Annotated in this window: 118 protein-coding genes and 1 pseudogene (2 of these 119 cut by a window edge); 94 read left to right on the top strand and 25 right to left on the bottom strand. The window is 70.8% G+C overall.

Features of this window, described 5'->3' with window-relative positions; genetic code table 11:
* Both DEI99_RS16070 and DEI99_RS16065 read right to left on the bottom strand, forming a co-directional pair.
* Positions 1 to 3: the 5' portion of a CsbD family protein gene (locus DEI99_RS16070; RefSeq protein WP_111040853.1), read on the bottom strand. Its footprint begins 201 nt before the window's first position; only the first 3 of its 204 coding nucleotides appear in the window; its start codon is at positions 1 to 3; its stop codon lies beyond the left edge, outside the window.
* Positions 4 to 132: 129 nt separating this feature from the next.
* Complete coding sequence (locus tag DEI99_RS16065; RefSeq protein ID WP_111040852.1) at positions 133 to 1,746, bottom strand: DEAD/DEAH box helicase; 1,614 nt, start codon at positions 1,744 to 1,746, stop codon at positions 133 to 135.
* A gap of 289 nt (positions 1,747 to 2,035) precedes the next feature.
* On the opposite strand from DEI99_RS16065, the gene DEI99_RS16060 reads away from it, so the two are divergent.
* On the top strand, positions 2,036 to 2,893 hold the full coding sequence (locus DEI99_RS16060; RefSeq protein WP_111040851.1) for an endo alpha-1,4 polygalactosaminidase: 858 nt from the start codon (positions 2,036 to 2,038) through the stop codon (positions 2,891 to 2,893).
* Positions 2,894 to 2,928: 35 nt separating this feature from the next.
* Here DEI99_RS16060 and DEI99_RS16055 read toward each other — a convergent pair whose 3' ends face one another.
* The 4 genes from DEI99_RS16055 to DEI99_RS16040 all read right to left on the bottom strand — a co-directional run bounded on the left by DEI99_RS16055 (position 2,929) and on the right by DEI99_RS16040 (position 5,142).
* The gene (locus DEI99_RS16055) at positions 2,929 to 3,288 is read right to left on the bottom strand and encodes a GntR family transcriptional regulator (protein WP_071260361.1); all 360 of its coding nucleotides are present in this window, start codon (positions 3,286 to 3,288) and stop codon (positions 2,929 to 2,931) included.
* A gap of 10 nt (positions 3,289 to 3,298) precedes the next feature.
* Complete coding sequence (locus DEI99_RS16050) at positions 3,299 to 3,871, bottom strand: DUF1684 domain-containing protein (RefSeq protein ID WP_071260363.1); 573 nt, start codon at positions 3,869 to 3,871, stop codon at positions 3,299 to 3,301.
* Between the two features lie 130 nt (positions 3,872 to 4,001).
* Positions 4,002 to 4,484 carry a hypothetical protein gene (locus DEI99_RS16045; RefSeq protein ID WP_071259618.1) on the bottom strand — a complete coding sequence of 161 codons (483 nt, stop codon included), beginning with the start codon at positions 4,482 to 4,484 and terminating at the stop codon, positions 4,002 to 4,004.
* A 25-nt stretch (positions 4,485 to 4,509) separates the two neighbouring features.
* Positions 4,510 to 5,142, bottom strand: coding sequence for a GNAT family N-acetyltransferase (locus DEI99_RS16040; protein ID WP_071259622.1), 633 nt, complete (start codon positions 5,140 to 5,142; stop codon positions 4,510 to 4,512).
* Between the two features lie 118 nt (positions 5,143 to 5,260).
* Between DEI99_RS16040 and DEI99_RS16035 the strand changes: the two genes are divergently transcribed.
* The gene (locus DEI99_RS16035; protein ID WP_258369224.1) at positions 5,261 to 5,866 is read left to right on the top strand and encodes a hypothetical protein; all 606 of its coding nucleotides are present in this window, start codon (positions 5,261 to 5,263) and stop codon (positions 5,864 to 5,866) included.
* 39 nt (positions 5,867 to 5,905) lie between these two features.
* Positions 5,906 to 6,211: pseudogene (locus DEI99_RS16030) on the top strand (DUF427 domain-containing protein); the annotation flags it as partial.
* A 29-nt stretch (positions 6,212 to 6,240) separates the two neighbouring features.
* On the opposite strand, the gene DEI99_RS16025 reads toward DEI99_RS16030, so the two are convergent.
* Positions 6,241 to 7,491, bottom strand: coding sequence for an Nramp family divalent metal transporter (locus tag DEI99_RS16025; protein WP_111040849.1), 1,251 nt, complete (start codon positions 7,489 to 7,491; stop codon positions 6,241 to 6,243).
* 201 nt (positions 7,492 to 7,692) lie between these two features.
* Between DEI99_RS16025 and DEI99_RS16020 the strand changes: the two genes are divergently transcribed.
* The 4 genes from DEI99_RS16020 to DEI99_RS16005 all read left to right on the top strand — a co-directional run bounded on the left by DEI99_RS16020 (position 7,693) and on the right by DEI99_RS16005 (position 9,816).
* A complete protein-coding gene (locus tag DEI99_RS16020; RefSeq protein ID WP_071259636.1) occupies positions 7,693 to 8,379 on the top strand; it encodes a hypothetical protein in 687 nt (228 codons plus the stop codon).
* On the top strand, positions 8,379 to 8,945 hold the full coding sequence (locus DEI99_RS16015) for a GTP-binding protein (protein ID WP_111040848.1): 567 nt from the start codon (positions 8,379 to 8,381) through the stop codon (positions 8,943 to 8,945). The genes DEI99_RS16020 and DEI99_RS16015 overlap by 1 nt, the downstream gene beginning before the upstream one ends.
* Complete coding sequence (locus DEI99_RS16010) at positions 8,945 to 9,382, top strand: roadblock/LC7 domain-containing protein (protein WP_111040847.1); 438 nt, start codon at positions 8,945 to 8,947, stop codon at positions 9,380 to 9,382. Before DEI99_RS16015 ends, DEI99_RS16010 begins: the two co-directional genes overlap by 1 nt.
* Before the next feature lie 74 nt (positions 9,383 to 9,456).
* Complete coding sequence (locus DEI99_RS16005) at positions 9,457 to 9,816, top strand: hypothetical protein (RefSeq protein WP_071259664.1); 360 nt, start codon at positions 9,457 to 9,459, stop codon at positions 9,814 to 9,816.
* Positions 9,817 to 9,885: 69 nt separating this feature from the next.
* Here DEI99_RS16005 and DEI99_RS16000 read toward each other — a convergent pair whose 3' ends face one another.
* The 5 genes from DEI99_RS16000 to DEI99_RS15980 form a co-directional block, all read right to left on the bottom strand.
* Positions 9,886 to 10,581, bottom strand: a complete 696-nt coding sequence (locus DEI99_RS16000; RefSeq protein WP_111040846.1) for a CGNR zinc finger domain-containing protein — start codon at positions 10,579 to 10,581, stop codon at positions 9,886 to 9,888.
* 47 nt (positions 10,582 to 10,628) lie between these two features.
* Entirely contained in the window at positions 10,629 to 11,120 is a 492-nt protein-coding gene (locus tag DEI99_RS15995) for a SprT-like domain-containing protein (RefSeq protein ID WP_111040845.1), read from the bottom strand.
* On the bottom strand, positions 11,117 to 11,947 hold the full coding sequence (locus tag DEI99_RS15990; RefSeq protein WP_111040844.1) for a hypothetical protein: 831 nt from the start codon (positions 11,945 to 11,947) through the stop codon (positions 11,117 to 11,119). Before DEI99_RS15990 ends, DEI99_RS15995 begins: the two co-directional genes overlap by 4 nt.
* A 151-nt stretch (positions 11,948 to 12,098) precedes the next feature.
* Positions 12,099 to 12,827 (bottom strand): DUF4064 domain-containing protein, encoded by a 729-nt coding sequence (locus tag DEI99_RS15985; protein ID WP_111040843.1) that lies wholly within the window; start codon positions 12,825 to 12,827, stop codon positions 12,099 to 12,101.
* Positions 12,828 to 12,924: 97 nt separating this feature from the next.
* Positions 12,925 to 13,767 carry a spermidine synthase gene (locus DEI99_RS15980; RefSeq protein ID WP_111040842.1) on the bottom strand — a complete coding sequence of 281 codons (843 nt, stop codon included), beginning with the start codon at positions 13,765 to 13,767 and terminating at the stop codon, positions 12,925 to 12,927.
* Between the two features lie 342 nt (positions 13,768 to 14,109).
* Here DEI99_RS15980 and DEI99_RS15975 point away from each other — a divergent pair, with 342 nt between their 5' ends.
* The 3 genes from DEI99_RS15975 to rpoC all read left to right on the top strand — a co-directional run bounded on the left by DEI99_RS15975 (position 14,110) and on the right by rpoC (position 22,464).
* Positions 14,110 to 14,679, top strand: coding sequence for a hypothetical protein (locus DEI99_RS15975; RefSeq protein WP_111040841.1), 570 nt, complete (start codon positions 14,110 to 14,112; stop codon positions 14,677 to 14,679).
* 370 nt (positions 14,680 to 15,049) lie between these two features.
* The gene (rpoB, locus tag DEI99_RS15970) at positions 15,050 to 18,538 is read left to right on the top strand and encodes a DNA-directed RNA polymerase subunit beta (RefSeq protein ID WP_111040840.1); all 3,489 of its coding nucleotides are present in this window, start codon (positions 15,050 to 15,052) and stop codon (positions 18,536 to 18,538) included.
* Between the two features lie 44 nt (positions 18,539 to 18,582).
* Complete coding sequence (gene rpoC, locus DEI99_RS15965; protein WP_284180889.1) at positions 18,583 to 22,464, top strand: DNA-directed RNA polymerase subunit beta'; 3,882 nt, start codon at positions 18,583 to 18,585, stop codon at positions 22,462 to 22,464.
* Between the two features lie 99 nt (positions 22,465 to 22,563).
* Here the strand turns inward: rpoC and DEI99_RS15960 are convergent, their stop codons facing one another.
* Both DEI99_RS15960 and DEI99_RS15955 read right to left on the bottom strand, forming a co-directional pair.
* Complete coding sequence (locus tag DEI99_RS15960) at positions 22,564 to 23,733, bottom strand: hypothetical protein (protein ID WP_146247058.1); 1,170 nt, start codon at positions 23,731 to 23,733, stop codon at positions 22,564 to 22,566.
* Between the two features lie 111 nt (positions 23,734 to 23,844).
* Positions 23,845 to 24,240 carry a VOC family protein gene (locus DEI99_RS15955; RefSeq protein ID WP_111040837.1) on the bottom strand — a complete coding sequence of 132 codons (396 nt, stop codon included), beginning with the start codon at positions 24,238 to 24,240 and terminating at the stop codon, positions 23,845 to 23,847.
* A gap of 62 nt (positions 24,241 to 24,302) precedes the next feature.
* Between DEI99_RS15955 and DEI99_RS15950 the strand changes: the two genes are divergently transcribed.
* The 44 genes from DEI99_RS15950 (at position 24,303) to map (ending at position 60,198) form a co-directional block, all read left to right on the top strand.
* The gene (locus tag DEI99_RS15950) at positions 24,303 to 25,328 is read left to right on the top strand and encodes a GNAT family N-acetyltransferase (protein WP_181434348.1); all 1,026 of its coding nucleotides are present in this window, start codon (positions 24,303 to 24,305) and stop codon (positions 25,326 to 25,328) included.
* Positions 25,329 to 25,565: 237 nt separating this feature from the next.
* Complete coding sequence (locus tag DEI99_RS15945) at positions 25,566 to 27,233, top strand: GspE/PulE family protein (RefSeq protein WP_111040835.1); 1,668 nt, start codon at positions 25,566 to 25,568, stop codon at positions 27,231 to 27,233.
* Positions 27,234 to 27,253: 20 nt separating this feature from the next.
* On the top strand, positions 27,254 to 28,831 hold the full coding sequence (locus DEI99_RS15940; RefSeq protein WP_284180888.1) for a type IV pilus twitching motility protein PilT: 1,578 nt from the start codon (positions 27,254 to 27,256) through the stop codon (positions 28,829 to 28,831).
* Positions 28,831 to 30,063, top strand: coding sequence for a type II secretion system F family protein (locus tag DEI99_RS15935; RefSeq protein WP_111040834.1), 1,233 nt, complete (start codon positions 28,831 to 28,833; stop codon positions 30,061 to 30,063). The genes DEI99_RS15940 and DEI99_RS15935 overlap by 1 nt, the downstream gene beginning before the upstream one ends.
* Positions 30,064 to 30,247: 184 nt before the next feature.
* Positions 30,248 to 30,715, top strand: a complete 468-nt coding sequence (locus DEI99_RS15930) for a type II secretion system protein (RefSeq protein WP_111040833.1) — start codon at positions 30,248 to 30,250, stop codon at positions 30,713 to 30,715.
* A gap of 73 nt (positions 30,716 to 30,788) precedes the next feature.
* Positions 30,789 to 32,129, top strand: a complete 1,341-nt coding sequence (locus DEI99_RS15925; RefSeq protein ID WP_111040832.1) for a prepilin-type N-terminal cleavage/methylation domain-containing protein — start codon at positions 30,789 to 30,791, stop codon at positions 32,127 to 32,129.
* Positions 32,129 to 32,788 (top strand): PilW family protein, encoded by a 660-nt coding sequence (locus tag DEI99_RS15920; RefSeq protein WP_258369228.1) that lies wholly within the window; start codon positions 32,129 to 32,131, stop codon positions 32,786 to 32,788. The genes DEI99_RS15925 and DEI99_RS15920 overlap by 1 nt, the downstream gene beginning before the upstream one ends.
* Positions 32,789 to 32,790: 2 nt before the next feature.
* Positions 32,791 to 34,680 carry a hypothetical protein gene (locus DEI99_RS15915; protein WP_111040830.1) on the top strand — a complete coding sequence of 630 codons (1,890 nt, stop codon included), beginning with the start codon at positions 32,791 to 32,793 and terminating at the stop codon, positions 34,678 to 34,680.
* Between the two features lies 1 nt (position 34,681).
* Positions 34,682 to 35,539, top strand: a complete 858-nt coding sequence (locus DEI99_RS15910; protein WP_258369223.1) for a prepilin peptidase — start codon at positions 34,682 to 34,684, stop codon at positions 35,537 to 35,539.
* 59 nt (positions 35,540 to 35,598) lie between these two features.
* On the top strand, positions 35,599 to 36,651 hold the full coding sequence (gene pilM / locus DEI99_RS15905; RefSeq protein WP_111040829.1) for a type IV pilus assembly protein PilM: 1,053 nt from the start codon (positions 35,599 to 35,601) through the stop codon (positions 36,649 to 36,651).
* The gene (locus DEI99_RS15900) at positions 36,648 to 37,421 is read left to right on the top strand and encodes a hypothetical protein (protein WP_111040828.1); all 774 of its coding nucleotides are present in this window, start codon (positions 36,648 to 36,650) and stop codon (positions 37,419 to 37,421) included. The genes pilM and DEI99_RS15900 overlap by 4 nt, the downstream gene beginning before the upstream one ends.
* A 1-nt stretch (position 37,422) precedes the next feature.
* The gene (locus DEI99_RS15895; protein WP_111040827.1) at positions 37,423 to 38,121 is read left to right on the top strand and encodes a hypothetical protein; all 699 of its coding nucleotides are present in this window, start codon (positions 37,423 to 37,425) and stop codon (positions 38,119 to 38,121) included.
* A 160-nt stretch (positions 38,122 to 38,281) separates the two neighbouring features.
* The gene (locus tag DEI99_RS15890; protein WP_146247056.1) at positions 38,282 to 38,881 is read left to right on the top strand and encodes a CBU_0592 family membrane protein; all 600 of its coding nucleotides are present in this window, start codon (positions 38,282 to 38,284) and stop codon (positions 38,879 to 38,881) included.
* Positions 38,882 to 38,908: 27 nt separating this feature from the next.
* Entirely contained in the window at positions 38,909 to 39,394 is a 486-nt protein-coding gene (locus DEI99_RS15885) for a DUF6121 family protein (protein ID WP_111040825.1), read from the top strand.
* Between the two features lie 36 nt (positions 39,395 to 39,430).
* A complete protein-coding gene (locus tag DEI99_RS15880) occupies positions 39,431 to 40,564 on the top strand; it encodes a hypothetical protein (protein ID WP_111040824.1) in 1,134 nt (377 codons plus the stop codon).
* A gap of 257 nt (positions 40,565 to 40,821) precedes the next feature.
* On the top strand, positions 40,822 to 41,190 hold the full coding sequence (gene rpsL / locus DEI99_RS15875) for a 30S ribosomal protein S12 (RefSeq protein WP_071259748.1): 369 nt from the start codon (positions 40,822 to 40,824) through the stop codon (positions 41,188 to 41,190).
* Between the two features lie 5 nt (positions 41,191 to 41,195).
* Complete coding sequence (gene rpsG / locus DEI99_RS15870) at positions 41,196 to 41,666, top strand: 30S ribosomal protein S7 (RefSeq protein WP_071259751.1); 471 nt, start codon at positions 41,196 to 41,198, stop codon at positions 41,664 to 41,666.
* 87 nt (positions 41,667 to 41,753) lie between these two features.
* A complete protein-coding gene (gene fusA, locus DEI99_RS15865; protein WP_071259754.1) occupies positions 41,754 to 43,868 on the top strand; it encodes an elongation factor G in 2,115 nt (704 codons plus the stop codon).
* 147 nt (positions 43,869 to 44,015) lie between these two features.
* Positions 44,016 to 45,203: an elongation factor Tu gene (tuf, locus tag DEI99_RS15860; protein WP_071259759.1), complete on the top strand. Its 1,188-nt coding sequence runs from the start codon at positions 44,016 to 44,018 to the stop codon at positions 45,201 to 45,203.
* Positions 45,204 to 45,355: 152 nt separating this feature from the next.
* Positions 45,356 to 46,333, top strand: a complete 978-nt coding sequence (locus DEI99_RS15855) for a DNA topoisomerase IB (protein WP_071259761.1) — start codon at positions 45,356 to 45,358, stop codon at positions 46,331 to 46,333.
* A 79-nt stretch (positions 46,334 to 46,412) separates the two neighbouring features.
* The gene (locus DEI99_RS15850) at positions 46,413 to 47,219 is read left to right on the top strand and encodes a DarT ssDNA thymidine ADP-ribosyltransferase family protein (protein WP_111040823.1); all 807 of its coding nucleotides are present in this window, start codon (positions 46,413 to 46,415) and stop codon (positions 47,217 to 47,219) included.
* A 507-nt stretch (positions 47,220 to 47,726) separates the two neighbouring features.
* A complete protein-coding gene (gene rpsJ, locus DEI99_RS15845; RefSeq protein ID WP_017885534.1) occupies positions 47,727 to 48,035 on the top strand; it encodes a 30S ribosomal protein S10 in 309 nt (102 codons plus the stop codon).
* Between the two features lie 12 nt (positions 48,036 to 48,047).
* Positions 48,048 to 48,704 (top strand): 50S ribosomal protein L3, encoded by a 657-nt coding sequence (gene rplC / locus DEI99_RS15840; RefSeq protein WP_027466731.1) that lies wholly within the window; start codon positions 48,048 to 48,050, stop codon positions 48,702 to 48,704.
* Positions 48,705 to 48,706: 2 nt separating this feature from the next.
* The gene (rplD, locus tag DEI99_RS15835; protein WP_071259765.1) at positions 48,707 to 49,366 is read left to right on the top strand and encodes a 50S ribosomal protein L4; all 660 of its coding nucleotides are present in this window, start codon (positions 48,707 to 48,709) and stop codon (positions 49,364 to 49,366) included.
* Complete coding sequence (rplW, locus tag DEI99_RS15830) at positions 49,363 to 49,662, top strand: 50S ribosomal protein L23 (RefSeq protein ID WP_071259768.1); 300 nt, start codon at positions 49,363 to 49,365, stop codon at positions 49,660 to 49,662. The genes rplD and rplW overlap by 4 nt, the downstream gene beginning before the upstream one ends.
* Positions 49,663 to 49,680: 18 nt before the next feature.
* On the top strand, positions 49,681 to 50,520 hold the full coding sequence (rplB, locus tag DEI99_RS15825; protein WP_071259783.1) for a 50S ribosomal protein L2: 840 nt from the start codon (positions 49,681 to 49,683) through the stop codon (positions 50,518 to 50,520).
* An 11-nt stretch (positions 50,521 to 50,531) separates the two neighbouring features.
* The gene (gene rpsS, locus DEI99_RS15820) at positions 50,532 to 50,813 is read left to right on the top strand and encodes a 30S ribosomal protein S19 (RefSeq protein WP_017885529.1); all 282 of its coding nucleotides are present in this window, start codon (positions 50,532 to 50,534) and stop codon (positions 50,811 to 50,813) included.
* Between the two features lie 25 nt (positions 50,814 to 50,838).
* Positions 50,839 to 51,231, top strand: a complete 393-nt coding sequence (gene rplV / locus DEI99_RS15815; RefSeq protein WP_035809257.1) for a 50S ribosomal protein L22 — start codon at positions 50,839 to 50,841, stop codon at positions 51,229 to 51,231.
* Positions 51,231 to 52,028, top strand: coding sequence for a 30S ribosomal protein S3 (gene rpsC, locus DEI99_RS15810; RefSeq protein WP_022906345.1), 798 nt, complete (start codon positions 51,231 to 51,233; stop codon positions 52,026 to 52,028). The genes rplV and rpsC overlap by 1 nt, the downstream gene beginning before the upstream one ends.
* A 2-nt stretch (positions 52,029 to 52,030) precedes the next feature.
* Positions 52,031 to 52,450, top strand: coding sequence for a 50S ribosomal protein L16 (rplP, locus tag DEI99_RS15805; RefSeq protein ID WP_066657030.1), 420 nt, complete (start codon positions 52,031 to 52,033; stop codon positions 52,448 to 52,450).
* Positions 52,450 to 52,770: a 50S ribosomal protein L29 gene (gene rpmC, locus DEI99_RS15800; RefSeq protein WP_071259788.1), complete on the top strand. Its 321-nt coding sequence runs from the start codon at positions 52,450 to 52,452 to the stop codon at positions 52,768 to 52,770. Before rplP ends, rpmC begins: the two co-directional genes overlap by 1 nt.
* Positions 52,770 to 53,054 carry a 30S ribosomal protein S17 gene (rpsQ, locus tag DEI99_RS15795; RefSeq protein WP_071259791.1) on the top strand — a complete coding sequence of 95 codons (285 nt, stop codon included), beginning with the start codon at positions 52,770 to 52,772 and terminating at the stop codon, positions 53,052 to 53,054. Before rpmC ends, rpsQ begins: the two co-directional genes overlap by 1 nt.
* Before the next feature lie 31 nt (positions 53,055 to 53,085).
* Entirely contained in the window at positions 53,086 to 53,454 is a 369-nt protein-coding gene (rplN, locus tag DEI99_RS15790; RefSeq protein WP_071259799.1) for a 50S ribosomal protein L14, read from the top strand.
* A 3-nt stretch (positions 53,455 to 53,457) separates the two neighbouring features.
* Positions 53,458 to 53,817, top strand: coding sequence for a 50S ribosomal protein L24 (gene rplX / locus DEI99_RS15785; RefSeq protein ID WP_111040822.1), 360 nt, complete (start codon positions 53,458 to 53,460; stop codon positions 53,815 to 53,817).
* Entirely contained in the window at positions 53,817 to 54,407 is a 591-nt protein-coding gene (rplE, locus tag DEI99_RS15780) for a 50S ribosomal protein L5 (RefSeq protein ID WP_071259802.1), read from the top strand. The genes rplX and rplE overlap by 1 nt, the downstream gene beginning before the upstream one ends.
* 153 nt (positions 54,408 to 54,560) lie before the next feature.
* Complete coding sequence (gene rpsH / locus DEI99_RS15775; protein ID WP_017885519.1) at positions 54,561 to 54,959, top strand: 30S ribosomal protein S8; 399 nt, start codon at positions 54,561 to 54,563, stop codon at positions 54,957 to 54,959.
* A 6-nt stretch (positions 54,960 to 54,965) separates the two neighbouring features.
* Positions 54,966 to 55,502: a 50S ribosomal protein L6 gene (gene rplF, locus DEI99_RS15770; protein ID WP_071259805.1), complete on the top strand. Its 537-nt coding sequence runs from the start codon at positions 54,966 to 54,968 to the stop codon at positions 55,500 to 55,502.
* Between the two features lie 2 nt (positions 55,503 to 55,504).
* Positions 55,505 to 55,879, top strand: coding sequence for a 50S ribosomal protein L18 (rplR, locus tag DEI99_RS15765; protein ID WP_071259808.1), 375 nt, complete (start codon positions 55,505 to 55,507; stop codon positions 55,877 to 55,879).
* Positions 55,876 to 56,655, top strand: a complete 780-nt coding sequence (gene rpsE / locus DEI99_RS15760; protein WP_071259828.1) for a 30S ribosomal protein S5 — start codon at positions 55,876 to 55,878, stop codon at positions 56,653 to 56,655. The genes rplR and rpsE overlap by 4 nt, the downstream gene beginning before the upstream one ends.
* Positions 56,655 to 56,840: a 50S ribosomal protein L30 gene (gene rpmD, locus DEI99_RS15755; RefSeq protein WP_173168934.1), complete on the top strand. Its 186-nt coding sequence runs from the start codon at positions 56,655 to 56,657 to the stop codon at positions 56,838 to 56,840. Before rpsE ends, rpmD begins: the two co-directional genes overlap by 1 nt.
* On the top strand, positions 56,837 to 57,301 hold the full coding sequence (rplO, locus tag DEI99_RS15750) for a 50S ribosomal protein L15 (protein ID WP_071259834.1): 465 nt from the start codon (positions 56,837 to 56,839) through the stop codon (positions 57,299 to 57,301). The genes rpmD and rplO overlap by 4 nt, the downstream gene beginning before the upstream one ends.
* A 148-nt stretch (positions 57,302 to 57,449) precedes the next feature.
* Entirely contained in the window at positions 57,450 to 58,772 is a 1,323-nt protein-coding gene (gene secY / locus DEI99_RS15745) for a preprotein translocase subunit SecY (protein WP_071259837.1), read from the top strand.
* Positions 58,769 to 59,359, top strand: a complete 591-nt coding sequence (locus tag DEI99_RS15740; RefSeq protein WP_111040821.1) for an adenylate kinase — start codon at positions 58,769 to 58,771, stop codon at positions 59,357 to 59,359. The genes secY and DEI99_RS15740 overlap by 4 nt, the downstream gene beginning before the upstream one ends.
* A gap of 8 nt (positions 59,360 to 59,367) precedes the next feature.
* A complete protein-coding gene (map, locus tag DEI99_RS15735; RefSeq protein ID WP_111040860.1) occupies positions 59,368 to 60,198 on the top strand; it encodes a type I methionyl aminopeptidase in 831 nt (276 codons plus the stop codon).
* A 215-nt stretch (positions 60,199 to 60,413) separates the two neighbouring features.
* Here the strand turns inward: map and DEI99_RS15730 are convergent, their stop codons facing one another.
* Positions 60,414 to 61,706, bottom strand: coding sequence for an LCP family protein (locus tag DEI99_RS15730; RefSeq protein WP_284180887.1), 1,293 nt, complete (start codon positions 61,704 to 61,706; stop codon positions 60,414 to 60,416).
* A gap of 294 nt (positions 61,707 to 62,000) precedes the next feature.
* Here DEI99_RS15730 and infA point away from each other — a divergent pair, with 294 nt between their 5' ends.
* The 8 genes from infA to DEI99_RS15690 all read left to right on the top strand — a co-directional run bounded on the left by infA (position 62,001) and on the right by DEI99_RS15690 (position 69,734).
* A complete protein-coding gene (infA, locus tag DEI99_RS15725; protein WP_017885509.1) occupies positions 62,001 to 62,222 on the top strand; it encodes a translation initiation factor IF-1 in 222 nt (73 codons plus the stop codon).
* Between the two features lie 70 nt (positions 62,223 to 62,292).
* Positions 62,293 to 62,409: a 50S ribosomal protein L36 gene (rpmJ, locus tag DEI99_RS15720; protein WP_022903266.1), complete on the top strand. Its 117-nt coding sequence runs from the start codon at positions 62,293 to 62,295 to the stop codon at positions 62,407 to 62,409.
* Positions 62,410 to 62,594: 185 nt separating this feature from the next.
* On the top strand, positions 62,595 to 62,969 hold the full coding sequence (gene rpsM, locus DEI99_RS15715) for a 30S ribosomal protein S13 (RefSeq protein WP_058728274.1): 375 nt from the start codon (positions 62,595 to 62,597) through the stop codon (positions 62,967 to 62,969).
* A gap of 9 nt (positions 62,970 to 62,978) precedes the next feature.
* Positions 62,979 to 63,377, top strand: coding sequence for a 30S ribosomal protein S11 (rpsK, locus tag DEI99_RS15710; protein ID WP_017885507.1), 399 nt, complete (start codon positions 62,979 to 62,981; stop codon positions 63,375 to 63,377).
* A 205-nt stretch (positions 63,378 to 63,582) separates the two neighbouring features.
* Positions 63,583 to 64,578, top strand: a complete 996-nt coding sequence (locus tag DEI99_RS15705; protein WP_071259847.1) for a DNA-directed RNA polymerase subunit alpha — start codon at positions 63,583 to 63,585, stop codon at positions 64,576 to 64,578.
* A 66-nt stretch (positions 64,579 to 64,644) separates the two neighbouring features.
* Positions 64,645 to 65,241 (top strand): 50S ribosomal protein L17, encoded by a 597-nt coding sequence (rplQ, locus tag DEI99_RS15700; protein WP_111040819.1) that lies wholly within the window; start codon positions 64,645 to 64,647, stop codon positions 65,239 to 65,241.
* Between the two features lie 120 nt (positions 65,242 to 65,361).
* Complete coding sequence (locus tag DEI99_RS15695) at positions 65,362 to 66,498, top strand: FUSC family protein (protein ID WP_111040818.1); 1,137 nt, start codon at positions 65,362 to 65,364, stop codon at positions 66,496 to 66,498.
* Between the two features lie 20 nt (positions 66,499 to 66,518).
* Positions 66,519 to 69,734, top strand: a complete 3,216-nt coding sequence (locus tag DEI99_RS15690; protein ID WP_111040817.1) for an ATP-binding protein — start codon at positions 66,519 to 66,521, stop codon at positions 69,732 to 69,734.
* A gap of 11 nt (positions 69,735 to 69,745) precedes the next feature.
* On the opposite strand, the gene DEI99_RS15685 is transcribed toward DEI99_RS15690, so the two are convergent.
* Positions 69,746 to 70,576 carry an ABC transporter permease gene (locus tag DEI99_RS15685; protein WP_111040816.1) on the bottom strand — a complete coding sequence of 277 codons (831 nt, stop codon included), beginning with the start codon at positions 70,574 to 70,576 and terminating at the stop codon, positions 69,746 to 69,748.
* Positions 70,573 to 71,571 (bottom strand): ATP-binding cassette domain-containing protein, encoded by a 999-nt coding sequence (locus DEI99_RS15680; protein WP_111040815.1) that lies wholly within the window; start codon positions 71,569 to 71,571, stop codon positions 70,573 to 70,575. Before DEI99_RS15680 ends, DEI99_RS15685 begins: the two co-directional genes overlap by 4 nt.
* A gap of 237 nt (positions 71,572 to 71,808) precedes the next feature.
* On the opposite strand from DEI99_RS15680, the gene DEI99_RS15675 reads away from it, so the two are divergent.
* From DEI99_RS15675 to glmM, 8 genes are all read left to right on the top strand, one after another.
* Complete coding sequence (locus tag DEI99_RS15675; RefSeq protein ID WP_258369217.1) at positions 71,809 to 72,669, top strand: tRNA pseudouridine synthase A; 861 nt, start codon at positions 71,809 to 71,811, stop codon at positions 72,667 to 72,669.
* A gap of 120 nt (positions 72,670 to 72,789) precedes the next feature.
* Positions 72,790 to 73,218, top strand: coding sequence for a hypothetical protein (locus DEI99_RS15670; protein WP_111040813.1), 429 nt, complete (start codon positions 72,790 to 72,792; stop codon positions 73,216 to 73,218).
* Positions 73,219 to 73,288: 70 nt separating this feature from the next.
* Positions 73,289 to 74,137 (top strand): ATP-binding cassette domain-containing protein, encoded by an 849-nt coding sequence (locus tag DEI99_RS15665; protein ID WP_258369227.1) that lies wholly within the window; start codon positions 73,289 to 73,291, stop codon positions 74,135 to 74,137.
* A complete protein-coding gene (locus DEI99_RS15660) occupies positions 74,134 to 74,844 on the top strand; it encodes a hypothetical protein (RefSeq protein ID WP_146247055.1) in 711 nt (236 codons plus the stop codon). The genes DEI99_RS15665 and DEI99_RS15660 overlap by 4 nt, the downstream gene beginning before the upstream one ends.
* Positions 74,845 to 75,177: 333 nt before the next feature.
* Positions 75,178 to 78,279: an ExeM/NucH family extracellular endonuclease gene (locus tag DEI99_RS15655; RefSeq protein ID WP_220037116.1), complete on the top strand. Its 3,102-nt coding sequence runs from the start codon at positions 75,178 to 75,180 to the stop codon at positions 78,277 to 78,279.
* Between the two features lie 330 nt (positions 78,280 to 78,609).
* Positions 78,610 to 79,056: a 50S ribosomal protein L13 gene (rplM, locus tag DEI99_RS15650; protein ID WP_027466717.1), complete on the top strand. Its 447-nt coding sequence runs from the start codon at positions 78,610 to 78,612 to the stop codon at positions 79,054 to 79,056.
* 37 nt (positions 79,057 to 79,093) lie between these two features.
* Positions 79,094 to 79,579 carry a 30S ribosomal protein S9 gene (gene rpsI, locus DEI99_RS15645; RefSeq protein ID WP_027466716.1) on the top strand — a complete coding sequence of 162 codons (486 nt, stop codon included), beginning with the start codon at positions 79,094 to 79,096 and terminating at the stop codon, positions 79,577 to 79,579.
* Between the two features lie 17 nt (positions 79,580 to 79,596).
* Positions 79,597 to 80,970: a phosphoglucosamine mutase gene (gene glmM / locus DEI99_RS15640; protein WP_111040809.1), complete on the top strand. Its 1,374-nt coding sequence runs from the start codon at positions 79,597 to 79,599 to the stop codon at positions 80,968 to 80,970.
* 204 nt (positions 80,971 to 81,174) lie between these two features.
* Here glmM and coaA read toward each other — a convergent pair whose 3' ends face one another.
* Together coaA and DEI99_RS15630 are read right to left on the bottom strand one after the other, a co-directional pair.
* Positions 81,175 to 82,119 carry a type I pantothenate kinase gene (coaA, locus tag DEI99_RS15635; RefSeq protein WP_071259915.1) on the bottom strand — a complete coding sequence of 315 codons (945 nt, stop codon included), beginning with the start codon at positions 82,117 to 82,119 and terminating at the stop codon, positions 81,175 to 81,177.
* A 105-nt stretch (positions 82,120 to 82,224) separates the two neighbouring features.
* Positions 82,225 to 82,710, bottom strand: a complete 486-nt coding sequence (locus DEI99_RS15630) for a glutathione peroxidase (RefSeq protein ID WP_111040808.1) — start codon at positions 82,708 to 82,710, stop codon at positions 82,225 to 82,227.
* 70 nt (positions 82,711 to 82,780) lie between these two features.
* On the opposite strand from DEI99_RS15630, the gene glmS reads away from it, so the two are divergent.
* The 8 genes from glmS (at position 82,781) to DEI99_RS15590 (ending at position 89,449) form a co-directional block, all read left to right on the top strand.
* On the top strand, positions 82,781 to 84,628 hold the full coding sequence (gene glmS, locus DEI99_RS15625) for a glutamine--fructose-6-phosphate transaminase (isomerizing) (RefSeq protein ID WP_111040807.1): 1,848 nt from the start codon (positions 82,781 to 82,783) through the stop codon (positions 84,626 to 84,628).
* 5 nt (positions 84,629 to 84,633) lie between these two features.
* Positions 84,634 to 85,005: a holo-ACP synthase gene (locus DEI99_RS15620; protein WP_071259926.1), complete on the top strand. Its 372-nt coding sequence runs from the start codon at positions 84,634 to 84,636 to the stop codon at positions 85,003 to 85,005.
* Positions 85,002 to 86,105 carry an alanine racemase gene (gene alr / locus DEI99_RS15615; RefSeq protein WP_111040806.1) on the top strand — a complete coding sequence of 368 codons (1,104 nt, stop codon included), beginning with the start codon at positions 85,002 to 85,004 and terminating at the stop codon, positions 86,103 to 86,105. The genes DEI99_RS15620 and alr (DEI99_RS15615) overlap by 4 nt, the downstream gene beginning before the upstream one ends.
* A complete protein-coding gene (alr, locus tag DEI99_RS15610) occupies positions 86,102 to 87,268 on the top strand; it encodes an alanine racemase (protein WP_181434347.1) in 1,167 nt (388 codons plus the stop codon). The genes alr (DEI99_RS15615) and alr (DEI99_RS15610) overlap by 4 nt, the downstream gene beginning before the upstream one ends.
* Positions 87,265 to 87,783, top strand: a complete 519-nt coding sequence (tsaE, locus tag DEI99_RS15605) for a tRNA (adenosine(37)-N6)-threonylcarbamoyltransferase complex ATPase subunit type 1 TsaE (protein ID WP_258369216.1) — start codon at positions 87,265 to 87,267, stop codon at positions 87,781 to 87,783. The genes alr (DEI99_RS15610) and tsaE overlap by 4 nt, the downstream gene beginning before the upstream one ends.
* An 11-nt stretch (positions 87,784 to 87,794) precedes the next feature.
* Positions 87,795 to 88,250, top strand: coding sequence for a GNAT family N-acetyltransferase (locus DEI99_RS15600; protein ID WP_258369215.1), 456 nt, complete (start codon positions 87,795 to 87,797; stop codon positions 88,248 to 88,250).
* Positions 88,251 to 88,314: 64 nt separating this feature from the next.
* Entirely contained in the window at positions 88,315 to 88,923 is a 609-nt protein-coding gene (locus DEI99_RS15595) for an NAD(P)H-dependent oxidoreductase (protein WP_111040805.1), read from the top strand.
* 37 nt (positions 88,924 to 88,960) lie between these two features.
* Positions 88,961 to 89,449, top strand: a complete 489-nt coding sequence (locus DEI99_RS15590) for a hypothetical protein (RefSeq protein WP_111040804.1) — start codon at positions 88,961 to 88,963, stop codon at positions 89,447 to 89,449.
* A 37-nt stretch (positions 89,450 to 89,486) separates the two neighbouring features.
* Here DEI99_RS15590 and DEI99_RS15585 read toward each other — a convergent pair whose 3' ends face one another.
* Entirely contained in the window at positions 89,487 to 90,608 is a 1,122-nt protein-coding gene (locus tag DEI99_RS15585; protein WP_111040803.1) for an AI-2E family transporter, read from the bottom strand.
* Positions 90,609 to 90,685: 77 nt separating this feature from the next.
* Complete coding sequence (locus DEI99_RS15580) at positions 90,686 to 91,549, bottom strand: serine hydrolase domain-containing protein (protein ID WP_181434346.1); 864 nt, start codon at positions 91,547 to 91,549, stop codon at positions 90,686 to 90,688.
* A gap of 156 nt (positions 91,550 to 91,705) precedes the next feature.
* Between DEI99_RS15580 and tsaB the strand changes: the two genes are divergently transcribed.
* The 4 genes from tsaB (at position 91,706) to DEI99_RS15560 (ending at position 94,904) form a co-directional block, all read left to right on the top strand.
* Positions 91,706 to 92,341: a tRNA (adenosine(37)-N6)-threonylcarbamoyltransferase complex dimerization subunit type 1 TsaB gene (tsaB, locus tag DEI99_RS15575; RefSeq protein WP_111040801.1), complete on the top strand. Its 636-nt coding sequence runs from the start codon at positions 91,706 to 91,708 to the stop codon at positions 92,339 to 92,341.
* Entirely contained in the window at positions 92,338 to 92,883 is a 546-nt protein-coding gene (gene rimI / locus DEI99_RS15570) for a ribosomal protein S18-alanine N-acetyltransferase (protein WP_181434345.1), read from the top strand. The genes tsaB and rimI overlap by 4 nt, the downstream gene beginning before the upstream one ends.
* Entirely contained in the window at positions 92,870 to 93,925 is a 1,056-nt protein-coding gene (tsaD, locus tag DEI99_RS15565) for a tRNA (adenosine(37)-N6)-threonylcarbamoyltransferase complex transferase subunit TsaD (protein WP_284180886.1), read from the top strand. The genes rimI and tsaD overlap by 14 nt, the downstream gene beginning before the upstream one ends.
* A 103-nt stretch (positions 93,926 to 94,028) precedes the next feature.
* The gene (locus DEI99_RS15560; protein ID WP_181434361.1) at positions 94,029 to 94,904 is read left to right on the top strand and encodes a DUF4190 domain-containing protein; all 876 of its coding nucleotides are present in this window, start codon (positions 94,029 to 94,031) and stop codon (positions 94,902 to 94,904) included.
* Between the two features lie 219 nt (positions 94,905 to 95,123).
* On the opposite strand, the gene DEI99_RS15555 is transcribed toward DEI99_RS15560, so the two are convergent.
* Positions 95,124 to 96,326: a class I SAM-dependent methyltransferase gene (locus tag DEI99_RS15555; protein ID WP_111040996.1), complete on the bottom strand. Its 1,203-nt coding sequence runs from the start codon at positions 96,324 to 96,326 to the stop codon at positions 95,124 to 95,126.
* 160 nt (positions 96,327 to 96,486) lie between these two features.
* On the opposite strand from DEI99_RS15555, the gene groES reads away from it, so the two are divergent.
* Together groES and rarD are read left to right on the top strand one after the other, a co-directional pair.
* Positions 96,487 to 96,783 carry a co-chaperone GroES gene (gene groES, locus DEI99_RS15550; RefSeq protein WP_071260016.1) on the top strand — a complete coding sequence of 99 codons (297 nt, stop codon included), beginning with the start codon at positions 96,487 to 96,489 and terminating at the stop codon, positions 96,781 to 96,783.
* 134 nt (positions 96,784 to 96,917) lie between these two features.
* Complete coding sequence (gene rarD / locus DEI99_RS15545) at positions 96,918 to 97,880, top strand: EamA family transporter RarD (protein ID WP_111040995.1); 963 nt, start codon at positions 96,918 to 96,920, stop codon at positions 97,878 to 97,880.
* 106 nt (positions 97,881 to 97,986) lie between these two features.
* On the opposite strand, the gene DEI99_RS15540 is transcribed toward rarD, so the two are convergent.
* Both DEI99_RS15540 and guaB read right to left on the bottom strand, forming a co-directional pair.
* Positions 97,987 to 99,318, bottom strand: a complete 1,332-nt coding sequence (locus DEI99_RS15540; protein WP_111040994.1) for an ABC transporter substrate-binding protein — start codon at positions 99,316 to 99,318, stop codon at positions 97,987 to 97,989.
* A gap of 277 nt (positions 99,319 to 99,595) precedes the next feature.
* The gene (gene guaB / locus DEI99_RS15535) at positions 99,596 to 101,098 is read right to left on the bottom strand and encodes an IMP dehydrogenase (protein WP_071260081.1); all 1,503 of its coding nucleotides are present in this window, start codon (positions 101,096 to 101,098) and stop codon (positions 99,596 to 99,598) included.
* Between the two features lie 368 nt (positions 101,099 to 101,466).
* Between guaB and DEI99_RS15530 the strand changes: the two genes are divergently transcribed.
* The 9 genes from DEI99_RS15530 (at position 101,467) to DEI99_RS15490 (ending at position 111,280) form a co-directional block, all read left to right on the top strand.
* Complete coding sequence (locus tag DEI99_RS15530; protein ID WP_071260084.1) at positions 101,467 to 102,795, top strand: branched-chain amino acid ABC transporter permease; 1,329 nt, start codon at positions 101,467 to 101,469, stop codon at positions 102,793 to 102,795.
* A gap of 12 nt (positions 102,796 to 102,807) precedes the next feature.
* Positions 102,808 to 103,794, top strand: coding sequence for a branched-chain amino acid ABC transporter permease (locus tag DEI99_RS15525; protein WP_111040993.1), 987 nt, complete (start codon positions 102,808 to 102,810; stop codon positions 103,792 to 103,794).
* Positions 103,787 to 104,674 carry an ABC transporter ATP-binding protein gene (locus DEI99_RS15520; RefSeq protein WP_111040992.1) on the top strand — a complete coding sequence of 296 codons (888 nt, stop codon included), beginning with the start codon at positions 103,787 to 103,789 and terminating at the stop codon, positions 104,672 to 104,674. The genes DEI99_RS15525 and DEI99_RS15520 overlap by 8 nt, the downstream gene beginning before the upstream one ends.
* Positions 104,671 to 105,483: an ABC transporter ATP-binding protein gene (locus DEI99_RS15515; protein ID WP_258369252.1), complete on the top strand. Its 813-nt coding sequence runs from the start codon at positions 104,671 to 104,673 to the stop codon at positions 105,481 to 105,483. Before DEI99_RS15520 ends, DEI99_RS15515 begins: the two co-directional genes overlap by 4 nt.
* Positions 105,484 to 105,729: 246 nt before the next feature.
* Positions 105,730 to 105,909 carry a hypothetical protein gene (locus DEI99_RS15510; protein WP_146247063.1) on the top strand — a complete coding sequence of 60 codons (180 nt, stop codon included), beginning with the start codon at positions 105,730 to 105,732 and terminating at the stop codon, positions 105,907 to 105,909.
* Positions 105,910 to 105,988: 79 nt separating this feature from the next.
* Entirely contained in the window at positions 105,989 to 107,185 is a 1,197-nt protein-coding gene (gene alr / locus DEI99_RS15505; RefSeq protein WP_111040991.1) for an alanine racemase, read from the top strand.
* Positions 107,182 to 108,222, top strand: a complete 1,041-nt coding sequence (locus DEI99_RS15500) for a D-alanine--D-alanine ligase family protein (protein ID WP_111040990.1) — start codon at positions 107,182 to 107,184, stop codon at positions 108,220 to 108,222. The genes alr (DEI99_RS15505) and DEI99_RS15500 overlap by 4 nt, the downstream gene beginning before the upstream one ends.
* Positions 108,219 to 109,340, top strand: a complete 1,122-nt coding sequence (locus tag DEI99_RS15495; protein ID WP_071260101.1) for a GuaB3 family IMP dehydrogenase-related protein — start codon at positions 108,219 to 108,221, stop codon at positions 109,338 to 109,340. Before DEI99_RS15500 ends, DEI99_RS15495 begins: the two co-directional genes overlap by 4 nt.
* A 62-nt stretch (positions 109,341 to 109,402) precedes the next feature.
* Positions 109,403 to 111,280 carry a glycerol-3-phosphate dehydrogenase/oxidase gene (locus tag DEI99_RS15490; RefSeq protein WP_111040989.1) on the top strand — a complete coding sequence of 626 codons (1,878 nt, stop codon included), beginning with the start codon at positions 109,403 to 109,405 and terminating at the stop codon, positions 111,278 to 111,280.
* A gap of 70 nt (positions 111,281 to 111,350) precedes the next feature.
* Here DEI99_RS15490 and DEI99_RS15485 read toward each other — a convergent pair whose 3' ends face one another.
* Positions 111,351 to 111,854, bottom strand: a complete 504-nt coding sequence (locus tag DEI99_RS15485; protein ID WP_111040988.1) for a hypothetical protein — start codon at positions 111,852 to 111,854, stop codon at positions 111,351 to 111,353.
* Positions 111,855 to 111,930: 76 nt separating this feature from the next.
* Here DEI99_RS15485 and DEI99_RS15480 point away from each other — a divergent pair, with 76 nt between their 5' ends.
* Positions 111,931 to 112,001: the start of a cation:proton antiporter regulatory subunit gene (locus DEI99_RS15480; RefSeq protein WP_071260110.1), read on the top strand. Its footprint extends 460 nt past the window's final position; only the first 71 of its 531 coding nucleotides appear in the window; the start codon lies at positions 111,931 to 111,933; its stop codon lies beyond the right edge, outside the window.

The raw sequence follows: 112,001 nt of genomic DNA, 5'->3' as shown, positions 1-112,001 counted from the left end.
CATGGGCACTCCTTCCAGTAGCGGACGTTTCCCCGTCAGCCGCTCGCGCGGCATCCGGTGCCCTGGAAGGTACCCCTCGGCGTGCGCCGCTTCGCAGCGCACGTCAAGGTTGGCCGAGGCTGGTCGAACGGGTCAGTGGCGGTCGGCGGCACCGGCCGGGCGGGAGGCGCGGCGCGAGTTACCGCGACGGTTGCCGCCCGACTCGTTGCCGGCGCCACGGCCGGCGGCGTAGCCGCCGTCCGAGGACCAGACGGCCGACGAGCCGCCGCGCACGACGTCGCTGCTGCCCGAGCGACGGGCACCGCCGCCGCGACGACCACCCGTCGAACCGGCGGCCGGGGCGCCGGAGCGACCGGCGCCCTCGGACCGGGTGCCGCGGGCCGGACGGCCCTGACGGCTGCCGGCGGAACCGGCGGACTCGGAGGCCGAGCCGGCGCGCGCGGGCTGCCCCGCGCCTCCCGATCGACCGCCGCGACCACGGCGACGACCGGCGCCGTCACCGGCGGACTCGGCGGAGCGCTGACGGGGCTGGCGCTGCTGCTGCACGGGCTCCTCGGCCACGTGGCGGACCGGGGCGACCTCGCCGACCAGGGTGGTGACGGCGGGCGACTCGGCGGTGACGCGCTGCGGCTGGACCGAGATCGCTGCGGCGCGCATCATCTGCGCGACGTCGCGACGCTCGGCGGGCATCGTCACCGTGACGACGTCGCCCGACGAGCCGGCACGCGCGGTGCGGCCGGAGCGGTGCAGGTACGCCTTGTGCTCGGTCGGCGGGTCGACGTGCACGACGAGCTCGACGTGGTCGACGTGCACACCGCGGGCGGCGACGTCGGTGGCGACGAGGACGAGGGCCTCGCCGGACGAGAACTTCGCGAGGTTCCGCTCACGGGCGCCCTGGGACAGGTTGCCCTGCAGGTCGACCGCCGGGATGCCCTGGCTGGTGAGCTGCTTGGCGAGGCGCTTGGCGTGGTGCTTCGTGCGCATGAAGAGGATGCGGCGGCCGGTGCCGGAGGCGAGCGTTGTGACGAGCTGCTTCTTGGCGTCGGCGTCGGCGACCTCGAACAGGTGGTGCGTCATCGCCTCGACCGGGCTGGTCTCGTCGTCGACCGAGTGCATCACCGGGTCGTGCAGGAACTTCTTGACGAGCTTGTCCACGCCGTTGTCGAGCGTCGCCGAGAACAGCAGGCGCTGCCCCTTCGTCGGCGTGGCCTGCATGATCTTGGTGACGCCGGGCAGGAAGCCCATGTCGGCCATGTGGTCGGCCTCGTCGAGGACGGTGACCTCGATGTCGTCCAGGTGCACGTGGCCCTGCTGCATGAGGTCGGCGAGACGACCCGGACACGCCACGACGACGTCGACGCCGCCGCGGAGGGCGTCGACCTGACGGCCCTGCCCGACTCCGCCGAAGATCGTCGTGGTGTTGAGGCCCATCGACTTGGCGAGGGGGGCGAGGGTCGCGTCGATCTGCGTCGCGAGCTCACGGGTGGGGGCGAGCACCAGGGCGCGGGGGCGGCCGGCGCGGCGCTTGCGGCCGCTGGCGGCGAGGCGGGCGGCGAGCGGGATCGCGAAGGCGATCGTCTTGCCGGAGCCGGTGCGACCGCGGCCGAGGACGTCCTTGCCCTGCAGGGAGTCGGGGAGCGTGTCCGCCTGGATCGGGAACGCGGTCTCCTTGCCCTGCTGTGCGAGGACGTCGGCCATCGGCGCGGGGACGCCGAGGTCGGAGAAACGGATGTCTTCGGTGGTCATGGTGACCTTTCGAGCCGGAGGGGTCCGGCTGTGGGCGCACTTGCGAGGCAGCGCGCGGGCGGGATGCGCGCCAACGGAGGTGGCTGGCGCAGTCGCCGCAGCAGAGAAGCCTGGGCACCTTCGTGAGGTGCTCGATCATCGACCGCGATCCGTCGGATCGGTGGTCGGGAGTTCGGGGCGTCCGTACGACGCACGAGGCGATCGGCGCCTCGAGTACGTCCAGCATAGCGCGCGGACGCCGGATCGCCGAGGACCGGGCCGTCCGCCGCGCGCGTGCGAGGATTCCGGGGTGCGCACACGAACCGTCCTGCTGACCACCGCGATGGCCCTGGTGGCCGTCCTCGGCACCGCCGGGTGCGCCGAGGCCGCGCCGGCCGGGGGCGCCGGCACCGCACGCGCGGCATCGACGGCGGGGTACACGAACCTGCCCACCTCGGGTCGTCCGGACTACCAGCTCGGCGGGGCCTACGCGCCGCCGTCCGGCGTGACGATCGTCGAGCGCGACAGCACCGCGAAGCCCGCGAAGGGCACGTACAGCATCTGCTACGTCAACGGGTTCCAGACGCAGCCCGAGGCCGCCCGCACGTGGACGAAGTCGTACCCGTCCGCGATCCTCCGCGACCGTGCGGGCAAGCCGGTCTCGGACCCGGGGTGGCCGGACGAGATGCTCCTCGACACCCGGACCGCCGCGAAGCGCGCCCTCATCACGAAGGTGCTCGCGAAGACCATCGCCCGCTGCGGTGACCGCGGCTTCGACGCCGTCGAGTTCGACAACCTCGACTCCTGGACCCGGAGCGGGAAGCGGCTCACCCGGGCCGGCAACCTCGCGCTCGCGAAGTCGCTCGTCACGACCGGCCACCGGCACGGACTGGCCGTCGGGCAGAAGAACACGCCACAGCTCGGCGCGTCCGGCCGCGAGCAGACCGGGTTCGACTTCGTCGTCGCCGAGGAGTGCGTGCAGTACCGGGAGTGCTCTGCGTACACGAAGGCCTACGGGAAGCGGGTCATCGACGTCGAGTACGCCGACACCCTCGAGCGCTCGTGGGGGTCGGTGTGCCGCCTGACGAGCCGCCCGGCCATGACGATCCTGCGCGATCGCGACCTGGTGGCACCGTCGAGCGACGAGTACGTCTTCGAGCACTGCTGACGGCGGCCGCCGGGCCGCGACGAGGGGCTCCCGGTCTAGGCGGGCCAGGCGTCGCGGAGGGCCGTCGCGGCCTGCTCGGCGGACAGGCCGGCCGCCCGCGCCGCCGCGGCGAGCTCCCGAGCCGCGTCGGCCACGGCGTCCGGCACCTCGGCCGGGCGCACCACCCGGGTGCCGGCACCGCGCGCCGTGTGCACGAGTCCGGCCTCCTCGAGCAGCTGGTAGGCCTTCGCGACCGTCCCCGCCGCCAGCCCGAGCTCGTCCGCGAGCCCGCGCACGCTCGGCAGCCGTTCGCCGTCGACCAGGTACCCGGCGGCGATCTGCGCCGCGATCTGCGAGCGCACCTGTTCGAAGGGCGGGATGCGCCCGCCGGCGTCGATCGCGACCAGTCCAGCCATGCGTTCCACCCTAGAAGTCGTACTGCTCGCCGACCGGGATCGGCACGGCCACGGTGTTGCCGCGCGGCGCGAGCGGGCACGCCCACGCCGGGTCGTACGCGCACGACGGGTTGTACGCGAAGTTGAAGTCGAGGACGAGCGACCCGGCGTCGTCGCCGCCCAGGTCCGAGCCCTTGATCGTGTCGAGCAGGTAGCGCCCGCCGCCGTACGTCCCGCGCGCCTTGCCGGCACTGGCGTCCTTCACCGGGACGAACAGGCCGCCCGCGTAGCCGCCGTGCGACCACACGTCGAGCGTGCCGACGCCCGGCACGCTGACGACGCCGAGCCGGTCGAAGTGCACGATGCCGTCGGTGCCGGTCTCGAAGTCGAACGCCGCGGGCTCCGTGGGCTCGATGCGGACCTCGAACCGCCAGTCGGGGTCGTAGTCGGGGACGGGCAGCGACTCGAAGTCACGGGCGTCCTCGTCGAGCAGCGGCGAGGCCGGGTGCTCCGCGAACATCGCGTCGCGCGTCTCCCGCCACATCGCGTGCGCGACCTGCGGGTCGGGGGTCGCCCGGACCCGCCGGTACAGGTCGAAGGTCATCCGTCGCCAGTCGACCGTCGCGAGCGTGCTCCGCACGTGGTCGTCGGTCGTCGGCTCGTCGGGGCGCGTCTGGCTCACGTGGTCGAGGCTACGCCGCTGCGCGGTGGACGGGAGGCCCGACCCGCGCCCGTCAGGCACCGTCCGTCCGCCACGTGGGCGCGAGGGCACGCATCCGGGACGCCCGCCACTGCCAGATCACCCACATGCCCGGCCAGAGGAGCGCGCCGAGGGGCCACGGCCGCATCCGGTAGGTCAGGCGGTCGAGCAGCAGCGTGCGCCCGCCGGGTGCGGGGACGACGGCCATCCGGTGCCGCATCGTCATCCGCCCGAACAGCCCCGAGGTGCCGCCGCCGTTGTCGCGCTGCACCGGGACCCCCTCGACCTCGTACAGGTCGAGGTCGACGTGGGTGTCGCCGCTCGGCACGAGGCCGAAGGCGCTGGCCGTGATCGGGTGCGGGTGCCCGGGCTCCCACCGGCGCGGGAACCCCTGCGGGTCGCGCGAGCGGTAGACGAGGAACGGCTTCGTCACCGCCACCATCACGGACGGGGACAGCAGGGCGTCGCGCACGGTGTCGACCGGCGCGTCGAGGATGATCCGGAGGCCGACGTGCATGGGTCGACCGTACGCGTGCGCCGCCCTAGGCGTGCCGGGCCGAGCGACGCCGGGCGCCCTCGGCCCGGTCGTGCCGGCGGAGCCGCTCGGCCAGGGACATCCGGACCGTCGGCCACTCGGACGCGATGACGGAGAACACGACCGTGTCGCGCAGGGTGCCGTCGCGGCCGATCGCGTGGTTCCGCAGCACGCCGTCCTGCTTGGCGCCGAGGCCGGCGATCGCCGCGCGGGACTGCTGGTTGTGCCAGTGCGTGCGGAACTCGACGGCGATGCACTGCCAGGCCTCGAACGCGTGGGACAGGAGCAGCAGCTTCGACTCGGTGTTGATGCCGGAGCGCTGTGCCGAGCGGGCCAGGAACGTGCTGCCGATCTCGACGCGGCGGTTCCCGGTGTCGATGTTCATGAAGGTCGTCGCACCGACCACGCGCCCCGTCGGTCGGTCGCGTACCGCGAAGGGCACCATCCGGCCGGCGCGGTGCTCGGCGAGCCGCCGGTCGATCTCGTCCTCGACCTGGGCCGGGGCGGGGACCGAGGCGTACCAGGTGCGCCACAGGTCGCCGTCCGTGACCGCCGCCCGCAGGTCCTCGGCGTGCTCCTGCGCGAGGGGCTCGAGCGTCACACGGTCACCGGTCAGGGTGGGCACGGGGGCGATCTCCATGGAAGGTCATCCTACGGACGCGCGCTCCCGCGGACCGCCCCGAGCGACCTCCCTGTGGAGAGGGACAGCGGATCCTGTGGGCGCGGACAGGCGCGCGCCCGCGGCTATCGTGGCGGGCGTGGCAGAACGCACCCAGGAGCAGTACCAGGTCCGGTTCGCGTGGGGCACCGGAGGTGCGGCGCGCGTCGCCCACGGCGCGCACCTGCTCGTCTGGGTCGACGTCCTGCCGGCGTCCGCGGACCCGGCCGCACAGCGGCGGGTGCTCGCCGACGCGACGGACGCCTTGCCGGAGGGACCGGAGGTCGTGCTCGGCCACCTCGGCAACGCGGCGGCGGTCGCGGAACGGGTGACGGGCCTCCAGGCCGAGCGGGGCGACCGGTGCGTCGTCGCGGTCGTCGCGGCCGGGCTGCACCACCCGCCCGCCCTCGACGACGCCGCGGTCGCGGCGGGGGAGTCCGCCGCCGTGCCGGACGCCCCGGACTTCGCGGTGGACGACCTGCTCGGCGCGGGCGCCGTCGTCGACGCGCTCGTCGCCGTCGGGATCGACCACACCTCGCCGGAGGCCGCCGCAGCGTGCGCGGCGTGGACGGGGCTGCGCCGCGGGGTGCGGCACCTCGTGACGGCCTCCGAGTCCGCCGCCGGACCGGGCCGCGACGCGACGCACGCGGCGCTCGCCGCGGGGCCGGAGCTCGTCGTCCTGCGGGAATCCCGGAGCCGGGCGTAGCGTTCGGTCCGATCAGCACCCAGCGAGCGAAGGAGCAACGCCATGAAGGCAGTCGTCGGAGACACCGTGGTCGCAGAGGCCCCGGAAGAGGACCTCATCCAGATCGAGGGCAACTGGTACTTCCCGCCGTCGAGCGTGAAGTCCGAGCTGTTCACCGAGAGCCCCACCCAGTACCACTGCCCGTGGAAGGGCGACACGCAGTACTACACGGTGAACGTGGACGGACAGGCGCTACAGGACAACGCCTGGTCGTACCCGACGCCGATCCCGTCGTCCTTCGACCGCGTCGGCAAGGACTACTCGGGCTACGTCGCGTTCTGGAAGGGCGTCCGCGTCGTCGACTGACGCACCGGACGGCCCGACGTCGGGCGTCCTCACCCCGTGAGCGTGAGGACGACCAGCGCGACGTTGAGCGCCACGATCACCGCCGCGATCACCCACGCCACCGCGCGGGTGGTCGCGGCGTTCACGTCCGCGCCCATCACGCTCCGGCGCGAGGTGTAGACGACGAGCGGCACGATCGCGAAGGCGATCCCGAAGCTCAGCACCACCTGGCTCACGACGAGCAGCATCGTCGCGTCCGCCTGCACCGCGAGCAGGACGATGGCGGGGACGAGGGTCACCAGCCGTCGGGCCACGAGCGGGATCCGCACGTGCAGGAGCCCGCGCATGATCTCGGCCCCGGCCATGCAGCCGACCGACGTCGACGCCAGTCCGGAGGCGAGCAGCCCGACGGCGAAGAGCACGCCGACCACCGGGCCGACGTGCTCGGCGATCGCCCGCTGCGCGCCCGGGATCGAGTCGGTCCCGGCGACGCCCGGCAGCGTCGCCGCGGCGAGCACGAGCATGCAGATGTTCACGCCGCCGGCCACCACGAGGGCGAGTCCGACGTCCCACCGGGTCGCGGCGAGCACACGCCGGCGTTCCGGTCCGGCCGGGACCTCGCCGTGCCGGTCGCGGGCGAGCGCCGAGTGCAGGTACACCGCGTGCGGCATCACCGTGGCGCCGAGCATCGAGGCCGCGAGCAGCACCGAGCCGGCGCCCTCGAAACGGGGCACGAGTCCGCCGACGAGCTCGGCGGGCGAGACCTGCGCGAACAGCAGGCCGCCGCAGAATCCGATGGTGAGCACGACGAGCATGGCGGTGACGACCGTCTCGAAGGCGCGGGTGCCACGGCGGCTCTGCAGCGTGAGCAGCAGCATCGAGACGACGCCGGTGACGAGCCCGCCGGCCACGAGCGGCAGCCCGAACAGCAGGTGCAGGGCGAGTGCGCCGCCGATCACCTCGGCGACGTCGGTCGCGGCGGCGACGACCTCGGCCTGCCCCCAGAACAGCAGCCGGGGTGTGCGGCGCAACCGCAACCCGAGGTGCTCCGGCAGGGACCGCCCGGTCACGACGCCGAGCTTCGCGGACAGGTACTGCACGACGACCGCGCTGGCGTTCGCCGCGACGAGCACCCACAGCAGCAGGTAGCCGTGCTCCGCGCCGGCGGTCAGGTTCGCCGCGACGTTGCCGGGGTCGACGTAGGCGATGGCCGCGACGAACGCCGGACCGAGCAGGGTGAGCCCGGCCGCGCGACGACGAGGGGTCTGTTCGGCGGGTGGTGCGGCGGCGGTGTCGGTCACGATCCCAGCATGCCAGAGGATTCGGCGCGTCGAATCCTCGTCTTCGGTGGTGCACCGTCCTCCTGCCCTCACAACAGGTGACGCCCGCACGGGGGCTTCCTGCAGAACGTCCCGATCCACTTGGATCGACACGTCAGATCGGCGCGGACGGTGTCGAGGGAGCAACGGCCGGGGGACCGGCGCCAGGAGGACGACCCAGGGATGGAATCGACACAGCTCTCGGGTCCGGGGGACCTCGACGCGACGCCCGCGCACGAGGCGACGCCGATGCCGCGCTTCGGCTGGACCCGGGTCGCCATGGCCGTCCGGCCGATGTGGGACGCGCCCGGCGAGGTGCTCCGCATCGAGATCGCCGGGCACGACCCGCTCATCATCGACGTCGCGACGGACGCCTACTGGACGAGCACGCCGCTCGACGCGCTCCCGATCGAGCCCGACGACCTGCGCGTCGGCCGCGAGGCACGCGACGCCGAGTCCGTCGTCTCCGCCGGCCCCGGCAACGAGCTGCAGGCGTTCCTCTGGTACGTCGGCCTGAACTCCTTCCCCGGCGAGCTCGCCTGGTGGCTGCAGCGCGACGACCGCTACCGACTGCAGCGCTGGCCGAACTTCACCACCCTCGCGCACACCCCGGACCACGTCCGGATGACCTCGCTGCTCGGGTACGCGTCGCTCACCGTCGACGAGCTCGCCGAGCAGGCGAACGTGGCCCCGACCGAGGCGCGACGCCTCATCAACGCCTTCAGCCTGATGCGCATCCTGCGCTCCGAGACGCCCGACGTCGCGATGGCGCGTCCGGCGTTCGACCGTCCGGTCCCGGCCGCCGTGCAGTCCGCACCGGCACCCCGCAGCGGCCTCTTCCGTCGCCTGCTCGACCGGCTGGCCCGCTGATGGCCGAGCACGTCATCCTGTTCGCCGGCCCGATGGGCGCCGGCAAGACCACGGCGATCGAGGCGCTCAGCGAGGTGCCGGTCGTCCGCACCGAGGCCGCGAACACCGACCGCGAGACCGCCGACAAGGACACCACGACCGTCGCGCTCGACTACGGCGAGATCACCGTCGGCGACACCGACAAGGTGCGCCTGTACGGCATCCCCGGACAGCGCCGGTTCGACTTCATGTGGCAGATCCTGCAGGAGCGCGCCCGCGGACTCGTCGTGCTGGTCAACGCCGACGCGCCGGACCCGGTCGCCTCGCTGATCGAGTACGTCGACGAGTTCCGCGACCTGTACGACCGCGGCGGCGTCGTCGTCGGCCTCACCCGGGCGGACGTCGCCCCCGGGATCACCGCGGCGACACTGTCCGACGCGCTGCAGGCGGCCCACCCCGAGATGCTCGTGCCGGTCTTCACCGTCGACCCCCGACGGACCGAGCAGATGACGACGGTGCTGCTGACGCTCGTCGCCAACATCGAGATGCGTGCGGCCATGACGCCCCCGCAGGAAGTGCACCGCTGATGTCCACCGCCCCCCACCAGGACCCCGCCGTCATCGAACTCGGCCGGGTCGAACTCTCCGCGATGCGCGAGGCCGCGAGCTCGCTGCTCACCGCCTCGCTGCTCAGCGACGACGGCTTCGAGGTCGTCCGCGTCGCCGAGTCGAACGCCGCTGTCACCGACGGCGGTCGCTTCGCCAGCATGGCGAGCTCGATCCAGGCGCTGAGCGAGGCCGTCGGTCGCGAGCTCGCGATGGGCGCCGGCGAGTACGTGATCATCGCCGCCGAGCGCGGCCACCTGATCCAGATGCGGATCCCCGGCTCCACCATCGTGCTCGCCGCGCTCTTCGACACCGACGAGATGCTCGGCAAGGCGCTCACCGTGGCCCGCCGCTGCTCCACCCGCATCGGCGAGGGCCTCGCGCAGGCGCAGCGCACCCCGACCGCGGCCACGTTCTGAACCGACGTCGGCCCCTCCACCGATCGGACCCGCCCCGGGACCGGTCGACCGCACCGAACGACAAGGAAACCCGAATGTCCTCCATCACCGACTCCCTGAACGAGCTCGTCGCGGTCGACGGCGCCATGGCCGCCGCGGTCGTCGACAGCGGCTCCGGCATGCTGCTCGGCGGCGCCGGCTCCGGCATCGACCTCGAACTCGCCGCCGCCGGCAACACCGAGGTCGTGCGCGCCAAGCTCAAGACCGCGCGCTCGCTCGGCCTCGCCGACTCGATCGACGACATCCTCATCACGCTGTCGTCGCAGTTCCACATCATCCGCCCGCTCGCCGCGCAGCCCGAGGTCTTCATCTACTTCGTGCTCGACCGTGCGAAGGCGAACCTGGCGCTCGCGCGCATGAAGGTCAAGTCGGTCGAGGGCGCCCTGCAGTTCTGATCCGCCGACACGACGAAGCGGCCCCGCGTGTGCGGGGCCGCTTCGTCGTTCCGGGGGCGTCCCGACGGGTCAGGCCGCGGCGCGACGGGCGCGGTGCGCCCGCACCTTCGCCCGGTTGCCGCAGCGCTGCATCGAGCACCAGCGTCGGGTCCCGCCGCGCGAGGAGTCGTAGAACACGAGCCCGCAGTCGTCCGCCGAGCAGCGGCTCAGACGGGTGGGCCGGCCGTCGGCCTCGACGTCGTCGAAGCCGACCTCGCTGAAGAGCGCGACCGCGTCCCGCGCGACGCTCGACAGGGCCTGGGCCAGGCGCACGCGGTTCGCCCCGGCGCGACGGCGGCCACCCGGGAGGCTCGGGGGCACGTCCGGCAGGGCGGCGAACAGGTTCACGGTGTCGATGTCGTCGGGCGCGGGGCGCGTCCGGCCGGTCCCGGCGCGCAGGCCCGCCGCGACGGCGGTGCGGTCGGCTGCGGTCGCCGCCGGGGCGGGTGCCGCCGCGGTGGCGAGGCGTGCGACGGCGGCGCGGAGCGCGCGGGCGTCCTGCAGCTCACGGGCACTCGCGCCGGCGTCGATCGGTTCGGTGTGGTCGCCGAGCCACTCGTCCAGGTCGGCCGGGCTCGCGAGCAGCTCGCCGAGCTGGGACCGGGGACGGCGGCCGTCCGGGTCGTCCGCGAAGCCGCCGGTGTGGGCGAAGTCGAGCGCGATCCGACCGGCGTCGAAGAACCAGGAGGATCCGGCGTCCGTGCGGATGTGCTGCCCCGTGTGCATCAGGCCAGGCTAACGGTTCACCGGCGCGCCTCCGAGCGCGGAGTGGGTCATGCGGTAGCCGCGGACACCGTCGTCGGGGCGTCGGCGGCGGTCCGGCGGCGCCACGCGATGACGTTGCGGCTGTCGAACCGTCGCGAGCACCGCGCACAGGCCAGCTGGCGCGTGGGCGTGCGGTAGCGGAAGTGCTCGTGCCCGGCCGGGCAGACGCCGATCCACGGGGCGAGCTCGCTGGCGATCGGGCCGTCGTGCAGGCGGGAGCCGGTGTAGCCGAGGGCGCTCGCGGTCCGCTTCCACCCGGCTCCGTGGCCGGCTCGGGGCCCGGCGAGCGCGTGGGCGACCTCGTGCAGCAGCACCTGTTCGACGTCGTCGTCGGAGAACCGTGCCGCCAGGTGCCGGCTCACGGTGATGCGCCGACGGGCGAAGTCGCACTGCCCGGCCCGGGTCTTCGCGTGGTCGAACCCGAACGTCCAGGTGCCGGTGCCGAGGTGCTCCGCGATGAGCTCCTCGGCGCGCAGCCGCACGGCGTCGAGGGCCGTCACTGCTCGGCGCGGGGGTCGGCCTGGCCCTTCTTCGCCGCCCGGGCCGCGATCCGGCCCCAGATGTCGTCCGCCTCGGTCCGTGCGGCGTCCGGGGCGCCGAGCACGCGGCGACGGATCGGCGGGACCTGCTTGACCGGCTCGGCGACACGGGTCGTCGGCTCGTCGTCCTCGGAGCGCCGGGCGGCGATCTCCCGCGCCGTCCGGGGCTTGTCGGCGGACTCCGTCGGGTTCGAGATCGACGCGCGCATCGCGGCCTCCACCGCGGTGCGCAGGGCGTCGGTGCGCTCGGACGGGGCGCCGGCCTGGCGGAAGGCCTGGTAGGCACGCGACAGGGCGGCGCGGGCCTCGTCGAAGCGGTCGACCTCGAACAGCGACCAGCCCTCGATCTCGGCGGCGGCGCCCTCGAGCTCGGGCCACTCCTCGGTCGCGGCGGTGTCGCGTGCCAGGGCGGCCTCGGACGCGGCGCGCTCGTGCCGACCGAGGTCGTGCAGCACGTGCGCACGGCGGATGCGGGCGGCGACCTTGTCCTGGCGCTCCCCGGTGAACATCGCGAGGCGGAAGACCTCCTCGGCGACGACGAGCGACTCGTCGAGGCGGCCCAGCAGGCGGAGGAGCTCCGCGCGCTCGGCGAGGGCGTCGGTGCTGCGGCTCTGCCCGAGGTCGCGGAGGCGCTGGTGCACGGCGTCCGCGTCCACCGCGGGGCGGAGGCTGATGGGCGCGAAGGTGCTGCCCGGGCTGACCCCGGCCGTCACGGGAGCCGCGTGGCGCGGTTCGCGGGATCGGTCGGACGGGTCGGGCTGCTGACGGTCATCGGGCGGGAGGGACATCGGTTCGAGGGTAGCCGCGCTCCGCCGGGAGCCGACGGTGCGACGCGCTCGGGGTTGCTCAGGCCGGGCGCGGTACCGGTGCGCCGACGGGCCTGGCAAGCTGAACGGCCCGCCGTGCCGGAGCACGACGGGCCGTCCGGGACGGTCTCGGTCAGGAGACGCTGCCGGCCGCTGCAGCAGCGACCACACCGATGTAGACGACGAACGTGGCGATCGTCGCCACGACGGCCAGGACGATCGCGAAGATGCCCCACCCGCGACCGCGCTTGGTCACGGCGGCGATGATGCCCTGGACGAGCGCCCAGAGGCCGAGCAGCGCCGCGACACCGATCACGGCGAACGCGGTGACGAGCTGTGCGCGGACCGCCGGGTCGTTCAGCAGCTGCTGCTGGACGTCCGACTGGTCGAGCGTCGAGCCGTCCGCGCCCTGGCGCAGGGTGTCGATCACGTCGCCGCTGACGAGGCCGGAACCGAGCAGGTAGCCGCCGATGACCCCGACCACGAGCGAGAGCAGCCCGAGCACGAACGCGACGACGCCGAGGGTCTTCTTCTTGGCCTTCGGCTCCTCGTAGCCCTGCCACGAGGGCGCTCCGGCGTCGTGCGTCGGCGCCGCGGCGTACTGCTGCTGCCCGTACTGCTGCTGCCCGTGGTCGTGCTGCTGCCCGTACTGCTGTCCGTACTGGGGCTGTCCGTGCTCGGGCTGCCCGTACTGCTGCTGGCCGTACTGCTGCTCGCCGTACTGCGGCGCCGAGCCCGGTGCCGCGTCGGTGCGCTCGCCGTAGCGGGGCGCGTCGGCGGCGGGCTGCTGCGGCGAACCGTTCCAGTCCGGCGTCCGGCCGTCGCCCGCGCGGTCCTCGTTGCTCCGGTCGTCGTTCGTCATCGGGGGTTCCCATCGCTCGGTCGTGCTCGTGCACGGTCGTGCTGTCCATCCTGACAGCCGCCCCCACCGCTGTCCGGAACCCGGGTCACGCCGGTGGTCAGCCCCCGAACACGCTCCGGTTCGGCTCCGGCGACGCCACCGCGGTCGCGTCGGTCACGATCGGCGCCCCGGCGACGAACGCCCGCAGCTCGGCGCCGTGCACGACCTTCGCCGGCATCGGGTCGGACGAGTACCGCCGCGGCATGTCCGCCACCGGCAGCTCCGTCGGCGAGCCGAGCAGCACGATGTTGCCGAAGCGCCGTCCCTTGAGCATCCCGGTGTCCGCGACGGCCGCGACCGACGGCAGCACCGACTGCAGGGTCGAGGCCTGCCCCCGTGCGAAGGCCAGCCCGGCACCGTCGGCGACGTTGACCGCGACGATGCCCGTCGGCGACAGGAACTCGGCCACCGAGCGGTAGAACTCGACGCTCGTCACGTGCGCCGGGATCCGCGACCCGCCGAAGACGTCCACGACGGCCAGGTCGACCGTGCCGTGCAGGCCGGCCGGCAGCTTCGACAGGACCTCGCGGGCGTCGCCGTACCGGACGCGGATCGAGGCCCCGCGCGGGAACGGCAGGGCCTCGCGGACGTGGTCGACCAGGTCGCGCTCGAGCTCGACGACCTGCTGGCGCGAGCCCGGCCGGGTCACCGCGACGTAGCGGGGGAGCGTCAGCGCACCGGCGCCGAGGTGCAGCGCCGTGATCGGCCCGTCCGGCAGCAGGTCGATCGCGTGCCCGATCCGGCGGATGTACTCGAAGGCCAGGTGCGTCGGGTCGTCGAGGTCGACGTGCGACTGCGGGGTGCCGTCGACCACGAGCGTGAACGAACCGGGACGGTGCCGGTCCGGCTCGATCACGGAGTGCCCCGCACCGATCCGGAACCCGTCGAACGCATCAGCCATGTCGTCAATCGAACACCACCGGCGGACGCGCCGCGATCACGGTGCCGACCACGGTCCCGCCGAGACCTGCGGGGCGGACGCAGGGCGGGCCTCCCGGGCGACCACCGACGGACAGCAGATGCCAAGCAACGCTCGGTATTCTGGCCACAGTCGTCGCGCCGAGAGCGTCGAGGCCCGGGGCCCCACACCCCGAGCGTCCGTCCTCCCCGCGACCACGACGTGCCCGTGAGCGCCCCCACCGCTCGAGCGTGCGCGCCGTCGGCGTGCCCGGCACGCCCCCTTCCGGTCACCCGCGAGCGCTGGCCGTCGAGCACCAGCACGCCCTGTCCGCAGGAGACCCGCATGACCGCCGACACCATGAGCGTGCCCACCGCACGCGCCGCCCGCCCGCGGGCGGTCCACGTCCCCCGACCCGTCCACACCGACCGCGAACCGGCCCCGGCCTGGATGCGCGCCACCGGCGCCGTCCTGTTCGTCGCGGGCGCGGCGCTCACCGCAGCGGTCCTCGGCTGGCCCGGCGAGGCCCCGGAGAGCGCGCTCGTGCTGCCGGGGGTCCTCGGCGTGGTCGTCGGCCTGCTGCTGCTGCTCGCCCGCTCCGGCTGCACCGTCACCGCGGACCACGTGGTCCTGCACTTCCGACCGCTGCCGCCCCGCCGGATCCCGCGTCGACGCATCGCGGCCGTGCGCCTCGTCGAGGCGGACGCCGCCACGTACGGCGGCGTCGGTCTGCGGTTCCGTCGCGGCGTCCGCGCGCTGATCCTCACGCCGGGGCCGGGCATCGAGTTCACCGACGACCGCGGTCGCCGGACCTTCGTGCGCAGCCGCCGACCCGAGGGCGTCCTCCGTGCACTGGCGGGGCCGCATGGCCGGTCTGGAGGCGCGGCGGGCGTCGCGCGCGGACGCGTCGGCTGAGCAGGTGGCAGGCTTATACACGCCCGCGCCGAATCCGGTCAAGCCAGGACTGGACAGCACGCTCCGACGCGACCTATGATGACAGTTCGCGCTCCCTGGCATCCGTGTCGTCATATTGCGGTCGACGCAGAGTCCTCTGAGCCTGGTCCACACAACCAGGTTCTTCTCCGCCCTGGTGCAGCCGGACCCGTATATGGCGGCGGGTACCGCTCACGGAGATCATCCCACACGTGCACCGACGTCCTGCGTCCGGCACGCGTCGGCGTGGTCACAGGGCACGGACTCTTCGGGGATCGCCGAGCGATCAATCCACTCACCTACACACTGCTTCGTCAGTGTCGGCCCGACGGGGCCTACGGAGGTCACACCCTTGGCTGCTGCGCCCAACGCATCCACCAACCCCAAGAACGGTCGCAACCACTCGCGACTCTCGTTCGCCAAGATCACGGACACCCTCACGGTTCCTGATCTGCTCGCACTCCAGACGGAGAGCTTCGACTGGCTCGTCGGCAACGACGTCTGGAAGGCCCGTCTCGCAGAGGGACAGGAGCAGGGTCGCACCGACCTCGCCCTGCACTCCGGCCTCGAGGAGATCTTCGAGGAGATCTCCCCGATCGAGGACCTCGGCGAGACCATGCAGCTCTCGTTCACGGCTCCCGAGCTCGAGGACCCGAAGTACTCGATCGACGACTGCAAGGAGCGCGGCAAGACCTACGCCGCCCCGCTGTACGTCAACGCCGAGTTCATGAACCACATGACGGGTGAGATCAAGACGCAGACGGTCTTCATGGGCGACTTCCCGCTCATGACCGAACGCGGCACGTTCATCATCAACGGCACCGAGCGCGTCGTCGTGTCGCAGCTCGTCCGTTCCCCCGGTGTGTACTTCGAGCGCCAGCAGGAGAAGACCTCCGACAAGGACATCTACTCCGCCCGTGTGATCCCGTCGCGCGGTGCGTGGCTCGAGTTCGAGATCGACAAGCGCGACCAGGTGGGCGTGCGCATCGACCGCAAGCGCAAGCAGTCCGTCACGGTCTTCCTCAAGGCCCTCGGCCTGACGAGCGAAGAGATCATGGACGAGTTCCAGGGCTTCGCCTCGATCGAGTCGACCCTCGAGAAGGACGCCGTCCTGACGAAGGAAGAGGCGCTCAAGGACATCTACCGCAAGCTCCGTCCGGGCGAGCAGGTCGCCGCCGAGGCCGCGCGTGCGCTCCTCGACAACTTCTACTTCAACCCGAAGCGCTACGACCTGGCGAAGGTCGGCCGCTACAAGGTCAACCGCAAGCTCGGCATCGACGCCCCGCTGTCCGACTCGGTGCTCACCGTCAAGGACATCGTCGCGACGATCAAGTACCTCGTGTCGCTGCACGCCGAGCGCACCACGATCGACGGCGTCCGCGACGGCGAGCCGGTGCAGCTGCGCCTCGACGTGGACGACATCGACCACTTCGGCAACCGTCGCATCCGCGCGGTGGGCGAGCTCATCCAGAACCAGGTCCGCACCGGTCTGTCCCGCATGGAGCGCGTCGTCCGCGAGCGCATGACCACGCAGGACATCGAGGCGATCACGCCGCAGACCCTGATCAACGTGCGCCCCGTCGTCGCCGCGATCAAGGAGTTCTTCGGGACGTCCCAGCTGTCGCAGTTCATGGACCAGAACAACCCGCTCGCGGGCCTGACGCACAAGCGTCGTCTCTCGGCCCTCGGCCCGGGTGGTCTGTCCCGTGAGCGTGCCGGCGTCGAGGTCCGCGACGTCCACCCGTCGCACTACGGCCGCATGTGCCCGATCGAGACCCCGGAAGGCCCGAACATCGGCCTGATCGGTTCGCTCGCCTCGTTCGGTCGGATCAACTCCTTCGGCTTCATCGAGACCCCGTACCGTCGCGTCGTCAACGGCGAGGTCACGAAGACCATCGACTACCTCACCGCTTCGGAAGAGGACGACTTCGTCGTCGCGCAGGCCAACGCCCCGCTGACGAGCGACTTCCACTTCGCCGACGACAAGGTGCTCGTCCGCAAGAAGGGTGGCGAGGTCGAACTCGTCGCCAAGGACGAGGTCGACTACATGGACGTCTCCCCGCGCCAGATGGTGTCGGTCGCGACGTCGCTCATCCCGTTCCTCGAGCACGACGACGCGAACCGCGCCCTCATGGGTGCGAACATGCAGCGTCAGGCCGTCCCGCTGCTCCGTTCCGAGTCGCCGCTCGTCGGCACCGGCATGGAGGGCTACACGGCCATCGACGCCGGCGACGTCGTCACCGCCGACAAGGCCGGTGTCGTCTCCGAGGTCTCGGCCGACGCCGTGACCCTGCAGCTCGACGAGGGCGGCACGCAGACCTACTACCTGCGCAAGTTCGACCGCTCGAACCAGGGCACGAGCTACAACCACCGCGTGGTCGTCTCGGCGGGCGAGCGTGTGGAGCAGGGCGAGGTCATCGCCGACGGTCCCGCGACGGAGAACGGCGAGCTCGCGCTCGGCAAGAACCTCCTCGTCGCGTTCATGCCGTGGGAGGGCTACAACTACGAGGACGCGATGATCCTGTCGCAGAACCTCATCAAGGACGACACGCTCTCCTCGATCCACATCGAGGAGTACGAGGTCGACGCCCGCGACACGAAGCTCGGCAAGGAGGAGATCACCCGTGACCTCCCCAACGTCAGCCCGGACCTGCTGGCCGACCTCGACGAGCGCGGCATCATCCGCATCGGTGCCGAGGTCCGCCCCGGCGACATCCTGGTCGGCAAGGTCACGCCGAAGGGCGAGACCGAGCTGAGCGCCGAGGAGCGCCTGCTCCGCGCGATCTTCAACGAGAAGTCGCGCGAGGTCCGCGACACCTCGCTCAAGGTGCCCCACGGTGAAGAGGGCACGATCATCGGCGTCAAGGTGTTCGACGCGCAGGACGGCGACGACGAGCTCGGATCTGGTGTCAACCAGCGCGTGGTCGTCTACATCGCCCAGAAGCGCAAGATCACCGCGGGTGACAAGCTCGCCGGTCGTCACGGCAACAAGGGCGTCATCTCGACGATCCTGCCGGTCGAGGACATGCCGTTCCTGGCGGACGGCACCCCGGTCGACATCGTCCTCAACCCGCTCGGCGTCCCCGGCCGCATGAACTTCGGTCAGGTGCTCGAGATCCACCTCGGGTGGCTCGCCAAGCAGGGCTGGAACGTCGAGGGCATCCAGGAGTGGGCAGCCGACCTGCCGGAGGCAGCGCGCAGCGCCGAGCCCGGCACGAAGGTCGCCACCCCGGTGTTCGACGGTGCCTACGAGCGTGAGATCGAGGGCCTCCTCGACTCGACCCTGCCGAACCGCGACGGCGAGCGCCTCATCGGCTCGTCCGGCAAGGCGCAGCTCTTCGACGGCCGCTCCGGCGAGCCGTTCCCGGAGCCCGTCTCGGTCGGTTACATGTACATCCTCAAGCTGCACCACCTGGTCGACGACAAGATCCACGCGCGTTCGACCGGTCCGTACTCGATGATCACGCAGCAGCCGCTGGGTGGTAAGGCGCAGTTCGGTGGACAGCGGTTCGGTGAGATGGAGGTGTGGGCACTCGAGGCGTACGGCGCCGCCTACGCCCTCCAGGAGCTCCTGACGATCAAGTCCGACGACATCCTCGGCCGCGTGAAGGTCTACGAGGCGATCGTCAAGGGCGAGAACATCCAGGAGCCCGGCATCCCCGAGTCGTTCAAGGTCCTCATGAAGGAGATGCAGTCGCTCTGCCTGAACGTCGAGGTCCTCTCGGCCGACGGCCAGGCGGTCAGCCTCCGCGACACGGACGACGAGGTCTTCCGCGCCGCCGAAGAGCTGGGCATCAACATCTCCTCGCGGTTCGAGTCGTCCTCTGTCGACGACATCTGATCCCGCCCGTACATCGAAGCCTGAATCAGCAAGAGAGAAGAACATTGCTCGAAGCAACTTCCTTTGACGCCATTCGGATCGGCCTCGCGACCGCCGAGGACATCCGTCAGTGGTCGTACGGCGAGGTCAAGAAGCCGGAGACCATCAACTACCGCACCCTGAAGCCCGAGAAGGACGGTCTGTTCGGCGAGCAGATCTTCGGTCCCTCCCGCGACTGGGAGTGCGCCTGCGGCAAGTACAAGCGTGTCCGGTTCAAGGGCATCGTCTGCGAGCGCTGCGGCGTCGAGGTCACCAAGTCCTCGGTCCGTCGTGAGCGCATGGGCCACATCGAGCTCGCCGCCCCCGTCACGCACATCTGGTACTTCAAGGGCGTCCCGTCGCGTCTCGGGTACCTCCTCGACATGGCGCCGAAGGACCTCGAGAAGGTCATCTACTTCGCGGCGTACATGATCATCGACATCGATGAAGAGGGCCGTCACGCGGACATGCCGGGTCTCGAGAACGAGATGCGTCTCGAGATCAAGACCCTCGAGGGCCAGCGCGACTCGATCATCGCCGACCGCCTCAAGAAGCTCGAGGACGACCTCGCAGCGCTCGAGGAAGAAGGCGCCAAGGCCGACGTCAAGCGCCGCACCAAGGACACCGCCGAGAAGGAGATGTCCCAGGTCCGCAAGTCGTTCGACGAGGACATCACCCGTCTCGAGCGTGTGTGGGAGGACTTCCGCAACCTCAAGGTGGGCGACCTCAAGCCCGAGGACGCCGTCTTCCACGAGCTCCAGGACCGCTTCGGGATCTACTTCGACGCCTACATGGGCGCCGAGGCGATCAAGCTGCGGCTCGAGGCGTTCGACCTGACCGCCGAGGCCGAGGCACTGCGCCTGCAGATCGCCGAGGGCAAGGGCCAGAAGAAGATCCGCGCGATCAAGCGTCTGCGCGTCGTCAGCTCCTTCCTCGCCACCGGCAACTCGCCGGCCGCGATGGTGCTCGGCGTCGTGCCGGTCATCCCGCCGGAGCTGCGCCCGATGGTGCAGCTCGACGGTGGCCGCTTCGCCACGTCGGACCTCAACGACCTCTACCGTCGTGTGATCAACCGCAACAACCGTCTCCGCCGCCTGCTCGACCTCGGTGCCCCCGAGATCATCGTGAACAACGAGAAGCGCATGCTGCAGGAAGCCGTCGACGCGCTGTTCGACAACGGTCGTCGTGGTCGTCCGGTCACGGGTACCGGCAACCGCGCCCTGAAGTCCCTGAGCGACATGCTCAAGGGCAAGCAGGGTCGTTTCCGCCAGAACCTGCTCGGCAAGCGCGTCGACTACTCGGGCCGTTCGGTCATCATCGTCGGCCCGCAGCTGAAGCTGCACCAGTGCGGTCTGCCCAAGCAGATGGCGCTCGAGCTCTTCAAGCCGTTCGTGATCAAGCGCCTCATCGACCTGTCGCACGCGCAGAACATCAAGTCGGCCAAGCGCATGGTCGAGCGTTCGCGTCCGCAGGTGTGGGACGTGCTCGAGGAGATCATCCGCGAGCGCCCCGTCCTGCTGAACCGTGCGCCGACGCTGCACCGTCTGGGCATCCAGGCGTTCGAGCCGCAGCTCGTCGAGGGCAAGGCCATCCAGCTCCACCCGCTCGTGTGTGCTGCGTTCAACGCGGACTTCGACGGCGACCAGATGGCCGTGCACCTGCCGCTGTCGGTCGAGGCCCAGGCCGAGGCCCGCATCCTGATGCTCGCTTCGAACAACATCCTCAAGCCGTCCGACGGCCGCCCGGTGACCCTGCCCGCACAGGACATGATCATCGGTCTGCACCACCTCACCACCGTCCGCGAGGGCGCCGTGGGCGAGGGCCGTGCGTTCTCGTCGGTCGCCGAGGCGATCCTGGCGAACGACCAGCACACGCTGCACCTCAACGCGATGGTGAAGATCCGCATGACGGGTGTCCACTTCGCCGAGGGTGAAGCTCCCGAGGGCTACGAGCAGGGCGACACCGTGCTGCTCGAGACGACCCTGGGGCGTGCGCTCTTCAACGAGACCCTGCCGGCGAACTACCCGTTCGTCCAGAAGGTCACGGACAAGGGCGTGCTCTCCGCGATCGTCAACGACCTCGCCGAGCGCTACTCCAAGACCGAGACGGCCGCCGCGCTCGACCGGATCAAGGACGCCGGCTTCTACTGGGGCACCCGCTCCGGTGTGACGGTCGCCCTGTCGGACGTCGTGACGCCTCCTCGCAAGAAGGAGATCATCGCGGGCTACGAGGTCCAGGCCGCCAAGGTGCAGGGCGAGTTCGACAAGGGTCTGATCACCGACTCCGAGCGTCGCGCCGACCTGATCAAGATCTGGACCGAGGCCACGAACGAGATCGCGCAGGAGATGCGCGACAACTTCCCGGTCGACAACACCATCAACCGCATGGTGTCGTCCGGTGCTCGTGGTAACTGGCTCCAGGTCCGCAACATCGCCGGTATGCGTGGTCTGGTCAACAACCCGAAGGGCGAGATCATCGCCCGCCCGATCATCAACTCGTACCGCGAGGGCCTGACCGTGGCGGAGTACTTCATCGCCACGCACGGTGCTCGCAAGGGTCTTGCCGACACCGCGCTCCGTACCGCGGACTCCGGGTACCTCACCCGTCGTCTCGTGGACGTCTCGCAGGACGTCATCATCCGCGAGGACGACTGCGGTACGACGCGTGGCCTCGAGCTGCCGATCGCGACCGTGGACGCCGACGGCAAGCTCGTCCGCGACCCGCGCGTCGAGAACACCGTGTACTCCCGCACCCTGGCCACCGAGGCCGTGGACGCGAAGGGCACGGTCGTCGCCGAGGCCGGCGAGGACGTCGGTGACGTCCTCATCGACAAGCTGCTCGCTGCCGGTGTCGAGAGCATCAAGGTGCGCTCGGTCCTGACCTGCGAGTCGGCCGTCGGTGTCTGCGCGAAGTGCTACGGCCGTTCGCTCGCCACGGGCAACCTGGTCGACATCGGTGAGGCGGTCGGCATCATCGCCGCTCAGTCCATCGGTGAGCCCGGTACCCAGCTGACGATGCGTACCTTCCACACGGGTGGTTCGGCCTCGGCCGACGACATCACCCAGGGTCTGCCGCGTGTCACGGAGCTCTTCGAGGCCCGGACGCCGAAGGGCGCGTCCCCGATCGCCGAGGCCCCCGGCCGCGTCGTGGTCGAGGACACGGACAAGGGTCGTCGGATCATCCTCACGCCGGACAACGGCGACGAGCCGTTCATCTACCCGGTGCTCAAGCGTGCGACGCTCCTCATCGAGGACAACCAGCACGTCGAGCTCGGCGAGCAGTTCATCGCCGGCACCGTCGACCCGAAGGAAGTCCTCCGGGTCAAGGGCGTCCGCGAGGTCCAGAAGCACCTGGTCAACGGTGTGCAGGACGTCTACGGCTCGCAGGGTGTGCCGATCCACGACAAGCACATCGAGGTCATCGTCCGCCAGATGCTCCGCAAGGTCACCGTCGTCGACCACGGCGACACCGACCTGCTGCCGGGTGAGCTCGTCGACCGGTCGCGCTACAACGCGCTGAACCGTGCGGCGCTGCAGGAGGGTCGCAAGACCGCCTCGGCTCGCCAGGAGGTCATGGGCATCACGAAGGCGTCCCTCGCGACCGAGTCGTGGCTGTCCGCTGCGTCCTTCCAGGAGACCACCCGCGTGCTCACGCAGGCGGCCATGGAGGGCAAGCAGGACCACCTCGTCGGCCTCAAGGAGAACGTCATCATCGGTAAGCTCATCCCCGCCGGGACGGGCCTCAGCCGGTACCGCGACGTGGACGTGAACGCGACGGAGGAGGCGAAGGCGGAGCGGTACCCGAACCGCATCTTCTCCGACGACTCGTCGTTCTCGGACGCCGACCTGAGCTTCGTCGACTTCGACAGCTTCTCGTCGGACGACTTCACGCCGGGCACGTACAACTGAACCGAGTGAGCTCGACGGAAGGGCCCCGCATCCACCAGGATGCGGGGCCCTTCCGCTTGTCGCTCCGCTTGTCGCTCCGCGGTCAGCGATGGCCGCCGGTCAGCGGTAGGTGACCGTCGCGGAGCCCAGCGGGCCGTCGTCACCGGTGGCGTGCACGGTCACGGTCCCCCCGGCCAGCCGACGGGGGTCGAGCGTGACCGTCCACCCGCCGAGCCCCGGGACCCGCGGCTCGACGGCGTTCCCGTCGGCGTCCGTCGCGGGCGCACCGTCGGCGTCGGTGAACGACAGTCGGGCGTTCGGTTCCGCCGACCCGGACAGCACCAGCTTCCGCGGCGCGTACCGGTCCACGGTGGCCGTGGTCGGGAACGGGATCATCGCGCCCGACGTCGCCGACCCGACCAGCTTGCCGTCCTCGTGGACCTCGGCGATGATCCCCATGAAACGGGTGCCGTCGGCGGGGTAGGCGAGGTCGGCCTCCCAGGTGCCGTCGGTGTTCTCGATCCAGTCCGTGTCGCCGTCGACCAGGGACCACGGCGCGCCGGACTCGTCGACGAAGCGCATCTGGGTCGCTGCCGGGCCGCGGCCCGAGACGTGGACCGTGTGCCCGACCGCGTCCACCACGACGTCGTCGATCCTCGGGTCGGCGTTCTGGTCGGCGGTGGCGTTCACCCGCAGCTGTTCGGCGCCGTCGAACCGCAGGACGGTGGTGAGCGTGTGCTTGCCGAAGCCGACCCCGGTGATCCGGTGCGCGACCTTCCCGTCGCGGTCGACGACGGTCGACCCAGAGGGTGCACCGTCGACGCTGAACTCGAGACGCGCGCCCGGTTCGAACCCACCGGGCGAGGACACCTTCAGTGAGCGGTTCCAGCCCTCGCGGGTGATGAGCATCGCGAGCCAGGTCACGGGCTTGGTCGTCGCACGGACGGTCCGCTGCGGGGAGCCGATCGAGTCGGAGACCGTGAACGTGTGGTCGCCGAAGTCGTCGACGTGGGTCACGGCGCGCCAGGAGCCGTCCGTGCGGACACGGGCGTCCACGGCTGCTCCGTCCGACGGCTGGACGGTCACGCGGTCGCCGGGGTCGCCCGTGCCGGCGAGCGTCACCGTGCCGTCGTTGTGCACGATGGAGGCCACCCGGGCGGTCAGGATGGGCACGGTGACAGCGGCTCGGGCGGGTGTGGCGAACCCGATGACGGCCAGGAGCACGACGAGGACGGCGGCGATGGCGAGCGGCCGGTGTGACCGACCTGCTGAAATGTGGAACGTTGTCATGCCGGACATGGTGCAACTGCGGCGCGGCCGCTGTCCAGACCCTGAAACGATCTGTTCACAACCGTGCTGCACCGCAGAACCGAGGGTGGCTCGGTCTGGAGGGCCAGCGGATCAGACGGCGCGGCCGGTGTCGTCGGCGCGGCCACCGCCCGTACCGGACTCGTCGACGAGCGAGTACAGACTCAGGACGTTCCCGTCGGGGTCGCGCGCGTCGAACCACGCGACCGCGCCGTCGACGCACGCGACCGGACCGACGTCGATGCCGAGGGCCGCGATCCGGGCGTGCTGCGCTGTCACGTCGTCCACACCGAAGCGGACTCGGGCAGGGTGCTCCTCGGCGTCCGGTTCCTCGAGGAGCTGGACCCAGATCCCGCCGATCTCGTACTCGACGACGCCGTCGGCGGGTTCGAGGTCCGGTTCCGCACGCTCGAACACCGCGCCGTACCAGAGGCACGACGCCTCGATGTCGGTGACCGGCAACCCGACGGTGACACTCGTGATGTCCATGACTCATCATGGCCCGCGTCGCGGGGTTCGTCGAGGGTCGGCGGACCTGGCAGGGTGGTGGGATGGCGACCCTGCGCGAACGGATCACGGCACCGGCACACCTCGAGCCGCCGAGCCCGGTCGGCGGTCTGACCTTCCGGCCTGCGACGTTCGAGGACCTGCCGGCGATGCACGCCGTGGCGGTCGCGGCGGCGGCCGTCGACGACCCGCACGCCCGTCCCTCCACAGCGGACCTGCACCGCTCGCTGTCCACAGAAGGACTCGACGTCGCCCGCGACACCGTGGTCGGCACCGATGCTGACGGGAATGTGCAGGCCTACGGCATCGTCGTCGACGTCCCCTCCCGCGTCACCGCCGCTCGCGTGGTCCTCGACGGCGCGGTCCACCCCGACCATCGCGACCGCGGCGTCGGCCGTCGACTGCTCGCCTGGCAGAGCGGGCGCGCGCGGCAACGGCTCGCCACGCTCGACGTCGACTTGCCCGCGGCGCTCGACCTCGGTGGGCGCCGCGGTTCGTCCGTCCTGCGCCTCGCCGCGCGGGCGGGGTTCGAGCCGATCCGCGACTGGGTCGACATGCAGGTCGTGTTCGACGAGCGATCCGACGCGATCGCGGTGCCGCCCGTCCCGGACGGCCTGGTGGTCCGACCGACGACGGCCGACGACATCGAACCGATGCGCCTCGCCAAGAACGACGCCTTCCGCGACCACTGGGGATCGCAGCCGATGGTCGCCGCCGACTGGCACGGGTTCCTCACCGCACCGAAGAGCCGTCCCGACCTGTCCCGCGTCGTCGTCGACGGGGACGGTTCCGTCCTGGCGTTCGCCGTCGTGGAGTCCGACCCGGAGTCCTTCGCGGCCCGCGGGCACTCGTTCGGCTACGTCCACTGGGTCGGGGTCGTGCGGGCTGCGCGCGGCACGGGGCTGGCACCGATCGTGCTCGGCGCTGCACTGCAGGCAATCCGCGGCGACGGCCTCGCCGCAGCGGTGCTGCACGTCGACGCCGAGAACCCGAGCGGTGCCGGCCGGATTTACGAGCGCCTCGGCTTCGTCGCGGGCGACGTGCACGTCACGGCGTCCACGGCGCTCTGACCGGGCACACCCCCACCGGACCCATCTCCACCGGACCCATCTCCACCGGACCCATCTCCACCGGACCCTTCTCCACCGGGCACCCCTGTTCTGGGTGCACCTGACCCCTCCTCGCCCCCTCTTTCTGGGACTGCGGGCCGTCGGTGCGCCAGAAGTAGCGTGGTCGGGCGCCTTCTCCCTGGTGGCGCACGACCCGACGACGTCTCGCGCCCGCGAGTCCAAGGAGGTGGGGGCCTGATGGCGACCCTGTCCGAGATCCTCATCCTGAACGGCGCCCTGCCCATCGAGCACCTCGACTCGATGACCGGCGACGAGGAGCTCGACGAACGCGCCATCCGCGGCCTCGTCGACCAGGGCGTCGTGAGCGAGGCCCAGTTCATCACCGCCCGCGCGGCCTCGAACAACTCCCGCACCGTCCCGCTGACCGACTACCCGGTCGACGGCACCGCCGTGTCGATGCTCCCCGCAGCGCTCTGCCGCCGGCACGGCGTGCTCGGCGTCGGCTTCGAGGGTGAGCTGCTCATCCTCGCGATGGTGAACCCGACCAACGTGCTGGCGATCGACGACGCCCGTGCCGCCTCCGGCCGTCCGATCAAGCCCCTGCAGGTCGAGGAGCGCGACCTCGCCACCGCCCTCGACCGCTACCTGCGCGCCGACGACGAGCTGAACGACCTCACCTCCTCGCTCGAGGAGGAAGCGTCCGTCAGCACGTCCGCACAGGTGGACATCGCCGACGGCGCGCTCGACGACGTCCCGATCGTCCGCTTCGTCAACCTGCTCGTGTCCCAGGCCATCCAGGACCACGCCTCCGACATCCACATCGAGCCGGGCGAGCACGAGGTCCGGATCCGCTACCGCATCGACGGCGTGCTGCACGAGATGGCCCCGGCACCCAAGAACATCCAGAACGGCGTGATCAGCCGCCTGAAGATCATGAGCGACATCGACATCGCCGAACGTCGCAAGCCCCAGGACGGCCGCATGTCGGTCCGTCACGGTGGCCGCCAGATCGACCTCCGCGTGGCGACGCTGCCGACGGTGTGGGGCGAGAAGGTCGTCATGCGGATCCTCGACAACACGAACACGTCGTTGACCCTCAAGGACCTCAACCTGCTCGAGCAGAACTTCCAGGCGTACCAGAAGTCCTACTCGAAGCCGTACGGCATGATCCTGGTCACCGGTCCGACCGGTTCGGGCAAGTCGACCACGCTGTACACGACCCTGAACGCCGTCGCGCGCCCCGAGATCAACGTCATCACCGTCGAGGACCCGGTCGAGTACCGGATGTCCGGCATCAACCAGGTGCAGGTGAACCCGAAGGCCGGCCTGACCTTCGCCTCGGCGCTCCGGTCGATCCTGCGGTCCGACCCCGACGTCGTCCTGCTCGGTGAGATCCGCGACCACGAGACCGCCCAGATCGCGATCGAGGCCTCGCTGACCGGCCACCTCGTGCTCTCCACCCTGCACACCAACGACGCACCGTCGGCCGTGACCCGGCTCACCGAGATGGACATCGAGCCCTTCCTGGTCGGTTCCGCCCTGGACTCCGTGGTGGCGCAGCGACTCGCGCGTCGCCTCTGCGACCGGTGCAAGGCGCCCGCCGTGTACGAGGCCGAGCAGCTCCAGGCCCTCGGCTTCCTGCGCGCCGGCGACGAGGTCCCGCCGTTCTTCGCGCCGGTCGGCTGCGCGGTCTGCTCGAACACGGGCTACCGCGGCCGCATCGCGCTGCACGAGGTCATGACCGTCACCGAGGAGATCGAACGGCTCGCCGTCGCGCGGGCCTCGAGCGCGGAGATCAGCCGCGTCGCCCAGCAGCAGGGCATGCTCACCCTCCGCCAGGACGGCTTCGAGAAGGTCAAGCTCGGCATGACGAGCGTCGACGAGATCCTGCGCGTGGTCGCGTAGGCACCGGGAGGACACGAGCGATGACCGATTCCGTGTACGACATCACGACCCCCGGCGACGAGCCCGTCGCCGGCTGGCACCCCGGCAACCCGGGCACCGAGGTGGGTTCCCGACGAGCCGCCCGGCTGGCGTCGACTGCCCCGACGGCGCCCGTCCCGGCGGCCGCGCCCGAGCAGGTCTACGACCTCGGCGACGACACCATGGCCTGGCCGGCCCCCACCGGCTCGCCCATCGCCGTCCCGGTGGCACAGCCCCTCGCCGCCCCCGCGACGCCGCCCGCAGCGGTGCCGTCGTCGATCGCGACCTACGGCTACACCGAGGCGCCGACGCACCAGCTGCCGGCGATCCCGTACAGCGGCGCGCACCACGCGACCCCGGCGGCAGCTCCGGCCGCGCCGGCCGCGGGCTCGTCGTCGGGCGACATCGACTTCTCGCGGCACGCCCGCGAGGTCGCCGACCCGGACCTCATCACCGCCCTCGCCCAGGTCGTCTACCAGGGCGCGTCCGACCTGCACGTGACGGCGGACGCCCCGCCCACCGTCCGCGTCGACGGCTCGCTCCGGCCCGCCGTGCCGGGAGGCGCGTGGTCGCGTGGCAAGGTCATCGCGGCCCTCAAGACGCTGCTGTCCGTCGAGCAGGCCGGCCAGTTCGACCACGACCAGGAACTCGACTTCGCGTACTCGCTCTCGCCGGAGTACCGGTTCCGCGTGAACTACTACCAGCAGCGCGGCAACTGGGGCGCGGCCTTCCGCATCATCCCGACGAAGATCAAGACGCTCAAGCAGCTCGGCATCCCCGAGCACGTGGGCGACTTCGCCGGCCTGCCGCGCGGCCTCGTGCTCGTGACCGGGCCCACCGGTTCCGGCAAGTCGACGACGCTCGCCGCCCTCATCGACCTGGTGAACGAGAGCCGCGCGGACCACATCGTGACGGTCGAGGACCCGATCGAGTTCATGCACGAGCACAAGCGCGCCATCATCAACCAACGCGAGGTCGGTGCCGACACGCACTCCTTCGCCTCGGCGCTCAAGCACGTGCTGCGCCAGGACCCCGACGTCATCCTCATCGGCGAGCTCCGCGACCTCGAGACCATCTCCGTCGCCCTCACCGCCGCCGAGACCGGCCACCTGGTGTTCGCCACCCTGCACACGCAGAGCGCCCCCGGCACGATCGACCGCGTCATCGACGTCTTCCCGCCACACCAGCAGGGCCAGATCCGCACGCAGCTCGCGGCCACCCTGCAGGGCGTCGTCTGCCAGACGCTCGTGCCGAAGGCGAACGGCGTCGGCCGTGTGGTCGCCACCGAGATCATGACGATCACGCCCGCCATCGGGAACCTCATCCGCGAGGGCAAGACGTACCAGATCACCTCGGCCATGCAGGCCGGCCGTGACCTCGGCATGCACACCATGGACCAGGACCTCGCGGAACTGGTCAACGTCGGCACGATCTCGCGGAAGGCCGCGATGGAGAAGGTGCACGACGAGGACGGCTTCGACCGGCTCGTGCAGCGCGTCGAGTCCCCGTCCGATTCATCGGCCGCCGCGATCGCCGCCAGCGGCATCGACTTCGGCGACAAGTTCTCCGGAGGCTACTGATGTCCCTCGCGTTCGACTACCGAGGCCGGGACGGCGCCGGCAAGCTCGTCAAGGGGCGGCTCGACGCCGCGTCCGAGGGTGCCGTCGTCCAGCGCCTGCGAGGTATGGGCGTCTCGCCCATCGCGATCACCGAGTCGAAGGCCGGCACCGGGCTGCAAGCCGAGATCAAGATCCCGGGCTTCGAGAAGGGCGTCGGCCTCAAGGACCTGGCGATCATGTCGCGACAGGCCTCGACGATGCTCACCTCGGGGCTCTCGCTCCTGCGTGCCCTGACGATCCTCGCCGACCAGACCGAGAACAAGAAGCTCAAGGACATCCTCGGCAAGGTCCGCGACGACGTCGAGCGGGGAGTCTCGTTCTCGGAGGCCGTCGCGAAGTTCCCGGTCGACTTCCCGCCGATCATGATCAACATGATCCGCGCCGGCGAGACGGGCGGCTTCCTCGACCAGGCGATGGACTCCATCGCGACGAACTTCGAGAAGGAGCACAAGCTCCGGACGACCATCAAGTCGGCCATGACCTACCCGGTGGTCGTGCTCGTGATGTCCCTGCTCGCCGTCGCGATCATGCTCATCTTCATCGTGCCGATCTTCCAGGACATGTTCTCGTCGCTCGGGGGCAAGCTCCCGCTCCCGACGATGATGCTCGTCTACCTGTCCCACGCGATGCGGTACATCGCGATCCCGCTCGCGATCGCGATCACGGTGTTCTCCCTGTGGTGGCGGGCGAACAAGAACACCGATCGGGTTCGTGCGGTCATCGACCCGATCACGTTGAAGCTCCCCGTTTTCGGTCAGTTGCAGAAGAAGATCGTCATCGCGCGATTTGCCCGGAACTTCTCCAACATGATCGGCGCCGGTGTCCCCATCCTGCAGGCATTGCGCATCGTCGGCGAAGTGTCGAACAACTTCGTCGTGAAACGCGCACTCGACAATGTCGCAGAAGCAGTGCGGAAAGGCGATTCCATCGCTGCGCCGTTGTCCACGGAAACGGTGTTCCCCGCAATGGTGACGCAGATGGTCGCCGTGGGTGAGGACGCCGGCTCCCTCGAAGTCATGCTCGAGAAGATCGCTGTGTTCTACGACGCCGAGGTCGAGGCCACCACGGACGCACTGACCTCGCTCATCGAGCCGCTGCTCATCGCGTTCCTCGGCGTCGTCGTCGGCGGCATGATCATCGCGTTGTACATGCCGATCTTCCAGATCACGAACGTCGTGCAGAACGCGTCCTGACCATTCCACCCCCGTGTGGGGGCGATCCGTGAATGCGGTCGCCCCCACAGTGGGGGTCTTTTGTGTGACCGATGGCCCCCGTTCTCGGGATTGGCCGGTGCTTTCGCCCCGAATACGCTGATGTACGGCGGCAGAGCAAGCCCCGAAATCACATTCCCTCATTCCCCGCAGAATGGAAACAATCATGTACTTCGCTCTCATGGGCAAGCTCGACGCTCGCCGCAAGGGTCTCCTGAAGGACGGCGAGAAGGGCTTCACCCTCATCGAGCTCCTCGTCGTCGTGATCATCATCGGCATCCTCGCCGCGATCGCCATCCCGGTGTACATCAGCGTCCAGAACAACGCGAAGAACGCCGCCGTCAAGTCGGACGTCACCAACGCGAAGGCCGCGATCGTGACCGTCGTGACGCAGTCGGACACCGGTGCGTACCCCGCGTCGCTCGACGCGGCAGCACTGTCTGCCGACCCGTACAAGGCCGCGGGCAGCACCGCCGGGACCGATACGACGCTGGCCTACTCCACGAACAGCGACAAGACCGCATTCTGCGTGCAGGGCACGAGCACCGCAACGAAGAAGACCTTCGGCGCAACCGACGCGTCCGGTGTTGCCGAGGGCACTTGCGCCGCCGGTGTCTTCACTGCCAAGAAGTAGCGAATGACGGGACCCGCGCGGCCCTCCGGCCGTGCGGGTCCTCCCGCATCCCACCCCACGAGGAAGGAACGACATGATCGCGCGCATCGCCGAGCGACTGCGTTCCGCCCGTGAGGACGAGCACGGCTTCACCATCATCGAGGTGATGGTCGCCATGACGATCTTCGCGGTCATCGCCGCCGGCATCGCGGCCGGCATCACGGCGTCGCTCGTGCTGTCGAGCGACACCCGCGCCCGCGAGGTCGCCTCGACGGTCGCGATGGAGGACATCGACAACCTCCGTGACCTGCCGAGCATCTTCGACGTGAAGAGCGGCAGCGGCACGAGGACCGTCGGCAACCGCACCTTCACGCTCGAGCGCAAGGTCGCCTGGATCCGCTCGTCGGGATCGCCCACCGCCTGCGGCACGGGCGACGGCACCCTGTCGTACAAGTCGGTCACGGTCTCGGTCGCCTGGACATCGTCCGGCGCGTCTTCCGGCACCCAGCGCGTGAGCATGTCGAGCGCGATCGCGCCGCTCTCGAACATCAACTCGGACACCACCGGGTCGATCCTCATCGGGATCACGAACGGCAACGGCGTCGGCGTCTCCGGCATGGTGCCGACCATCAGCGGCCCGGGCGGTGTGACCGTCCCCGCCACCGACAGCGAGGGCTGCACCTACGTCTCCGGGGTCGCCCCAGGCACGTACACCGTCACGATCGCCCGCAGCGGGTACATCGACTCGGACCAGAAGGCGAGTCCGTCGAGCAAGACCGTCCGCGTCGCAGCCGGTGACTCCGGCGCCGCGGCGTTCTCGTTCGACGTCGCGACCCGCTACAACTTCACCTACACGACCACGCCAGCGGTCGGCGCGACCCTGCCGACGAACCTGCCGACCACGCTCGTCAACCCGACGTCGGGTACGACGTCGTTGCAGAACACGGCGACGACGGCGACCGTCTTCCCCTTCTCCTCCGGCTACCAGGTCGTCGCCGGCACCTACGTCGTCGACGCGTCCGGTACGACATCGACGACGACGTGCCTGAGCTCCGAGCCCGGCTCGTGGACGACCCCGAACAAGGCGGGGAAGGTCGGCACGCCGACCGCGCCGTCGGCCGCCCTGTCGCGCGACGTGCAGATGGGCGCCGTCAAGCTCTCGAAGCTGCCGAAGGACCAGTTCCTCACCGCGGTCACCACGAACCCGGTGAACGGGGACCCGGGGTGCGCCGTGGGCATGAAGCTCGCGTTCCCGAAGTACAGCGGCGATGCGTCGACGATCGCCCTGCCGTGGGGGACGTGGAAGCTCTACGCCGGGACGTCCTCCGGTACGACCACGACGGCGCTGTCGCTCACCACGTCGAACGCGGCGATGGTCACGAACGGCGGCGTCACGGGCGGCGTCGTGATGGTCGACCCGAGGCCGGCCTCGTGATGCTCGCGCTCGCTCGCCGGCTCCGTCGGGACCAACGCGGGATCACCCTGGTCGAGCTGCTCGTCGCGATGCTCGTGACGTCGTTGCTGCTCACCTTGGTGGGGAGCTTCTTCGTGTCGATGCTCAAGGCGCAGCGGACGGTGTCGTCCGTCAACGACAGCACCCGGCAGGGCACCACCTCGATGACCCAGATCAGCCGGTACCTGCGCGAGGCGTCGCGCTGGCAGGTGTCGAGGACGACGACCAACCCGGCGTTCGTCAACACGTCGGCGCGGAGCGTGCAGTTCTACTCCGCGGTCGACCTCTCGAGCTCGCGGGCCGGTCTGACGAAGGTCACGATCGACGTCCAGTCGAACCGCCTCCGCATGCAGCTGCAGCGGGGGGACTGCCCGGCCGACGGCTACTGCACCTTCACGGGGTCGACCCGCACCGTCGTCCTGGCCGACGTCGTCCGCAGCACGGGCGACGCCAGCACGATCTTCCGCTACGAGAACGCCGGCGGCGCGATCTTCACCCCGACCTCGACGACGGCGGACGCCATCCGCTCGGTGGACGTGAACCTGACGATCGGGTCCGCCGGCGGGACGACGGCGAACGACACCACCTTCCAAGCCACCATCAACCTGCGCAACCTCGACTACGGCGCAGCGACGGAGTGACGATGATGCTCAGACTGGTCCGCGCACTGCGCGAGCGTGACGACGAGCGCGGTGTCGCGCTGGCCGCCGTCATCGGCATCGGCGCCGTCCTCATGATCGTGCTCTCGCTCGTCGTCGCGACGGCCACGAGCGGCGCCACGAAGGCGACGACCGACGTCGCTTACAACAAGGCGATCGCGGCCGCCTACGCGGGGCTGTCCGATTACCAGGGGCGGCTCGCTGCCGACAACTCGTACGTGCAGTACGGGGTGCGGACGCCGTTCTCGGGGACGAGCACGTACTCGTCGGACACGACGAACAAGGCCTTCGGCACGACGCGAGCCGACGGGTGGGCGCCGGTCGTCGGCAGTCCCGATCAGTCGTACCGGTACGAGGTCGACAACTCCGACTACGCGACCTCGGGCAAGGTCCGACTCCGCGTCACGGGGAAGTCGGGAGCGACGACGCGCACGATCGTGGTCGACCTGCGCGGAGACGGCTTCGTGAACTACCTGTACTTCACCGACTACGAGTCACAGGACCCCAACCTCACCGGCGAGACGGTGACCGGCGGCACGGCCCGGTGCACGTCCGCGCACCGCAACGACAGCAACTGGAACGTCAACGCCAGCTGCAACGCCGTGCAGTTCGCCTCGGGCGACGTCCTCGACGGACCCGTCCGCACGAACGACGTGATCACGGCCTGCGGCGCGACGTTCAAGTCGACCGTGCAGCACACCGGTGCTGCGGGCTTCTTCTACACGAGCGGCCAGACGTCGATCAGCTCGTCGTGCCGCTCCTCGACGAAGTTCCTTCCCGGCGACAGCACGCGGAACGTCGGCACCCTGCCGATGCCGAGCACGAACGCGAACATGAAGCAGGAGGCGCGCACCGACATCCCGGACAAGGTGGCGAAGCCGGGTTGCATCTACACCGGACCGACGTCGATCACCTTCCTGTCCGGGGGCAAGATGCGGGTCGTCTCGCCGTGGACCCAGAAGACCCAGGTGACGGGTGCCGCGAACGGCACGATCACCGGCGGCGGCACCAACGATGCACTCTGCGGGTCCGTGTCCGCGTTGCAGGGGGCCGGTGCGGTCATCCCGACCCTCCCGTCGAACCTGGTCTTCGTGCAGTCGGTGCCGAGCACCGCCGGCGACCCGAACTCGTGGGCGACGGACAAGACGCCGAGCGGGAACGTCAACGGCACCGTCAACGCAGGATCGCCGGTCTACTGCCAGCAGAACGTCACGACGGGCAGCGGGCGGAACCAGAAGACGACCTCGGAGTACGGCAACGGGCTCGGTTACCCCCTGGCCAACGAGTTCACGGGGAGCCGCGGCGACGCCGGGTACTATGGGTGCCGGAGCGGCGACGTCTTCGTGTCCGGTTCCTTCGGCGGCCAGATGACGGTCGCCGCCGAGAACTTCGTCTACGTCACCGGCAGCATCGTCTACCAGAACGGTCGCAGCTCCGACGACATGCTCGGGCTCGTCGGGCAAAAGGCCGTGTCGGTCTACAACCCCATCTCGTGCTCGTCGGGGACGGCCAGTGCGTGCTCGACCGCGAACGGCGACTCGTCGAACCTCGCGCCGACCCGGAACATCGAGATCGACGCGGCGATCGCGAGCAACCTCGGCACCTTCAACGTGCAGAACAGCGCGTTCGGGTCGAACCTCGGCACGTTGACGATCTACGGCTCGATCGCGCAGGAGTTCCGCGGGTCGGTCCGGACCTCGTACAACTCCGGTGCCTGGCTCACCGGTTACGCGAAGGCCTACGGGTACGACACGCGTCTCCGGACCTCGGCGCCGCCGAAGTTCCTGCAACCGGTGTCCACCACGTACGGCGTGACCACCGAGACGGAGTCGGCGACGGCGTTCCGCGCCGACGGCAGCGCGACGGGCAAGTGACGTGAGCGTCCTCGACTCCGCACTCCCGCTGCTCGTGACCCTGACCGGCGTGCTCGGCCTGGCGATCGGTTCGTTCCTCAACGTCGCCGTGCACCGCGTCCCTGCGGGCATGTCCGTGGTGGCACCGGCGAGTGCCTGCCCCGGGTGCGGTCACGCGATCCGCCGCCGCGACAACGTCCCGGTGCTGTCCTGGATCGCCCTGCGAGCCCGTTGCCGGGACTGCCACGAACCGATCTCGGCGCGCTACCCGCTCGTCGAGGCAGGCACCGGTCTGCTGTTCGTCGCCGTCACGCTGTTCTCGGTCCTCGCCCCGTGGTCCGCGCTCCGTACGGGCACGGACACTCGAGGACTCGTGCACGCAGGGCTGCTGCTCGTCGCGCTGCTCTTCCTCATGGCCGTCAGCATCACGCTGTCGCTCATCGACCTCGACACCCACACCCTGCCGAACCGCATCGTGCTGCCCGCGTACGTCGTGCTGCCCGCGCTGCTCCTCGCAGCCTCGGCGGTCTCCGGCGACTGGGGTGCCCTGGTCCGAGGGATCGTGGGCCTGGTGGTCCTCGGCGCCGTGTACCTGGCCCTCGCGCTGGCGGTACCGGGCGGGATGGGGCTCGGCGACGTGAAGCTCGCGGGCGTCCTCGGGTTCGTCCTCGCGTACCTCGGATGGGGACCCCTCGCAGTGGGTTCTTTCGGGGCGTTCCTGCTCGGCGGTAGCTTCGCAGTCGTCCTCCTCGCAGTGCGCCGCGCCGGACGCCGGAGCGGGATCCCGTTCGGCCCCTGGATGCTCGCGGGCGCCTGGCTCGGCATCGCCGTCGGCGCGCCGCTGTGGGACCTCTACCTCGGCGTACTCGGACTCTCCTGACGCGCTCGCACCGCTGAACCCACCAGACCGACCCGAAACGGTCACGGAAGGACCCACCCATGCCGAAGAGCATCGTCGGTGTCGACATCGGCGCCGCAGCGATCCGCGCCGTCGAGGTGCAGGACCCCGACCGGCCGAAGCCCACCATCGTGCGCTTCGCCGAGGTGCCCGTCCCCGAGGGCGCGACGCGCCAGGGCGAGGTCGTCGAGCCGAACACGGTCGCGGGTGCGCTGCGCCAGCTCTGGTCGATCGGCAAGTTCCGCTCGAAGGACGTCGTGCTCGGGATGGGCAACCAGCGCGTGCTGTCCCGCGACCTCACCGTCCCGAAGGCCCCGATGGCACAGATCCGCGAGTCGCTGCCCTTCCAGGTGCAGGACATGCTCCCCGTTCCCGTCGGCGAGGCCATCCTCGACTTCTACCCGACCGGTGAGGGCACGAGCGAGAGCGGCCCGACCCTGAGCGGCCTGCTCGTCGCCGCGGTCAAGGACGCCGTGCTCGCCAACGTGCGCGCGGTGCAGACCGCCGGCCTCAACCCGGTCGGCGTCGACCTCATCCCGTTCGCCCTCGCCCGGGTGCTCGCCCCCGCGAGCCAGCGCGGCACCGTCGCGATCGTCGAGTGCGGTGGCAACACCACCACCGTCGTGATCGTCACCGACGGGGTGCCGAAGTTCGTCCGCATCATCCCGACCGGTGGCGACGACATCACGCGGCTGCTGGCCGGTCGGCTCTCGATCGACGAGGGATCCGCGGAGGCCGTGAAGCGGCACCTCGGCATGGACCCGCTCGCCGCCCGGACGAGCGACGACGCGCTCGCGGTGGCCGCGGTCCGCGAGACGATGAGCGAGCTCCTGGCGAGCCTGCGGAACACGATCAACTACTTCGTCAACACCCACCCGGCCGAGCCGGTCGGCGAGATCCTGCTCGGTGGTGCCGCTTCGGCCCTGCCCGGCTTCGCCGCCGCGCTCTCCGAGTTCACCCGCACGTCGGTCCGGTTCGGCGCCCCGTTCGCCAACGTGGCACTCGCCAAGTCGATCCGGGTCGAGGACCTGCACGCACACGGCGCATCGATCGCGGTCGCCTGGGGCCTCGCGAGCGGAGGGAAGGCAGCATGAGCCAGACCACGAAGACCAAGCCGTCCCGCAGCGCCCGTCGTCGCGGTGCAGCCGAAGGGGACCCGGCGGCGCGCGTCGCGGCCGAGAGCGCCGAGCGTGCGAAGCGCCTCAGCAAGACGTCGCCCAACGACGTGGTCGTCGGCGGCCGGCCGCGCGTCGACCTGCTGCCCACCGAGGTGCTCGCCGACCGCCGCAGCCGTCGTGTCGTCCGACGCATGTGGGCCGGTGTCGCCCTCGTCGCGGTCGTCGTCGGGATCGGCATCGGCGCTGCGAGCCTCTACGCGGCCCAGGCCCACGACGAGCTCACCGACGCGCAGAACGAGACCCTCTCGCTCCTGCGTCAGCAGGCGCAGTACAGCGAGGTCCGCGAGACCGAGACCGGCACCGCGCTCCGTCAGGCAGCCCAGTCCGTCGGCGGGTCGACCGAGATCGCCTGGCAGCCGTACCTGAGCTCGGTGAGGTCGTCGCTGCCGTCCGGCGTCGAGATCACCGGGGTCGCGATCGACTCGGCGACGCCGCTCGAGGCCTACGCGCAGGCCGACACCCCCCTGCAGGGGCAGCGTGTCGCGACGCTGACGATCGACGCACAGAGCCCGACCCTGCCGTCCGTGCCCGAGTGGCTCGACTCCGTCAAGGACCTCGAGGGCTTCGTGGACGCCACCGCGAACTCGGTCACCCTCGACCCGACCACCGGCGTCTACACGGTGAACATGACCATCCACGTCGACGACGGCGCCTTCGACGGCAAGTACCAGGACAAGGGCGAGTGACATGACCCGCAACCGACTGAACATGCTGATCGCCGTGCTGGCGATGGTCGTGGTGGCGCTCGCCGGGTTCTTCGTCGGCGTCCAGCCGCACCTCGCGCAGGCTGCGACGGACCGCGACGAGCAGACGTCGGTGGACGCCACGAACCAGACGACGGCGGCGGAGCTCGCCCGTCTGCAGGAGCGTGCGAAGTCCCTCCCGGCGCTCAAGGCCGAGCTCGCGAAGCTCACGGCGTCGGTCCCGTCGTCGGCGAGCATGTCGTCGTTCTACGGGTCCGTGGACGACGTCGCCGCGCGGACCGGTGTGAAGGTCTCGGCGATCACGACCTCGGACGCGGTCGCCTACACCTCGCCGGCAGCCGCTGCACCGGCGACCGAGGACAGCACGGCGACCGACGACCCGACCGCGACCGCGTCCGCCGGGCCCTCCGCAGCGGCCACGACGGCGACCACCGACCCGTCCATCTCCGGCGAGAACTTCTCCGCGATCCCGGTCTCCGTCTCGGTCGACGGGTCGTTCGACCAGGCGCTGTCGTTCATCGGCGGCCTGCAGGACGGGGCCCGGCTCTTCCTCGTGAACACCGTGACCTCCTCGGCGTCGCAGGACTCCACCGACGAGTCCGCGACGGCCTCGACCACCTGGACCTTCGGCGGCTACGTCTACGTCCTGACCACCGACGCGGACACCGCCGCGAAGGGCTGATCCCACCCCCGTGAAGTGGGGCCGGCCGCGGCACGCCGACCCCACTTCCGCGACAGCCGTCGTTGTGCGTACGATGCTCCCGAGCCCGCGATCGCGGCCGCTCGTCCCCTCTCGAACGGTCGGCTCGGATCGGCCGTTCCCGTCGTGCCCGGAGTCGCGCGTGTTGGTCGGAATCGTGGAGTTCCTCGGCTGGTTCGGAGCCGTAACCGTCCTTGCCGGTTACATTCTCTTCTCGACGGGGAAGCTGCCGAACGGCCCCGTCTACCAACTCTTCAACCTCGTCGGCGGGCTCGCGGTGGCGGTGAACGTCGCCGCGCACCACGCGATCCCCTCGACGATCGTGAACGGCATCTGGGCGGTCGTCGCCGTGGTCGTCCTCGTCCGGATGGGCCGGGCCCGGCGGGCTGCGCGCCGAGCCGAGCCGACCGACGGCCTCTGGCGCGACGTGGCCGGCGACGACGGCGGGGGAGCCCCCGTCCTGCACACGGAGCCCCCGGCGACCACGGGCGTCCTGCCGGTGATGGGCCCCGCGGTGCGCGACCACGAGGCCGACGCGGCGTCCGTGGCGGACGCGGCCCCGGGCCTCCAGGCCGACCCCGGTCACGATCCCGTCCCCGCGACCGTTCCGGCACCGATGACCGAGACCGTCCCGATCATCACCGCGACGATCGCCCTCGCGCTCGTCGCCGCGGCGCAGGAGCAGGCCGGCCGGTCCGACGAAGCCGCTCAGCGCGCCGCCCGGACCGACACCGCCCGCTGACCCGCCGGACGGCGATACGATCGGACCATGTCCCGGTGGTTGATCGCGACGATGACGTCCGTCCTCTTCATCGCGCTCGTGGTCGCCGTCACGGGCTTCGAGGCCCTGCTCGCCGACGTCGAGATCATCTCCCAGCCGGACGCCACCCCGTACCTCGGCCCGGGGATGGTGGTCGGCGGTGCGCTCGTGGTGTTCCTCGCGACCGCGGTCGGTGCGCGGGACGGCAACCCCGGCGTGACCGGTCTCGTGGCGGCCGCCACCGTCTACCTCGTGATGCTCGGGGTCGGGGCCGTCGGCTACGCGCTGCTCCGTGGTGACGCGACCGAGCTCGTGGTCTTCCCCGCCGGGTACGCCCTCGGGCCGTTCGTGGTCGGGTCGGTCGTGGTCGCGTTGCTGTCCGTCGTGGGCGGGACGGCGGCGGCGAAGCAGCAGGCACGTGCGGGCCGCGGCGCCACCGACGCGGGCGGGCAGCGGGGGACGACGATCGCGGGCGACGACCAGGCCGGGCGGTAGTCTGCCGGGGCACGACGCACTCGCAACGGGGGAACGATGACCGACCAGCACGAGCAGCAGGACGGCTGGGGCGCCGTCCCACCGGTGGCCTCGATCCGGGGCACCCAGGACGCGTCCGGTACCCCGGCGGTGACCGCACGCCCCGCACGCCGTCTCCGCCGCCGGCAGGTGGTCGGGATCGTCGCCGGGGCGACGGCCGTCGTGGTCCTGCTCGTCGCCGGGGTGGTCGGGTTCTCGGTCGGGACGGCCACGCACGCGGCGGACCGACCGGTGCGCGCGTTCCTCGACGACCTGACGGCAGGACGTGTCGACGCGGCACTGGACGAGGTCGGGATCGACCCCGAGGAGTCCGACGTCCTGCTGCGCCAGGCCGCCTACGCGAAGGCCCGGGACAAGGTGACCGGCTACCGCATCGCGGCCACCAGCACCGAGGGGGACACCGCGACGGTCCGGGCGTACCTGCGGCAGGGCGGCCAGGACGTGGCGGCAAGCTTCACGCTCGAGCAGACCGGGACGGACTGGGGGTTCTTCCCGGTGTGGGAGCTGCAGGCACCGGAGCTCGGTTCGGTCGTCGTGGACGTCGACGGCCCGACCCCCGCCGCGGTGCGCGTCGACGGCAGCACGGCGCGGACGGCGAAGGACGGCACGCTGAGCCTCCGGGCGCTGCCCGGCACGTACGCGGTGTCCTACGCCGGCGGGAAGTGGGCGACCGCGGACGGCGGGAAGACGACGGTGCGCGGGTTCGGCGACGACGTCTCGACACCGGTGCGGATGCAGGCGTCGCTCACGGACGCCGGCGTCCGGGCCGCGGAGCGGGCGGTCGACGCCTGGGTCGACGGCTGCATCGCCTCGAAGGAGGCCGCACCGCCCGGCTGCAGCTTCTACGCCTACGGGCAGGACCCGGCCTACACCTACACGAACCAGAAGTGGACGCTCGTCTCGCGACCCGTCGTCGACGTCAGCCGCTGGACGTCGAACGGCTGGTTGGTCACCACGACGACCTTCGGCCGCGCGACGTTCACGGCGGACATCGCGGGCGCCGGCGGGACCGGGACGGCATCGGCCGGCCCGCTCAACGTGAACGCGAGCGGCTACGTCACCGGCTTCGGTGACGACGGCGCGACGTTCCGGTCCGCCGTCGGCAACGGGTCCTCCGACACCGGTTCGTGAGTCCCGCGCCCCGGCGACCGGGCGCGGCGACCGACGGGGCGGTCGCTCCTGCCCCGGATTGATTTCACCCCGCCCCGCGGGTAGTCTCTACTGGGTGTGCGCCCTCGGGCGCGCCCGAAAAGTCCGGCGGGCCACATCGCCCGGTCGGACCACTCCGTCCCCCACCGTTCTCCGCCGTCAGGCGGTGATCAGCATGGGACGAGGAAGTCGGCGGATCGCGCCGGCCAGAGAGCACGAGCGAAGAACCAGGAGAACAGTTGCCTACCATCCAGCAGCTGGTTCGCAAGGGTCGCGCGCCGAAGGTCACCAAGACCAAGGCGCCCGCCCTGAAGGCGAACCCCCAGCAGCGTGGCGTGTGCACCCGCGTCTACACCACCACCCCCAAGAAGCCGAACTCGGCACTGCGCAAGGTCGCTCGTGTCAAGCTCTCGAACGGCACCGAGGTCACGGCCTACATCCCCGGTGAGGGCCACAACCTCCAGGAGCACTCGATGGTGCTCGTCCGCGGCGGTCGTGTGAAGGACCTCCCGGGTGTCCGTTACAAGATCATCCGTGGCGCCCTGGACACCCAGGCAGTCAAGAACCGTAAGCAGGCTCGCAGCCGCTACGGCGCGAAGAAGGGTTGAGTTAGATGCCTCGCAAGGGTCCCGCTCCCAAGCGTCCCGTCGTCGCCGACCCGGTCTACGGCGCCCCCATCGTCAGCCAGCTGGTCAACAAGATCCTGCTGGACGGCAAGAAGGGCCTCGCCGAGCGCATCGTCTACGGTGCACTCGAAGGCGTCACCGCCAAGAACCAGCAGGACGCCGTCGCCACGCTCAAGAAGGCGCTCGACAACGTCCGTCCGACCCTCGAGGTCCGCAGCCGCCGCGTCGGTGGCTCGACCTACCAGGTCCCGGTCGAGGTCAAGCCGCACCGCGCGAACACCCTCGCGCTCCGCTGGCTGACCTCGTACGCCAAGGCCCGTCGCGAGAAGACGATGACCGAGCGTCTCATGAACGAGATCCTCGACGCGTCGAACGGTCTCGGTGCCGCGGTCAAGCGCCGCGAGGACACGCACAAGATGGCCGAGTCGAACAAGGCCTTCGCCCACTACCGCTGGTAGTCCCGGCACCGTCCGGGCGCCGGTGGTCACCACCGTCGGCGCCCGGACGGCCGCCAACCTCTCCTACAACTCTTCCGGAGGAACCCTGTGGCACAGGACGTGCTCACCGACCTGAACAAGGTCCGCAACATCGGCATCATGGCGCACATCGATGCCGGCAAGACCACGACGACCGAGCGCATCCTGTTCTACACGGGCATCACGCACAAGATCGGTGAGGTCCACGACGGCGCTGCCACGATGGACTGGATGGCGCAGGAGCAGGAGCGCGGCATCACGATCACGTCGGCCGCGACGACCTGCTTCTGGGACAACAACCAGATCAACATCATCGACACCCCCGGTCACGTGGACTTCACGGTCGAGGTGGAGCGCTCGCTCCGCGTCCTCGACGGTGCGGTCGCCGTCTTCGACGGCAAGGAGGGCGTCGAGCCCCAGTCCGAGACCGTGTGGCGTCAGGCGGACAAGTACGACGTCCCGCGCATCTGCTTCGTCAACAAGATGGACAAGCTGGGCGCCGACTTCTACTTCACCGTCGACACCATCATCAACCGCCTCGGCGCGGAGCCCCTCGTGCTCCAGCTCCCGATCGGCGCCGAGAACGACTTCGTCGGGATCGTCGACCTCATCGAGATGCACGCCAAGGTCTGGCCGGGCGATGCCAAGGGTGACGTCACCATGGGCGCCCAGTACGAGGTCCAGGAGATCCCCGCGGACCTCAAGGACCGTGCGGACGAGTACCGCGCCAAGCTGATCGAGCGCGTCGCCGAGACCGACGACGCCCTGCTCGAGAAGTACTTCGGCGGCGAGGAGCTCACCAAGGACGAGATCAAGAGCGCGATCCGCAAGCTCACGATCGCTTCCGAGGTCTACCCCGTCCTCTGTGGCTCGGCCTTCAAGAACCGCGGTGTCCAGCCGATGCTCGACGCCGTCATCGACTACCTCCCGTCCCCGCTCGACGTGCCGCCGATGATCGGCCACGACGTCAAGGACGAGGAGAAGGAGATCATCCGCAAGCCCGACGCGTCGGAGCCGTTCTCGGCCCTCGCGTTCAAGGTCGCGGTGCACCCCTTCTTCGGTCGTCTGACCTACGTCCGCGTGTACTCCGGCTCGATCGAGTCCGGTGCCCAGGTCATCAACTCGACCAAGGGCAAGAAGGAGCGCATCGGGAAGATCTTCCAGATGCACTCCAACAAGGAGAACCCGGTCGACAACGTGACCGCGGGCCACATCTACGCGGTCATCGGCCTCAAGGACACCACCACCGGTGACACCCTGTGCGACCCGACCAACCAGGTCGTCCTCGAGTCGATGACGTTCCCGGAGCCGGTCATCGAGGTCGCCATCGAGCCGAACACGAAGGCCGACCAGGAGAAGCTCTCCACGGCCATCCAGAAGCTCGCCGAAGAGGACCCGACGTTCCGCGTCGAGCTCAACGCCGAGACCGGTCAGACGACGATCAAGGGCATGGGCGAGCTCCACCTCGACATCCTCGTCGACCGCATGAAGCGCGAGTTCAAGGTCGAGGCGAGCGTCGGCAAGCCGCAGGTGGCCTACCGCGAGACGCTGACCAAGGTCGTCGAGCGCTACGACTACACGCACAAGAAGCAGACCGGTGGTTCCGGCCAGTTCGCGAAGGTGCAGATCGCCCTCGAGCCGATGGAAGTCACGGCCGAGAAGGTCTACGAGTTCGAGAACGCCGTCACCGGTGGTCGCGTGCCGCGTGAGTACATCCCGTCGGTCGACGCCGGTATCCAGGACGCCATGCAGGTCGGCATCCTCGCGGGCTACCCGACGGTCGGCGTGAAGGCCATCCTCAAGGACGGCGCGGCGCACGACGTCGACTCGTCCGAGATGGCGTTCAAGATCGCCGGTTCGATCGCCTACAAGGAAGCGGCCCGCAAGGCCGGTCCGGCGATCCTCGAGCCGATCATGGCCGTCGAGGTCCGTACTCCGGAGGAGTACATGGGCGACGTCATCGGTGACCTGAACTCCCGTCGTGGCCAGATCGCCTCGATGGAGGACGCCTCGGGCGTCAAGGTGGTCCGCGCGAGCGTGCCGCTGTCCGAGATGTTCGGCTACGTCGGCGACCTGCGGTCGAAGACCTCTGGTCGTGCGGTCTACTCGATGACCTTCGAGACCTACAGCCAGGTCCCGGCCAAGGTCGCCGAGGAGATCATCGCGAAGAACGCGGGGGAGTAGCGCTCAGCGCTTCTCCACAGGCGAGGGTGCCCGGCGACGGGCCCCTCGCCACCAAGTAAAGTAACGACACAACACCGCGCACCGACGTCCGAGCCCATCCAGGGCCGGCCGGAGGTGACGCTTTCCGAGTCCTGAGGAGGACCCACAGTGGCCAAGGCCAAGTTCGAGCGCACCAAGCCGCACGTCAACATCGGAACCATCGGTCACGTCGACCACGGCAAGACCACGCTCACGGCGGCGATCACCAAGGTTCTGCACGACCAGTACCCGGACCTCAACGAGGCCCGTGACTTCGCGCAGATCGACAACGCTCCCGAGGAGCGCCAGCGCGGCATCACGATCAACATCTCCCACGTGGAGTACCAGACCGAGAAGCGTCACTACGCGCACGTCGACGCCCCCGGTCACGCCGACTACGTGAAGAACATGATCACGGGTGCGGCGCAGATGGACGGCGCGATCCTCGTGGTCGCCGCCACCGACGGCCCGATGCCCCAGACGCGTGAGCACGTGCTGCTCGCCCGCCAGGTCGGCGTCCCCTACATCGTCGTCGCGCTGAACAAGTCCGACATGGTGGACGACGAGGAGATCCTGGAGCTCGTCGAGCTCGAGGTCCGCGAGCTCCTCGGCTCGCAGCAGTTCGACGAGGACGCCCCCGTCGTGCAGGTCTCGGCGCTCAAGGCGCTCGAGGGCGACGAGAAGTGGGTCAAGTCGGTCCAGGACCTCATGGCCCAGGTCGACGAGAACGTGCCGGACCCGGTGCGCGCCACCGACCAGCCGTTCCTGATGCCGATCGAGGACGTCTTCACGATCACCGGTCGTGGCACGGTCGTCACCGGTCGCGTCGAGCGTGGCACGCTCAACCTGAACGAGGAGGTCGAGATCGTCGGCATCCGCGCGACGCAGAAGACCACCGTCACGGGCATCGAGATGTTCCGCAAGCTGCTCGACCAGGCGGTCGCCGGTGACAACACCGGTCTGCTCATCCGTGGCCTCAAGCGCGAGGACGTGGAGCGCGGCCAGGTCGTCGTGAAGCCGGGTTCGGTCACGCCGCACACCGAGTTCCAGGCGAACGCGTACATCCTGACCAAGGACGAGGGTGGGCGTCACAACCCGTTCTACGCGAACTACCGCCCGCAGTTCTACTTCCGCACCACGGACGTCACCGGCGTCATCACGCTGCCCGAGGGCACCGAGATGGTCATGCCCGGTGACACCGTCGCCATGACGGTCGAGCTGATCCAGCCGATCGCCATGGAGGAGGGCCTCCGCTTCGCCATCCGTGAGGGTGGTCGTACGGTCGGCGCCGGTACGGTCGAGAAGATCATCAAGTAACTCCGGTTCCTTGCGACAGCGGGGTCGGGCCTTCGGGCCCGGCCCCGCTTCGTCGTCCGCGGGTGACGGACGGGAGGCCCGGGTCGTCCCCGGCGCGTCGGTGCACCCCGATCCGTGCTGCGTCCCAGGCGTGTCGGAGTTTGCTGAGGGACGTGACACGTCTCCGCCGCTCCACGACCAACGGTCGTGGCTACCACCGCCTCCGCAGCGGGCGCGGGTTCTCGTACCGCGACCCGTCGGGCAGCACCGTGACCGACAAGGACGTGCGCGAGCGACTCGACGCCCTGGTGATCCCGCCGGCGTGGGACGACGTGTGGATCTCGCCGTACGAGAACGGGCACATCCTCGCCACCGGGATCGACGGTGCGGGGCGGCGCCAGTACATGTACCACCCGTCCTGGCGCGAGCGCATGGACCGCATCAAGTACGACCGGGCCCTCGCCCTCGCCGAGTCCCTGCCGGTCGCGCGTCGTGGGGTCACGATGGACCTGCGGCGCCCCGAGCCCGACCGGCAGCGCGCGCTGGCCGCAGCGTTCCGGATGCTCGATCAGGGGTCGCTCCGGGTCGGCTCGGAGCGCTACGCGACGGAGCACGGCAGCCGCGGGCTCTCGACGCTGCTGTGCGCACACGCGCACGTCTCCGGCGACGACATCGAGCTCGACTTCCCCGGCAAGAGCGGGCAGGAGTGGTCCTCGTCGATCCACGACGCCGACCTCGCCCGGGTCATCGCCGGCATGAAGCGCCGCGGCCCGAACGCGCGGCTGCTGTCCTTCCGCGAACGACGCGGTGCCGAGTGGGAGCCGCTGTCCGCCGAGGACATCAACGCCTACGTCAAGGAGCGCGCGGGGGACGAGTTCACCGCGAAGGACTTCCGGACCCTGCACGGCACGGTCGCCGCCGCGGTCGACCTGGCGAAGACCGGACCGGAGTCGACCCAGGCGAAGCGCAAGAAGGCGGTCTCGCACGCCGTGAAGGCCGCGAGCGAGGAACTCGGCAACACCCCGACGGTGTGCCGACAGAGCTACATCGACCCGCGTCTGCTCGACGCCTACGACCACGGCGAGACCATCGACCCCGACCGCCTCGGCTCCGCGGAGTCCGAGGTGCGTGCCCTGCTCTACCGACAGTGACCGCGTGGCGGTCCGGATGACGTAGCGTTGGTCGACGTGCCGGACCACCCCACACGGCACGGAAGGACCCCCAACAGTCGTGACCGAGTGCATCCACGGTTTCCCCATCGAGCTCTGCGACATCTGCGCGCCACGCCAGCGCGAGGTGTCCGACGCCCCAGCGGCACCGACCCAGCGGCGGACCCGCATCACCACGAACCTCCGCGCGGACCCGCCGGCCTCCGGCCCCGGGACGTCGCTGCGGTCGCCAACGCCGGAGCTGCCGGAGGCCCGGGTCTTCTCCGCGCTGCGGGCACACCACGTGACGCACATCGACAACCTCGACGGCATCGTCGGCGCCGGCGCGATCCTGGCCGCCGAGCAGGCCGAACCCGCCGTCGACGTGAGCTCCCCGGAGACCCGTACCGCCCGCGTCGACGCGCACGCCCCCGACGGCTCGCCCGTCGCCGGCCACGTACCGTTCCTGCTCTCGCCCGACGCGACGCGGTGGGACGAGCTGCGCTCCGGCGCCGAGGGCGAGCGCTGGTCGGACGCGGCGCGGCGCACCCGTGCCGTCGACTACATCGTGCTCGTCGTCCCGGTGTCGACCTTCGGTGCGTCGGTCATCGTCGCCGACCAGGACGCCGACGCCGAGGACGCCCGGTTCGCCGTCGGCCCGGACGCCGCGACGAACCTCATCCGCCGCACGGACTTCACCGACCCGGAGATGCACGGCCTCGAGCTGCTGGCCGGCCCGAGCGTGCCGTTCTCCTCGGTCGCCGTCATCGGCGTCCCGAACGACAAGGCCCGCCAGACGGTCCGCGCGGTGCTCGCCGACCACGGCGGACACGCGCCGCGGGTGGCCGTCTTCCCGCCCTGGTTCGTGCCCCCGGTGACGGCCGAGTAGTCGTCTGCCGAGCGCCCTCCGGACCGTCTCCGGAGGGCGCGCTGCGTTGCTGCGGCGACCCGTGCCTCCAGGCCGGTCGATCCGCGCGGATCCGGGGAAGCGAGCCGGTGCGGACACGCCCGGCATGTCGCGACACGCCCGGGTTGCACGTCGGCCGAGGACATGCGAGACTTGTCCGGTTCCGAATTCCCCGCGGGTGCGAGTCCGCAGGATCACTGCTCTGGCAGTGCACAACCCCCCTGTCCAGCAGGGCTGGGTTGGGCCGCAGGCAGCAGAACACGACTCCCCGAGGTCATGACGGACGCGACACTGTTGCGCCCGGAGTGCGAGGAAGTCGATTGCCCACGCTGGACGGCCATGGTCGCCCGCGCGGTTGACAGGTGAACAGCGGTCATCCCCAGTGGATGCGGCCGGTTGGTTCAGGAAAACAGCACGGTCTGCAGGAATGCAGAGCCGAGCGGCGTCAGGCGGCCAGAGGGTGCGCGGCGCAGAGAGGACAAGAGACACATGGCGGGACAGAAGATCCGCATCCGGCTCAAGTCGTACGACCACGAGGTCATCGACACGTCGGCCCGGAAGATCGTCGACACGGTGACCCGTGCCGGTGCGACCGTGGTCGGCCCGGTGCCGCTCCCCACCGAGAAGAACGTGATCGCAGTGATCCGTTCCCCTCACAAGTACAAGGACTCGCGCGAGCACTTCGAGAAGCGCACGCACAAGCGGGTCATCGACATCGTCGACCCGACGCCGAAGGCCGTGGACTCGCTCATGCGACTCGACCTGCCGGCTGACGTCAACATCGAGATCAAGCTGTAAGGGGGCTGACCAATGGCGAACTCAACCAAGACCGTCAAGGGCCTCCTCGGCAAGAAGCTCGGGATGACCCAGGTGTGGGACGAGAACAACAAGTTCATCCCCGTCACCGTGATCGAGGTCGGCCCGAACGTGGTCACCCAGATCCGCAACGCTGAGCGCGACGGCTACGAGGCGATCCAGATCGCCGCCGGTGCCATCGACCCGCGCAAGGTCAACAAGCCGGCCGCCGGCCACTTCGAGGCCGCTGGCGTGACCCCGCGTCGCACCCTCACCGAGATCCGTACCAACGACTCCGCTGAGTACACGCTCGGCCAGGAGCTCACCGTGGACGGCACGTTCACGGCGGGCCAGAAGGTCGACGTCGTCGGTACCTCCAAGGGCAAGGGCTTCGCCGGTGTCATGAAGCGCCACGGCTTCCACGGCGTCGGCGCCTCGCACGGTGCGCACCGCAACCACCGCAAGCCCGGTTCGATCGGTGCCTCCTCGACCCCGTCGCGTGTCTTCAAGGGCATGCGCATGGCGGGCCGCATGGGTGGCGACCGCGTGACCGTCCTCAACCTCACGGTGCACGCCGTCGACGCCGAGAAGGGTCTGCTGCTCGTCAAGGGCGCCGTCCCCGGCGCTCGTGGCCGTTCCGTCTTCGTCCGCACCGCCGTGAAGGGTAAGTGATCATGGCCACCGAGACCGCAACCACGATCGACGTCCTCGACGCGACTGGCGCCGTCGCCGGCAGCATCGAGCTGCCCGCTGCGCTCTTCGACGTCGAGACCAACGTCCCGCTGATCCACCAGGTCGTCACCGCGCAGCTCGCAGCCGCGCGTCAGGGCACCCACAAGACCAAGAACCGTGGCGAAGTCCGCGGTGCCGGTCGCAAGCCGTTCAAGCAGAAGGGCACCGGCCGCTCCCGTCAGGGTTCGGTCCGCGCTCCGGAGCACACCGGCGGTGGCGTCGTCCACGGACCGACCCCGCGCGACTACTCGCAGCGCACCCCGAAGAAGATGATCGCCGCGGCTCTGCTCGGCTCGCTCTCGGACCGCGCCCGCGGTGGCCGTATCTCCGCTGTGGAGGGCTTCGTCGCGGCCGAGGTGCCGTCGACCAAGACCGCCCGCACGCTGCTCGAGAAGGTCGCGCCCGTCAAGCACGTGCTCGTCGTGCTCGAGTCGGACGACGAGCTCACGCTCAAGTCGATCCGCAACCTGCCGAACGTCCACGCGCTCACGCACGGCCAGCTCAACGCCTACGACGTGCTGAAGGCCGACGCGCTCGTCTTCAGCAAGAGCGCCCTCGACGCCTTCATCGCGTCGAAGACCGCGAAGGAGATCACCGCATGAGCGGCTTCAACAAGGACCCGCGCGACGTCATCATCTCGCCGGTCGTCTCGGAGAAGAGCTACGGGCTCATCGACCAGGGCAAGTACACGTTCATCGTGGACCCCCGCTCGAACAAGACCGAGATCAAGCTCGCCATCGAGAAGATCTTCGACGTCAAGGTCGCGAGCATCAACACGCTGAACCGCCCGGGCAAGACCCGTCGCACCAAGTTCGGTCTCGGCAAGCGCAAGGACACCAAGCGCGCCATCGTGACGCTCAAGTCCGGTTCGATCGACATCTTCACGGCTGTCGGCTGAGGACCAGAGGGATAAATCATGGCTATTCGTAACTACAAGCCGACGACCCCCGGTCGTCGCGGCTCGTCGGTCGCCGACTTCGCCGAGATCACCCGTTCGACTCCGGAGAAGTCCCTGCTTCGTCCGCTGCCGAAGACCGGTGGTCGCAACAGCTCCGGCCGCATCACCACGCGTCACATCGGTGGTGGCCACAAGCGCCAGTACCGCGTGATCGACTTCCGTCGCTCCGACAAGGACGGCGTCGACGCCAAGGTCGCACACATCGAGTACGACCCGAACCGCACCGCGCGCATCGCGCTCCTGCACTACGTGGACGGCACGAAGCGCTACATCATCGCGCCGAACAAGCTCAAGCAGGGCGACGTCATCGAGCAGGGCCCCGGCGCCGACATCAAGCCCGGCAACAACCTGCCGCTGCGCAACATCCCGGTGGGTACCGTCGTGCACGCCATCGAGCTCCGCCCCGGTGGCGGCGCGAAGATGGCCCGCTCGGCCGGCGCCTCGGTGCGTCTCGTCGCCAAGGACGGCCCCTACGCGCAGCTCCGTCTGCCGTCGGGCGAGGTCCGCAACGTCGACGCCCGCTGCCGCGCCACGATCGGCGAGGTCGGCAACGCCGAGCAGTCGAACATCAACTGGGGCAAGGCCGGCCGCATGCGCTGGAAGGGCGTCCGCCCGACCGTGCGTGGTGTCGCGATGAACCCGATCGACCACCCGCACGGTGGTGGTGAGGGCAAGACCTCCGGTGGTCGTCACCCCGTCAGCCCGTGGGGTCAGGCCGAGGGTCGTACGCGCAAGCCGAACAAGCCGAGCGACAAGCTCATCGTCCGTCGCCGTAACGCCGGCAAGAAGCGCAAGTAGGAGTTCCGAAGATGCCACGCAGTCTGAAGAAGGGCCCCTTCGTCGACGAGCACCTGCTTCGCAAGGTCGTCACGCAGAACGAGGCCAACACCAAGAACGTGATCCGTACCTGGTCGCGTCGCTCGATGATCGTCCCGAACATGCTCGGGCACACGATCGCCGTGCACGACGGCCGCAAGCACATCCCGGTGTTCGTCACCGAGTCGATGGTCGGTCACAAGCTCGGCGAGTTCGCGCCGACCCGCACCTTCCGTGGTCACGTGAAGGACGACAAGAAGGGCCGTCGCCGCTAACGCGGGGACGCAGAGGAGGAACGAAATGGTGGAGTCGATCGCACGCGTGCGACACATCCGCGTCACGCCTCAGAAGGCCCGTCGCGTCATCGAGCTGATCCGCGGCAAGCAGGCCCACGAGGCGCTCGCCATCCTGAAGTTCGCCCCCCAGGGCGCTTCGGAGCCCGTGTACAAGCTGGTCGCCTCGGCGATCGCGAACGCACGGGTCAAGGCTGACTCGACGAACAGCTTCCTCGACGAGCGCGACCTCTACGTGAGCCGCGTCTTCGTCGACGAGGGCACGACCCTGAAGCGGTTCCAGCCGCGCGCCCAGGGCCGCGCCTTCCGCATCAACAAGCGCACCAGCCACATCACGGTCGTCCTCGCGACGCCGGACGAGGCCGAGGTTGCCGCGACGAGTAAGAAGGCGAGCAAGTAATGGGCCAGAAGGTCAACCCGTACGGCTTCCGTCTCGGGATCACGACGGACCACGTCTCGCACTGGTTCACCGACAGCACGAAGCCGGGTCAGCGCTACGCCGACTACGTGGCCGAGGACATCAAGGTGCGCGAGTACCTGAAGAAGACCCTCGACCGCGCCGGCGTCGCCCGCATCGAGCTCGAGCGCACCCGTGACCGTGTCCGCGTGGACATCCACACGGCACGTCCGGGCATCGTCATCGGCCGCCGCGGCGCCGAGGCGGAGCGCGTCCGTGGCGAGCTCGAGAAGCTCACCAAGAAGCAGATCCAGCTGAACATCCTCGAGGTCAAGAACCCCGAGACCGAGGCCCAGCTCGTCGCGCAGGGCATCGCCGAGCAGCTCTCCGCTCGTGTCGCGTTCCGTCGCGCCATGCGCAAGGGCCTGCAGGGTGCACAGCGCGCCGGCGCCAAGGGTGTCCGCATCCAGGTGTCCGGTCGTCTCGGCGGCGCCGAGATGTCGCGCTCGGAGTTCTACCGCGAGGGCCGCGTGCCCCTGCACACGCTCCGCGCCAACATCGACTACGGCTTCTACGAGGCCCGGACGACGTTCGGTCGCATCGGCGTGAAGGTCTGGATCTACAAGGGCGACATCACGAACAAGGAGCTCGCTCGCGAGCAGGCGAACCAGCGTTCGTCGCGCCCCGAGCGTCGTGGCGGCCCCCGTGGCGAGCGCGGCGACCGCCGTGGCGGCGACCGCGGCGGCCGTCAGCAGCAGGCCCCGCAGGACGCGCCGGCCGGCGCAGGAGTTGAGGCGTAACCATGCTTATTCCCCGTCGAGTCAAGCACCGCAAGCAGCACCACCCGAAGCGCTCGGGTCAGGCGACCGGTGGCACCAAGGTCAGCTTCGGCGACTTCGGTATCCAGGCGCTCACCCCGGCGTACGTGACCAACCGGCAGATCGAGTCCGCTCGTATCGCCATGACGCGTCACATCAAGCGTGGCGGCAAGGTCTGGATCAACATCTACCCGGACCGTCCGCTCACCAAGAAGCCGGCCGAGACCCGAATGGGTTCCGGTAAGGGTTCGCCCGAGTGGTGGGTCGCCAACGTCAAGCCCGGCCGGGTGCTCTTCGAGCTCTCCGGCGTCAGCGAGGACATCGCCCGCGAGGCGTTGACCCGCGCAATCCACAAGCTGCCCCTCAAGGCACGCATCATCAAGCGCGAGGAGGGCGACGCATAATGGCGATCGGTTCCAAGGAGCTCCGTCCGACGGAGCTCGACACGTTCGAGAACGAGCGTCTCGCTGACGAGCTGAAGAAGGCCAAGGAGGAACTCTTCAACCTCCGCTTCCAGTCGGCCACCGGCCAGCTGGAGAGCCACGGTCGTCTCCGTGCCGTCAAGCGCGACATCGCCCGCATCTACACCGTCCTGCGCGAGCGCGAGCTCGGCATCCGTGCCACTCCTGCGCCCGTCGAGACCGCCACCAAGGCCAAGAAGACGACGAAGAAGGCCGACAAGTCGGCTGAGTCGACCGAGGCCGAGACCGCCGAGGAGAACTGATGGCGAACGAAGAGAAGAACTCCGCCGCCGTCGTCCGCGGCTACCGCAAGACGCGTCGTGGCTACGTGACGAGCGACAAGATGGACAAGACCATCGTGGTCGAGGTCGAGGACCGCGTGAAGCACGCGCTCTACGGCAAGATCATCCGCCGCACGTCCAAGGTGAAGGCCCACGACGAGCTCGGCACCGCTGGTGTCGGCGACCTCGTCGTGATCAGCGAGACCCGTCCCCTCAGCGCCTCCAAGCGCTGGCGCCTGGTCGAGATCCTCGAGAAGGCCAAGTAGGCCCCGGCCTGCTTCGGAATAGGAGACAGCAGTGATTCAGCAGGAATCCCGCCTGAAGGTCGCCGACAACACGGGTGCCAAGGAGATCTTGACCATCCGCGTGCTCGGTGGCTCGGGTCGTCGCTACGCCGGCCTCGGTGACATCATCGTCGCCACGGTGAAGGACGCCATCCCCGGCGGCAACGTGAAGAAGGGTGACGTCGTCAAGGCGGTCATCGTTCGCACCAAGAAGGAGACCCGTCGTCAGGACGGCTCCTACATCAAGTTCGACGAGAACGCGGCAGTGATCCTCAAGGCCGACGGCGACCCGCGCGGTACGCGCATCTTCGGTCCGGTCGGTCGCGAGCTCCGTGACAAGAAGTTCATGAAGATCATCTCGCTCGCGCCGGAGGTGCTGTAAGCCATGGCGAACATCAAGAAGGGTGACCTCGTCCAGGTCATCACGGGCGCGACGCAGGAGCGTGGCGGCGACCGTGGCAAGCAGGGCAGGGTCATCGAGGTCCTCAAGGACAAGAACCGCGTCGTCGTCGAGGGCGTGAACTTCGTCACGAAGCACGTCCGCGTCGGCCAGACGCAGCGCGGCTCGAAGACCGGCGGCATCGAGCAGCACGAGGCATCGATCCACGTGTCGAACGTCGCGATCGTCGACCCGAAGACGAAGAAGCCGACCCGCGTCGGCTTCCGTACCGAAGAGGTGGAGAAGGACGGCGTCAAGAAGACCGTCCGCGTCCGCTACGCCAAGAAGTCTGGTGAGAAGCTCTGATGACTGACACGACTGCCGCGACGACTGAGAAAGTTCAGCCGCGCCTCAAGCAGAAGTACAAGGACGAGATCAAGTCCGCCCTCACCGAGCAGTTCGGCTACGCGAACGTCAACCAGGTCCCCGGCCTGGTCAAGGTCGTCGTGAACACCGGTGTCGGCGAGGCGGCTCGCGACTCGAAGATCATCGAGGGGGCCATCAAGGACCTCACGGCGATCACGGGTCAGAAGCCCCAGGTCAACATCGCCCGCAAGTCCATCGCGCAGTTCAAGCTGCGCGAGGGTCAGGCCATCGGCGCGCACGTCACCCTCCGTGGCGACCGCGCGTGGGAGTTCCTCGACCGCCTCATCTCGCTCGCCCTGCCCCGCATCCGCGACTTCCGCGGTCTCAGCGACAAGCAGTTCGACGGGAACGGCAACTACACGTTCGGTCTCACGGAGCAGTCCGTGTTCCACGAGATCGACCAGGACCGCATCGACCGTGTGCGCGGCTTCGACATCACCGTCGTGACCACCGCGAAGACGGACGACGAGGGACGCGCGCTGCTCCGCCAGCTGGGCTTCCCGTTCCGCTCCAACGAGCAGACGGTCTAAGCTACTTCGAGCGGTGCGGGCCGGGGGATGAACGTCCTCCGGCCCGCACGCACGAACACACCGACCTCGGGGAACCGCCTCGGGGTCACTCGATCGCTCAGGTCGGCATTCGTGGAACGGGTGTCGAAACCAGGCGAGAAATGGACGAACACCATGACGATGACCGATCCGGTCGCAGACATGCTGACCAGATTGCGGAACGCGAACTCCGCGCACCACGACGCAGTCGCACTCCCGAGCTCGAAGCTCAAGAAGAACATCGCCGACATCCTCAAGCGCGAGGGTTACATCAGCGAGTGGAAGGTGGAGGACGCCCGCGTCGGGCAGACCCTCACCATCGACCTCAAGTACGGCCCCGAGCGCGAGCGTTCGATCGCCGGCATCAAGCGCGTCTCGAAGCCGGGCCTCCGGGTCTACGCGAAGTCGACGGAGATCCCCCAGGTCCTCGGTGGCCTCGGCGTGGCGATCCTCTCGACCTCGTCGGGCCTCCTGACCGACCGCGAAGCCGAGCAGAAGGGCGTGGGTGGGGAAGTCCTCGCCTACGTGTGGTGATCGAGAATGTCACGAATCGGACGTCTTCCCATCGACATCCCCGCCGGCGTCACCGTCTCCGTTGACGGTCAGAACGTGGCGGTCAAGGGCCCGAAGGGCGAGCTCGCGCTCGTCGTGGCGGAGCCCATCCAGGCCAAGGTCGAGGAGAACCAGGTCCTCGTCACCCGTCCGGACGACGAGCGCGAGTCGCGTTCGCTCCACGGCCTGACCCGTACCCTCATCGCCAACAACATCATCGGCGTGACCCAGGGCTACACCAAGGGCCTCGAGGTCGTCGGCACCGGTTACCGCGTGCAGGCGAAGGGCTCGAACCTCGAGTTCGCGCTCGGGTACTCCCACTCGATCACGGTCGAGCCGCCGGCGGGCATCAGCTTCGCGGTGGAGGGCAACAACAAGGTCACCGTCGCCGGCATCGACAAGCAGGCCGTCGGTGAGGTCGCCGCGAACATCCGGAAGCTCCGGAAGCCCGAGCCCTACAAGGGCAAGGGTGTCCGTTACGCCGGCGAGAACGTGCGCCGCAAGGCCGGAAAGTCAGGTAAGTGATCATGGGACTCCTCAAGACCCGCGGCAAGAGCAAGGCGGCCGCGAAGGCTCGTCGCCACAACCGCCTCCGCAAGAAGATCACCGGCACCGAGGCTCGTCCGCGTCTCGCCGTCACCCGCTCGTCGCGTCACGTGTTCGTGCAGGTCATCGACGACTCGAAGGGCCACACCCTGGCCAGCGCGTCGACGATGGAGGCAGACCTCCGCTCGTTCGACGGAGACAAGACCGCCAAGGCTCGTCGCGTCGGTGAGCTCCTCGCCGAGCGCGCGAAGACCGCTGGCGTCGAGGCCGTGGTCTTCGACCGCGGCGGCAGCAAGTACGCCGGTCGCGTCGCCGCGATCGCCGACGGTGCCCGTGAAGGAGGGCTGAACCTGTGAGCGACATCGCGAACACGAACGAAGACGCCAACGTCGAGGCCACCGCTGACGCGGCTGCCGACACGACGGCCAAGGCCACGACCGGCAAGGAGGCAGAGGCCCCGGCCGTTGCGGAGCGTCCGGTCGAGACCGCCGCGGGCTCCGCGTCCAACAACCGCGACTCCGCCGACCAGCGCGGCCGTCGTGGTGGCGGGCGTGACCGTCAGCAGGGCCGCGACCGCAACAACCGCGGTGGCGACAGCCAGTTCCTCGAGCGCGTGGTGACCATCAACCGCGTCTCGAAGGTCGTCAAGGGTGGTCGTCGCTTCAGCTTCACGGCGCTCGTCGTCGTCGGCGACGGCAACGGCCTCGTGGGCGTCGGCTACGGCAAGGCCAAGGAGGTCCCCACGGCGATCTCCAAGGGCGTCGAAGAGGCGAAGAAGAACTTCTTCCGCGTCCCGCGCGTCGGCAACACGATCCCGCACCCGGTGCAGGGCGAGGCCGCTGCCGGTGTCGTGCTCCTGCGTCCGGCCGCTGCCGGTACCGGTGTCATCGCCGGTGGTCCGGTCCGCGCCGTGCTCGAGTGCGCCGGCATCCACGACGTCCTGAGCAAGTCGCTCGGCTCGTCGAACACGATCAACATCGTGCACGCGACCGTCGAGGCGCTGCAGCAGCTCGAGGAGCCCCGCGCGGTCGCGAGCCGTCGTGGCCTCGACGTCGACCGGGTCGTCCCGGCTCGTCTGCTCCAGGCCGAGGCCGCTGCACTGCGTGCCGCGACCGAGAAGGCAGGTGCGTGATGGCGACCCTGAAGATCACGCAGATCAAGTCCGTTATCAGCGAGAAGCAGTACCAGCGCGACACCCTGCGCAGCCTGGGCCTCAAGCGCATCGGCCGTACGGTCGAGCGTGAGGACAACGCCCAGAACCGCGGGTACATCGCGACGGTCGCGCACCTCGTGAAGGTCGAGGAGGTCGACGCATGAGCGACGAGAAGAACGAGCGCGTGCAGGTGCTGAAGCTGCACCACCTCCGCCCCGCCGAGGGCGCCAAGAAGGACCGCACCCGTGTGGGTCGCGGTGAGGGCTCGAAGGGCAAGACCGCTGGACGTGGTACCAAGGGCACGAAGGCCCGTTACCAGGTCCGGGTCGGCTTCGAGGGTGGGCAGATGCCGCTGCACATGCGCACCCCGAAGCTCCGCGGGTTCAAGAACCCGTTCCGGGTCGAGTACCAGGTCGTGAACCTGGACAAGATCTCGGAGCTCTACCCCGACGGTGGCGACGTCACCGTTGCGGGCCTGGTCGCCAAGGGCGCCGTCCGCAAGAACGAGAAGGTCAAGGTTCTCGGTCAGGGTGACATCTCCGTGAAGATCACGGTCACGGTCGACAAGGTCTCGGCGTCCGCCGCCGAGAAGATCGTGGCTGCTGGCGGCACCGTCTCCCAGTAACCCCCGTCGGCGGCCCGTGCGTTTGCGCACGGGCCGCCGTTACGGTTTCCTTGACAGTGGCAGGCATCCGCCTGCCGGGTCGGCGCTGCCGACCGACACCGGTACGGCCGCGATCGACGGCCTTCGGTCCCAGAAGTTCGGAGTCCTCGTGTTCAGAGCGGTCGCGCGCATCATGCGCACCCCCGATCTTCGCAAGAAGATCGGCTTCACCCTCGCGATCATCGCGCTGTTCCGGCTCGGGTCGTACATCCCCGCACCGTTCGTCGACTACTCCGCGGTGCAGAGCTGTCTCGCCAGCGCCTCGTCGTCCGGTGGGCTCTACGACCTGATCAACCTGTTCTCCGGCGGCGCGCTGCTGAAGCTCTCGGTCTTCGCGCTCGGGATCATGCCGTACATCACGTCGTCGATCATCGTGCAGCTGCTGCGCGTGGTCATCCCGCACTTCGACGCCCTCTACAAGGAGGGCCAGTCCGGCCAGGCGAAGCTGACGCAGTACACGCGCTACCTCACCATCGCGCTCGGTGTGCTGCAGTCCACCACCCTGATCACGGTCGCCCGCTCCGGCGCCCTCTTCGGTACGAACGCCTCGTCGTCCTGCTCCGCGATCATCTCGAACGACAGCTGGTACGCCATCATGCTGATGGTCGTCACGCTGACCGCCGGCACCGGCCTCATCATGTGGATGGGCGAGCTCGTCACCGAGCGCGGCATCGGCAACGGCATGTCGCTCCTCATCTTCACGTCCATCGCAGCGCAGTTCCCCTCGGCGCTCTGGGCGATCGAGCAGTCGCAGTCGTTCGAGCTCTTCCTGCTCGTCATCCTGGTCGGCCTCGCCATCATGATGGCCGTCGTCTTCGTCGAGCAGTCGCAGCGGCGCATCCCGGTGCAGTACGCCAAGCGCATGGTCGGGCGGCGGACGTACGGCGGCAACAACACCTACATCCCGATCAAGGTGAACATGGCCGGCGTCGTGCCCGTCATCTTCGCCTCGTCGCTGCTGTACCTGCCGGCCCTGGTCGCGCAGTTCAACCAGCCCTCGGACGGCTCGGAGCCGCCCGCGTGGGTGACCTGGATCCAGAGCAACCTGACCTCGGGTGACAACTGGTTCTACATGGTCCTGTACTTCCTGCTCATCGTCGGGTTCACGTACTTCTACGTGGCGATCACCTTCAACCCCGAAGAGGTCGCCGACAACATGAAGAAGTACGGCGGGTTCATCCCCGGCATCCGTGCCGGTCGTCCCACCGCCGAGTACCTCGACTACGTCCTCACCCGGGTGACGCTGCCCGGCTCGCTCTACCTCGGTCTCATCGCGCTCGTCCCGCTGGCAGCACTGGCGCTGTTCGGCGCGAACCAGAACTTCCCGTTCGGCGGTGCCAGCATCCTGATCATCGTGGGTGTCGGCCTCGAGACCGTGAAGCAGATCGACTCGCAGCTGCAGCAGCGTCACTACGAAGGGCTTCTCCGTTGAGCGCACGTCTCATCATCGTCGGACCTCCCGGAGCCGGGAAGGGCACCCAGGCCGGCCGCATCGCCGAATCGCTCGGGATCCCCGCGATCTCGACCGGCGACATCTTCCGCAAGAACGTCGCCGACGGCACGCCCCTCGGTGTGCAGGCGAAGGCGCTCATGGACGCGGGCGAGTACGTCCCCGACTCGCTCACGAACGAGCTCGTCAAGTCGCGTCTGGCCGAGTCGGACGCCGAGCACGGCTTCCTGCTCGACGGCTACCCCCGCACGGTCGGACAGGTCGAGTACCTCGACGCGCTGCTCGCCGAGCAGGGCACCGGGATCGACGCGGTCGTGCAGCTCGTCGCCGACCAGGACGCCCTCGTCGGCCGCCTGCTCAAGCGTGCCGCCGACCAGGGCCGCAGCGACGACAACGAGGACACCATCCGTCGTCGGCAGCAGGTCTACAGCGAGCAGACCGCGCCGATCGTGGCGGCCTACGGCGACCGCGGCCTCGTGGTCGACGTCGACGGGCTCGGCGGCATCGACGAGGTCGGCGACCGGATCCAGGCCGCCCTGTCGTCGCGCGGGCTGACCGCAGCCGTCTGAGCAGCGTGGTGCGCTTCCGCAAGCCGTCGATCTACAAGACGCCCGACGAGCTCCGCGCCATGGTGCGGCCGGGGCTGCTGACGGCGCAGGCGCTCGACGCCGTGCGGGCAGCGATCCGCCCCGGCGTGACGACGGGTGAACTCGACGCCGTCGCCGAGCGGACGATCCGCGATGGCGGCGGGGTGCCTAACTTCCAGCTCGTCCCCGGCTACCGGCACACCCTGTGCGTCTCCGTCAATGACGAGGTCGTGCACGGGATCCCCGGCGACCGGGTCCTGGCCGTGGGTGACATCGTCTCCGTCGACGCCGGCGCCGAGGTGGACGGCTGGAACGGCGACAGCGCCTTCACCGTGGTCGTGCCCGGCGGCGACGCTGCGCTGTCCGCGGCCCGGCAGCAGCTCGCGGACACGACCGAGCGAGCGCTCTGGCACGGCATCGCGGCGCTCGCGCACGCGCGGAACCTGCACGAGGTCGGCACCGTCATCGAGGAGACGATCGACGCGTCCGGCGCGTGGGGCATCGTCGAGGACTACACCGGGCACGGCATCGGCCGCTCGATGCACGAGGACCCGCCCGTCTACAACCACAGCGTCCGTGGTGCGGGGCCGGCGGTCAAGCCCGGTCTCGTGGTCGCCATCGAGCCGATGGTCACCGCCGGCTCGATCGACAGCACGACGGACGACGACGACTGGACCGTCCGCACGGCGGACGGCTCGGACGCGGCGCACTGGGAGCACAGCGTCGCCGTGCACGCCGGTGGCATCTGGGTGACGACGGCCGCCGACGGCGGCGCAGCGGGTCTCGCCCCGCTCGGGGTCACGCCCGTCCCGATCCCGTAGCGACCCCCTTCGGACAGGAGGCCCGGTGCCGGCTGGCACCGGGCCTCCTGTCCGTCCGTGCCTGCGTTCTCACCCACCGCACGCGCAGTGGGAAGCGGATCCGCGCGTCGGAGGGCGGAAGGAACGGCCTCCTCCGCGCGGAACGACTGCCGATGCGCGGAACGACCTCCCACGCGCGGAACAGCCACCAGGGTGCGGGCGCGAGGGGCGCGGGGTCAGTTGCCGACGGAGCAGGTCCGCTCGGAGGCGCTCTGCCCGGTGATGGATGAGGGCAGCGGCGTCGCGGTCGCGGTGCGCTTCGGCGTGGAGGGCGTCGCCGGGGTGCTCGACGCGCCGGACGGGGTGCCCGCCGACGAGGAGCCGCCCGTCGACGCACCGGCGGAGGGGTCCGACGACGGCGTGCCCGACGCGGTCCCGCCGGAGGACGGCGACTCCTGCGCGGCGCGGCCGGTCGACGAGGCGCCGAGCGAGGTGCGGACGTCGTTCTGCAGCGCGACGTTCAGCGTGTGGGCGGTCTGCTCGTCGACGACGACCCGCGCCGCGTTCGTCGGGTCGTCGGCGACGGGGTACTGCACGAACAGCATGTTCGCCGTGCTCATGCCGCGCAGGGCGGTGGCGAGGCCGACGATGGTGCGGGTCCGGGCGAGGCCGTCGGACAGGGTCATGTTCGAGAGGGCGGCGCCCGCGAGCTTGTAGAGCGTCAGCGGGTTCGACAGGGTGCCGTCGGCGGTGACCTTGCGGAGCAGTGCCGACAGGAAGACCTGCTGCGAGCTGATCCGGGCGAGGTCGCTGCCGTCGCCGACGCCGTGCCGGGTGCGGAGGAAGGCGAGCGCGTCGGTGCCCTCGAGCTTGTGGGAGCCCGCGGTGAGGTGGAGCCCGGTGAAGGTGTCGTCGATGGGCTGGGCGACGCAGACGTCGACGCCGCCGAGGGCGTTCGACATCTCGATGACGCCGTCGAAGGTGATGAGCCCGGCGTAGGGGATGCTCAGGCCGGTCAGGTTCTCGACGGTGTCCACGACGCACGAGACACCGCCGTTGCCGAGGGCGGTGTTGAACATGGCCGAGGACGCCGCGGGGTACGTGGTGCCGGTCGCGGGGTTCGTGCAGGCCGGGATCGGGACCATGAGGTCGCGCGGGAAGCTGACGGCGGTGAGCTGCTGGTGGTCCTGCGACAGGTGGATGAGCATCGTGACGTCGTTGCGCGCGCCCTCGACGTCTTCATCGGAGTCGAACTGCCCGACGCGGGTGTCGCTGCCGATGAGCAGGATGTTCGCGCCGCCCTTGATCGCGGTGATGTCGGCGGTCTTGGCGGTGCTCTGGTCGTCGGTGCTCAGCTGCACGGTCTGCGGCGCGGCCTTGAGTTGCGCGCCGGCGATCGCGGCGAGGCTGGTCCCGCTGACGAGGAGCACGGCGGCGGCCGCGGCGACGACGGTGACCGCGGACGTCCACGCACGACGGCGGGCCTGCTTGCCGTGTCGGGCGAAGGGGCGTCGGGTGACGGCGGGCACGTGGTCTCCGTTCGGTGGTCCGGCGCCGAGGAGGGGCTGCCGGACGGGCTTGCTGGTCACGGTACGGTCCGCGCACCCGCGGGCGCCCCGGAGTGCGCCGACAAACCACTGTGGAACACTCAGGTGGTCGACCGGAAGCCCCAGCAGAGGGGCCGTCCGTCGCCGCCACTTGGCAATTGCGGGTTTACCACATAAGATGAATCTTTGGTGTGTCATGCCCTCTCGGGTGTGGCGACCGACCCGCAGACCGGTTCGGGGATCACACCTGTTCCACAACCAAGCGACAGTGAGGCTATGGCCAAGAAAGACGGCGTCATCGAGATCGAAGGCTCGGTGCTCGAAGCTCTGCCCAACGCGATGTTCCGCGTTGAGCTGACGAACGGACACAAGGTCCTCGCGCACATCTCCGGGAAGATGCGCCAGCACTACATCCGCATCCTCCCCGAGGACCGCGTGATCGTGGAGCTGAGCCCGTACGACCTGACCCGCGGCCGGATCGTCTACCGCTACAAGTGATCCGCGAGCTGGAAAGGAACGGCACGGCAACCCTGCCGCGCACGAAGCCAGCGAGCACGAGGAAACAACGATGAAGGTCAACCCCAGCGTCAAGCCCATCTGCGAACACTGCCGAGTGATCCGCCGCAAGGGCCGCGTCATGGTGATCTGCAAGAGCAACCCGCGTCACAAGCAGCGCCAGGGCTAGTCCCCGACGCGTGACCGGTGCGGCGCTGTCCGGCGGACAGCAGGCTGCTCGAGCACGACCCACAACTCAAGATCGACAACGCAGTACCAGAACCCGGTCGCACGACGGCCGGGGGACACCTCGGGGCGGAGGCCCGGGCACCGGTACTGCGCCACACCTCTACTGACAACAGGAGCAGCCAGCACATGGCACGTCTAGCAGGCGTCGACATCCCGCGCGAGAAGCGCGTGGAGATCGCACTCACGTACATCTACGGCGTCGGCCGTACCCGCGCGGTCCAGGCACTCGCCGAGACCGGTATCTCCGGTGACATCCGCGTCAAGGACCTGACCGACGACCAGCTCGTCGCCCTCCGTGACTTCATCGAGGGCAACTTCAAGGTGGAGGGTGACCTCCGCCGTGAGGTCGCAGCCGACATCCGCCGCAAGGTCGAGATCGGTAGCTACGAGGGTCTCCGCCACCGTCGTGGTCTCCCGGTGCGCGGTCAGCGCACCAAGACCAACGCGCGTACCCGCAAGGGACCGAAGCGCACCGTGGCAGGCAAGAAGAAGGCCCGATAGGAGATCATCATGGCTACCCCCAAGACTGCCGCGCGCAAGCCGCGCCGCAAGGAGAAGAAGAACGTCGCCGTGGGCCAGGCCCACATCAAGAGCACGTTCAACAACACGATCGTCAGCATCACCGACCCGTCGGGTGCCGTCCTCAGCTGGGCGTCCTCGGGTGCCGTCGGCTTCAAGGGTTCGCGCAAGTCGACGCCGTTCGCGGCGCAGCTCGCCGCCGAGTCCGCTGCGCGTCAGGCGCAGGAGCACGGCGTCAAGAAGGTCGACGTCTTCGTGAAGGGTCCGGGTTCGGGCCGCGAGACCGCGATCCGTTCGCTCCAGGCCGCAGGCCTCGAGGTCGGCTCGATCAACGACGTCACGCCGCAGGCGCACAACGGGTGCCGCCCGCCCAAGCGCCGTCGCGTCTGACGCGAGGAGCAACCGGCCGCGCCCTGCTCGTCCCCTGATCGGATCCACTCCGACGGGGTCGGGCAGGGCCCGCGGCCATTCCTGGTCGTTCGATCGCGCACATCGGTGCGCGTGATCACAACTCAACAGACCCGTCGGGGCCCGCGTGGCCCCGTCGTACCGCCAAGTGTCATATAGCGGACACTTCGCCGAAAGGAATCCCACAGTGCTCATTGCACAGCGCCCCACCCTGACCGAGGAGTCGATCTCCGAGCACCGCTCGCGCTTCGTCATCGAGCCGCTCGAGCCGGGCTTCGGTTACACCCTCGGCAACTCGCTGCGCCGCACGCTCCTCTCCTCGATCCCCGGCGCGGCTGTCACCAGCATCCGCATCGACGGCGTCCTCCACGAGTTCAGCACCGTTCCCGGTGTCAAGGAAGACGTCACCGAGATCATCCTCAACATCAAGAGCCTGGTCGTCTCCAGCGAGCACGACGAGCCGATCACCGCGTACCTGCGCAAGCAGGGTGCGGGTCAGGTCACCGCTGCGGACATCTCCGCACCGGCCGGCGTCGAGATCCACAACCCGGAACTCGTCATCGCGACCCTGAACGACACGGCGCGCTTCGAGCTCGAGCTCACGATCGAGCGCGGCCGCGGCTACGTCTCGGCCACGCAGAACCGTTCCGAGTTCTCCGAGGCCGGGCAGATCCCGATCGACTCGATCTACTCGCCCGTCCTCAAGGTCACCTACCGCGTCGAGGCGACGCGTGCCGGTGAGCGCACGGACTTCGACCGCCTGGTCGTCGACGTCGAGTCGAAGCCCGCGATCACGCCGCGCGACGCCATCGCGTCGGCCGGTCGCACGCTGGTCGAGCTGTTCGGGCTCGCCCGCGAGCTCAACACGGCGGCCGAGGGCATCGAGATCGGCCCCGCGCCGGTCGACGCGGTGCTCTCGAACGAGCTGCAGACCCCGATCGAGGACCTCGACCTGTCGGTCCGCAGCTACAACTGCCTGAAGCGGGAGGGCATCAACACGGTGTCCGAGCTCGTCGCCCTGTCGGAGACGCAGCTCATGAACATCCGCAACTTCGGTCAGAAGTCGGTGGACGAGGTCAAGGACAAGCTCACCGAGCTCGGCCTGTCCCTCAAGGACACCGTCCCCGGATTCGACGGCGCCCACTTCTACAGCGGGTACGACGAGGACGAGTCCAACAACTGACCTCGCGCTGACGCGCACGCGTGCCGCTGACGCAGCGCGCACCACCATCACCACTGGAGAACTGACATGCCGAAGCCCACCAAGGGCCCCCGCCTCGGTGGCGGTCCCGCCCACGAGCGCCTGCTCCTGAGCAACCTCGCCAACGCCCTCTTCACGCACGGTCGCATCACGACCACCGAGACGAAGGCCAAGCGCCTGCGTCCCGTCGCCGAGCGTCTCATCACGTTCGCGAAGCGTGGCGACCTGCACGCGCGTCGTCGCGTGATCAGCATCCTGCGCGACAAGTCCGTCGTGCACACGCTGTTCACCGAGATCGCCCCGCAGGTCGAGGACCGTCAGGGCGGCTACACCCGCATCACGAAGCTCGGCTTCCGCAAGGGTGACAACGCGCCGCTCGCGTCGATCGAGCTCGTGCTCGAGCCGCTGACGAGCTCGCCCGCCCCGGTCAAGCGCAACGCGGCACCGGCCGCCGCCGCGCCGGTCGAGGAGACCGAGACCACCGAGGAGGCCCCGGTCGACGAGACCGAGACCACCGAGGAGTCCGCGCCGGTCGAGGCCGAGACCGAGACCGACGCTGCCGCCGAGGTCGAGGCGGACGCCGCCTCGAAGTCGGACGACGCCGCGAAGGCCGACGACGCCGCGAAGGCCGACGACGCCAAGTAGCACCTCGCACCCCGCACCACGACGAAGCCCCCGCGACCCCGGTCGCGGGGGCTTCGTCGTTGCTCGACGCCCTCACAGTGGGGCGTCCGTAACGTTTCCGCCCGACAGGGAGAGAGTCCGATGCAGTTCGAGCACGTGGCCGGTGTGGGCCGTCGGGTCTGGTGGTGGAGCCGGACCTCGGGGACCCAGCCGCGCCTGCTGCACGCCGCGAAGGCGGCCGGGGCGGCGGCGCTCGCCTGGTTCGTCGCCCTGCAGGTGCCGGGGGTGGCGTCGGAGTACCCGTACTACGCCCCGCTCGGTGCCGTGGTCGCGATGCAGACGACGGTGTTCGCCGGACTCCGCAGCGGCGTCCAGACGCTCATCGGGATCGCGCTCGGCATCGTCGTCGCCGGCTTCACGATGTGGATCGGCGACCCCGGCATCATCGCCGTCGCACTGGCCGTCGGCATCGGCGTGCTCGTCGGCGGGTTCCGGGTGCTCGGCGAGGGCAGCACCTGGGTGTCGACGGCGGCGCTGTTCGTGCTGCTCGTCGGTGGCGCGCACGCCGAGGGCTACTCGCTCGGCTACCTCGTGCAGATGGCGATCGGCGTCGTCATCGGTCTCGTCGTCAACTTCACCGTCTTCCCGCCGCTGCACTTCTGGGACGCCGAGCACCGCATCGACGAGGTCAACGACGTGCTCGCCGAGCACCTCGACGGCCTTGCCCACGTCGTGGACGGCGGCGACCGCGACGAGGCCGCCTGGGACCGCCAGCAGGACCGCCTCGATCGCGCCATCGCCGACGTCCGGGCACGGGTGTCCATCGCGCACGAGAGCCGCCGGATCAACCCGCGCGGTGCGCTCCGCGGTTCCCGCGCCCGCCTGCAGCGCGACGGCGCCCGGTTCCGCGCGCTCGAGCGGGTCGCCTGGTACACGACCGACCTCACCGAGCTCGTGGCCCGGTCCGGCCCGGTGTCGGCCAACCTCGGGCGCCCGGACCCGGCCTTCACCGAGCCGCTCGCCCACGCGCTCCGCCAGGTCGCCTGCACCATCCGTGGCGAGTGCCCGCCGGAGGAGGGCGACCGCGCGATCGAGGGCCTCGAGCAGGCGCTCGACGCCTCACGCGAGGACCCGTCGCAGGTGGCGGTCACGTCCTCGGCCCTGGTCGCGCTGCGCGGGATCGTCGAGTCGGAGCGTCGTGCCACGCACGACCTCGAGCTCCGCACCGGCCCGTCCGGCTCCGGGCGCTCGGGGCACTCCGGACACTCCGGGGACTGACGCCTCCGTAGACTCGCAGCGTGAGCGAGCACCCCCGCGTCGCCGTCCTCGGACCGGTCCAGCTGACCGGTGCCGACGGCGCGCCGACCACCGTCCCCGGCGCGCTCGCCCGGTCGTTCACGACGGCGCTGGTCCTGGCCGACGGGCACTCCATGAGCACCGAGGCGCTCATCGCGGTGCTCTGGCCCGACACCCGGCCGAAGGGTGCCAGGGCGTCCCTGCAGACGCTCGTCTCGCGTCTCCGACGCAGCACGGCCGACGGACTCGTCGTGTCGACGAGCACCGGCTACGCGCTCGCGTGCGGCCCGGACGACGTCGACCTGACCCGGGCCGAGCGTGTGGTGGCCCGGCGGGCCGACGCCGAGGCGGTCGGGCACGCCCTCGGCCTCTGGCGCGGCGAGCCGGGCGCCGACGTCGAGGGCGAGCTCGGCGACGCACTGGCCGACCGCGCCGCGGCCGCCCGGCGCGGGCTCCGGCGCGCGCTCGCCAGCGCCCTCGTCGAGGACGGTCGGGCGGACGAGGCCGCGGACCTCTGGGCGGCCGAGGCACAGGCCAACCCCTTCGACGAGGTGGCGGTGGCCGGGAGCATGCGCGCGCTGGCCGCGGCCGGCCGCACCGCCGAGGCCGTCGCCGCGTTCGCGGCGCACCGGGACCGCCTGGTCGACGAACTCGGCGCCGACCCGTCCGCCGACCTCGTCCGGCTGAACGCCGACCTGCTCCGCCGGTCCGCCCCGGCGTCCGGCAGCGTCCGCCGGATCGGCCTGCGTGCCGCGCCGAACGCGTTGATCGGCCGGGAGGCCGACCTCGCCGCCGTCACGCACCTGCTGTCCTCGGCACGGCTGGTCACCGTCCTCGGGCCGGGTGGGCTCGGCAAGACCCGCCTCGCGCAGGCCGTCGCCGCGGAGCTGCCGTCGACGTGCGGCGTCGTGGTGCTCGAACTCGCCCCGCTCGTCGCCGCCGAGGACGTCGTGCCCGCCCTCGGGGCGCTCCTCGGCATCGCCGAGTTCCGCACGACCCGGTCGCTGCGGGAGCCCGTCGCCGCGGACCTGCGGACCCGGGTCGTGCGGGCGCTCGCCGACGGGCCGACCGTCCTCGTGCTCGACAACTGCGAGCACCTGCTCGCCGGGGTCGCCGCGTTCGCGGCCGATCTGCTCGCGACCGTCCCCGAGCTGCGGATCCTCACGACCTCGCGGGCGCCGCTCGCGATCGCCGGCGAGGTCGTGGCGCCCCTCGCTCCGCTGCCCGTCGAGGACGACGGCGCCGCCGTGCGGCTCTTCACCGACCGGGCCAGGGCCGCGCGCCCGGGAGCGGTCCTGCCGGTCGACGCCGTCCGGCGGATCTGCACCCGGTTGGACGGGTCGCCGCTCGCCATCGAGCTCGCCGCCGCCCGCATCCGCGGCATGAGCACCGACGAGATCGAGCGCCGGCTCGACGACCGGTTCGCGCTGCTCCGCGGCGGTGACCGATCGGCGCCGGAGCGGCACCGCACCCTGCTCGCGGTCATCGAGTGGAGCTGGCGGCTGCTCGACGACGGCGCCCAGGAGCTGCTGACCCGACTCGCGCTCTTCCCCGACGGCCTGTCGGTGGACGCGGTCGAGGCCGTCGCCGTCCCCGAGCGGCGGGACGACGCGCTCGACGACCTCGCCGAGCTCGTCGAGCAGTCGCTCGTGCAGCTCGTCGAGCACGACGGGGAGCCCGTGCGGTACCGCCTGCTCGAGACCGTCCGCGAGTTCGGGGCGGCCCGGCTCGCCGAGCGCGGGGCGACGGCCTCGGTGCGTTCGGCCATGATCCGGTGGGGCCGCGACTTCACGGCCGCCCGCCCGCTCTTCACCACCCCGGGTGCGCCGCAGCGACGCTGGTTCCACGAGACCGGCCGCGAGGCCGACAACCTGGTCGTGCTGCTGCGCTGGGCGCTCCGCGCCGGGGACCGGTCGGCCGTCGCGCACCTGTTCGCCGGCCTCGGCGGCTACTGGACGCTGCGCGGTGCCCACGGCGAGGCCGTCGCGGTCGGTCCGGACGTCGTCTCGGTGCTGCGTCGAGCGGCGCCGGCGGACGGGGACCGCACCGCGACCGTCCTGTCGCTCGTGCTGGCGGGCGCGTCGACGGCGTTCAGCGACCAGCGGACGACGGTGCTCGCGATCTCGGCGTTGCGGCGCACCACCGCGGCGGGCCCGACCGGCACGCCGGTGCTCGACGCCGAGGTCGCGCTGCTCATGACCTCCGGACGCCCCGCGGCCGTCGCCGCCCTGCTCGACCGGATGCGTGACGACCCCGACGACGCCGTGGCCTGCCTGGGCAACACGCTCAGCGCACCACTGGCCGAGAACGACGGCGACGCCGACCGGGCGCTCTCCTACGCCCGCCGGGCCGAGGCGCTCGCGGCGACCGTCGACGACGCCTGGGCGCTCGGGTCCGGCGGGGTGACGATGACGCAGCTCCTGGCGCAGCGCGGCCGGTACGCCGAGGCGCTCGCCGCGGCCGACGTCGCCCGGCGGCGGCTCGAGGTGTTCGGTGCCGACGACGACCTGTCCGAGGTCGCCTGGTCCGTGGGGCTCTGCGCCGCGGCGACGGGCGACGTCGACCGCGCCAGGGCGGCAGCGGCCGAGCTCGCGGCGCAGCCGGCGCCCACCCGCGGCTTCGGTGACGGTGGCGGACAGGTGACGGTGCTCGCCCTGGCGATCGAGGCCGAGTGCCTGCGGGCCGTCGGGGACCCGGCCGCCGCCGCAGCGGCGTACGACCGGGCGTGGGCGGTCGTGCTGCCCGAGCGGCGGGCGACGTCGAACTGGATGGTGATGGCGGGGGCGGCCCGGATCGCGACGGTGGACGAGGCGGGGGCGGAGCCGCGAGGCGGAGGTGGTCCGGGCCTCCCGGCCGACCCGCCGGACCACACGGTGACCGCACGCCGCCTGCGGGTGGCGGCACTCGTCATGCTGCGGCTGCGGCCCTGGTGGCTCGACCTGCCGGTCGTCGCGACGGCGCTGCTCGGGCTGGCGCTCGTGACGGCTCGACGCGGCACGCTCGGGGAGGCCGCCCGGTGCTGGGGTCTGGCACACCGGCTGTGCTCGCGGCAGGACTTCGCGGTCCTCGCGCACGCGCGGGTCCGGCCGCTGCTGGTGCAGGCACTCGGCGCCGAGGCCGTGGCGGACGCCGAGACGGCCTCGGCCGGTTGGGACCGGACCGAGGCCGTCGCGCGGGGCCGGGAACTGCTCGAGGGGCTCCGCTTCCCCGTGGGCTGACCGGGGGGGCGTCACGCCTTCCGCATGTAGGCCCGGACGGTGAGCGGGGCGAACACCGCGACGACCACCGCGGCGCCGAGCAGGCTGATCCACAGGTCGCCACCCACCGTGCCGTGGTTGATGAGGTCGCGGACGGCGGTGATGAGGTGCGAGATCGGGTTGACCTCGGTGAACCAACGCAGCCAGTCCGGCAGGGTGTCGGCGGGGACGAAGGCGTTCGACAGGAACGTCAGCGGGAACAGCACGAGGTTCGAGATGCCGGAGACGCTCGACGCGGTCCGCGCGACGACGCCGAAGTAGGCGAAGATCCAGCTGATCGCCCAGGCGACCACGACCACGAGCAGGCCGGCGAGGACCACCGCGCCGAAGCCGCCGGCCGGACGCAGCCCCATGACGAAGCCGACGGTGAAGGTGATCGTCGTGGCGATGGCGTACCGGACGGTGTCGGCGAGCAGCGCGCCGGCGAGCGGGGCGATGCGGGCGATCGGCAGGGACTTGAAGCGGTCGAAGACGCCCTTGTCCATGTCCTCGCGGAGCTGCACGCCGGTGACGATCGACGAGGTGATGTTCGTCTGCACGAGGATGCCGGGGATGATGATCGGCAGGTAGGCGGCGACGTCGCCGGCGATGGCGCCGCCGAAGATGTACGTGAACATGACCGTGAAGACGATCGGCATGAGGGTCACGTCGAACAGCTGCTCGGGCGTCCGGCGGACCTTGACGAGGCCGCGGTACGCCATGGTGAGCGACTGCCGGACGGTGGCACCGAGGCCGGTCGAGCCGACTCCGGGACGCGGGGTGACGCGGGGGCCGGCGGTCCCCGTGGTGGTGATGGTGGTCATGCGTTGCTCCCTTCGAGCTCGCGCTGGTCGTCGGCGGTGTCCGTCGCCGCCGGCTGGCCGGTGATGGTGAGGAAGACCTCGTCGAGCGTCGGCTTCTGCACGCTGATCTCGGCGAGGGAGATGCCCGCCTCGCGGAACGCCACGAGCAGGTCGGTGACCCGGTCCGGGTCGGCCATCGGGGCCGTGAGGCGCGACCCCTCGGGGCTCGCGACCGCCGGGGAGCCGAGCACGCGGGCCACCAGGGCCGACGCGGAGTCGAGCCGGTCGGCGTCGGCGTCGGCGAGCCGGAGCTGCAGCGAGGCCGTGCCGATCGACGCCTTCAGCTCGTCGCCGGTGCCCTCGGCGACGACACGGCCGCGGTCGATCACCGCGATGCGGTCGGCGAGCTGGTCGGCCTCGTCGAGGTACTGCGTCGTGAGCAGGACGGTGGACCCGGTCGCGACGAGCTCGCGGATCGTGTCCCACATCTGCGACCGGGTGCGGGGGTCGAGCCCCGTCGTCGGCTCGTCGAGGAAGATGAGCGGCGGCTGCGCGATGAGGCTCGCCGCCAGGTCGAGGCGACGGCGCATGCCGCCCGAGAACGCCTTCAGCGGCCGCGAGGCCGCCTCGGTCAGGCCGAAGCGCTCGAGCAGCTCGGTCGACTTGCGCCGCGACTCGGCGCGGGACAGCCCGAGCAGGCGCGAGAACACGACGAGGTTCTCGGTCGCGCTGAGCGTCTCGTCGACGCTGGCGTACTGGCCGGTCACGCCGATGAGGGACCGGACGGTCTGCGCCTCGCGGACGACGTCGTGCCCGAACACCCGCGCCTGGCCGGCGTCCGGCCGGAGCAGCGTCGCGAGCATCGAGATGGTGGTGGTCTTGCCGGCGCCGTTCGGGCCGAGCACGCCGTAGACCGTGCCGGCCTCCACACGGAGGTCGACACCGTCCACGGCACGGTTCGTGCCGAACGTCTTCACGAGGCCGGTGGCCTCGACCGCGAGCGGGGTGCTGCTCATAGCGGGTTCCTTTCGTGGCGGATCGTGTCCGGCGGGGGACCGCCGGGTGTGTGGTCGAGGACGATGGTGCGCCCGGCCCCTCACGCGGCACTGACGTGGCGCTGACACGGGGCGTGCTGCGGTGTCAGCGGCCGGGAGGCCCGGCGCCGTTCCGCCTCCCGGCCTCGCGTCCGGCCGTGGTCGCCGCGCGCCCGGGGTCGCGTCCGGCCGTGCTCGCCCCGCCGGTACGGTGGTCGGGTGGACGAGACAGTGCGGCTCCGACTCGACGTCGCCTACGACGGGGCGCCGTTCGCCGGGTGGGCCCGGCAGCCGGACCTGCGGACCGTGCAGGGGGTGCTCGAGTCCGCACTCGCCACCGTGTTCTCGCGGTGGGGCGAGCCGCCGTCGCTCACCGTCGCCGGCCGCACCGACGCCGGGGTGCACGCGACCGGGCAGGTCGCGCACCTCGACCTCTCGCCGGAGCAGTGGGGTGCCCTGGCACGACCGCGGCGATCGGGTGCACTCCGGTCACCGCTCGACGGACTGGTCAAGCGGCTCAACGGCATCGCCGGCCCGCACGGCGACGTCGTCGTCACCCGTGCGTCCGTGGCACCGGCCGGCTTCGACGCCCGGTTCTCCCCGGTCTGGCGACGGTACGAGTACCGGGTGGCGGACCTCGACGCCCCACGCGACCCGCGCCGACGGGGGCACACGCTCTGGCACCCGACTCGGCTCGACCCGGCGGCGATGGAGCGCGGCGCGCTGACGCTGCTCGGCCTGCACGACTTCGCGACCTTCTGCAAGCCGCGCGAGGGCGCCACCACGATCCGGACGCTGCAGGACTTCCGCTGGGACCGTGAGCCCGACGGCGTGCTCGTGGCGCGCCTGCAGGCCGATGCCTTCTGCCACTCGATGGTCCGCGCGATGGTCGGTGCGACGATCGCCGTCGGCGAGGGGCGCTTCGGAGCGGAGCGCCTCGAGGAGCTCCGCACGGCCGAGACCCGGACGAGCGAGTTCAAGACCGCGCCGGCGAAGGGCCTGACGCTCGTCGAGGTCGGGTACCCGGCGGACGAGGCGCTCGCGGAGCGGGCGGAGCAGACGCGGGCGCGGCGGGGATGAGGCGATGTTCACTCCGTTGTGGAGTCGTGATACTCAGTTCTGAAAAATACTGACACTTCAGCGGTCACTCTGCCAGGATCGAGACACGGCGAAGAAGCCACAACGATTGGGGTAGAAGCAATGAAGCGTCTCGGAACGATCCGCGTCGTCGGAGCGATCATCACCGGAGCGATGCTCAGCACGGTCGGTGCGACTGCGGCAAGCGCAGTACCGGTGTCCTCGGTGTCCTCGGTGTCGGTACAGCCCGGTGCGGTCGGGCGCGGGTCGATCGGAACCGTCTCTGCTCTCCCGAGCGCAGCGTCGGGCCAGCAGGGGCCGCAGGGGGAGAACTCCACGAACCGGGTCTCGATCGGGACGATCGTCACCTGGATCAAGAACAACGCACCGTCGATCATCTCCGGGATGAAGAGCGCGATCCGAGGCGGGATCAACAACTTCAAGAACTGGTGGAACGGGCTGTCCGGCTGGATCCGAGCGGGGATCAGCGCGATCTCGCAGATGAGTGTCAACGAGCTCTTCAGTGCGCTCTGGAACTACTTCTTCGGTTGATCGACGACGGAAGCGGAGGGCGCCGGAGCGCCCTCCGCTTCTCCCACGGGGAAGGAACCCGATGATCGAGATGATCGACGTCCGCCTGCGCGGTCGGGGTCGTCCCCGTCTCGACGGGGTGAGCATGCGCTTCGAATCCGGGGTCGTCTACGGCCTGATCGGCCCGAACGGTGCCGGGAAGTCGTCGTTGATGTCAGCGCTCGTGCGGCTGGTACCGGTCTCGTCGGGCAGGATCTCGACGGCTCCGCAGCTCGTCGGAGCCGTCCTGTCTGACAACGGCTTCCATCCGGGGCGCACTGTTCGAGAGACGATCCGACTCCGCTGCCGCTATGCACAGACGGGATCCGACGTCGCCGACGATGCGCTCCGTCGAGCGGGGCTGGAGGCAGTCGCGGACCGAAGGGTGGGGGCGCTGTCCCTCGGGATGCGCATGCGACTGGCCATCACCGCGGCGACGGTCGGCGATCCCGGTCTGGTCGTCCTCGACGAACCGATGAACGGCCTCGACCCGAACGGCATCGCGTGGGTCAGGTCGGTCATCGCGGGTCTGCGACGTCGAGGCTCGATCGTGGTCGTGTCGAGCCACCTCCTGAGCGAGTTGTCGCAGATCATCGACGTCGCTGTGATCATCAGCGCCGGGAAGATCTCGCGCATCGAGCCGACACGGTCGCTCGGGGCGTCCGGTTGCCGTGTCCGCGTCAGTGACCCGAACGCGCTCGTCGAGCGCTTGGCGCAACAGGGGTGCCGGAGCACGTTGCGCGGTGACTGGGTGAGCGTCGAGCTCCCCGGACCCCAGGTCGTGCGCGAAGCGGTCCGGATCGCCCTCGACGTCTTCGCGGTCGAGGAACGTGAGATCGATCTGGAAGACCTCTACGCCACTGCAGCGACCGGCGAGTTCATCGCAGGAGGAGAACGATGATGTCCTTCACGGCGACCTCGTTCCTCGAGTTGCGCAAGCGCGTCGACACCCGCGGTTCCATCGCTGCCTACTCGTTGCTGGGCGTCGTCATGGTCGCCTGCGGTGTCCTCAGCGTCTCGATCGTCCGGTCGGCGCCGTCCTTCGGGGCAGGGGAAGTGCTCGTCGTCGTCGGTCTACCCGTGGCACTCGCGTCCGCGATGGTCGGTGTGGTGTTCGGCGTCGGCGACGGCCGTCTGGGCGGGGAACGCGACGGCGTCCTCTCGGGCCTGTCCCGTGATGCCCTCTACCTCGCGCGTGGGTGTGCGTGTCTCGCGATGGTGAGTGGCTTGGTCGTCGCGAGTGCGCTCGTCGCGCTCGTCGCTGTCGCGGTGGCCTGCTTGCTCGGCGGGGAGTTGTCGTCAGCCTCGTTCGCGCCACAACTCGTCGAAGTCGCAGCGCTCGCGTTCTCGGCGGCAGCGCTGGGCTTCGGAGTCGGAGCGGCTCTCCGGGGCCTCGCGATCGCACTCGTGAGCGTGCTCCTCGTCATCCTCGTCGTCGACACGACGCTCGCACTCACGGGTCCGTGGGCCGACTTCGTCAGGTTCAGCACCGTGCAGGCCGCGATGACCGGGTCCGCTCCCGTGCTGCCGTCCGTGACGTCGGGACTCGTGTGGATCTTCCTGCCGTTCGCTGCCGGTTGGGTCCGGACGCGCACAGTGGAGGTGTGAGGTGTCGGACGTGCAGGGGACCCGCCGAGGGCGATCGGTGGGGACGGCGGTCCTCGTGGTCGTCGCGACGCTTGGTCTGCTGGTCAGCGGGGTCGGCGACCCACCCGCGGTGGTCAGGCTCGCGGCCGCCGCGGTCGCGGTGGGTGCCGGTGCCGGGTCCCTGGCGCTGTCGCGCAACCGGAGCGCCCTCGCGAGGTGGTATGCGATCTTCGTGGCCGTCGTCGTGGTCCGGCTCGTCTTGCGCGCGTGGAGCGGGAGCGGGTAGACGGTGTCGAACGCGACCATTCACCTGCTGGAAACCTGAGGGCCTCCGCAGGTCGCTAGCGTGCTGCCATGCCCAACTCCCTCGGGCGCACTCTGCTGTGCGCCACGGCTGCCGCGACGCTCGTCGCCGCTCCGCTCGTGTCCGTGACCGCAGCGACCGCGAACCCCGAGGGCTCCGACCTCGTGATCGCCGAGGCCTACCTGAAGGCCGGCAGCACCGGCGCCTTCTACAACCAGAAGTTCGTCGAGATCGGCAACCCGACCGACGCACCGGTGTCGCTCGCCGGGTGGTCGCTGCAGTACCGCTCGGCGACGGGGACCGGACCCTTCTCGACGAGCGCGCTCGAGGGCACCGTCCCCGCGAACGGCACCTTCCTGGTGTCGATGGCGGGCAACGGGAACACGCCGGCCGGCGCCGACCTGCCGACGCCGGACGACACCGCGTCGCTGAACCCCTCCGGCACGACGGGCACGCTCGTCCTCGCCGAACAGACCACGGCCCTGTCGCTCCCCGCCGGTCCGGTGACCGCCGGTGCCCCGGGTGTCGTGGACCTGCTCGGGTACGGCGCCTCGAACACCTTCGAGGGCACCGTCCGCACGGTCGAGGGCGCCAACGGCGTGCCGAACGGTCTCGTCCGCCAGGGCACGGCCGACACCGACGACAACGGCGCGGACTTCTCGGTGACGACCACGCTGACCCCGCGGAACGCCGCCGGTGAGACCGCCGCACCGACCGGTCCGACGGAGCCCACGGACCCGACCGAGCCGACCGACCCCGGCGCTCCGGCGGAGGCGGTCACGATCGCGCAGCTGCAGGGCACCACCGACACCTCGCCGTACGCGGGGGAGAACGTGACCACCGACGGCGTCGTCACCGCGGTCTACGCGACCGGGGGCTTCAACGGCTACACGATCCAGACGCCGGGCACCGGCGGCGCGATCGACCTCGCGACCCACACCGCGTCGGACGCCGTGTTCGTGTACTCGTCGGCGACCGCCGGGCTCGTGGCCGTCGGCGACCACGTGCGCGTCACCGGCGCCGTCTCGGAGTACCTCGGCCTGACCGAGCTCACGGTGACGGACGCCGCCGCACTCGAGCAGCTCACCGACCCGGTGGCCGCCCCGCAGCCGGCCGCGGTCGCGTTCCCGGCGTCGGACGCCCAGCGGGAGTCGCTCGAGAGCATGCTCGTCGCGCCGCAGGGCGCCTACACGGTGGCCGACAACTACACGACGAACCAGTACGGCGAGGTCGTGCTCGCCACCGGCGCCGGCCGCCTCGTCCAGCCGACCGAGGTCGGTCGTCCGGGCAGCGCCGAGGCGACCGCGGCCGCGACGTCGAACGCGGCGCGCAAGGTCACGCTCGACGACGGCACGAGCACGAACTTCCTCACGAAGGCGAACCAGGGCATCCCGGTGTCCTGGCTCACGCAGGGGCCGGTCACGGTGGGTGCCACCGCGACGTTCTCGAAGCCGGTCGTGCTCGACTACCGGAACAACGCGTGGAAGTTCCAGCCGACCGCCCCGATCACCGGTGCGACGCCGGCGGACGCCCTGCCCGCTGCGTTCTCGACCGTGCGCGAGTCGGCGCCGCAGGACGTCGGCGGCGACCTGAAGCTCGCCGGCTTCAACGTGCTCAACTACTTCCCGACCACCGGTGACCAGCTCACCGGGTGCTCGTACTACACCGACCGCGCCGGTGACCCGGTGACCGTGAACTCCGGCTGCGACGCCCGCGGGGCCGCCGAGCAGGAGGACTTCCTGCGCCAGCAGGTCAAGATCGTCAAGGCCATCAACGGCCTCGGCGCCGACGTCGTCTCGCTCGAGGAGATCGAGAACTCCGCCCGCTTCGGTCAGGACCGTGACGCCGCCGTGGCGACGCTCGTCGAGGCGCTCAACGCGGCTGCCGGCTCGGACGAGTGGGCCTACGCGGAGTCCCCGGCGACCGTCCCCGCGAGCGAGGACGTCATCCGCCTCGCGCTCATCTACAAGAAGGACCGCGTCGCACCCGTCGGCGAGTCCACGATCCTGCTCGACGACGCGTTCACGAACGCCCGCCAGCCCGTCGCCGACGCCTTCCGCCCTGTCGGGGGCACCGCCGACGACGACTTCCTGGTGATCGCGAACCACTTCAAGTCGAAGGGCTCCGGCACCGGCGAGAACGCCGACCAGGGTGACGGCCAGGGTGCCTCGAACGCCGACCGCGTGCGGCAGGCGGAGGCCCTCGTGACCTTCTCGAGCGACATGCAGGAGCAGTACGGCACCGACAAGGTGTTCATGCTCGGTGACTTCAACGCGTACAGCAAGGAGGACCCGGTGGTCGTCCTCGACGACGCCGGCTACACCGACCTCGGCCCGGCCCTCGACGACACCGAGTACTCGTACGTGTTCTCGGGGCTGAGCGGGTCGCTCGACCACGTCTTCGCGTCGGAGGCCGCGCTCGCGACCGTCACGGGCGTGGACATCTGGAACATCAACTCGACCGAGTCGGTCGGCCTGGAGTACAGCCGCTACAACTACAACGCGACGGACCTGTACCGCGACGACGTGTTCCGCGCGAGCGACCACGACCCGATCCTGGTCGGCTTCGACCTCGAGGCCGCGGGCACGGACCCGGAGCCGACGCCGGAGCCCACGCCCGGCCCGGGTACGGACCCGACGCCTGTGCCGACGCCTGTGCCGACGCCGGCGCCGACCCCTGGTCCGGGTGCGGACCCGACGCCGGTGCCGCCGGTGGACGGGATCACGCCGCCGGTGGTGCCGGTGGCGCCGTCGGAGTCGTCGTTGACGGGTGCGAACCGTGGTGGTGTGTCCGCGCCGGCGGCGGCTCGTGCGGGGGAGACGATCACGGTGACGGTCGGCGCGCAGGACGCCGGTTCGACGGTGCGGGTGTGGTTGTACTCGACGCCGACGGTGATCGGCACGGTCGTGGTCGCGGCGGACGGCACGGTGCGGGTGACGATCCCGGCGGACACCGCGCCGGGGGCGCACCGGCTCGCGGTGACGGCGGCGGACGGCAGCCTGGTCGGGTGGACGACGATCACGATCACCGGTGACGGCCAGCTCGCGTTCACCGGTGCCGACGGCCTCGGCGCGGGTGCGCTCATCGCGTTCCTGCTCCTCGCCGCGGGCGGAGTGCTCATCGTCCGTCGCCGCCGCACGGCCGCGGAGTAGTTCCCGCGCCCCACGGGGGTGCTTCGTGAGCAGGAACGGTCGGGTCGCCGTGCGCGACCCGACCATTCCTGCTCAGCAAGTGGGTCGGGGGTGCCCGCGGGACGGACGGGAGGCACGGTGCCGGGCCGGCACGGGCCTCCCGGCCGACAGGCGGTCACGTTCGACAACGCGAGCCGCGTCGGCTAGGCTCTCACCTTGGTCTGTGCGCCACGTGCGCCGGACAGTCAGATGAGCCCTCCAACCGAGGTGTTCCGCCTGCTTCTGCAGGGGGAACGTCCGACCGGAGTGGGATTCACGGACTCCTCACCTCGACACGAAAGCAGCACTCCTGTGACTCGCACGTTCTCACCGAAGCCGGCAGACGTCCAGCACGACTGGATCGTCATCGACGCGACCGACGTCGTCCTCGGCCGTCTCGCCACCCACGCCGCGGCGCTCCTGCGCGGCAAGCACAAGGCCACCTTCGCCCAGCACATGGACATGGGTGACTTCGTCATCATCGTGAACGCCGACAAGGTCGCCCTGACCGGTTCGAAGCTCGCGAAGAAGGTCTACTACCGTCACTCGGGCTACCCGGGCGGCCTGACGGCGACCTCCTACCCGGAGATGCTCGAGAAGCACCCCACCCGCGCCGTCGAGAAGGCGATCCGCGGCATGCTGCCGAAGAACACCCTCGGTCGCGAGCAGCTCAAGAAGCTGAAGGTCTACGCCGGCGCGGAGCACCCGCACGCCGCGCAGCAGCCCAAGCCGTACATCTTCGACCAGGTCGCACAGTAGTTCCGGCCACGACGACTTCAAGGACACGACAAAACTCATGGCTCAGATCGCTGACTCCCTCGACCAGACCCCGGAGAGCTTCACCACGGAGAGCGCACCCGCCGCTGCCGAGGCCGCTCCCCGTCAGATCCTCAACGTCTCCGGCGGTGCCGTCGGGCGCCGCAAGGAGGCCATCGCCCGCGTGCGCCTCGTGCCGGGCTCCGGCACGTTCGTCGTGAACGGCCGCACGCTCGAGGACTACTTCCCGAACAAGCTGCACCAGCAGCTCATCAACGACCCGTTCAAGGTGCTCGAGCTCCTCGGCTCGTACGACGTCGTCGCCCGCATCACCGGTGGCGGCCCCTCGGGTCAGGCCGGCGCGCTCCGCCTCGCCATCGCCCGCACGCTGAACGAGATCGACCGCGAGAACAACCGCGCGACCCTCAAGAAGGCCGGCTTCCTCACCCGTGACGCCCGCGTCATCGAGCGCAAGAAGGCCGGTCTCAAGAAGGCCCGCAAGGCTTCGCAGTTCTCGAAGCGCTAGTCGTCACCGAGATCGCAATGCCGCGTCTGTTCGGTACCGACGGGGTTCGTGGTCTCGCCAACGGCGAGCTGACGGCCGCGCTCGCACTGGGTCTTGCCCAGGCGAGCGCGGCCGTCCTCACTCACGGACACCACGCGGACGCCCGTCGGGCGTCCGGTCGACCGCGCCCGCGCGCGGTCCTGGCGCGCGACCCGCGCGTCTCCGGCGAGTTCCTCGGGTCCGCTGTCGCGGCCGGGCTCGCCTCTGCCGGCGTCGACGTGCTCGACGCCGGGGTCATCCCCACCCCCGCAGCGGCGTTCCTCGTCGCGGACATCGACGCCGACTTCGGCGTGATGATCTCCGCGTCCCACAACCCCGCTCCCGACAACGGGATCAAGTTCTTCGCCGCCGGCGGGCAGAAGTTGCCGGACGAGGTCGAGGACCGCATCGAAGCGGCCATGCACGACCACTCCGCGCCCACCCCCACGGGCGCCGACGTCGGACGGATCAGCCGCTTCGCCGACGCCGAGGACCGCTACGTGGTCCACCTGCTCGGCACGCTGCCGCACCGTCTCGACGGCATCCACGTCGTGCTCGACTGCGCGAACGGCGCCGCGGCGGGCGTCTCGCCCGAGGTCTTCGTCAACGCCGGGGCCCGCGTGACCCTGATCGGCGCAGACCCGGACGGCTGGAACATCAACGACGGGGTCGGTTCGACCCACATCGACAACCTGGCCCGCGCGGTGCTCGAGCACGGCGCGGACGTCGGCATCGCGCACGACGGCGACGCGGACCGCTGCCTGGCGGTCGACGCCGCCGGCAACGCGATCGACGGCGACCAGATCATGGCGATCCTCGCGCTGTCGCTCAAGGAGCGCGGACGTCTGGCGTCGGACACGCTCGTCGCGACGGTCATGTCGAACCTCGGGCTCATCCGGGCGATGGCGGACAACGGCATCACGGTCGAGCAGACCGCCGTGGGCGACCGCTACGTGCTCGAGAAGATGAACGAGGGCGGGTTCTCGCTCGGTGGCGAGCAGTCCGGGCACGTGATCTTCAACGAGTTCGCCACGACCGGTGACGGCATCCTGACCGGGCTGCACCTGGTCGCCGAGATGGCGCGCACCGGCAAGACCCTGCAGGAACTCGCGTCGTGCATGACGGTGTTCCCGCAGGTGCTACTCAACGTGCGCGGGGTCGATCGCCACGGGCTCGCCGACCAGGGCGTGCAGGACGCCATCGCCGCCGCCGGGGACGCCCTCGGCGACAGCGGCCGCGTGCTGCTCCGGCCCTCGGGCACCGAGCCCGTCGTGCGCGTCATGGTCGAGGCCGCCTCGCAGGAGGACGCTCAGCGCATCGCCGAGGAGCTCGCCGCCGTGGTCGAGCAGCGGCTGGCGCTCGACGCGGCGTAGGGCGCGGCCGCGGCGCGGCGGCGACGCGGCGGCGCAGCGCAACCGTAATTCGCACAACCAAAGTCCGTTCGAACCACACCTTTGCGTGGTTCGAACGGACTTTGGTTGTGCAGGGCGCATCCGAACCGGCACCGGCACCGGCACCGTGCCGGGGAGCAACCCCACGCCCGCGTCCGCGCGCTCGCGAGCGCACCCCCGCCCGGCCTAGATCTTGCGGAGCAGGACCGAGTTCACCTTGTGGTTGGCGCCCTTCTTCAGCACCAGGGTGGCGCGGGAGCGGGTGGGCAGCACGTTCTCGATCAGGTTCGGCTCGTTGATCGCCCGCCACACCTCGGTCGCCGTGCGCACCGCGTCCTCGCGCGAGAGCGAGGCGAACCGGTGGAAGAAGGAGTCCGGGCTCGCGAACGCCTCCTCCTGCAGCGCCAGGAAGCGGTCGACGTACCAGGACTCGATGTCCTTCGTCTTCGCGTCGACGTAGATCGTGAAGTCGAACAGGTCGGACAGTGCGAGCCGGCCGTGCACCGGCGGGGCGAGGACGTTCAGCCCCTCGACGATGAGGATGTCCGGCTGTCGCACGACGATCTCGGCGTCCGGCACGATGTCGTAGACCAGGTGCGAGTAGTACGGCGCCCGGACCTCGGTCGCGCCGCTCTTCACCTGGCTGACGAAGCGGAGCAGGGAGCGTCGGTCGTACGACTCCGGGAAGCCCTTGCGGTCCATGATCCCGCGGCGCTCGAGCTCGGCGTTCGGGTACAGGAACCCGTCGGTCGTCACGAGCTCGACGCGCGGGGTGTCCGGCCAGCGCTTCGTCAGCTCACGGAGCAGTCGTGCGACGGTCGACTTGCCGACGGCGACGGAGCCGGCGACCCCGATGACGAACGGCGTCCGGCCGGCGCGGTCGCCCAGGAAGGCGGACGTCGACGCGTGCAGGTCGCGTGCACCCGCCGCGTAGAGCGTCAGCAGGCGCGAGAGCGGCAGGTAGACCTCCTGCACCTCCTGGATGTCGAGCCGGTCGCCGAGACCGCGCAACTGCACGATCTCGGTCTCGGTGAGCGACAGGTGCTCCCTCGGCGCGAGCTGCGACCAGTCGTCCCGGGGGATCTCCACGAAGGGGGTCGGGTGCGCGACGGCGGTGTCCGGGATCGGCATGGTGACGAGCGTACAGACGGGAGGCCCGGATCACGTGAGCCGACCGGCCCGGGTGATCCGGGCCTCCCGTCCGGCGCTCGGTGCGCGTCCGCAGGACGCGGTGCGTCAGGCGGGCAGGGCCGCCTCGATGGCGGCGACGACCTCGGGGGCGTCGGGCTTCGTGGTCGGGCGGAAGCGCGACACCGTGCCGTCCGGCGCGACCAGGAACTTCTCGAAGTTCCAGGTGACGCGACCCGCCTTGCCCGCCGGGTCGGGCGTCTCCTTCAGTGCCTGGTAAAGCGGGTGGGCGCCCTTGCCGTTCACCTTGACCTTCTCGGACATCGGGAACGTCACGCCCCACGTGGCGGAGCAGTACTCGTCGATGGCCTCGGCGGAGCCGAGCTCCTGCAGGAACTGGTTGCTCGGGAACCCGAGGACGGTGAAGCCACGCGGCCCGTACTCCTTCTGCAGGGCTTCGAGTTGCTCGTACTGCGGCGCGAGTCCGCACCGCGACGCGACGTTCACCACGAGCACCGCCTTGTCGGCGAAGGCGCCGAACGTGGTGTGCTCACCGTGCAGGGTGGTGATCTCGATGTCGTCGAAGCGTCCCATGCTCGAAACGGTATCCCTCTCGTGGCGGGCATGCAGGGTGGGCATCCAGGCAGACCGTAGGATCGAACCCATGTGTGGAATCGTCGGCTACGTCGGCAGCAACAGCAGTCAGGACGTCCTCCTCGGTGGCCTCCGTCGCCTCGAGTACCGCGGCTACGACTCGGCGGGCATCGCCGTCGTCGACCCGGCCGGAGACCTCGTCTCCGCGAAGAAGGCGGGCAAGCTCCAGGCCCTCGTCGACGAGCTCGAAACGCACCCCATCGCCGATGGGAGCACCGGCATCGGGCACACCCGCTGGGCGACCCACGGCGGCCCGACGGACGGCAACGCGCACCCGCACCTGGCCGACGGCGACAAGCTCGCGCTCATCCACAACGGCATCATCGAGAACTTCGCCGAGCTCCGCGCCGAGCTGCAGGCCGAGGGCACCACGTTCCGCAGCGAGACCGACTCCGAGGTCGCCGCGCACCTCGTCGGTCGCGCGTACCGGCAGACCGGCGACCTGACCGCCGCCATGCAGCAGGCCGTGCAGCGGCTCGAGGGCGCGTTCACGCTCCTCGTCGTGCACGCAGACCAGCCCGGCGTCGTCGTCGGTGCCCGTCGCAACTCGCCCCTGGTCGTCGGGCTCGGCGACGGCGAGAACTTCATGGGCTCGGACGTCGCGGCGTTCGTCGCCTACACCCAGCGCGCGCTGTCGATCGGGCAGGACGAGATCGCCACGATCCGTCCCGACGGCGTCGACGTCATCCACTTCGACGGCACCCCGGCCACGCCGAGCGAGTTCGAGGTGAACTGGGACGCCTCCGCCGCCGACAAGGGCGGGTGGTCCTCGTTCATGGCGAAGGAGATCAGCGAGGAGCCCGAGGCCGTCGCGAAGACGATCCTCGGCCGCGTGCACGACGGCGCGGTCACCCTGACCGACCTCGACCCGATCGCCGATCGCCTGGCGACCGTCGACCGCGTCATCGTGATCGCCTGCGGCACCGCCGCCTACGCCGGCATCCTCGGCAAGTACGCCATCGAGCAGTGGGCCCGCGTGCCGGTCGAGGTCGAGCTCGCCCACGAGTTCCGCTACCGCGACCCGGTGCTCGACGAGCGCACGCTCGTGGTGTCGATCAGCCAGTCCGGCGAGACCATGGACACGCTCATGGCCGTCAAGTACGCCCGCGAGCAGGGCGCGCAGGTGCTGTCGATCTGCAACACCCAGGGCGCCACGATCCCGCGCGAGTCCGACGCGGTCATCTACACGCACGCCGGCCCCGAGGTCGCCGTCGCGTCGACCAAGGCGTTCATCGCCCAGGGCGTCGCGCTCTACCTGCTCGGGCTGCACCTCGCCACGCTGCGCGGCACGCTCACCACCGAGCAGATCGCCGAGCAGGTCGCCGAGCTCGAGGGCCTCGCCCCGAAGCTGCAGCAGACCATCGAGGACGCCGCGGGCATCAAGGACCTGGCGCGCTGGATGGCGGACACCCGCAGTGTGCTGTTCCTCGGCCGCCACGTCGGCTACCCGATCGCGCTCGAGGGCGCCCTCAAGCTCAAGGAACTCGCGTACATCCACGCCGAGGGCTTCGCCGCCGGCGAGCTGAAGCACGGCCCGATCGCGCTGATCGAGCCGGGCCAGATCGTCTTCGTCATCGTGCCGTCGCCGCGCGACCCGCGCTCGCTGCACCCGAAGGTCGTGTCGAACATCCAGGAGATCCGCGCCCGCGGCGCCCGGGTGATCGCGATCGCGGAAGAGGGCGACGCCGCCGTGCTGCCCTTCGCCGACGAGGTCCTGCGGATCCCGCTCGCGACGCCGCTGTTCGAGCCGCTGCTCGCCGTGGCACCGCTGCACATGTTCGGCATGGAGCTCGCCGCGGCCAAGGGCCTCGACGTGGACCAGCCGCGCAACCTCGCGAAGTCGGTCACCGTCGAGTAGTCGCGGTGATCATCGGCATCGGGGTCGACGTGGTCGACCTGGAGCGGTTCGAACGGGTGCTGTCGCGGACCCCGGCGATGCGGACGCGGCTGTTCACGCCGTCCGAGCAGGTCCGTGACGGCGAACCGCGCCCGACCGCGTCGCTCGCGGCACGCTTCGCGGCGAAGGAGGCCCTGATCAAGGCCTTCGGCAGCAGTGCGGGGCTCAGCTGGCAGGACCTCGAGGTCGTCTCGGACGACCAGCGGAACCCGTCGCTGACGCTGCACCAGGGCGCGCGGCGGGTGGCGGATGCGCGTGGCGTCACGTCCGTGCACCTGTCGCTCTCGCATGATGGGGGCATCGCGACGGCGTTCGTGGTGCTGGAGGGAACAGAGTGAGTGCGTTCACGGGGGTCACGGTCGACCGAGAGGCCCTGATCGAGAACTACGCGACGATCGCCGAGCAGGTCGCGCCGTCCGGGGTGATCGCGGTGGTCAAGGCGAACGGCTACGGCCACGGCGCCCTCGACGCCGCGCGCGCCTTCGTGGACGCCGGCGCCGAGTGGCTCGGCGTCGCCGACCTCGACGAGGCCGTCGCCCTGCGGCAGGGCGGCATCGACGAGGGGGTGCGGATCCTCGCGTGGTTGCACGCCCCCGACGAGGACTTCCGACGGGCCGCGCAGTACGGCATCACGCCCGCGGTCTCGAGCGTCGACCAGCTGTCCGCCGCCGCCGACTCCGAGGTGCCGGCCGTGCACCTCTGCGTGGACACCGGGTTGAGCCGCAACGGCGCCGTCGAGTCCGAGTGGGCCGAGCTCTTCGCGACGGCCGGGGCGCTCGCGCGCGGCGGCAACCGCACGCGGGTCGAGGGCCTCATGTCCCACCTGTCGAACGCCTCGCGCACCGACGACCTCGACCAGGACGCCGCACTCCAGCGGGCCCTCGACGGCCTGTCGGCGAACGGCATCGTTCCGGACGTCGTGCACCTCGCCGCGAGTGCCGCGTCGCTGGCCGTGCCGGAGACCCGTCGCGACCTGTCCCGTGTCGGTCTCGCGCTGTACGGCCTCAGTCCCTTCCCCGACCGGACCTCGGCCGACCTCGGTCTGCGTCCGGCGATGCGCGTCACCGCCGCGGTGCTCCGCACCGTGCCCGTCCGGGCCGGCGACGGGGTCTCCTACGGCTACACCTGGCGGGCCGGGTCCGACACCCGGCTGGCCGTCATCGGACTCGGCTACGCGGACGGCTTCGACCGCGACTTCGGCAACCGGGTCTCCGTCCGGATCGGCGACCGCACGTTCCCGGTCGTCGGGCGGGTCGCGATGAACGCCATGCACGTCGACATCGGCGACGCCGACGTCCGCGTCGGCGACGAAGCGGTCCTCTGGGGCGACCCGGCGAACGGCGACCCCGCCGTCGAGGACTGGGCGGCCGCCGTCGGGACGATCAACTACGAGGTGGTCGCCCGCATCGGCCGCAGCGTGGAACGGAGGACGACGTGAGCTCGGCACCGCTGCGGCAGGCCCGCATCGACCTCGACGCCTACCGTGCCAACCTCGACCTGGTCCGCGAGTGGATGGACCCGGTCGACGTCATGGCGATCATGAAGGCCGACGCCTACGGGCACGGCCTCGAACCGATCGCGCTCGCCGCGGTCGACGCCGGCATCCGGTGGATCGGGGTGCTGACGGTCCCCGCGGCCCTGCGCCTGCGGTCGATCGGCGTCGGCGAGGACGTCCACCTGTTCACGTGGCAGCACGACCCGGACCTCGACTTCCGCGACGCGATCGACTCCGCCGTCGACCTCGGCGTCTCGAACGTCGCCGAGCTGCAGCGCGTGGTCGACGCCGTCGACCACCGACCGGCCCGGGTGCACCTCGGCGTCGACTCGGGGCTGCACCGCGACGGTGCGACGGCGTCGGACTGGCCGGCGCTCGTCGAGCTCGCCCGCGACGCCCAGCGGCAGGGCCGCATCGAGGTCGTCGCCGCGTACACACACCTGGCCGAGACCTCGGACCACGAGGACAGCGCCGCGGTCGCGGTGTTCGACGCCGCGGTCGAGATCGCGGAGGACCTCGGGCTCGACATCCCGACGGAGCACGTCGCCGCGTCGCTCGCCGGACTCGAACGCAAGGAGTTCCGCAAGGACATGGTGCGGATGGGGGCGAACCTGTTCGGCATCCCCGGCGCGGACGGCGTCTCGGCAGCGGACCTCGGGCTCGAACCCGTGATGACCCTGACGGCGTCGGTCGCCAAGACGAAGCGGGTCCCGGTCGGCACCGGCGTCTCGTACGACTACACGTACCGGACGGCCACCGAGACGACGCTCGCGCTCGTCCCCGTCGGGTACGCGGACGGCGTCCCACGCCTGGCGCAGGGACGGGTCGAGGTGACGATCAACGGCACGCGCTACCCGATCGCCGGTCGTGTCGCGATGGACCAGTTCCTGGTCGACGTCGGCGACGACGACGTCCGCACCGGCGACACGGTGGTGCTCTTCGGCGCGGGTGCCCACGGCGAGCAGACGGTCCTGGAGTGGGGTGCCGCGCTCGACACCATCGGCGAGGAGATCGTCTGCCGCATCGGCGCGCGCGTGCCGCGCGTGTACGACGGGCACGAGGTCGAGGGCCGAGTCGGCGCCTACCTGCGAGGCGAACGGCCGTGACCGACCCGGCACGGGTCCTGCTCGACACGACCGTCGAGGGCACCGCGGCGATGGGGGAGCTCGGCGCACGACTGGCCGCGGTGCTGCGGGCCGGTGACCTGGTCGTGCTGACCGGGCCGCTCGGTGCCGGCAAGACGACCCTGACCCGCGGCCTCGGCGCGGCGCTCGGCGCGCGCGGCCAGGTGTCCAGCCCGACGTTCGTGCTCGCTCGCACCCACCCGACCTCGGCCGGTCCCGACCTCGTGCACGTGGACGCCTACCGGCTGTCGGACCCGGTCGAGCTCGACGACCTCGACCTCGACTGGGACGCGGCGATCGTCGTCGTCGAGTGGGGCCGCGGCATGGTCGACGGCATCAGCGACAGCGTGCTCGACGTCGAGATCACGCGGGCGACCGGCGCGGACGCGGCCGACCACGGTGTCGACGACGACCTCGATCCCGACGACGTGCCCGACGAGCCGCGCCGGGTCGTCGTCACCGCGACGGGGCCGCGCTGGACGGGCGTCGACCTCTGACCCTGCAGCGCGTGGACGCCGGTGCGGTCGACGACCTCCGCTCCTTCCTCGTCGGAGCCGACCTGACCGTCGCCGGCCTCGACCGGGCCCGTTCCGAGCCGACCGTCCGGCTGTGGGTCGACCGTGCCGACGACGGCCGCGTCGTCGGCAGCACCGGGTACGAGACGAGCGACGACGGCGTCCACGTGCTCGTCCGCAGCGTGGCGGTGGCGCCGCACCTGCGGGGGCTCGGCCACGGCACCCGGCTCGCGCGCTTCGCCGTCGACCACGCCGCGGCCACGGGCGCGCGACGGGCATGGCTGTTCTCGCGGCGCTCCGGTCCGTTCTGGCAGTCGCTCGGGTTCACCCCCGCCGACCGCGACGACCTCGCCGCCGCCCTGGCCGCCACCCACCAGGTCCGGTCGTTCCGGCGGACCGGGCAGCTCGCGCACGAGGTCGCCTGGTCCCTCGACCTGACCGCGGAGTGAGCCGGCGCGGCCGGGCGACAGCGGGTGTCCCGGTACCACCCAGCCGGCTCCGGGAGGATGCGGTGTGCCGACGCTCATCGTGACCGCCCACCCGGACCCCGACTCGCTCACCCACCACCTCGCGGCTCGCCTGCGGGACGCCCTGCCCGCGGGGACGGTCGAGACCGCCGACCTGGCGGCCGAGGGGTTCGACCCGCGCTTCACCCTCGCCGACCGGCAGACCTACCGGACCGGCACGGACGCCCCGGCCGACGTCGTCGCCGAGCAGCAGCGCATCGACCGCGCCACCGACCTCGTCCTCGTGTTCCCGGTCTGGTGGTGGTCCGTGCCCGCGGTGCTCAAGGGCTGGATCGACCGCGTGTTCGTGAACGGCTGGGCGTTCGACGTCGACCCGGACGGCGGCATCCGTCGGGCGCTCGGTCGGCTCACCGTCCACATGGTGCCGATCGCGGGCGACGACGCCGGCGTGTACGAACGGCACGGGTACGCCGAGGCGCTCCGGACGCAGGTCGAGCACGGCATCGTCGACTTCTGCGGTGCCCGGCGGGGTGCCACCGTGTTCGTGCACGACTCCGAGACCGAGGACGCCGAGGCCCGCGAGCGCGCGGTCGCCGCGGCGGTGGAGGGTGTCCGTCGGGCGGTCGTCGAGCGTGCCCCGGCCGGTGACCGGTAGCCTCGCAGCAGATCTGGTCAGCGCGAACGGGGGAACCATGCGCATCGTCCTCGACACCGGCGGCTTCAGCGACGTGGAGGTCGGCACGGTGGACCGTGACGACACCGAGTGGGTGTTCCGGTCGCCCGCAGGAGCGGTCGTGGCACGCCATCCGGTGACCGCCGTCGCCTGCCTGGACGTCCGGGCGACCGGGCCGCGGTCGGCGTCGACGCCGGCACCGGTCGTCGCGACGACGTCCGGTACGGACGACGCACCGTCCCCGCTGGTGGTCCGGGCTGCACCGACCGGCAACCCGCAGGTCGACGCTGCTCGGCTCGACCGGCCCGCCGCCTACGCGCCGTGGACGCCGCCGGAGGACGCCGGGCTCCAGGCGATGACGGCCGCGGGGATGTCCGTGGCGGACGTCGCGATCGTGCTGCGCCGCCAGGACGGTGGTGTCCGGTCCCGTCTGAAGCACCTCCGCGAGGCGGCGGACGAGGACGCGACGGGCACGACGTCGCCCACCAGCACGGTCCGCTTCGAGTAGTCGCCTCCGCACCCCGTGCCGCGCGTCCCGGGTCGGGTCAGCCCACCGGGACCGTCTCGCGACGCTTCTGCCGCCAGGGCATGGCCGGTGCGTCCTCGCCGTTCCAGACCTGCACGATGCCCCAGCCGGCTGCGATGAGCGGGACCGCGAGCAGCGCACCCGTCACCCCGCCGAGCACGGTGCCCGCCGTCAGCCCGACCAGGATGACGAGGCCGTGCAGTCGCAGGGTCTTCCCCATGAGCACCGGCTGCAGGAAGTTGCCCTCGACCTGGTTGACGAGCACGACGATCGCCACCACGATGACGGCCTTCACCGGGCCGAGTGCGACGAGCGTCACGAGGGCGGCCAGGGTGCCGGCGATCGGGGCGCCGATCATCGGGATGAACGAGGTCACGAAGGCCACCACGGCGAGCGGGATGGTCAGGGGGACGCCGAGCACGGCGAGTCCGCTGCCGATCGCGAGCGCGTCGAAGGCGGCGACGGCGGCGGTCCCGCGCACGTACCCGCCGAGGGTCGTCACCACGCGGTCGCCGATCCGACGGGCGCGGTCGTACTGGTCGCCGGTGAACGGGCGCAGCAGGAACTCCCACAGCGCCGGGCCGTCCTTCAGGAAGAAGAACAGGATGACCGCGGTGAGCACCGCCCCGGTCACGAAGTTCGTCACCGCGGAGATGCCGGCGATCGCCCCGGCTCCGAACCGGGCGCTCGTGACGAAGTCGACGACGCCGGACACCGCGTCCTCGATCTGCCCGTCGGTCACCCGGACGGGCAGCTCGTGCAGCAGGTCCTGCAGTTGTTGCAACCCGTCGACCGCCGAGGCCTGCAGCATCGGCCACTGACCGGCGAACGTCGAGACGAGCAGCCACAGGACACCGGCACCCGCGGCGAGGACGGCCACGAACGCGATCGAGGTCGCGAGCACCGAGGGCACCCCGTGCCGCCGCAGCCAGGCGACCAGGGGGTGCAGCGCCGAGGCGATGATGAGCGCGAGGAGCAGGGGGATCGTGACGAGGCTGAGCGTCGTCGCGGCGGTGACGATCGCGCCGATCACCACGACGATCACGACCGTCTGCATGCAGCGGACCGCGAGCCGGCCGTAGGGGTCGGTCCAGGTGCTCGGTCGGACGGACGTGGGCGCGGGGGAGCGGCGCAGGTGCATGGCGGGGTCTTCCGGTTGGTGCCGACGGGGACCCGCACGACCGTACCCGGCGCCCCGCCCCGGTCGTGCGGGGCAGGTCACCCGCCGCGCTCCCGGTCTGACGGGTCGACCAGCGCCCGGGTCAGTTCGATCGTCCACCGGTCGAGGGCGGCGCCGGTCCGCAGGCCGTGCGCGACCACCACGTCGGTCGAGCCGTGCGGGCGGAGGGCGCAGGCGCGACTGTGCCGGGTCGCCCCGTTGACCAGGTCGGCGCCCCTGCCGCGCTGCCAGCCCCGCGGGGTCGTCGGCGCCCGCACCGATGCGGCGAGGAAGCGGGTGAGGTCCGCGAACGTCGACCAGACACCACCGGCGGCGGCGTAGGCACCGGCCCCGATCGTCCAGGGTGCGGCCTCCGTGCCGTCGCGCCGACGGGGCAGGACGCGCTCGGGCGGCAGTGGCCGCAGGGTCGCGGTCGAGACCCCGGCCGGGTCGAGGACCCGCGACGTGCTCCAGGCCCACCAGTCCCCGGTGACCGTGTCGAGCACCTCGCCCAGGACGGCGTATCCGAGGTTGGAGTACAGGACCTCCCCGCGCCGGAGGACGGGGGCGACGACGTCTGGGTCGAGTCGGCGTCCCACGACGTCGGCGTACGGGTCGCGCTGCACCGTCGCACGCAGCGGGTGCGCCATGCGGAGGAGTCCGGCCCGGTGCTCCAGGACCTCGCCGACGCTGAACCGTGCGGCCGTCAGCCGGGGCACGACGCGGGACACGTCGTCGTCGAGCTGCACCAGGCCCTTGGCGACGGCGGCCCCGACGGCCGCCGCCGTGACCGCCTTCGTGACGCTGCCCCACTCCACGAGGCCGTCGGGCCGGTACGGCGCCGGGAAGTCGCGGAGCGGACGGAGCGTCCCGTCGCCCGCCTGCACCACGGCGCCCCACGGGCGAGCGTCACGACGCCGCACGAGCGCTCCTCCGGCCGGGGACCCCTGCGGAGACCGTGGACGAGCGGCGGGCGACGGTGGTGCCGGACATGCCGACATCGTCGCCGCTGTCGATCGGAGTGCGGTGGGAGACCGCGGGCGCCGTGGCGCGGTGAGCGGGCCGCCTACGATGGACGGGTGCTGCTCGCGATCGACACCTCCGCCGGGACCTCCGTCGCCGTCGTCGACCCGGCCACCGGCCGGGCGCTCGCGACCCGCGACACCGAGGACAGCCGCCGGCACGCCGAGGTGATCGGCCCGTTCCTCGCCGAGGTGCTGGCCGAGGCCGGCACCAGTCCCGCCGACGTCACCGGCGTCGTCGCCGGTACGGGCCCCGGCCCCTTCACCGGCCTGCGCGTCGGCATCGCCGCCGCGCGCACCTTCGCCGCGGCACGCGGCGTCCCCGTCCTGCCGCTCGTCAGCCACGACGCGGTGGCCGCCGACGCGCGCGACGGCCGACCGGACGGGCCGTTCGTCGTCCTGACGGACGCCCGCCGCCGCGAGGTCTACTGGAGCGCCTACGACCAGACCGGCACACGCGTCGCGGGCCCTGGACTCGCGAAGCCGGTGGACCTCGACGAGGTGATCCGGGCCTCCCGGCCCGACGCGGTGGGCTGGGACCGCGTGACGGCCCTGTCGGTGCCGGCCTGGAGGCTCGGGGCGCTCGCCGCGGACCGGCTCGCGTCCGGCGCGGCGTTCGACCAGGACACGGCCCTGTACCTGCGCGACCCCGACGTGACCGTGCCGGGTGCGCCGAAGCGGGTCAAGCAGTGACCCTGCCGGACGAGCTCCGCCTGCGGCGGGCCCACCCGCAGGACCTCGACGACATCATGTGGCTCGAGCACGCCTCGTTCCCGACGGACGCCTGGTCGGCGTCGCAGATGTCGGGCGAGCTGTACTCGCCGCACGGGTACTACGTCGTGGTCGAGACGGCCGACGACACGTCCGCGCCGCTGGTCGTCGGGTACGCCGGGCTCTCCTCGCTCGCGGGCAACCCGGTCGCCGACGTGCAGACCATCGCCGTCGCCGCGGACCAGCGCGGCAAGGGCCTCGGGCGGGTGCTGTTCACGGAGCTCCTCGACGAGGCCCGTCGCCGCGGTGTGCGCGAGGTGTTCCTCGAGGTCCGCGCCGACAACCCCGTGGCGCAGGCGATGTACACGGCGTTCGGGTTCGAGCACATCGCGACCCGGCCCCGCTACTACCAACCGGACGGCGTCGACGCGTGGGTGATGCGGGCGGACCTGCCCGGCCCGGACGCCGAGCGGTCGTCGGGCGTCGGACCCATCGGACAGGAGGCCCTCGGTGAGCGCGACTGAACCACTGGTGCTCGGCATCGAGACGAGCTGCGACGAGACCGGCGTCGGCATCGTGCGGGGGAGCACCCTGCTGGCGAACGTCATCGCGTCGAGCATGGACGAGCACGCCCGGTACGGCGGCGTCGTGCCCGAGGTCGCGGCACGCGCGCACCTCGAGGCGATGACCCCGACCCTGCACGAGGCGCTCGACCGCGCCGGGGTGACGCTCGACGAGCTCGACGCCGTCGCCGTCACCGCGGGGCCCGGGCTGGCGGGGGCGCTCATGGTGGGGGTGGGGGCCGCGAAGGCGCTCGCCGTGGCGACGGGCAAGCCGCTCTACGGGGTCAACCACCTGGTCGGCCACGTCGGTGCCGACGTGCTGCGCTCGGACGGCTCCGAGATCGAGCTGCCGACCGTGGCGCTGCTGGTGTCCGGCGGGCACACCTCGCTGCTCCTGGTGCGGGACCTGGTCGGCGACGTCGAGCTGCTCGGCGAGACGATCGACGACGCTGCGGGCGAGGCGTTCGACAAGGTCGCCCGGTTGCTCGGCCTGCCGTACCCGGGCGGCCCGCAGATCGACCGTGCCGCGGCTGATGGCGACCCGACGGCGATCCGGTTCCCCCGCGGCCTGACGCTGCCGAAGGACATGGCGGCCCACCGGTACGACTTCTCGTTCTCGGGGCTGAAGACCGCCGTTGCGCGGTGGGTCGAGCGCTGCCGCGACGAGGGGCGCGAGGTGCCCGTGGCCGACGTCGCCGCGAGCTTCCGCGAGGCGGTCGTCGACGTCCTGCTCACCAAGGCGCTGCACGCCTGCCGCGACACCGGCGTCGACCGGCTGCTGCTCGGCGGCGGCGTCGTCGCGAACGCCCGGCTGCGGCAGGTCGCCGAGGAGCGCTGCGCTGCCGCGGGGGTGGCGCTGCGGATCCCGCCGTTCGACCTGTGCACGGACAACGGCGCGATGATCGCCGCGGTCGGGGCACGGCTCGTGGCCGAGGGGCACGCGCCGAGCGACCTCGGACTCGCGGCCGACTCGACGCTGCCGGTGACGACCGTCCAGGTCTGACGTCGTCCCGCTCGGCCCGGTCGGCCCCGTCCGGTCGGTGCTCGGGCGCCTGTGGGAGGATCGACACGGCGTCGGAGGTACCGGGCGCCGAGAGGGGATCGCGGTGTCCGATCAGAACGAGTGGCCGAAGCCGGGCGAGACGACGACGGGAGGTGCGTCGACCGGTCAGCCGGACGGCTCGTCCGCTCCGGACGCCCCGCAGGCACCGGACGCCCCGGCGGCGCCGTCGGCTCCTGAGCCGCCGCAGCACGGCGGCCCGAACCCCTCCGCGGCACCCCAGCAGCAGTCGAACCCGTACGCGGCACCCCAGCAGCCCGACCCGTACGCGGCGCAGCAGCAGCACAACCCGTACGCGGCGCCCCAGCAGCAGCACCAGCAGAACCCGTACGCCGCGCCCCAACAGCAGTCGAACCCGTACGCGGCGCCGCAGCAGCCGTCGTACGGCCAGCCGCAGCAGGGTGCGCAGAACCCGTACGCGCAGCAGCAGAAGCAGCAGCACGGCGGCCAGGACCCGTACGCGGCACAGCAGCCGTACGGCGGCACGCAGTACGGCAGCACGCAGTACGGCGGAACCCAGTACGGCAGCACCCAGTACGGCGGAAATCAGTACGGCAGCACGCCCTACGGGGCGAACCCGTACGCCGCGAGCGGATACCAGCCGTACGCGCAGCGCCCGAAGACGAACACCCTCGCGATCCTGTCCATCGTCTTCGGCCTGGCGTCGATCCCGTTCTGGTTCATCGCGATCCTGCTCGGCCCCGCCGGCGCGATCCTCGGCCACGTCGCCCTCGGCAAGGTGAAGCAGAACGGCGAGACCGGCCGCGGTCTGGCGCTGACCGGCATCATCGCCGGCTGGGTGATGACCGGTGTCTGGATCCTCTGGATCGTCTTCGTCGTCATCCTGGCGACGTACGGCAACGGCTCGGGAACGCCCTACGACTACGACTACGACTCCGGGACCGGCGCCTTCGTCGGCTGACCCCGCCCGGGCAGCGTCGCACGAGCTCGACCCCGACCGACCGGCTGCGCACCGCCGACCGGCGGCGCACCGCGGGCTGGCTGCCTGACGCGGGCTGGCGGCGTACCGCGGGCCAGCAGCGCACCGCCGGCTGGCGGCGTACCGCGGGCCAGCAGCGCACCGCCGGCTGGCGGCGTACCGCGGGCCAGCAGCGCACCGCCGGCTGGCGGCGCACCGCGATCAGGCGGCGGCCTCGCCGAGCCGCTCGCACAGGACGGCGGTGTGCCGGCCCTCCAGCCGGGTGAGCACGAGCGTCACGCGACCGGTCCCGCGCAGCCGCAGCCGCTTGCGGAACTGCGCGGGGTCGACGTCGACGCCGCGCTTCTTGATCTCGACCGTGCCGATGCCGTCGGCCGCGAGCCGGGCCGACAGGCGCTTGACGTCGAGCGGCATCGTGTCGATCACCCGGAAGCCCTGGGCGAAGGGCGTCGTCACGGCCCGGTCCGAGGTCACGTAGGCGATGCCGTCGGAGAGCATGTGCCCGTCGAGCTCGCGGGCGAGGTCGCCGATCAGCCGCGCGCGGATGACGGCGCCGTCCGGCTCGTACAGGTAGGCGCCGAGCGGACCGACCTCGGCGTCCTCGGCGTCGGCTGGCCCGGTCATCTCGGCGACGCCGTGCGCGCCGACGACCGTGGCCGCCCGGCGGACGTCCGGTCTCGCCAGGGGGCCGAACCACAGGGCGAGCTCGACGACCTCGCGGTCGACGGAGGTCCACTGCGCCTCGGCCGTGTCCGGGATGAGGTCCCGGTCGATCCCCGGGCCGAGCTTCACGCCCGTGGGGGTCGTCGTGGCGGCGGCGAACACGGTGTCGAGCGACGGCGACCAGTCGTCCGGGTCGGCGAGCCGCCGGGTGTCCGAGTGGCCGCTGGTGCGGCGGGCGGGGTCCATCCAGACGCCGTCGACCGACGACACGTCGAACGTGGCGGCGTCGCCGAGCTGCACGCGGGCGTTCGGCCACGGCGCGAGGTTGTGCGTCGCGACGGCCGCGGTGACCTCGTCGCGGTCGACGGCCGTCACGTCGAGGTCGAGGGCCGCCATCGCGAGCGCGTCGCCGCCGATGCCGCAGCCCAGGTCCGCGACGCGGGTCAGGCCGGCGGCGGCGAAGCGTCCGGCGTGCTGCGCGGCGACCTGCAGCCGGGTCGCCTGCTCGAGTCCGGCCTCGGTGAACAGCATGCGTCCGGCGAAGTCGCCGAACTTGCCGCGGGCCTTCTGCCGCAGCTTCGCCTGGGTCAGGACCGCTGCGACGAGTCGCGGGTCGTGTCCCTCGGCCCGGAGCCGCGAGACCACCCGGACGATCTCGCCGCCGTCGGACACCGCGGGGGTACGGTCGAGCAGGGCCATCCCGTCGGGGGTCAGCAGTGCGGTGAGTTCGGCGGCGTCCATCCCCCGATCCTCCCAGGTGCTGGGTGTTCTCCCGACGTGCTGGCACTCGGATTGACCGAGTGCCAGACGGCCCCTAGAGTTGGCGTTGGCACTCTCCTGTGCGTAGTGCCAACCCGGTTTTCATCTGTACCGAGTCCGTACCGAGAAAGAAGAGGTCACCGTGGCCGTCAGCATCAAGCCGCTCGAGGATCGCATCGTCATCCGCCAGGTCGAGGCGGAGCAGACCACCGCTTCCGGTCTGGTCATCCCCGACACCGCGAAGGAGAAGCCCCAGGAGGGCGAGGTCGTCGCCGTGGGTCCGGGTCGCATCGACGACAACGGCAACCGCGTGCCGCTCGACGTCGCCGTGGGCGACAAGGTCATCTACTCCAAGTACGGCGGCACCGAGGTCAAGTACTCGGGCGAGGACCTGCTGGTCCTGTCGGCCCGCGACGTCCTCGCGGTCGTCGTCAGCTGAGTCCAGTACTCCTCGAGAACGCCCCGTTCGGCTCCGGTCGGCGGGGCGTTCTCGCGTCCGGCGCGTGGTCGCGCGGTCGGACGGGAGGCCCGGTGCCCGCCCGGTGCGTCGGTGGCGGTTCCTAGGATGATTCCGTGAGTGAACCGAGTCCGGTGCGTCCGGCCCGCGACCAGGCGACCGTCGGCGTGGTGCAGGCAGTGGTCGCGTACGGCCTGTGGGGCCTGATGCCCCTGCTCTTCGCGGCGATGGCTCCCGCCGGCGCGTTCGAGATCGTCGCCTGGCGCATCGTCTTCGGGCTCGTCTTCTGCGCCGTCGCGATCGCCGTGACCCGGTCCTGGCGACGGACCCGCTGGCTCGTCGCGCAGCGTCGGGTGATGCTCGTGATGGGGCTCGCAGCCGTGCTCATCCTGGTCAACTGGACGGTCTACGTGCTGGCGACCACGACCGGGCACACCGTCGAGGCAGCGCTCGGCTACTTCATCAACCCGCTCGTCACGATCGCCCTCGGGGTCGTCGTCCTGCGCGAACGCCTGCGGCCGGCACAGTGGGCGGCGGTCGGGATCAGCGTCGTCGCCGTGGTGGTCATCGCGATCGGCTACGGCCGGATGCCGTGGATCTCGCTCGTGCTGGCCGCGTCGTTCGGCACGTACGCGCTCGTGAAGAAGCGCGTCGGCGGCTCGGTCGACGCGCTGAGCGGGCTGACGATCGAGACGCTCTGGCTGCTGCCGCTCGCGGTCGGCGCGCTCGTCGTGCTCGGGGCCACCGGGCTGGGTGGTGGACTGACCATGGGCAGCGCCGGGTGGGGGCACGTGCTCGTCACGGTGCTGACCGGTCCGGCGACGGCGATCCCGCTGCTGCTCTTCGCGTCGTCGGCACGGCGGGTGAGCCTGTCGACCCTCGGGCTGACGCAGTACCTCGCGCCGGTCCTGCAGCTGCTCGTCGGCGTGCTCGTGCAGCACGAGCCGATGCCGCCAGCGCGGTGGGCCGGGTTCGCGATCGTGTGGCTCGCACTGGTGGTGCTCACCGTGGACTCCTTCACGGCGTCCCGGGCGTCGCGGCGCCGTGCGCTCGCAGCGGCCCCGGCCGGAACGGCCTGACGGTCGCACGCCGGGCCTCCCGGCCTCCCGTCCGTCCCGACACGAAAGCGACAGTTCCCCGCGGATGATCCGCGGGGAACTGTCGCTTCGGTGAGTGGAGCGGGTCCTACTTCTCGACCGCGCCCTGGATGGCGCTCTGGTAGACGGGCTTGTTGTCGCCGTCGAACTTGTAGATGCCGATGTAGGCGCTCGACGGGTCGTTGTTCTCGTCGAACGGACCGATGCCGGACGGGCCGGTGTAGTGGATGTCCTTGCCGTCGTCCAGGAGCGTCTTGCACTCCTTGAACGTGGCGCACTCGGTGCCGCCGTCGGCTCCGGACACCGCGGCAATGTTGGCCTGGATGGTGCCCGAGTCCGTGCCCTTGCCCTTCACCGCGGCGAGGGCGGCGAGGACGGTGGCGTCGTAGGACTCCGCCGCGTACGAGTAGTCGGCGAGCGTCTTGCCCGAGGACTCCTTGTAGAAGTCGGCGAGCTGCTTCTTGAAGTCGTCCTTCGGCGAGGCGCCGGGGATGGTGCCCTGGGCACCGTCGAGGGTGCCCTTGTCGAAGTCCTTCGAGTAGTCCGCCGTGTTGCCGTCGGACATGTAGATCTTCGCCGTGTTCCCCTGCGAGACGAGCTCGGGGATGATCGACTTCGTCTCGTCGAAGGCCAGGACGACGATCGCGTCGGGCTTGGCTGCGAGTGCAGCGGTCACCTCGGACGAGAACGTGGTCTGGCCGGGCGGGAACTCCTGGCCCTTGCCCTTGCCGCCGTAGACGACCTGGCCACCGGAGGCCTCGACCGCAGCCTGCACGGAGTTGCGGAGGCCCGTGCCGTAGGTGTCGTTGAAGACGAGGAACGCGACCTTGGCGTTGCCGTCACCGGTGACGAGCTGGCCGAGCGCCGAACCCTGCACCGAGTCCGGCGGAGCGGTCCGGTAGTAGTACGACGAGTAGCCGGAGAGGTCGGTCGCGGTGTTCGCGGGCGAGATCTCGACGATGCAGTTGCTGGTGAGCTGGTCGATCACGTTGAGCGTGACCGACGAGGACTCGGCGCCGATCGCGACCGGGACCTTCGCGTTGACGAGCTTCGTCGCGGCGGAGCTCGAGACCGTCATGTCGTTGCTGTCACCGGAGTCGGTGGCGGGCGAGATCGTGACGTCCTCGTCCAGGACCCCACCGGCCGCGTTGATGTCCTGGACGGCGAGGCCGACGCCGGACTCGGCGGGCGGGTTCAGGTAGGCCAGCGAACCGGTCAGCGGCAGGATCGTGCCGATCTTCAGCGGGTCGGTGCTCGGCGAGTCGGGTGCCTTGCAGCTGGCGGCCGGGTCCTTCTTCGCCCCGCCCGACGCCGAACTCGACGGCGATTCGCCGGCGCTGGTGGTGGAACAGGCGGCGAGGAGGACGGCTGCTGCGCCCGCCAAGGCCAGTGCCGTGGTGGCACGGGTGGTTCTGATCATCCGTGGAGCCCTTTCTCTGCGCGGAGGGCCTTTTCGTACCGGGTCGAACACGATGCCCTCTGCGTGGGATGCGAGAAAACTAGAGCGGATGTGTTTCGCCCGTGTGTCCGGGCTCCGACCCTGCGTGTTTCGTTACGCACCCGTGACAATCCTTCGAGGACGCACGGGAACCCCTGGTCAGGGAACCGTCCGGACGGTCCTGTCCCCGGAACGAAGCGAGCGGCAGGCCCCCACGACCGGATCGTGGTGGCCTGCCGCTCGCACGGGGACCTGCGGACTAGCCGCGGTAGTTCGGTGCCTCGACGACCATCTTCACGTCGTGCGGGTGCGACTCCTTGAGCCCGGCGGCGGTGATGCGGACGAACTTGCCTCGGGCCTTGAGCTCCGGCACGGTGCGGCCGCCGACGTAGAACATCGACTGCCGCAGACCGCCGACGAGCTGGTAGACCGCGTTCGCGACCGAGCCGCGGTAGGGCACCTGCCCCTCGATGCCCTCGGGGATGAGCTTCTCGTCAGAGGGCACGTCGGCCTGGAAGTAGCGGTCCTTCGAGTACGAGGTCTTCTCGCCGCGGGTCTGCAGCGCGCCGAGCGACCCCATGCCGCGGTAGGCCTTGTACTGCTTGCCGCCGACGAACACCAGGTCGCCAGGGGACTCGTCGGTGCCGGCCAGGAGCGAGCCGAGCATCACGGTGTCGGCACCGGCCACCAGGGCCTTCGCGATGTCGCCGGAGTACTGCAGGCCGCCGTCGGCGATGACCGGGACGCCGGCCTCGCGCGCGGCGAGCGACGCCTCGTACACGGCGGTCACCTGCGGCACGCCGACACCGGCGACGACGCGCGTGGTGCAGATCGAGCCGGGGCCCACGCCGACCTTGACCGCGTCGACGCCGGCGTCGATGAGCGCCTGCGCGCCCTGACGCGTCGCGACGTTGCCGCCGATGACGTCGACGCCCGCGAAGCGCTCGTCGGCCTTGAGGCGGCGCACCATGTCGAGCACGCCCTCGCTCTCGCCGTTGGCGGTGTCGACGACCAGGACGTCCACCCCGGCCTCGAGCAGTGCCTCGGCACGCTGCCAGGCGTCGCCGAAGAAGCCGATCGCGGCGCCCACGCGCAGGCGGCCCTCGTCGTCCTTGGTGGCGTCCGGGTACTTCTCGCTCTTGTCGAAGTCCTTGACGGTGATGAGCCCGCGGAGCTTGCCGTCGGCGTCGACCAGGGGGAGCTTCTCGATCTTGTGCTGCGCGAAGATCGCCACGGCCTCTTCCGGGTCGATGCCCTCGAGCGCGGTGATGAGCGGTGCCTTCGTCATGACGTCGCGGACGAGCGTGGTCGCCATCTCGAAGGGGGCGACGAAGCGCATGTCGCGGTTCGTGATGATCCCGACGAGGGTGCCGTCCGGCTCGACGACCGGCAGGCCGGAGACCCGGAACTGCCCGCAGAGCGCGTCGACGTCGGCGACGGTGGCGTCCGGGGTGGTCGTCACGGGGTTCGTGATCATGCCCGACTCGGAGCGCTTGACCTTGTCGACGTACGCTGCCTGGTCCTCGATGGACATGTTGCGGTGCAGGATGCCGATGCCGCCCTGCCGCGCCATGGCGATGGCCATGCGCGCCTCGGTGACGGTGTCCATCGCGGCGGAGAGCAGCGGGACGTGCACCTCGATGCGCTTGGTGAGCCGGGACGTCGTGGACGCCTCGCTCGGGATGACGTCGGTGTGCCCGGGCAGGAGCATGACGTCGTCGTACGTGAGTCCGATGAATCCGAACGGATCCGGCTGGTCCATGAGTCCCCTTCGTGGGCTGGGTGCCGCGGGGCACCTGAAGTGGTTGCAGACACCGGGAACACGGCTGCGGGCTCCGGATGGACCATGGTAACGCGCGCGTGTCCCCGCCCATTCCGGCGGGGGCCTCCGTGGGGCGCTGTACCGGCCGGACGGGCGGATTCATGCGGATCGCGCAGCCCCTGGTCACGAATGCGCCACGATTCCTGCGCGAGACACGCTGGAAACACGGGGGACACAAAAAATGCCTAGGGTCCTCGACTATCCGAACGAGAGGCTCATCCGTGGGTTCCATCACTCCGCCGGGGTCAGCGCTGCACCGCCGACTCCGCCGCGGGGCTCCAGGCCGCAACCGCCTGGTCCTCGCCGCCGTGCTCTTCCTCGCCTTCCTCGCCACCTTCGCGGTCGACTGGGCACTGACGCCCACGGCCGACGCGGCGACCAGCAGTCCGTCCTCGTCCAGCGCACCGTCCAGCACCCAGCCCTGCACCGTCAGCCCGACCAACGGCTGCATCCAGGGCACCATCACCGACTCCGAGCGGAAGCCGGCCGAGGGCGTCGCGGTCGACGTCGCCGGTCCCGGCGGCTTCGCCGAGACCGCCACGACGAACACCGACGGCCGCTGGTCGGTCCGGGTCGACGAGGCCGGCAAGTACACGGTGAGCGTCGACCAGGACACGCTGCCGAAGGGGCAGTACCTGACGAACGCCGCCGACGCCGAGCGCACGGTCCAGGCCACGCTGAACGCCAACGTGGGACAGATCTTCCAGCTGTCCGACCAGCAGGGCGCGACGACGTCGACCGACACCTCGAGCGTCACACCGGAACGGGCCTGGCAGCAGCTGGTGTCCGGCCTCCGGCTCGGGCTGCTCATCGCGCTGGCGTCGATCGGCCTCTCGCTCATCTACGGCACCACGGGCCTGTCGAGCTTCTCGCACGGCGAGCAGGTCACCCTCGGCGGGCTGCTGGCCTACGTCTTCGCGAACCAGCTCGGGTGGAACATCTGGCTCACCGGCATCGTCGTCACCCTGCTGTGCGCCGCGACCGGGTACCTGCAGGACGCCGCGATCTGGAAGCCCCTGCGCCGCAAGCGGATCAGCCTGACGCAGCTCATGATCGTGACGATCGGTCTGTCGATCGCCGCCCAGTACGCGTTCCAGTACTTCTTCGGCGCCTCGACGGTCCGCATCCAGCAGGGCAACCCCGAGACCATCCGGTTCGCCGGGGTCACGCTCACCGTGCAGTCCTACGTCGCGATGGGCATCGCGCTCGTGGTGCTCGTCGCGACCGGGCTCTTCCTGGCGAAGACCCGCTTCGGCCGTGCCACCCGCGCCGTCTCGGACAACCCGGCGCTCGCCGCGGCGTCCGGCATCGACGTCGACCGGGTGATCCGCTTCGTGTGGACGCTCGCCGCGGGCCTCGCCGGTCTGTCCGGCGTGATGCTCGGCCTCGTGCTGAACGGCGTGAACTGGCAGACGGGCCTCCAGCTGCTGCTGCTCATGTTCGCCTCGGTCACGCTCGGCGGTCTCGGCACGGCCTACGGCGCACTCGTCGGGTCGATGATCATCGGCATCGTCGTCGAGCTCACGAACCTGGTGCTCCCCGGTGACTTCAAGTACGCCACCGCCCTCGTCATCCTCATCCTCATCCTGCTGTTCCGACCGCAGGGCATCTTCGGCCGCGCCGAGCGGATCGGCTAAGGGAGCACGCGCATGGACTACATCCTCAACCTGCTGTCCTCGCTCACACAGGAGGCACTCGCCCCGACCACGGCGGCGTTCGCACTGGCCGCGATCGGCCTGAACGTGCACTTCGGCCTCACCGGGCTCGTGAACATGGGCCAGGCGGCGTTCCTGCTGCTCGGGGCCTACGGATTCGCGATCTCGATCACGAACGGGCTGCCGTTCGTCATGGCGGTGCTCGTCGCCCTGCTCGTCGCCATCGTGTTCGCGATCATCCTCGGCATCCCGACCCTGCGGTTGCGCGGCGACTACCTGGCGATCGTCACGATCTCCGGCGCCGAGATCATCCGCATGGTGGGCCGCTCGAGCCTGCTCACCACGACCACCGGCGGCTCGAACGGCATCACCGGCTCGAGCTACCGCGACCCGTTCACCGCGCTCAGCCCGCTGCCCGACGGCACCACCACGATCCTGTGGTTCACGTACGCGAACAACGGCGTCAACGGCTGGTGGATCCGCATCGCCGCCTGGGCGATGGTCGCCCTGTTCACCCTGGTGCTCTTCCTGCTCATGCGCAGCCCGTGGGGCCGCGTGGTGAAGGCCATCCGCGAGGACGAGGACGCCGTCCGCTCGCTCGGCAAGAACGTCTACTCGTACAAGATGCAGGCGCTCGTGTTCGGCGGTGCGCTCGGCGCGATCGCGGGCATCATCTACGTCCTGCCGAGTTCCGTGCAACCGGACGCCATGGGCCGCTCGATGACGTTCTTCATCTGGACGGCGCTCATCCTCGGCGGCGCGGCGACGGTGTTCGGACCGGTGCTCGGCGCGGTGCTGTTCTTCGTCGTCCGGCTCTTCATCCGCACCCTCGCCGGCGACTTCATCCCCGACTCGATCATGAACGCGCAGCAGGCCGAGCAGTTCTCGTACGTGCTCGTCGGCGTCGCGCTCATGCTGCTCATCGTGTTCCGTCCACAGGGCCTGCTCGGCAACAAGAAGGAGCTGACGTTCAGTGTCTGAGACCTACGACCACCCCAAGGCCGACCCCATCCTGACCGTCGACGGCGTCACCCGGCACTTCGGCGGCATGACCGCGGTCGACGTCGACCACCTCGAGGTCCAGCGCGGGTCCATCACGGCGCTCATCGGCCCGAACGGCGCCGGCAAGACGACGTTCTTCAACCTGCTCACCGGCTTCGACAAGCCGAGCGCCGGCGCGAAGACGCGGTTCGACGGCGCCACGCTGCAGAAGACGAGCGCGACGCACATCGCGAACAAGGGCATGGTCCGCACCTTCCAGCTGACGAAGGCGCTGTCCCGGCTCACCGTGATGCAGAACATGCTGCTCGGTGCCCGCGACCAGCCCGGTGAGAACTTCTTCGCCGCCCTGGTCAAGCCGGTGTGGGCGAAGCGCGAGCGCGAGATCACCGCGAAGGCCGAGGACCTGCTCGCCCGCTTCAAGCTCGACACGAAGAAGGACGACTACGCCGGCTCGCTGTCCGGCGGGCAGCGCAAGCTGCTCGAGATGGCCCGCGCGCTCATGTCCGACCCGACGATGATCATGCTCGACGAGCCGATGGCCGGCGTGAACCCCGCGCTCACCCAGTCGCTGCTCGGGCACATCCAGTCCCTGCGCGACGACGGCATGACCGTGCTGTTCGTCGAGCACGACATGCACATGGTCCGGCACATCTCGGACTGGGTGGTCGTGATGGCCGAGGGCAAGGTCGTCGCCGAGGGCCCGGCGGACACGGTGATGGACGACCAGGCCGTCATCGACGCGTACCTGGGCGCCCACCACGACACCGACCTGGGCGACGACTCGCTCCTCACCGAGGAGACCTTCGAGGAGCTGGCCGAGGAAGTCAAGGAAGAAGACGAGCAGGAGGCGACCCGATGACGGACGCAACGGACCCCACGAACGCGAGCAGTGCCTCCAGTCCGACCGCCGCCCCGGCGGCCACGCTGGACCGCGAGCCGGTGCTGCGCGCGGAGAACCTCGTCGCCGGCTACCTGCCGGGGGCGAACATCCTGAACGGCTGCGACCTGGAGTGCTACCCGGGCGAGCTCATCGGCATCATCGGGCCGAACGGCGCCGGCAAGTCGACGCTGCTCAAGGCGCTGTTCGGGCTCGTGTCCATCCGCGAGGGCTCGGTGACCCTGCAGGGTGAGGACATCACGAACCTCAAGGCGAACAAGCTCGTCCAGGCCGGTGTCGGCTTCGTGCCGCAGACGAACAACGTCTTCCCCTCGCTCTCCATCGAGGAGAACCTGCAGATGGGGCTGTACCTGCGACCGGGGAAGTTCGCCGAACGGCTCGAGGTGATCTACGACCTGTTCCCGGTCCTCGCGCAGCGGCGGAACCAGCGGGCCGGTTCGCTCTCGGGCGGTGAGCGGCAGTCGGTCGCGATGGCCCGTGCGCTCATGATGGACCCGAAGGTGCTGCTGCTCGACGAGCCGAGCGCCGGACTGTCCCCGGTGCGCCAGGACGAGACGTTCCTGCGGACCCGCCGGATCAACAAGGCCGGTGTGTCGATCATCATGGTGGAGCAGAACGCGCGACGCTGTCTGCAGATCTGCGATCGTGGGTACGTGCTCGACCAGGGGAAGAACGCGTACTCGGGCACCGGGAAGGAGCTCGCCGACGACCCGAAGGTCATCGAGCTCTACCTGGGGACGCTCGCCAAGGACGTCGACGCGGCGCGCTAGCGCGCCCCGTGTCGACTGCGGGTACCGCTGTGGGGGTGGTATCCGTGACGGGTGGGGCCGTGCGTGGTCGCTTCGCGCCGCACGGCCCCGCTCCTCGACGTGTCCCGGGCCCGCGGACGCCCGTGGCCCGCGCGTCCGGTGGCCCGGCGCGTCTGGTCCGTCCGGTGCTCCCGGTACGTCCGGCGCGTCCGGCGCTCCCGGTCGGGAGGCCCGGGTCGGCCCCGCCGGGTCGGTATCGTGCCGCAGGTGCGTACCCCCGGATCCCTCGTGCTCGACGCCCTGGTGTGGCTGGTCTTCGCCGCGCTGTTCGTCGGTGCCGCGCTCCTGGTGAAGGTGGCGGCCGCGCTCCTGGTGGTCCTGGTGGTGCTCGCGCTCCTGCTCGGCCTCGTCCTGCGGATGCTGAGGAAGCGTCGGTCGCAGGGCTGACCCGGCTTCGTCCCGGCGGGTGAAGGCGGTCACCCGCTGCCCCGATCCGCCCGCGGTGCGCCGCCGCCACGCTGGGGACATGACCCTCCTCGGCAGCCACCCGCGAGCCTCCACCGTGCCGGTGCCGGTGCCGGTGCCGCAGTCCCGCGTCGCAGCGCCGGCCGCGCACGCCGGTCCGCTCCGCACGGTCCACACGGCGGCGATCGCCGCGAACGTCCGCCGCGTCACCGCGCGCGGCCACGACCTCGTCGCGGTCGTGAAGGCCGACGGCTACGGGCACGGCAGCGCGACCGTCGCCCGCACGGCCCTCGCCGCCGGCGCCGGGTCGCTCGGCACCGCGACGCTGGCCGAGGCCCTCGCGCTCCGGGCCGCGGGCATCGAGGCCCGGCTGCTGTGCTGGCTGCACATGCCCGGGACGGACTTCGCGGCGGCCGCCCGCGCACGCGTCGAGGTCGCGGTCGGCGACCTCGCCACCCTGACCACCGTCGCCGTAGCCGGCCGCCGTGGCGGACACCCGGTCACCGTGCACCTGCACGTCGACACCGGGATGGCCCGCGAGGGCGCGGAGCCCCACAGGTGGCAGGCGCTCCTCGCCGCCGCCGCGGACGCCGACCGCGCCGGACACGTCCGCGTGACGGCCGTGATGGGACACGTGCCGAACGCCGACCTCGCCTCGACCACCCGGGCCGTCACCCTGCTGCGACTCGCGGGACTCGCCACCGACCACGCCGTCGGAAGGCCCGTCGCCCTGCACCTGGGCGGGACCCCGGCCGCGTTCGTCGGCGCGGACCTCGGCGGGGTCGCCGTCCGCGTCGGTGCGGCGCTCGTCGGCATCGGCCCCGCCACGGCCGGACTCGTCGGCGCGATGACGGTCACCGCGCCCGTCGTCGCCGTGCGGTCCGTCCGGGCCGGGACACCCGTGGGCTACGACGGCACGTGGACGGCCCCGGCGGACGCCGAGCTGGCGGTCCTGCCGCTCGGGTACGCGGACGGCATCCCGCGCGCGGCCTCGGGGTCCGCGCAGGTCCGGCTGCGCGACCGTCTCGTGCCGGTCGTCGGCCGGGTCAACATGGACCAGCTCGTCGTCGACGTGACCGGGTCCTCCGTCGTGCCGGGCGAACTCGCCACCGTCATGGGCGGTCCCGGGCCGACCGCCGTCGACTGGGCACGGTGGGCGGGCACGAACGCGCACGAGATCGTCACCGGGTTCGGCGCGCGCGTGCCACGGACCGTCGACACCACCACCACCGCCAGCACCACCAGGAGCGCATCATGAGCAGCACCGAGTCCGTCCGCGTCGTCGTCATCGGCGGCGGGGCCAACAGCGAGCACGAGGTCGGGCTCGCCAGCGCCGCCGCCGTCGCCGCCGCGCTCGACCCGACCCGGTACGAGGTCCTGGCGCTCACCGTCGACCGGGCCGGCGGCTGGCGGTCGGGGGACGCCCCGTGCTCGTTCCCCGGGGCCGCGGCGGTCGTCGCCGGCGCCGACGTGGTGTTCCCGCTCGTGCACGGCCCCGGCGGCGAGGACGGCTCGCTGGCGGCCCTGGCGGCGCTCGCCGGGGTGCCCGTGGTGGGGTCGCCCGTCGGCGCCGGTGCGATCGCGATGGACAAGTGGGCGACGAAGCTCGTCGCCGAGGCCTCCGGCGTGGCGGTGGCACCGGGCGCCCTGCTCGACCGCGGGGCGCGCGTCGACGTCGAGGCGCTGCGGCGCGCCGTCGGCCCGCTGCCCTGGATCGTCAAGCCCGTCGCCGGCGGGTCGAGCTTCGGCGTGAGCCGCGTGGACGACCCCGATCGGCTCGACGCGGCGCTCGCCGAGGCGTTCGCGCACGACGCCCGGGTCCTGGTGGAGCGCATGGTCGTCGGGCGTGAGGTCGACGTCGCCGTCCTCGAGCGCGCCCCGGGCGAGCTCGTCGTCGGACCGCCCCTCGAGGTCCTCAACGACGCCGACGGGTTCTTCGACGCCGACACGAAGTACGACGGCAGCGCCCGGTTCGTCCTGCCCGCGCCGCTCGACGCCGTCGTCGCCGCACGGCTCGACGTCGTCGCCCGCACGGTGTTCGCCCGACTCGGGTGCGCCGGCATCGCCCGGGTCGACTGCTTCGTGACGCCGGACGGCGAGGTCGTGCTCAACGAGGTGAACACGATGCCGGGGATGACGGCGCAGTCGCAGGTGCCGAAGATGTTCGCAGCGGTCGGCGTGGACCACCCGGAGCTGCTCGCGACGCTCGTCGAGACGGCACGGGCCACCGCTGACGGCCGGGCCGGTCGGGCTCCGCGTCACCCGGGGGACACGACCGCTAGGCTTGCCGGGTGAGCGAAGTCGAGATCGGTGCAGGCAAGCGCGGACGTCGGGCGTACGCGTTCGACGACATCGCGGTGGTCCCCTCGCGACGGACGCGCGATCCGCGCGACGTCAGCGTGCAGTGGTCGATCGACGCGTTCACGTTCGCGTCCCCGATCCTGTCGGCGCCGATGGACTCGGTGTCCTCGCCGGCGACGGTCATCCAGATGGGCAAGCTCGGCATCCTCGGTGTGCTCGACCTCGAGGGCCTGTGGACCCGCTACGAGGACCCGACCCCGTACTACGACGAGATCAGGTCGCTCACCGACGGCAACGTCACGAAGCGCATGCAGGAGATCTACTCCGAGCCGATCAAGGCCGAGCTGATCACCGCCCGCCTGGCCGAGATCCGCGCAGCCGGGGTCCCGGTCGCCGGGTCGCTCAGCCCGCAGCGCACGCAGGAGTTCTCCGCCACGGTGGTCGACGCCGGCGTCGACCTGTTCGTGATCCGGGGCACGACGGTCTCGGCCGAGCACGTGTCCCAGACCGAGGAACCCCTCAACCTCAAGAAGTTCATCTACGAGCTCGACGTCCCCGTCATCGTCGGCGGTGCCTCGACGTACACGTCGGCGCTGCACCTCATGCGCACGGGCGCCGCCGGTGTCCTCGTCGGCTTCGGCGGCGGCGCCGCGTCGACCACCCGCGCCGCGCTCGGCATCCACGCGCCGATGGCCACCGCGGTCGCCGACGTCGCCGGTGCCCGTCGCGACTACCTCGACGAGTCCGGCGGCCGCTACGTGCACGTCATCGCCGACGGCGGGCTCGACACCGCGGGCGACATCGTCAAGGCCATCGCGGTCGGAGCCGACGCCGTCATGCTCGGCACGGCGCTCGCCCGTGCGACCGAGGCACCCGGCGGCGGCTTCCACTGGGGCGCCGAGGCGCACCACCCGGAGCTGCCGCGCGGCCGCCGCGTCGAGGTGGGCACGATCGCCCCGCTCGAGAACGTCCTGAACGGCCCCACGCCGACCTTCGACGGCCGCGCCAACCTCGTCGGTGCGCTCCGCCGGTCGATGGCGACGACCGGGTACTCCGACGTCAAGGAGTTCCAGCGAGTAGAAGTGGTCGTGGCGCCGTACCACCAGCAGTGACGGTGGTACCCGTGCAGTGTCACGGGTGACACCTCGGCGCCGACCGTGACACGGAGGCGACGATGGCGAAGACGACCAGCACCACCCCGACCGAGCCGGCCGGCAGCGCCGCTCCCGGCGTCGGGTTCGACCCGCGGGCGAAGCTCGGCCCCGACGAACGCGCGGCCGCGATCGAGACGTTCAAGACGACCGAGCTCGACGTCCTGGTCGTCGGCGGCGGCATCGTCGGCGCCGGCAGCGCGCTCGACGCCGTCACCCGCGGCCTGAGCGTCGGCATCGTCGAGGCACGCGACTGGGGATCGGGCACGTCGAGCCGCTCCTCGAAGCTCGTGCACGGCGGCATCCGCTACCTCGAGCAGCTCAACTTCGCGCTCGTGCGCGAGGCCCTCATCGAGCGCGGGTTGCTCCTGCAGCGGATCGCCCCGCACCTGGTGAAGCCGGTGCGCTTCCTCTACCCGCTCAACCACCGCGTCTGGGAGCGGTTCTACATCGGCATCGGCATGGCGATGTACGACGTCTTCAGCTGGTCCGGCGGCCGGCCGCCCGGAGTCCCGCACCACCGGCACCTCAGCCGGGGCCAGGTCCTCAAGAACATGCCCGGCCTGAAGAAGGACGCGTTCGTCGGCGGCATGACCTACTACGACGCCCAGGTCGACGACGCCCGGTACGTCGCCTCGCTCGTGCGCACCGCGGCGTCCTACGGGGCGCACGCCGCCAGCCGCATCCGCATCGAGGGGTTCATCAAGGTCGGCGAGCGGGTGGTCGGCGCCCAGGCGCACGACATCCAGACCGGCGAGACGTTCGAGATCCGGGCCAAGCAGGTCGTCAACGCGACGGGCGTCTGGACCGACGACACCCAGGCGATGGTCGGCACGCGCGGCCAGTTCAAGGTGCGGGCGTCGAAGGGCGTGCACCTCGTCATCCCGCGCGACCGCTTCCAGTCGAACACGGGCATGATCCTCCGCACCGAGAAGAGCGTGCTCTTCGTGATCCCGTGGGGCCGGCACTGGCTCGTCGGCACCACCGACACCGACTGGTACCTCGACAAGGCGCACCCGGCGGCGACCGCGGCGGACATCGACTACATCCTCGAGCACGTCAACCGCGTGCTCCGGGTCCCGCTCACCCGCGAGGACGTCGAGGGCGTCTACGCAGGCCTCCGGCCGCTGCTCGCGGGCGAGTCCGACCAGACGTCGAAGCTCAGCCGCGAGCACGTCGTCGCGCACACCGCGCCCGGCCTTGTGGTCGTCGCCGGCGGCAAGTGGACGACGTACCGGGTGATGGGCAAGGACGCCATCGACGAGGCGGTCGCCGCGATGGACGGCAAGATCCCCGCCTCGACGACCGAGGACATCCCGCTGCTCGGTGCCGAGGGCTACCCGGCGGCGTGGAACGGTCGCGGACGCACGGCCCGACGGTTCGGCGTGCACAAGGTCCGGATCGAGCACCTGCTCAACCGCTACGGCACGCTCGCGACCGACGTCCTGCAGCTCGTCGAGCAGGACCCCTCGCTGGCCGACCCGCTCCCCGGCGCCGACGACTACATCGGTGCCGAGGTCGTGTACGCGGCCTCGCACGAGGGAGCCCTGCACCTGGAGGACGTCCTGGCCCGCCGCACCCGCATCTCGATCGAGGCCTGGGACCGCGGCGAGTCCGCCGCGCCGGTCGCGGCGAGGCTCATGGCCGACGTGCTCGGCTGGGACCAGGAGACCACGGAGCACGAGGTCGCGAACTACCTGAAGCGCGTCGCCGCCGAGCGCGAGTCGCAGCTGCAGCCCGACGACGAGAGCGCCGACCGCGTGCGGCTCGAGGCACCGGACATCGCCTTCGGCTTCGACGAGGACGACGTCGTGGTGGGCGGTGGCCGCTCGGACGGCGCCGAGGGTGCGAAGGCGTCCGACGAGCAGGTCGTCGGCGAGAAGACGAGCGAACCCCGGTAGCGACCGGTGTGACGGGCCCGCCACGGGCCTCCCTGCCGGCGCACCGGACGGGAGGCCCGGGGCGCGACCGTCAGGCGGCGTGCGTCCGCAGGGCGGTCCGGCGCACGTGCGCCGCCTGGCCGACCACGAGCACGACCGGGATCCCGACGAGCGCGACGAGGCTCGTCACGTACAGCACGCCCGCCCAGATCGTGTGGTCGCCGCCGCCGACCCCGAAGGCATCGGCCACGTCCATGCCCATGGCGATCGCCGCGACGTACGACGCCGGCGTGCCCATCACGACCACGGCGAGCAGCACGGCGGCGATGACGTGCGCCGGCGCCCGCGTGACGAGCAGCAGCACCGAGAGCACCGCGGCGAGCAGGACGCCGATGAGCGCGACCACGACGACGGCCACCGTGTCGCCCCGCACCGAGAAGCCCTGGCGGGTGAGCTCGGCGTGGATCTGCGCGAGCGACTGCCCGGGCACCGCGGCGAGCGGGTCGAGCACGAGCGCGTTCACCGCCAGCAGTGCGGCGTAGGCCGCGACGACCAGTGTCCCGACGACCCCGACGACGATCCGCGTTCTCCCCATGGACGCCAACAGTAGCGGGCGGAATGGACCGGACGACCCGACGGTTATCATCTTGGTACTCGAAGAGGGAGCCATCATGGTCGACGTCCATCGCGTCAAACTCCCCGGAGTCGGCGTGCTGCACAGCTTCTACACCGACGACGGTGG

The organism is Curtobacterium sp. MCLR17_036, assembly GCF_003234445.2.
GTDB lineage: Bacteria > Actinomycetota > Actinomycetes > Actinomycetales > Microbacteriaceae > Curtobacterium.
Note: the sequence above shows the minus strand (reverse complement) of the source record. Positions and strands in the feature narration are given on the sequence as shown.

Excerpts from the sequence above, each read along its gene's own strand:
- DEI99_RS15900 (WP_111040828.1), top strand. The coding sequence starts at position 36,648 with ATGAGCCAGACCACGAAGACCAAGCCGTCCCGCAGCGCCCGTCGTCGC.
- rplO (WP_071259834.1), top strand. The coding sequence starts at position 56,837 with ATGAGCGACGAGAAGAACGAGCGCGTGCAGGTGCTGAAGCTGCACCAC.
- DEI99_RS15630 (WP_111040808.1), bottom strand. The coding sequence starts at position 82,710 with ATGGGACGCTTCGACGACATCGAGATCACCACCCTGCACGGTGAGCAC.
- rplC (WP_027466731.1), top strand. The coding sequence starts at position 48,048 with ATGGCGAACTCAACCAAGACCGTCAAGGGCCTCCTCGGCAAGAAGCTC.
- DEI99_RS15985 (WP_111040843.1), bottom strand. The coding sequence starts at position 12,827 with ATGACGAACGACGACCGGAGCAACGAGGACCGCGCGGGCGACGGCCGG.
- DEI99_RS16065 (WP_111040852.1), bottom strand. The coding sequence starts at position 1,746 with ATGACCACCGAAGACATCCGTTTCTCCGACCTCGGCGTCCCCGCGCCG.
- DEI99_RS16050 (WP_071260363.1), bottom strand. The coding sequence starts at position 3,871 with ATGACCTTCGACCTGTACCGGCGGGTCCGGGCGACCCCCGACCCGCAG.
- DEI99_RS15950 (WP_181434348.1), top strand. The coding sequence starts at position 24,303 with ATGGCGACCCTGCGCGAACGGATCACGGCACCGGCACACCTCGAGCCG.
- DEI99_RS15945 (WP_111040835.1), top strand. The coding sequence starts at position 25,566 with ATGGCGACCCTGTCCGAGATCCTCATCCTGAACGGCGCCCTGCCCATC.
- rpmD (WP_173168934.1), top strand. The coding sequence starts at position 56,655 with ATGGCGACCCTGAAGATCACGCAGATCAAGTCCGTTATCAGCGAGAAG.
- DEI99_RS15915 (WP_111040830.1), top strand. The coding sequence starts at position 32,791 with ATGATGCTCAGACTGGTCCGCGCACTGCGCGAGCGTGACGACGAGCGC.
- alr (WP_111040991.1), top strand. The coding sequence starts at position 105,989 with ATGACCCTCCTCGGCAGCCACCCGCGAGCCTCCACCGTGCCGGTGCCG.
- rpmC (WP_071259788.1), top strand. The coding sequence starts at position 52,450 with ATGGCGATCGGTTCCAAGGAGCTCCGTCCGACGGAGCTCGACACGTTC.
- DEI99_RS15670 (WP_111040813.1), top strand. The coding sequence starts at position 72,790 with ATGAAGCGTCTCGGAACGATCCGCGTCGTCGGAGCGATCATCACCGGA.
- rpsJ (WP_017885534.1), top strand. The coding sequence starts at position 47,727 with ATGGCGGGACAGAAGATCCGCATCCGGCTCAAGTCGTACGACCACGAG.
- DEI99_RS15885 (WP_111040825.1), top strand. The coding sequence starts at position 38,909 with ATGTCCCGGTGGTTGATCGCGACGATGACGTCCGTCCTCTTCATCGCG.
- DEI99_RS15940 (WP_284180888.1), top strand. The coding sequence starts at position 27,254 with ATGACCGATTCCGTGTACGACATCACGACCCCCGGCGACGAGCCCGTC.
- rpsS (WP_017885529.1), top strand. The coding sequence starts at position 50,532 with ATGCCACGCAGTCTGAAGAAGGGCCCCTTCGTCGACGAGCACCTGCTT.
- DEI99_RS15680 (WP_111040815.1), bottom strand. The coding sequence starts at position 71,571 with ATGAGCAGCACCCCGCTCGCGGTCGAGGCCACCGGCCTCGTGAAGACG.
- DEI99_RS15975 (WP_111040841.1), top strand. The coding sequence starts at position 14,110 with ATGACCGCCGACACCATGAGCGTGCCCACCGCACGCGCCGCCCGCCCG.
- rpsH (WP_017885519.1), top strand. The coding sequence starts at position 54,561 with ATGACGATGACCGATCCGGTCGCAGACATGCTGACCAGATTGCGGAAC.
- DEI99_RS15920 (WP_258369228.1), top strand. The coding sequence starts at position 32,129 with ATGCTCGCGCTCGCTCGCCGGCTCCGTCGGGACCAACGCGGGATCACC.
- DEI99_RS15515 (WP_258369252.1), top strand. The coding sequence starts at position 104,671 with ATGACGGACGCAACGGACCCCACGAACGCGAGCAGTGCCTCCAGTCCG.
- DEI99_RS15955 (WP_111040837.1), bottom strand. The coding sequence starts at position 24,240 with ATGGACATCACGAGTGTCACCGTCGGGTTGCCGGTCACCGACATCGAG.
- rpmJ (WP_022903266.1), top strand. The coding sequence starts at position 62,293 with ATGAAGGTCAACCCCAGCGTCAAGCCCATCTGCGAACACTGCCGAGTG.
- pilM (WP_111040829.1), top strand. The coding sequence starts at position 35,599 with ATGCCGAAGAGCATCGTCGGTGTCGACATCGGCGCCGCAGCGATCCGC.
- rplP (WP_066657030.1), top strand. The coding sequence starts at position 52,031 with ATGCTTATTCCCCGTCGAGTCAAGCACCGCAAGCAGCACCACCCGAAG.
- DEI99_RS15655 (WP_220037116.1), top strand. The coding sequence starts at position 75,178 with ATGCCCAACTCCCTCGGGCGCACTCTGCTGTGCGCCACGGCTGCCGCG.
- DEI99_RS16040 (WP_071259622.1), bottom strand. The coding sequence starts at position 5,142 with ATGGAGATCGCCCCCGTGCCCACCCTGACCGGTGACCGTGTGACGCTC.
- DEI99_RS16015 (WP_111040848.1), top strand. The coding sequence starts at position 8,379 with ATGGCCGAGCACGTCATCCTGTTCGCCGGCCCGATGGGCGCCGGCAAG.
- rpsQ (WP_071259791.1), top strand. The coding sequence starts at position 52,770 with ATGGCGAACGAAGAGAAGAACTCCGCCGCCGTCGTCCGCGGCTACCGC.
- DEI99_RS15490 (WP_111040989.1), top strand. The coding sequence starts at position 109,403 with ATGGCGAAGACGACCAGCACCACCCCGACCGAGCCGGCCGGCAGCGCC.
- rpsC (WP_022906345.1), top strand. The coding sequence starts at position 51,231 with ATGGGCCAGAAGGTCAACCCGTACGGCTTCCGTCTCGGGATCACGACG.
- DEI99_RS15960 (WP_146247058.1), bottom strand. The coding sequence starts at position 23,733 with ATGACAACGTTCCACATTTCAGCAGGTCGGTCACACCGGCCGCTCGCC.
- DEI99_RS15660 (WP_146247055.1), top strand. The coding sequence starts at position 74,134 with ATGATGTCCTTCACGGCGACCTCGTTCCTCGAGTTGCGCAAGCGCGTC.
- rplR (WP_071259808.1), top strand. The coding sequence starts at position 55,505 with ATGGGACTCCTCAAGACCCGCGGCAAGAGCAAGGCGGCCGCGAAGGCT.
- DEI99_RS15895 (WP_111040827.1), top strand. The coding sequence starts at position 37,423 with ATGACCCGCAACCGACTGAACATGCTGATCGCCGTGCTGGCGATGGTC.
- rpsG (WP_071259751.1), top strand. The coding sequence starts at position 41,196 with ATGCCTCGCAAGGGTCCCGCTCCCAAGCGTCCCGTCGTCGCCGACCCG.
- DEI99_RS16000 (WP_111040846.1), bottom strand. The coding sequence starts at position 10,581 with ATGCACACGGGGCAGCACATCCGCACGGACGCCGGATCCTCCTGGTTC.
- DEI99_RS15930 (WP_111040833.1), top strand. The coding sequence starts at position 30,248 with ATGTACTTCGCTCTCATGGGCAAGCTCGACGCTCGCCGCAAGGGTCTC.
- rplE (WP_071259802.1), top strand. The coding sequence starts at position 53,817 with ATGACTGACACGACTGCCGCGACGACTGAGAAAGTTCAGCCGCGCCTC.
- DEI99_RS15990 (WP_111040844.1), bottom strand. The coding sequence starts at position 11,947 with ATGTCCCTCCCGCCCGATGACCGTCAGCAGCCCGACCCGTCCGACCGA.
- DEI99_RS15485 (WP_111040988.1), bottom strand. The coding sequence starts at position 111,854 with ATGGGGAGAACGCGGATCGTCGTCGGGGTCGTCGGGACACTGGTCGTC.
- rplB (WP_071259783.1), top strand. The coding sequence starts at position 49,681 with ATGGCTATTCGTAACTACAAGCCGACGACCCCCGGTCGTCGCGGCTCG.
- DEI99_RS15925 (WP_111040832.1), top strand. The coding sequence starts at position 30,789 with ATGATCGCGCGCATCGCCGAGCGACTGCGTTCCGCCCGTGAGGACGAG.
- rpsK (WP_017885507.1), top strand. The coding sequence starts at position 62,979 with ATGGCTACCCCCAAGACTGCCGCGCGCAAGCCGCGCCGCAAGGAGAAG.
- DEI99_RS15540 (WP_111040994.1), bottom strand. The coding sequence starts at position 99,318 with ATGATCAGAACCACCCGTGCCACCACGGCACTGGCCTTGGCGGGCGCA.
- rplF (WP_071259805.1), top strand. The coding sequence starts at position 54,966 with ATGTCACGAATCGGACGTCTTCCCATCGACATCCCCGCCGGCGTCACC.
- DEI99_RS15525 (WP_111040993.1), top strand. The coding sequence starts at position 102,808 with ATGGACTACATCCTCAACCTGCTGTCCTCGCTCACACAGGAGGCACTC.
- guaB (WP_071260081.1), bottom strand. The coding sequence starts at position 101,098 with ATGGACCAGCCGGATCCGTTCGGATTCATCGGACTCACGTACGACGAC.
- coaA (WP_071259915.1), bottom strand. The coding sequence starts at position 82,119 with ATGCCGATCCCGGACACCGCCGTCGCGCACCCGACCCCCTTCGTGGAG.
- DEI99_RS15880 (WP_111040824.1), top strand. The coding sequence starts at position 39,431 with ATGACCGACCAGCACGAGCAGCAGGACGGCTGGGGCGCCGTCCCACCG.
- DEI99_RS15935 (WP_111040834.1), top strand. The coding sequence starts at position 28,831 with ATGTCCCTCGCGTTCGACTACCGAGGCCGGGACGGCGCCGGCAAGCTC.
- rpsI (WP_027466716.1), top strand. The coding sequence starts at position 79,094 with ATGGCTCAGATCGCTGACTCCCTCGACCAGACCCCGGAGAGCTTCACC.
- rplX (WP_111040822.1), top strand. The coding sequence starts at position 53,458 with ATGGCGAACATCAAGAAGGGTGACCTCGTCCAGGTCATCACGGGCGCG.
- DEI99_RS15685 (WP_111040816.1), bottom strand. The coding sequence starts at position 70,576 with ATGACCACCATCACCACCACGGGGACCGCCGGCCCCCGCGTCACCCCG.
- rpsM (WP_058728274.1), top strand. The coding sequence starts at position 62,595 with ATGGCACGTCTAGCAGGCGTCGACATCCCGCGCGAGAAGCGCGTGGAG.
- DEI99_RS16010 (WP_111040847.1), top strand. The coding sequence starts at position 8,945 with ATGTCCACCGCCCCCCACCAGGACCCCGCCGTCATCGAACTCGGCCGG.
- DEI99_RS15695 (WP_111040818.1), top strand. The coding sequence starts at position 65,362 with ATGCAGTTCGAGCACGTGGCCGGTGTGGGCCGTCGGGTCTGGTGGTGG.
- rplV (WP_035809257.1), top strand. The coding sequence starts at position 50,839 with ATGGTGGAGTCGATCGCACGCGTGCGACACATCCGCGTCACGCCTCAG.
- DEI99_RS15590 (WP_111040804.1), top strand. The coding sequence starts at position 88,961 with ATGCGCATCGTCCTCGACACCGGCGGCTTCAGCGACGTGGAGGTCGGC.
- DEI99_RS15555 (WP_111040996.1), bottom strand. The coding sequence starts at position 96,326 with ATGGACGCCGCCGAACTCACCGCACTGCTGACCCCCGACGGGATGGCC.
- DEI99_RS15585 (WP_111040803.1), bottom strand. The coding sequence starts at position 90,608 with ATGCACCTGCGCCGCTCCCCCGCGCCCACGTCCGTCCGACCGAGCACC.
- rplQ (WP_111040819.1), top strand. The coding sequence starts at position 64,645 with ATGCCGAAGCCCACCAAGGGCCCCCGCCTCGGTGGCGGTCCCGCCCAC.
- glmS (WP_111040807.1), top strand. The coding sequence starts at position 82,781 with ATGTGTGGAATCGTCGGCTACGTCGGCAGCAACAGCAGTCAGGACGTC.
- DEI99_RS15980 (WP_111040842.1), bottom strand. The coding sequence starts at position 13,767 with ATGGCTGATGCGTTCGACGGGTTCCGGATCGGTGCGGGGCACTCCGTG.
- glmM (WP_111040809.1), top strand. The coding sequence starts at position 79,597 with ATGCCGCGTCTGTTCGGTACCGACGGGGTTCGTGGTCTCGCCAACGGC.
- DEI99_RS16020 (WP_071259636.1), top strand. The coding sequence starts at position 7,693 with ATGGAATCGACACAGCTCTCGGGTCCGGGGGACCTCGACGCGACGCCC.
- DEI99_RS16045 (WP_071259618.1), bottom strand. The coding sequence starts at position 4,484 with ATGCACGTCGGCCTCCGGATCATCCTCGACGCGCCGGTCGACACCGTG.
- infA (WP_017885509.1), top strand. The coding sequence starts at position 62,001 with ATGGCCAAGAAAGACGGCGTCATCGAGATCGAAGGCTCGGTGCTCGAA.
- rplD (WP_071259765.1), top strand. The coding sequence starts at position 48,707 with ATGGCCACCGAGACCGCAACCACGATCGACGTCCTCGACGCGACTGGC.
- DEI99_RS16005 (WP_071259664.1), top strand. The coding sequence starts at position 9,457 with ATGTCCTCCATCACCGACTCCCTGAACGAGCTCGTCGCGGTCGACGGC.
- DEI99_RS15500 (WP_111040990.1), top strand. The coding sequence starts at position 107,182 with ATGAGCAGCACCGAGTCCGTCCGCGTCGTCGTCATCGGCGGCGGGGCC.
- DEI99_RS16055 (WP_071260361.1), bottom strand. The coding sequence starts at position 3,288 with ATGGCTGGACTGGTCGCGATCGACGCCGGCGGGCGCATCCCGCCCTTC.
- rplW (WP_071259768.1), top strand. The coding sequence starts at position 49,363 with ATGAGCGGCTTCAACAAGGACCCGCGCGACGTCATCATCTCGCCGGTC.
- DEI99_RS15665 (WP_258369227.1), top strand. The coding sequence starts at position 73,289 with ATGATCGACGTCCGCCTGCGCGGTCGGGGTCGTCCCCGTCTCGACGGG.